This is a genomic window from Clostridium sp. 1001283B150210_160208_E6, assembly GCF_015669365.1.
Lineage (GTDB): Bacteria > Bacillota > Clostridia > Clostridiales > Clostridiaceae > Clostridium > Clostridium paraputrificum.
This window is the reverse complement of sequence record NZ_JADPAA010000009.1, coordinates 1-115,343: the sequence shown is the minus strand read 5'-3', so window position 1 is coordinate 115,343 and position 115,343 is coordinate 1. Positions and strand designations below refer to the sequence as shown.

General features: G+C 31.1%; 98 protein-coding genes, 1 riboswitch and 1 other annotated feature (1 of these 100 running past the window's edge). Of the genes, 11 read left to right on the top strand and 87 right to left on the bottom strand.

Annotated features, from left to right (window positions below; genetic code table 11):
- Together pcrA and I4V16_RS11075 are read right to left on the bottom strand one after the other, a co-directional pair.
- On the bottom strand, positions 1 to 1,399 hold the 5' portion of the coding sequence (gene pcrA, locus I4V16_RS11080; protein WP_099330039.1) for a DNA helicase PcrA. Its footprint begins 851 nt before the window's first position; the window shows 1,399 of its 2,250 coding nt (coding positions 1-1,399); the start codon lies at positions 1,397 to 1,399; the stop codon falls past the left edge of the window.
- A gap of 75 nt (positions 1,400 to 1,474) precedes the next feature.
- A complete protein-coding gene (locus I4V16_RS11075) occupies positions 1,475 to 2,152 on the bottom strand; it encodes a DUF554 domain-containing protein (protein ID WP_099330040.1) in 678 nt (225 codons plus the stop codon).
- Between the two features lie 140 nt (positions 2,153 to 2,292).
- On the opposite strand from I4V16_RS11075, the gene I4V16_RS11070 reads away from it, so the two are divergent.
- The 4 genes from I4V16_RS11070 (at position 2,293) to I4V16_RS11055 (ending at position 5,606) form a co-directional block, all read left to right on the top strand.
- Complete coding sequence (locus I4V16_RS11070) at positions 2,293 to 2,736, top strand: DUF3887 domain-containing protein (RefSeq protein ID WP_161954481.1); 444 nt, start codon at positions 2,293 to 2,295, stop codon at positions 2,734 to 2,736.
- 68 nt (positions 2,737 to 2,804) lie between these two features.
- On the top strand, positions 2,805 to 3,365 hold the full coding sequence (locus I4V16_RS11065; RefSeq protein WP_111938002.1) for a hypothetical protein: 561 nt from the start codon (positions 2,805 to 2,807) through the stop codon (positions 3,363 to 3,365).
- 179 nt (positions 3,366 to 3,544) lie between these two features.
- A complete protein-coding gene (locus tag I4V16_RS11060; RefSeq protein ID WP_111938003.1) occupies positions 3,545 to 5,206 on the top strand; it encodes a glutamine--tRNA ligase/YqeY domain fusion protein in 1,662 nt (553 codons plus the stop codon).
- 76 nt (positions 5,207 to 5,282) lie between these two features.
- Positions 5,283 to 5,606 carry a DUF1622 domain-containing protein gene (locus I4V16_RS11055; protein WP_111938004.1) on the top strand — a complete coding sequence of 108 codons (324 nt, stop codon included), beginning with the start codon at positions 5,283 to 5,285 and terminating at the stop codon, positions 5,604 to 5,606.
- Positions 5,607 to 5,648: 42 nt separating this feature from the next.
- Here I4V16_RS11055 and gltX read toward each other — a convergent pair whose 3' ends face one another.
- The 22 genes from gltX to I4V16_RS10945 form a co-directional block, all read right to left on the bottom strand.
- Positions 5,649 to 7,304, bottom strand: coding sequence for a glutamate--tRNA ligase (gene gltX, locus I4V16_RS11050; protein WP_195573463.1), 1,656 nt, complete (start codon positions 7,302 to 7,304; stop codon positions 5,649 to 5,651).
- Between the two features lie 51 nt (positions 7,305 to 7,355).
- Positions 7,356 to 7,553: a binding site (T-box leader), on the bottom strand.
- A gap of 437 nt (positions 7,554 to 7,990) precedes the next feature.
- On the bottom strand, positions 7,991 to 8,707 hold the full coding sequence (locus tag I4V16_RS11045) for a pseudouridine synthase (protein WP_099330043.1): 717 nt from the start codon (positions 8,705 to 8,707) through the stop codon (positions 7,991 to 7,993).
- Positions 8,708 to 8,896: 189 nt separating this feature from the next.
- Positions 8,897 to 9,586 carry a lytic transglycosylase domain-containing protein gene (locus I4V16_RS11040; RefSeq protein WP_099330044.1) on the bottom strand — a complete coding sequence of 230 codons (690 nt, stop codon included), beginning with the start codon at positions 9,584 to 9,586 and terminating at the stop codon, positions 8,897 to 8,899.
- Positions 9,587 to 9,596: 10 nt separating this feature from the next.
- Positions 9,597 to 11,600 carry a triple tyrosine motif-containing protein gene (locus I4V16_RS11035; RefSeq protein WP_195573461.1) on the bottom strand — a complete coding sequence of 668 codons (2,004 nt, stop codon included), beginning with the start codon at positions 11,598 to 11,600 and terminating at the stop codon, positions 9,597 to 9,599.
- A gap of 139 nt (positions 11,601 to 11,739) precedes the next feature.
- Positions 11,740 to 12,186: a YaiI/YqxD family protein gene (locus I4V16_RS11030; RefSeq protein ID WP_195963466.1), complete on the bottom strand. Its 447-nt coding sequence runs from the start codon at positions 12,184 to 12,186 to the stop codon at positions 11,740 to 11,742.
- A gap of 1 nt (position 12,187) precedes the next feature.
- Entirely contained in the window at positions 12,188 to 13,537 is a 1,350-nt protein-coding gene (locus tag I4V16_RS11025; RefSeq protein WP_111938008.1) for a glucose-6-phosphate isomerase, read from the bottom strand.
- Positions 13,538 to 13,828: 291 nt separating this feature from the next.
- On the bottom strand, positions 13,829 to 15,121 hold the full coding sequence (locus I4V16_RS11020) for an O-antigen ligase family protein (RefSeq protein WP_195966700.1): 1,293 nt from the start codon (positions 15,119 to 15,121) through the stop codon (positions 13,829 to 13,831).
- Positions 15,122 to 15,233: 112 nt separating this feature from the next.
- Entirely contained in the window at positions 15,234 to 16,775 is a 1,542-nt protein-coding gene (gene guaA, locus I4V16_RS11015; protein WP_195966699.1) for a glutamine-hydrolyzing GMP synthase, read from the bottom strand.
- Positions 16,776 to 16,838: 63 nt separating this feature from the next.
- The gene (guaB, locus tag I4V16_RS11010; RefSeq protein ID WP_195966698.1) at positions 16,839 to 18,293 is read right to left on the bottom strand and encodes an IMP dehydrogenase; all 1,455 of its coding nucleotides are present in this window, start codon (positions 18,291 to 18,293) and stop codon (positions 16,839 to 16,841) included.
- Between the two features lie 147 nt (positions 18,294 to 18,440).
- Positions 18,441 to 18,538, bottom strand: a riboswitch (purine riboswitch).
- A 100-nt stretch (positions 18,539 to 18,638) separates the two neighbouring features.
- Positions 18,639 to 19,733 carry a hypothetical protein gene (locus I4V16_RS11005; RefSeq protein ID WP_195966697.1) on the bottom strand — a complete coding sequence of 365 codons (1,095 nt, stop codon included), beginning with the start codon at positions 19,731 to 19,733 and terminating at the stop codon, positions 18,639 to 18,641.
- 10 nt (positions 19,734 to 19,743) lie between these two features.
- Positions 19,744 to 20,289, bottom strand: coding sequence for a type II secretion system protein (locus tag I4V16_RS11000; RefSeq protein WP_195966696.1), 546 nt, complete (start codon positions 20,287 to 20,289; stop codon positions 19,744 to 19,746).
- Between the two features lie 17 nt (positions 20,290 to 20,306).
- Entirely contained in the window at positions 20,307 to 20,798 is a 492-nt protein-coding gene (locus I4V16_RS10995; RefSeq protein ID WP_195966695.1) for a prepilin-type N-terminal cleavage/methylation domain-containing protein, read from the bottom strand.
- 33 nt (positions 20,799 to 20,831) lie between these two features.
- The gene (gene pilO, locus I4V16_RS10990; protein ID WP_195966694.1) at positions 20,832 to 21,437 is read right to left on the bottom strand and encodes a type 4a pilus biogenesis protein PilO; all 606 of its coding nucleotides are present in this window, start codon (positions 21,435 to 21,437) and stop codon (positions 20,832 to 20,834) included.
- Positions 21,421 to 21,984 (bottom strand): hypothetical protein, encoded by a 564-nt coding sequence (locus I4V16_RS10985; RefSeq protein ID WP_195966693.1) that lies wholly within the window; start codon positions 21,982 to 21,984, stop codon positions 21,421 to 21,423. Before I4V16_RS10985 ends, pilO begins: the two co-directional genes overlap by 17 nt.
- 1 nt (position 21,985) lies before the next feature.
- Positions 21,986 to 22,993 (bottom strand): pilus assembly protein PilM, encoded by a 1,008-nt coding sequence (gene pilM, locus I4V16_RS10980; RefSeq protein ID WP_195966692.1) that lies wholly within the window; start codon positions 22,991 to 22,993, stop codon positions 21,986 to 21,988.
- Between the two features lie 13 nt (positions 22,994 to 23,006).
- Positions 23,007 to 23,768: an A24 family peptidase gene (locus I4V16_RS10975; protein ID WP_195966691.1), complete on the bottom strand. Its 762-nt coding sequence runs from the start codon at positions 23,766 to 23,768 to the stop codon at positions 23,007 to 23,009.
- A 66-nt stretch (positions 23,769 to 23,834) separates the two neighbouring features.
- On the bottom strand, positions 23,835 to 24,236 hold the full coding sequence (locus I4V16_RS10970) for a type II secretion system protein (protein ID WP_053089707.1): 402 nt from the start codon (positions 24,234 to 24,236) through the stop codon (positions 23,835 to 23,837).
- A gap of 62 nt (positions 24,237 to 24,298) precedes the next feature.
- A complete protein-coding gene (locus I4V16_RS10965) occupies positions 24,299 to 25,513 on the bottom strand; it encodes a type II secretion system F family protein (protein WP_195966690.1) in 1,215 nt (404 codons plus the stop codon).
- A gap of 29 nt (positions 25,514 to 25,542) precedes the next feature.
- Positions 25,543 to 27,240: an ATPase, T2SS/T4P/T4SS family gene (locus I4V16_RS10960; protein ID WP_195966689.1), complete on the bottom strand. Its 1,698-nt coding sequence runs from the start codon at positions 27,238 to 27,240 to the stop codon at positions 25,543 to 25,545.
- Positions 27,241 to 27,492: 252 nt separating this feature from the next.
- Entirely contained in the window at positions 27,493 to 29,112 is a 1,620-nt protein-coding gene (gene groL, locus I4V16_RS10955; protein WP_195542093.1) for a chaperonin GroEL, read from the bottom strand.
- A 13-nt stretch (positions 29,113 to 29,125) separates the two neighbouring features.
- Positions 29,126 to 29,410, bottom strand: a complete 285-nt coding sequence (gene groES / locus I4V16_RS10950; RefSeq protein ID WP_049177432.1) for a co-chaperone GroES — start codon at positions 29,408 to 29,410, stop codon at positions 29,126 to 29,128.
- A 338-nt stretch (positions 29,411 to 29,748) separates the two neighbouring features.
- Positions 29,749 to 31,239 carry a 4Fe-4S dicluster domain-containing protein gene (locus I4V16_RS10945; RefSeq protein ID WP_195542092.1) on the bottom strand — a complete coding sequence of 497 codons (1,491 nt, stop codon included), beginning with the start codon at positions 31,237 to 31,239 and terminating at the stop codon, positions 29,749 to 29,751.
- Between the two features lie 192 nt (positions 31,240 to 31,431).
- On the opposite strand from I4V16_RS10945, the gene I4V16_RS10940 reads away from it, so the two are divergent.
- Positions 31,432 to 31,728, top strand: coding sequence for an HNH endonuclease (locus I4V16_RS10940; protein WP_195542091.1), 297 nt, complete (start codon positions 31,432 to 31,434; stop codon positions 31,726 to 31,728).
- A gap of 60 nt (positions 31,729 to 31,788) precedes the next feature.
- Here I4V16_RS10940 and I4V16_RS10935 read toward each other — a convergent pair whose 3' ends face one another.
- From I4V16_RS10935 to I4V16_RS10840, 20 genes are all read right to left on the bottom strand, one after another.
- Positions 31,789 to 32,682 (bottom strand): DNA glycosylase, encoded by an 894-nt coding sequence (locus I4V16_RS10935; RefSeq protein WP_049180581.1) that lies wholly within the window; start codon positions 32,680 to 32,682, stop codon positions 31,789 to 31,791.
- A 248-nt stretch (positions 32,683 to 32,930) separates the two neighbouring features.
- Positions 32,931 to 34,109 (bottom strand): Na+/H+ antiporter NhaA, encoded by a 1,179-nt coding sequence (gene nhaA, locus I4V16_RS10930; protein WP_195966688.1) that lies wholly within the window; start codon positions 34,107 to 34,109, stop codon positions 32,931 to 32,933.
- Positions 34,110 to 34,616: 507 nt separating this feature from the next.
- Positions 34,617 to 36,002 carry an NADPH-dependent glutamate synthase gene (gene gltA, locus I4V16_RS10925; protein ID WP_195966701.1) on the bottom strand — a complete coding sequence of 462 codons (1,386 nt, stop codon included), beginning with the start codon at positions 36,000 to 36,002 and terminating at the stop codon, positions 34,617 to 34,619.
- A 1-nt stretch (position 36,003) separates the two neighbouring features.
- Positions 36,004 to 36,900: a sulfide/dihydroorotate dehydrogenase-like FAD/NAD-binding protein gene (locus tag I4V16_RS10920; RefSeq protein WP_195966687.1), complete on the bottom strand. Its 897-nt coding sequence runs from the start codon at positions 36,898 to 36,900 to the stop codon at positions 36,004 to 36,006.
- A 247-nt stretch (positions 36,901 to 37,147) separates the two neighbouring features.
- Entirely contained in the window at positions 37,148 to 38,056 is a 909-nt protein-coding gene (gene murQ / locus I4V16_RS10915) for an N-acetylmuramic acid 6-phosphate etherase (protein ID WP_195966686.1), read from the bottom strand.
- Positions 38,057 to 38,202: 146 nt separating this feature from the next.
- On the bottom strand, positions 38,203 to 38,682 hold the full coding sequence (locus I4V16_RS10910) for a PTS sugar transporter subunit IIB (protein ID WP_049180575.1): 480 nt from the start codon (positions 38,680 to 38,682) through the stop codon (positions 38,203 to 38,205).
- An 18-nt stretch (positions 38,683 to 38,700) separates the two neighbouring features.
- Positions 38,701 to 39,492 carry a PTS system mannose/fructose/sorbose family transporter subunit IID gene (locus tag I4V16_RS10905; protein WP_195966685.1) on the bottom strand — a complete coding sequence of 264 codons (792 nt, stop codon included), beginning with the start codon at positions 39,490 to 39,492 and terminating at the stop codon, positions 38,701 to 38,703.
- Positions 39,485 to 40,270, bottom strand: coding sequence for a PTS sugar transporter subunit IIC (locus tag I4V16_RS10900; RefSeq protein ID WP_049180573.1), 786 nt, complete (start codon positions 40,268 to 40,270; stop codon positions 39,485 to 39,487). Before I4V16_RS10900 ends, I4V16_RS10905 begins: the two co-directional genes overlap by 8 nt.
- Positions 40,271 to 40,294: 24 nt before the next feature.
- Positions 40,295 to 40,708 (bottom strand): PTS sugar transporter subunit IIA, encoded by a 414-nt coding sequence (locus tag I4V16_RS10895; RefSeq protein ID WP_195966684.1) that lies wholly within the window; start codon positions 40,706 to 40,708, stop codon positions 40,295 to 40,297.
- 224 nt (positions 40,709 to 40,932) lie between these two features.
- Complete coding sequence (locus tag I4V16_RS10890; RefSeq protein WP_049180570.1) at positions 40,933 to 43,653, bottom strand: sigma-54-dependent transcriptional regulator; 2,721 nt, start codon at positions 43,651 to 43,653, stop codon at positions 40,933 to 40,935.
- 167 nt (positions 43,654 to 43,820) lie between these two features.
- Positions 43,821 to 44,669: a 3-hydroxybutyryl-CoA dehydrogenase gene (locus I4V16_RS10885; protein WP_027098916.1), complete on the bottom strand. Its 849-nt coding sequence runs from the start codon at positions 44,667 to 44,669 to the stop codon at positions 43,821 to 43,823.
- A 33-nt stretch (positions 44,670 to 44,702) separates the two neighbouring features.
- Positions 44,703 to 45,710, bottom strand: coding sequence for an electron transfer flavoprotein subunit alpha/FixB family protein (locus I4V16_RS10880; RefSeq protein WP_099329865.1), 1,008 nt, complete (start codon positions 45,708 to 45,710; stop codon positions 44,703 to 44,705).
- Positions 45,711 to 45,732: 22 nt separating this feature from the next.
- Entirely contained in the window at positions 45,733 to 46,512 is a 780-nt protein-coding gene (locus I4V16_RS10875; RefSeq protein ID WP_111937948.1) for an electron transfer flavoprotein subunit beta/FixA family protein, read from the bottom strand.
- Between the two features lie 14 nt (positions 46,513 to 46,526).
- Positions 46,527 to 47,666: an acyl-CoA dehydrogenase gene (locus tag I4V16_RS10870; RefSeq protein ID WP_111937947.1), complete on the bottom strand. Its 1,140-nt coding sequence runs from the start codon at positions 47,664 to 47,666 to the stop codon at positions 46,527 to 46,529.
- A gap of 34 nt (positions 47,667 to 47,700) precedes the next feature.
- Complete coding sequence (locus I4V16_RS10865; RefSeq protein ID WP_111937946.1) at positions 47,701 to 48,486, bottom strand: short-chain-enoyl-CoA hydratase; 786 nt, start codon at positions 48,484 to 48,486, stop codon at positions 47,701 to 47,703.
- A gap of 288 nt (positions 48,487 to 48,774) precedes the next feature.
- On the bottom strand, positions 48,775 to 49,407 hold the full coding sequence (locus I4V16_RS10860) for a redox-sensing transcriptional repressor Rex (protein ID WP_111937945.1): 633 nt from the start codon (positions 49,405 to 49,407) through the stop codon (positions 48,775 to 48,777).
- A 189-nt stretch (positions 49,408 to 49,596) separates the two neighbouring features.
- Positions 49,597 to 50,157, bottom strand: a complete 561-nt coding sequence (locus I4V16_RS10855; protein WP_049180562.1) for a manganese efflux pump MntP family protein — start codon at positions 50,155 to 50,157, stop codon at positions 49,597 to 49,599.
- A gap of 346 nt (positions 50,158 to 50,503) precedes the next feature.
- The gene (locus tag I4V16_RS10850; protein ID WP_195966683.1) at positions 50,504 to 52,681 is read right to left on the bottom strand and encodes a heavy metal translocating P-type ATPase; all 2,178 of its coding nucleotides are present in this window, start codon (positions 52,679 to 52,681) and stop codon (positions 50,504 to 50,506) included.
- Positions 52,682 to 52,697: 16 nt separating this feature from the next.
- A complete protein-coding gene (locus I4V16_RS10845; RefSeq protein ID WP_049180559.1) occupies positions 52,698 to 53,057 on the bottom strand; it encodes a metalloregulator ArsR/SmtB family transcription factor in 360 nt (119 codons plus the stop codon).
- 291 nt (positions 53,058 to 53,348) lie between these two features.
- The gene (locus I4V16_RS10840; RefSeq protein ID WP_049180558.1) at positions 53,349 to 54,416 is read right to left on the bottom strand and encodes a mannose-1-phosphate guanylyltransferase; all 1,068 of its coding nucleotides are present in this window, start codon (positions 54,414 to 54,416) and stop codon (positions 53,349 to 53,351) included.
- A gap of 315 nt (positions 54,417 to 54,731) precedes the next feature.
- Between I4V16_RS10840 and I4V16_RS10835 the strand changes: the two genes are divergently transcribed.
- A complete protein-coding gene (locus I4V16_RS10835; RefSeq protein WP_111937943.1) occupies positions 54,732 to 57,380 on the top strand; it encodes a cation-translocating P-type ATPase in 2,649 nt (882 codons plus the stop codon).
- A gap of 107 nt (positions 57,381 to 57,487) precedes the next feature.
- Here I4V16_RS10835 and I4V16_RS10830 read toward each other — a convergent pair whose 3' ends face one another.
- The 4 genes from I4V16_RS10830 to I4V16_RS10815 form a co-directional block, all read right to left on the bottom strand.
- Positions 57,488 to 58,180, bottom strand: coding sequence for a PHP domain-containing protein (locus tag I4V16_RS10830; RefSeq protein ID WP_111937942.1), 693 nt, complete (start codon positions 58,178 to 58,180; stop codon positions 57,488 to 57,490).
- A gap of 416 nt (positions 58,181 to 58,596) precedes the next feature.
- Complete coding sequence (locus I4V16_RS10825; protein WP_165438820.1) at positions 58,597 to 58,764, bottom strand: hypothetical protein; 168 nt, start codon at positions 58,762 to 58,764, stop codon at positions 58,597 to 58,599.
- 12 nt (positions 58,765 to 58,776) lie between these two features.
- The gene (glmS, locus tag I4V16_RS10820) at positions 58,777 to 60,603 is read right to left on the bottom strand and encodes a glutamine--fructose-6-phosphate transaminase (isomerizing) (RefSeq protein WP_111937950.1); all 1,827 of its coding nucleotides are present in this window, start codon (positions 60,601 to 60,603) and stop codon (positions 58,777 to 58,779) included.
- An 827-nt stretch (positions 60,604 to 61,430) separates the two neighbouring features.
- Positions 61,431 to 61,985 carry a flavodoxin family protein gene (locus tag I4V16_RS10815; RefSeq protein WP_049180547.1) on the bottom strand — a complete coding sequence of 185 codons (555 nt, stop codon included), beginning with the start codon at positions 61,983 to 61,985 and terminating at the stop codon, positions 61,431 to 61,433.
- A 356-nt stretch (positions 61,986 to 62,341) separates the two neighbouring features.
- Here I4V16_RS10815 and I4V16_RS10810 point away from each other — a divergent pair, with 356 nt between their 5' ends.
- A complete protein-coding gene (locus I4V16_RS10810; protein WP_111937941.1) occupies positions 62,342 to 63,481 on the top strand; it encodes an ROK family protein in 1,140 nt (379 codons plus the stop codon).
- Between the two features lie 37 nt (positions 63,482 to 63,518).
- Here the strand turns inward: I4V16_RS10810 and I4V16_RS10805 are convergent, their stop codons facing one another.
- From I4V16_RS10805 to I4V16_RS10775, 7 genes are all read right to left on the bottom strand, one after another.
- Complete coding sequence (locus I4V16_RS10805) at positions 63,519 to 65,069, bottom strand: permease (protein ID WP_111937940.1); 1,551 nt, start codon at positions 65,067 to 65,069, stop codon at positions 63,519 to 63,521.
- Between the two features lie 78 nt (positions 65,070 to 65,147).
- Positions 65,148 to 66,104, bottom strand: a complete 957-nt coding sequence (locus tag I4V16_RS10800; protein WP_111937939.1) for a dihydrofolate reductase family protein — start codon at positions 66,102 to 66,104, stop codon at positions 65,148 to 65,150.
- A 27-nt stretch (positions 66,105 to 66,131) separates the two neighbouring features.
- Positions 66,132 to 66,863 carry an SDR family oxidoreductase gene (locus tag I4V16_RS10795; protein ID WP_111937938.1) on the bottom strand — a complete coding sequence of 244 codons (732 nt, stop codon included), beginning with the start codon at positions 66,861 to 66,863 and terminating at the stop codon, positions 66,132 to 66,134.
- A 24-nt stretch (positions 66,864 to 66,887) separates the two neighbouring features.
- Positions 66,888 to 67,850, bottom strand: coding sequence for a methenyltetrahydromethanopterin cyclohydrolase (mch, locus tag I4V16_RS10790; RefSeq protein ID WP_111937937.1), 963 nt, complete (start codon positions 67,848 to 67,850; stop codon positions 66,888 to 66,890).
- A 15-nt stretch (positions 67,851 to 67,865) separates the two neighbouring features.
- Positions 67,866 to 69,419, bottom strand: coding sequence for a uracil permease (locus I4V16_RS10785; protein WP_195573192.1), 1,554 nt, complete (start codon positions 69,417 to 69,419; stop codon positions 67,866 to 67,868).
- A 569-nt stretch (positions 69,420 to 69,988) separates the two neighbouring features.
- The gene (locus I4V16_RS10780) at positions 69,989 to 70,261 is read right to left on the bottom strand and encodes a GIY-YIG nuclease family protein (RefSeq protein WP_049180537.1); all 273 of its coding nucleotides are present in this window, start codon (positions 70,259 to 70,261) and stop codon (positions 69,989 to 69,991) included.
- Positions 70,262 to 70,402: 141 nt separating this feature from the next.
- Positions 70,403 to 73,177, bottom strand: coding sequence for a family 20 glycosylhydrolase (locus tag I4V16_RS10775; protein ID WP_195573190.1), 2,775 nt, complete (start codon positions 73,175 to 73,177; stop codon positions 70,403 to 70,405).
- A 251-nt stretch (positions 73,178 to 73,428) separates the two neighbouring features.
- Here I4V16_RS10775 and I4V16_RS10770 point away from each other — a divergent pair, with 251 nt between their 5' ends.
- Positions 73,429 to 74,211, top strand: a complete 783-nt coding sequence (locus I4V16_RS10770; protein ID WP_111937935.1) for a MurR/RpiR family transcriptional regulator — start codon at positions 73,429 to 73,431, stop codon at positions 74,209 to 74,211.
- A 272-nt stretch (positions 74,212 to 74,483) separates the two neighbouring features.
- On the opposite strand, the gene I4V16_RS10765 is transcribed toward I4V16_RS10770, so the two are convergent.
- The 19 genes from I4V16_RS10765 to cdaA form a co-directional block, all read right to left on the bottom strand.
- Positions 74,484 to 76,328 (bottom strand): ABC transporter ATP-binding protein, encoded by a 1,845-nt coding sequence (locus I4V16_RS10765; protein WP_111937949.1) that lies wholly within the window; start codon positions 76,326 to 76,328, stop codon positions 74,484 to 74,486.
- Between the two features lie 13 nt (positions 76,329 to 76,341).
- The gene (locus I4V16_RS10760; RefSeq protein ID WP_195573188.1) at positions 76,342 to 78,573 is read right to left on the bottom strand and encodes an ABC transporter ATP-binding protein; all 2,232 of its coding nucleotides are present in this window, start codon (positions 78,571 to 78,573) and stop codon (positions 76,342 to 76,344) included.
- Between the two features lie 20 nt (positions 78,574 to 78,593).
- Positions 78,594 to 79,073, bottom strand: a complete 480-nt coding sequence (locus tag I4V16_RS10755) for a MarR family transcriptional regulator (RefSeq protein ID WP_049180533.1) — start codon at positions 79,071 to 79,073, stop codon at positions 78,594 to 78,596.
- 340 nt (positions 79,074 to 79,413) lie between these two features.
- Positions 79,414 to 80,415 (bottom strand): ketol-acid reductoisomerase, encoded by a 1,002-nt coding sequence (ilvC, locus tag I4V16_RS10750; RefSeq protein WP_195542057.1) that lies wholly within the window; start codon positions 80,413 to 80,415, stop codon positions 79,414 to 79,416.
- Positions 80,416 to 80,434: 19 nt separating this feature from the next.
- The gene (gene ilvB / locus I4V16_RS10745) at positions 80,435 to 82,108 is read right to left on the bottom strand and encodes a biosynthetic-type acetolactate synthase large subunit (RefSeq protein ID WP_195542056.1); all 1,674 of its coding nucleotides are present in this window, start codon (positions 82,106 to 82,108) and stop codon (positions 80,435 to 80,437) included.
- Positions 82,109 to 82,134: 26 nt separating this feature from the next.
- A complete protein-coding gene (gene ilvD, locus I4V16_RS10740) occupies positions 82,135 to 83,793 on the bottom strand; it encodes a dihydroxy-acid dehydratase (RefSeq protein WP_195542055.1) in 1,659 nt (552 codons plus the stop codon).
- A gap of 3 nt (positions 83,794 to 83,796) precedes the next feature.
- Positions 83,797 to 84,879: a 3-isopropylmalate dehydrogenase gene (gene leuB, locus I4V16_RS10735; RefSeq protein ID WP_195618970.1), complete on the bottom strand. Its 1,083-nt coding sequence runs from the start codon at positions 84,877 to 84,879 to the stop codon at positions 83,797 to 83,799.
- 15 nt (positions 84,880 to 84,894) lie between these two features.
- The gene (gene leuD, locus I4V16_RS10730; protein WP_049180525.1) at positions 84,895 to 85,386 is read right to left on the bottom strand and encodes a 3-isopropylmalate dehydratase small subunit; all 492 of its coding nucleotides are present in this window, start codon (positions 85,384 to 85,386) and stop codon (positions 84,895 to 84,897) included.
- Positions 85,387 to 85,399: 13 nt separating this feature from the next.
- A complete protein-coding gene (leuC, locus tag I4V16_RS10725; protein WP_049180584.1) occupies positions 85,400 to 86,659 on the bottom strand; it encodes a 3-isopropylmalate dehydratase large subunit in 1,260 nt (419 codons plus the stop codon).
- 16 nt (positions 86,660 to 86,675) lie between these two features.
- Positions 86,676 to 88,271: a citramalate synthase gene (gene cimA, locus I4V16_RS10720; protein WP_195542053.1), complete on the bottom strand. Its 1,596-nt coding sequence runs from the start codon at positions 88,269 to 88,271 to the stop codon at positions 86,676 to 86,678.
- Positions 88,272 to 88,305: 34 nt separating this feature from the next.
- Positions 88,306 to 88,806, bottom strand: a complete 501-nt coding sequence (ilvN, locus tag I4V16_RS10715; RefSeq protein ID WP_049180521.1) for an acetolactate synthase small subunit — start codon at positions 88,804 to 88,806, stop codon at positions 88,306 to 88,308.
- A gap of 708 nt (positions 88,807 to 89,514) precedes the next feature.
- Complete coding sequence (gene glmM, locus I4V16_RS10710) at positions 89,515 to 90,864, bottom strand: phosphoglucosamine mutase (RefSeq protein ID WP_099329694.1); 1,350 nt, start codon at positions 90,862 to 90,864, stop codon at positions 89,515 to 89,517.
- 83 nt (positions 90,865 to 90,947) lie between these two features.
- Positions 90,948 to 91,253, bottom strand: a complete 306-nt coding sequence (locus I4V16_RS10705) for a YerC/YecD family TrpR-related protein (RefSeq protein ID WP_049180518.1) — start codon at positions 91,251 to 91,253, stop codon at positions 90,948 to 90,950.
- 88 nt (positions 91,254 to 91,341) lie between these two features.
- Positions 91,342 to 92,172, bottom strand: a complete 831-nt coding sequence (locus tag I4V16_RS10700) for an AIM24 family protein (RefSeq protein WP_049180516.1) — start codon at positions 92,170 to 92,172, stop codon at positions 91,342 to 91,344.
- A gap of 197 nt (positions 92,173 to 92,369) precedes the next feature.
- Positions 92,370 to 93,437, bottom strand: a complete 1,068-nt coding sequence (gene buk, locus I4V16_RS10695) for a butyrate kinase (RefSeq protein ID WP_111937934.1) — start codon at positions 93,435 to 93,437, stop codon at positions 92,370 to 92,372.
- A 25-nt stretch (positions 93,438 to 93,462) separates the two neighbouring features.
- Positions 93,463 to 94,371, bottom strand: a complete 909-nt coding sequence (gene ptb, locus I4V16_RS10690) for a phosphate butyryltransferase (RefSeq protein ID WP_049180512.1) — start codon at positions 94,369 to 94,371, stop codon at positions 93,463 to 93,465.
- A 163-nt stretch (positions 94,372 to 94,534) separates the two neighbouring features.
- Positions 94,535 to 96,136 carry an FAD-dependent protein gene (locus I4V16_RS10685; protein WP_049180511.1) on the bottom strand — a complete coding sequence of 534 codons (1,602 nt, stop codon included), beginning with the start codon at positions 96,134 to 96,136 and terminating at the stop codon, positions 94,535 to 94,537.
- 94 nt (positions 96,137 to 96,230) lie between these two features.
- Positions 96,231 to 97,451 carry a CdaR family protein gene (locus tag I4V16_RS10680; protein ID WP_049180509.1) on the bottom strand — a complete coding sequence of 407 codons (1,221 nt, stop codon included), beginning with the start codon at positions 97,449 to 97,451 and terminating at the stop codon, positions 96,231 to 96,233.
- Positions 97,421 to 98,275, bottom strand: coding sequence for a diadenylate cyclase CdaA (gene cdaA, locus I4V16_RS10675; protein WP_049180507.1), 855 nt, complete (start codon positions 98,273 to 98,275; stop codon positions 97,421 to 97,423). Before cdaA ends, I4V16_RS10680 begins: the two co-directional genes overlap by 31 nt.
- Before the next feature lie 175 nt (positions 98,276 to 98,450).
- Between cdaA and I4V16_RS10670 the strand changes: the two genes are divergently transcribed.
- Positions 98,451 to 99,437 (top strand): hypothetical protein, encoded by a 987-nt coding sequence (locus tag I4V16_RS10670; protein ID WP_049180506.1) that lies wholly within the window; start codon positions 98,451 to 98,453, stop codon positions 99,435 to 99,437.
- Between the two features lie 62 nt (positions 99,438 to 99,499).
- Positions 99,500 to 100,069 carry a cell wall hydrolase gene (locus tag I4V16_RS10665; protein WP_049180505.1) on the top strand — a complete coding sequence of 190 codons (570 nt, stop codon included), beginning with the start codon at positions 99,500 to 99,502 and terminating at the stop codon, positions 100,067 to 100,069.
- A gap of 27 nt (positions 100,070 to 100,096) precedes the next feature.
- On the opposite strand, the gene iadA is transcribed toward I4V16_RS10665, so the two are convergent.
- The 10 genes from iadA to I4V16_RS10615 all read right to left on the bottom strand — a co-directional run bounded on the left by iadA (position 100,097) and on the right by I4V16_RS10615 (position 111,925).
- Positions 100,097 to 101,269, bottom strand: a complete 1,173-nt coding sequence (iadA, locus tag I4V16_RS10660) for a beta-aspartyl-peptidase (protein ID WP_195966682.1) — start codon at positions 101,267 to 101,269, stop codon at positions 100,097 to 100,099.
- A gap of 15 nt (positions 101,270 to 101,284) precedes the next feature.
- Positions 101,285 to 102,514 carry a hypothetical protein gene (locus I4V16_RS10655; RefSeq protein WP_195966681.1) on the bottom strand — a complete coding sequence of 410 codons (1,230 nt, stop codon included), beginning with the start codon at positions 102,512 to 102,514 and terminating at the stop codon, positions 101,285 to 101,287.
- Entirely contained in the window at positions 102,515 to 103,045 is a 531-nt protein-coding gene (locus tag I4V16_RS10650) for a chromate transporter (RefSeq protein ID WP_049180498.1), read from the bottom strand.
- A complete protein-coding gene (locus tag I4V16_RS10645; RefSeq protein ID WP_049180495.1) occupies positions 103,045 to 103,581 on the bottom strand; it encodes a chromate transporter in 537 nt (178 codons plus the stop codon). The genes I4V16_RS10650 and I4V16_RS10645 overlap by 1 nt, the downstream gene beginning before the upstream one ends.
- A 249-nt stretch (positions 103,582 to 103,830) precedes the next feature.
- Positions 103,831 to 105,450 (bottom strand): phosphoenolpyruvate--protein phosphotransferase, encoded by a 1,620-nt coding sequence (ptsP, locus tag I4V16_RS10640; protein ID WP_111937932.1) that lies wholly within the window; start codon positions 105,448 to 105,450, stop codon positions 103,831 to 103,833.
- A gap of 226 nt (positions 105,451 to 105,676) precedes the next feature.
- A complete protein-coding gene (locus tag I4V16_RS10635) occupies positions 105,677 to 106,711 on the bottom strand; it encodes a ribonucleotide-diphosphate reductase subunit beta (protein ID WP_049180491.1) in 1,035 nt (344 codons plus the stop codon).
- 22 nt (positions 106,712 to 106,733) lie between these two features.
- Entirely contained in the window at positions 106,734 to 108,965 is a 2,232-nt protein-coding gene (locus I4V16_RS10630) for a ribonucleoside-diphosphate reductase subunit alpha (RefSeq protein WP_099329806.1), read from the bottom strand.
- A gap of 224 nt (positions 108,966 to 109,189) precedes the next feature.
- A complete protein-coding gene (locus I4V16_RS17485; protein WP_242974260.1) occupies positions 109,190 to 111,013 on the bottom strand; it encodes a HAMP domain-containing sensor histidine kinase in 1,824 nt (607 codons plus the stop codon).
- Positions 110,985 to 111,674, bottom strand: coding sequence for a response regulator transcription factor (locus I4V16_RS10620; RefSeq protein ID WP_027098868.1), 690 nt, complete (start codon positions 111,672 to 111,674; stop codon positions 110,985 to 110,987). Before I4V16_RS10620 ends, I4V16_RS17485 begins: the two co-directional genes overlap by 29 nt.
- An 86-nt stretch (positions 111,675 to 111,760) precedes the next feature.
- Positions 111,761 to 111,925, bottom strand: a complete 165-nt coding sequence (locus tag I4V16_RS10615) for a hypothetical protein (protein ID WP_153246665.1) — start codon at positions 111,923 to 111,925, stop codon at positions 111,761 to 111,763.
- Between the two features lie 128 nt (positions 111,926 to 112,053).
- On the opposite strand from I4V16_RS10615, the gene I4V16_RS10610 reads away from it, so the two are divergent.
- Positions 112,054 to 112,911, top strand: coding sequence for a YitT family protein (locus I4V16_RS10610; RefSeq protein WP_049180488.1), 858 nt, complete (start codon positions 112,054 to 112,056; stop codon positions 112,909 to 112,911).
- 16 nt (positions 112,912 to 112,927) lie between these two features.
- On the opposite strand, the gene I4V16_RS10605 is transcribed toward I4V16_RS10610, so the two are convergent.
- The 3 genes from I4V16_RS10605 to I4V16_RS10595 all read right to left on the bottom strand — a co-directional run bounded on the left by I4V16_RS10605 (position 112,928) and on the right by I4V16_RS10595 (position 115,128).
- Entirely contained in the window at positions 112,928 to 113,491 is a 564-nt protein-coding gene (locus tag I4V16_RS10605) for a Fe-S-containing hydro-lyase (RefSeq protein ID WP_111937931.1), read from the bottom strand.
- Between the two features lie 9 nt (positions 113,492 to 113,500).
- Positions 113,501 to 114,343, bottom strand: coding sequence for a fumarate hydratase (locus tag I4V16_RS10600; protein WP_195619371.1), 843 nt, complete (start codon positions 114,341 to 114,343; stop codon positions 113,501 to 113,503).
- Between the two features lie 134 nt (positions 114,344 to 114,477).
- The gene (locus I4V16_RS10595) at positions 114,478 to 115,128 is read right to left on the bottom strand and encodes an N-acetylmuramoyl-L-alanine amidase (protein ID WP_049180483.1); all 651 of its coding nucleotides are present in this window, start codon (positions 115,126 to 115,128) and stop codon (positions 114,478 to 114,480) included.
- Positions 115,129 to 115,343: the final 215 nt, after the last annotated feature.

Here is a 115,343-nt window from a genome sequence, read left to right as displayed (position 1 = left end):
TATCCATTAATGTTGTAAACTTCTCTATACAAGTGGCATTTCTTGCTGTTAATGAAGGAATACTTCTAGCTTGAGTTAACGCATCCCATAAATCCAATTCAAAGTCATCAGCAAAGTCTTGTACTTTCCCTACAGTAGCATCTCCTATACTTCTCTTTGGAACATTAATAATTCTTCTTAAACTAATATCATCCTGTGGATTCACCAATACCTTTAAGTAAGATAGAAGGTCCTTAATTTCTTTTCTATCATAGAATCTAGTTCCACCAACTATCTTATAAGAAATTCCTCTTCTTCTTAAGGTTTCTTCAAATATACGAGATTGTGCATTCGTTCTATATAAAATTGCAAAATCTTCATTTTTTCTTCCTTCTTTATGTTTAATATCTGCAATAGTCTTAGATACAAAGTCACCTTCTGCTCTATCATCAAAGGATCTATATATCTTTATTTTACTTCCTGCTTCTTGTTCAGTTCTTAATGCCTTATCTTTTCTATAATTATTATTCGCGATAACTACATTAGCTGCACTTAAGATATTTCCTTTTGATCTATAGTTTTGTTCAAGCTTAATAACCTTTGCTGATGGATAGTCTTTTTCGAAGTTTAAAATATTGGATATATCAGCACCTCTCCACCCATATATACTTTGGTCATCATCTCCCACTACACAAAGATTCTTATACTTAGCTGCTAGGAGCTTTATAAACTCATATTGTGCTCCATTTGTATCTTGGTACTCATCAACCATAATATATTGGAACTTTCTTTGATAAAACTCTAAAACATCTGGATTTTTCTTAAATAATTCTACTGTTTTAAATATTAAGTCATCAAAATCCATAGCATTGTTTTCTTTTAATCTCTTTTGATACATTAAGTAAACATCTGCTATTTTGTTTTCTCTAAAGTTAGATTCATTCTCCCTCTTAAAGCTATCTGCGCTTTGCATCTTATCTTTAGCTCTACCTATCTTACCCATAATTTCTCTTTGAGTAATATCTTTATCATTTATATTTAGAGACTTCATACACTCTGTAATAAGAGTCTTTTGGTCTGATGTATCATATATAGTAAAATTGCTTTTATATCCTAAATGTTGAATTTCTCTTCTTAAAATCCTTACACAAGTTGAATGGAATGTAGATATCCACATATCCTCTGCCTTGTCTCCAACAATTTTCTTAATTCTATCCTTCATTTCCTTGGCTGCCTTATTAGTGAAGGTTATCGCTAAGATCTTATAAGGTGGTATACCTAAATCTTCAATCATATGTGCCATTCTATATGTAAGAACTCTTGTCTTACCTGAACCTGCTCCAGCTAGTATTAAGACCTGTCCCTCTACAGTAATAGCACCCTCATATTGTTCCTTATTTAATAACGACTTTAAATCCATAATTAAATTCCTCCTTCCTAATTCTCAACCATTATAACACAACATATGTTCTTATTTATATCTTTCCCCATTTTCTTAAAAGATTCCGAATATTATTGGAATAAATATAGCTGGCAACAGATTTGCCACCTTAATCTTTGTAACCCCTAGCATATTTAGTCCAAGACCTACTATTAACAAACTACCTACGGCAGACATATTTCCTATAACCACTGTACTTAATATCCCTCCAAGAATCCCTGCACAAAGTGTAATTCCACCTTGATATATTAAAACAGCTACAGCAGAAAACATAACTCCTATTCCTAGAGTTGATGTAAATATTATTGAAGATATTCCGTCTAATATTGACTTAGCATATAAGGTTGTGTGATTACCTTGAAGACCACTTTCTAAAGATCCTACTATAGCCATAGCACCAACACAAAATAGCAAGCTTGCTGTTACAAAACCTTCAGATATTGATTTTTCTCCATTACCTTTATTAAATTTACTTTCTAAATAATCCCCTATACTTTTCAACCCTTTATCAATATCAATTAACTCACCTATAAGAGCCCCTACCCCTACAGAAATTATCATCTGTAGAGTATTTTCTCCTTTTAGCGCTCCTGATATTCCTATATATAAAACACATAAAGCTAGTCCATTCATTATTGTCGTACTAACTTTTTCTTTTAATCTCCCCTTAACTACTAATCCTACAATACAACCTAATATTATTGTTCCACAATTAACTACTGTTCCTAACATTCTACCCCTCCATACTACAACCTTTTATATTTATACTATATTTTACCACAAAATTATTTTTATGAATTCTTGTCATAAATATTATTATTTATATTAAAATGAAATTATAGTTTATTTATTAGAGCAAGGAGATGAAGCTATTGAAAAAGAAATTATTTTCTATATCCCTATTACTACTCTTTATTCCTTCTATTTTTATTGGTTGTGGAAAAAAACTAGACTATAGTGAGATAAGTTCATATAGTGATGAAGTATTATCAACCGTTTTAACTGCTTTAAGCAATAATGATTATAATACATTCTCAGAGCACTTAAGTGATGATATGAAGGAATCTTATGATTATGGAACCTTTCAAACAGAAAGCGCACTTTTAATTACTACAGTGGGAGTATTCGAATCGCTAGAATTTGATTATGGAGAAAAAAGAAATGGCTATAACTTTGCCATATATAACACAAAATTTTCTGATGAGGAAGAAGAGGTTAGAGTATCTGTAGCTTTCAAAGAAGGGGATGAAGATCATAAGGTATATGAATTGTACCTTTCTTCAGATAAACTTGAAAAAGCTAATTCTACCAATTAATTGTTATAGATTTTCCTGCAGTTTAAATATATAATTATCTTATAAATTGACAAAAGGAGAATACTCGTATGAGCAAAAGGCCAATATACTTAGTTTTTTCTAGGACAGGCACTTGGTTATCTCGTTCAATCGGATTTGTTACAAAAACAAATTATACTCATGTTTCAATAAGTTTAGATTCATCTTTTAGAACAATGTATTCTTTCGGAAGATTAGATCCAGATAATCCTTTTTCAGGTGGTTTAACAACTGAAAATATTTATACAGGAGTTTTTCAAAAGTCTCCAAATGCACGCTGCTTAATCTATCAGCTAGAAATAACAGAAAAGCAGTTTTTTGACTTAGAAAGAGAAATAAAATCATTTTTTGATTCTGATATAAATTATAGATATAACTTTATAGGACTTTTTGGAGTATTAATGGACAAGCCAATACATAGAGACAAACACTACTTCTGTTCACAGTTCATAACAACTCTTCTGAAACAAAGTAATATATGGCATAGTCCAAAGATACCGGAATTAACTAGTCCTACTGACTTATTGAATATACCAAATAAAACCCTAGTCTATGAAGGTTTTATAAATGAACTAGATTTCTCTATTGAAACTCAAGTTGCATTAATATGACAAATATAAATAGTACTTATGTGTAATAATAATATAATTATCTTCATTTTACACATATTAGTACTATTTTTTTCTTTAAAAATCAATAGTTACTTTATTTTTTTTATATATTAGATTAAAATTAAAGGTAAAAGTAAATAAATATAATTAAGATAAATACATTAGGAGAGGTAAATATTATGGCAAACGAAATCAACTCATCTAATTTTATTAGAAACATAGTAATCGACGATTTAGAATCTGGAAAACACAAAGAAATAATTACACGTTTTCCACCAGAACCAAACGGCTACCTACATATAGGTCACGCAAAATCAATCTGCTTAAACTTCCAATTAGCAGATGAATTTAATGGTAAAACAAATCTTAGATTTGATGATACTAATCCAATAAAAGAGGATACAGAATATGTTGAATCAATTAAAGAAGATGTAAAGTGGTTAGGATTCGATTGGGATGAACTACTTTTTGCTTCTAATTATTTCGATATTATGTACGAAAAAGCTCAACTTCTTATAAAGAAAGGAAAAGCTTATGTATGTGATTTAACTCCAGAAGAAATGAAGAACTATAGAGGAAGCTTAACTGCTCCTGGAAAAGAAAGTCCTTATAGAAATAGAAGTGTTGAGGAAAACTTAGATCTTCTAGAAAGAATGAAAAATGGTGAATTTGAAGACGGAAAAAAAGTTCTAAGAGCAAAAATAGATATGTCTTCTCCTAACATTAATATGAGAGACCCAATAATCTATAGAATATCTCACTCTGTTCATCATAATACAGGCGATAAATGGTGCATCTATCCTATGTACGATTTTGCACATCCTATAGAAGATGCAATAGAAGGAATAACTCACTCTATCTGTACATTAGAATTTGAAGATCACAGACCTCTTTATGATTGGGTAGTTAAAGAATGTGAAATGGAATCTACTCCAAGACAAATTGAGTTTGCAAGATTAAATCTTACAAATACAGTTATGAGTAAGAGAAAACTTAAGCTTCTTGTTGATGAAGGTATTGTTGATGGATGGGATGATCCAAGAATGCCTACTATAGCTGGTTTAAGAAGAAAGGGATATACCCCTGCATCTATTAGAAATTTCTGTTCAGCAATTGGAGTTGCAAAAGCATCTTCAGTAGTTGATGAACAAATGCTTGAATATTTTATAAGGGAAGACTTAAACCCAACAGCTACAAGAGCCATGGCTGTTCTTGCCCCATTAAAATTAGTAATTACAAATTACCCTGAAGGACAATCTGAAATACTTGAAATAGAAAATAACCCTAATGATGAATCTGCAGGTACTAGACAAGTAGAATTCTCTAGAGAACTTTACATAGAAAGAGAAGACTTTATGGAAGTTCCAGTTAAGAAATATTTCAGACTATTCCCTGGAAATGAAGTTAGACTTAAAGGGGCATACTTCGTTAAATGTACTGATGTAATTAAAGACGAAGAAGGAAATGTAACTGAAATTCACTGTACTTATGATCCAGAAACTAAGAGTGGTAGCGGATTTACAGGAAGAAAAGTAAAAGGAACTATTCACTGGGTAAATGCTAAAACTGCTATTCCAGCTGAATTTAGACTATATGAACCTCTTATACTTGATGATGTAGAAGAAAACGAAGGTAAACACTTCTTAGAACAAATAAATCCTAACTCTTTAACAGTTTTAAAAGGATTTATAGAACCATCAGTTAAGGGTGCTAAAGCTCAAGAAAAATATCAATTATTTAGACATGGATACTTTAATGTAGACTCAAAGGATTCTACTACTGATAATTTAGTATTTAATAGAATAGTATCATTAAAGAGTTCTTTTAAATTAAATAAATAGTTAAAATATGAGCATAGTTAAACACTACTATGCTCTTTTAAAACACAAAAGATTAAAGGGTAAGGGGGAGAATTTTATGTTAGAACATGCTATAAGCACTATTGTTCCTATAGGTATTCACACACTAGAACTTATGGGAATAATAATTATATTTGTAGGTGCTATAAAAGCCTTTTACAAATATGCATTATCACTTATTTCTAAGACAAGCTATCCTATAAAAGTAGAGTTTGCAAAAGCACTAACTTTAGCTTTAGAATTTAAAATGGGTGCAGAGATTTTAAAAACTGTAATAATTAATTCTTTTGATGAAATGTACATACTTGCTGCAATTATTTTATTGAGAGCATTATTAGCATTTGTAATTCATTCAGAAATGAAAGCAGAATCAGCTCATTAAAAAAATAGAGTACATATGTACTCTATTTTTTTATAATTTTTATTATATAAAGTTTTTAAATCTTGATCTAACCTTTTCTTCACCCATTATTTGCATAATAGTATATAAATCAGGTGTATTACTTCTATGAGTTAATGCAGCTCTAACAGCACCAGCTACATCAGAAATCATTCCTTTGTAGTTCTCTGGATTAGCCTTAAATTCTTTTCTATTTGTACAATATCCTAATTCTGTACCTATCTCTTTTAACTCTTCAAACCAAGCTTCTTGGCTTCCAATATTAAATGTAAATTTATCTGCATATACTTTTATTACTTCTTTCGCAGCTTCTAAAGAAAGAGTCTTTGGTAACTCTATATTTTCATCTGATTCCTTATTAAATAATTCATCAAAGAAATAGAAGATTTTCTCTTTTACATCTTCCCACTTAGCAAAGTCTTTTCTTGGCTTAGGACCATCCTTATCAATATTAAATATCTCTTTTGACATAGACTCATTTGATGTAACTAAATCATACATCTCTTTATCAAAATCTTTAGCCCAAGCTATATAACTCTCATATACCTTATCAGCTTTCATTTTACATATTAATTCTTTACTTACATCATTTAATTTTACAATGTCAAATAAAGCTCCACTCTTACTCATCTTTTCTAAAGCAACTGGGAATTCATGATAATCAGATGTTGGATTTTCAGCTCTCCAATCTTCATATGTTGAGTTAATAATATTTAATAAATACTCAACAACAGCTTCAGTTGGATATCCAACTTCTCTATAATATGAAACTGCCGCTTCAGCATCTTTTCTCTTTGAAAGCTTTCTCTTTGAACCATTATCATTCTTCATTATTGTTGGAATATGAGCATAATTTGGTCTATCAAATCCTAACACATCAAATAATTGTACATGTATTGGTAATGATGATAACCATTCTTCACCTCTTATAACATGAGTTGTTCTCATTAAGGCATCATCAATAGCATGAGCAAAATGATATGTTGGTAATCCATCAGACTTAACAATAACTATATCTTGATTATTTTCTGGGAAAGATATATCCCCTTTTATTAAATCATGGAACTCTACTCTGTTATTTATATTTCCAGGGGATTTTAATCTAACAATATACTTATCCCCAGCTTCTATTCTCTTTATAACTTCTTCTGTGGATAAATTTCTGCATGTTGCAAACTCTCCATGATATCCTGGGGTAATTTTTTCTGCCATTTGCTTTTCTCTTACAGCATTTAACTCTTCAGGAGTACAAAAACATGGATATGCTAATCCTCTCTTTACTAAATCTTTAGCAAATGTTGAGTATATTTCTTTTCTTAAACTTTGTCTGTATGGACCATAATTACCTATTTCACTATGTTCCCCTGTCATTCCTTCATCAAAATTCATTCCAAAGTTTCTCATTGTTGCAATAGTATCTTCTATTGCTCCTTCAACTTCTCTCTTTTGATCTGTATCTTCTATTCTTAAGAAGAAAATACCCTCACTTTGCTTAGCTAATCTTTCATTAATTAAAGCAGCAAATACTCCTCCAATATGTTGGAATCCTGTTGGACTTGGTGCATATCTTCCTACAACTGCACCTTCCTTTAAATTTCTTTTAGGATACTTTTCTAAATAATATTCTGGTGTTTTATTTATCTCTGGGAACAGAATATCAGCTAATTTTTCTAAACTCATTTTATCACCTTTCCTTTTTTGTTTATAAAATAAAAAAATCCTCCATCCTAAATATAGGACGAAAGAACTTAACTTCCGTGGTACCACCTAAATTGAATAAACAATAGCCTATTCCACTCATTCTCTTTAAGGGGAGATACCCATAACAACTCCAAAGCTTCTTTCTATAGTTTTACTTGTTAAGCTTCCACCACATACTTAACTCTCTTTGAAGTTCCACTATATACTCTTCTTCTTCAACGTCTCTAATATATATTATTTCCAAATCATTTATTATTATAACTTCTTAAAAGATTATTGTAAACAACTTTAAATCTATTGTGAAATTGTATTATTCATTCCCATTTCATTATGCAAGATTTAATTCATTTGTAAAAGAATTATATTTTTCTCTTATATTTTCTTATCTAAAAATTACTTTTTTAATTTATAACGCAAAATAATATAAAATTAAAATTTGTTAACTTTTACATCTAATTATTTTTACAAAACAAAAAACGCAACCCTTGGGGCTAGGTTGCGCTTTAGCAATAAGCAATAAATAAAAAGGGGGCTATTTATTCCTTTTATTTATCCTTGCACTGATATTATATGTTATTAGGTATCAAAATGCAAGAGATTTTGTGAAAAATATTTAACTTTTGATTTATTATGAATGTTTTTCTTGCACTTTTTTTAATCATTCGTTAATAACTCTTTAAAAGAGCCAATTCATCTTCTGTTAATTCACGATATTCGCCTTCTTCCAAATCTTGGTCTAAAGGCAATCCTCCAAATTCTGTTCTTTTTAAATATACAACAGTTTTTCCTAATGCTTCGAACATCCTCTTTACTTGATGATATTTTCCTTCTTGTATAGTTACCATCACTTCTGATCCTTCATCTGATGAACTTATTATTTCTAACTTACCTTCCTTGCACTTATATCCATCATCTAAAGTTATTCCATTTTTAAATGCTTCAACATCTTTTTCATCTACTGCCTTATCAATTTTAGCATAATAAACCTTGTCAACATGCCACTTAGGTGAAATCAATCTATGATTTAATTCCCCATCATTTGTTAATAATAATAATCCTACAGTATCTTTATCTAATCTTCCTACTGGAAATGGATCAAACACTTGATGCTCTACCTCCAATAAATCTATAACAGTTTCTTCTCTATTGTCGTATGTTGCAGATATTACACCGTCTGGCTTATTCATCATTAAATATATGTATTCTCTATAGAATAAATCTTCTCCATTTATATTTATAACTGATTTTTCCGGATCAATTAATAAGCCATTATCTTTTACAATCTCCCCGTCTACCTTAACTAACCCCTTCTTTACTAAAGCTTTTATTTCTTTTCTACTTCCATATCCTAAATTCGATATTATTTTATCTAATCTTTCCACAAAAACAACTCCTAAACAATTAATTCCTTACTATTATACCCAAGTGAAATGGGATAATAAAGATAATATAAATAATAAAGATAAAAAACATAATAATTGAGCCATTCCACAATAAAAAATTAAAGAAAAAAACTCCCTTAGGAGTTTTAAGTTCAAATAATGTTATTACATCAATAATTCTACTTCTTTCTAAAGTCCATTTAAATAATATTTCATAACCTTAGGAACATAGTTTTGAGTTTCCTTTGGCATCTTATATAAATCATCAGCTGAAGTAACACCTCTTCTTTTCACTGTTCCTTGACCAGCATTATATGCCATAAGAGCCATTTCTGTATCTCCATTATACCTGTTGATATGCCCTCTTAACTGTTTTACTCCCCCCCTAATATTATCTTCAACATTAAAGGGATCTGAAACTCCATCTTCCTCACAATTAACAGGCATTAATTGCATAAGCCCCATAGCTCCAGCGGAAGAAACTGCATTTGGATTAAAATTAGATTCTGCTTTAATTACAGCTAACACTAAATTAGGATCCACATCAAATTCTTCTGAGTATTTGTTTACTGCACTATAAATTCTTTGCATAGTCTCATCATCATCTACAGTTGATACTTTATTAACAGCCCCTATTGAATAAGTACTTGAATTAATCCCACTTGAATATCTTATTGGTATGTTATTTAAATCCTGACCAACTCCAACACTTATTAAATTAGAACTCTCATCCTTATTTCCTTCTTGACCTTCAATAGAGTTTAATAAAGCTTGATATACCAGCTCAAACTCCATCCCATCACCCAATTGACTTTTTAATGTATTTTGAAGTAATGTCATACCAACTAACTTTTCTGTAGAAATATCATTTATATTCATTTGTTCCTCCTTAGGAAGCCGTAAAAGAAAACTCCCCATAATCCTCATAGTTTACTTTTTTATAAAAACTTTTAGCTAAAACCATCACTCTATATTCCCCTCTTAAGAACGGAATAAAAGTATAGTAATTTTTTTTACTATAGCTTTGAGTTTTTATCCAATTACCTTTTTCCATAATGTAAAATTCATAACATACATCTTTTCCACCAACACTAGTAACTTTAAATGTCACTTCTTTATTACACACTACTTCTTCTCTATCACAAAGTATTTTTGTATTGGTTACTGGTGTTGCTTCAGAAACATATATACTTACCTCTTTTTTACTATCAAACTCTTCTTCACACTTTATGTTTTTTGAATAAACTTCAAATGTATATTTTCCTGAGCATTTGGGTTTTAATTGTATTTTTTTATTTTGAATAAACCCAGTATCCTCCACTAAATGACCATTTATTTTTGTAACGTATCTAATAAGAACACTTCTTGTATTTTGAACTACAGCTTCTATATCAATTAAATCACCAACTAAATAACTACTTTTATGTGGAAGCAATATATAATCTATTTCCCCTGGCAAATACTCTTTTGCTCTAACATATACAAAAGTATGACTATCATATTCTTTACTTGAATACTTATCCTTAACTCTTATTTCTACTTCATATTCTCCCTTTTCATCTGGGGTAAAGTTTATCCAGTTAGAATCACTAAAACCTATACGCTCTTTTTCTTTATTATCTTTATATATTACAAAGGAATACTTTAAACTTATTCCCCCCTCTGCCTTTACCTTCATATTAATAGGTTGTCCTATTAATACAGTCTTCTTGTTATCAGTAATAATATCCACTATTTTTACAGGTTTATCTGACTTCTTATCAACAGTATAGTTTATTACCTTTTTATCTTCATAATCTCCATCATAAGATATATCCTTTACATATAAAGTTATTGTATACTCTCCTTCTTTTTGAGTTTCCCAAGTATACTCATTTCTCCTTATATATCCTGAGTCTTCTGCAACCTCTCCCTCAACAATGTATCTATATAATAATTCTCGTCCACCATCTACTTCGGCTTTAAAATTAATTGTACTTCCGTTCATTTGTGGTGAATTAGTATCTGGAATAAAACTTTTTATACCAATTGGGTTGTATGCTTTTACAGAGTATAGCATTATAGCTCTATCATCATATTCCTTGTTTGAAAGTATATCTCTAACTAAGCATAAAAGCTTATATTCTCCAGCTTCCTTCTCCTGATATGAAACTATCCTCCTAGAAGAATAATCCTGGATACAAGTTACCTTTCCATCCTTACTTATCTTTATAAATTTATATAACAAACTTCTCTTATCATCTAATGACGAGCTAACTTTAAATACTAACTCCTGATTAATTAATAATTCTTCTGTTAAGCATTTAAAATCAGTAATTTCTATTTTAGTAGGTAATACTACATCAAACTTTATTGTAGTAAACTCATCAAAATTTTCACTTGAATTTACCTCTTTACATTCAATAAGAATTTCTTGCTTACCTTCCTTATTGGCTGTAAACACCAGCCTATTACTTGTTGTATAATCTCTAATAGGCTCCCAATCTTGATTACCCTTTATCCAAAACCTATATAATAATCCTTGTTCATTACCAAGAACATCTATAGTAATTTTCTCGCCTACAGTTAAATGGGTTTTATCCATATTTACATCTTTAATTAATTTCTCAATTTCTTTTTCTCCAATAACAAACTCTTCCTTTGCAAGATAATCAAAAGGTCTACTAGACCCTTCTTTTTTACCTTGAACCATAACTATATACTTTCCTTCAGATGATGGATTCCATATACATGTATCACTTTCAGAAAACTCTTGTATAGTATTCCATACTCCATCATTACCTATAATAAATTTGTACTGCAATGGTTCTTTACCAAACACTGCTTCTATAAGAACTTCATCCTCTTTATTTCTAGGACTATCTTTATCAAACAAAATAACTAAATCCTCCAATAACCTCACCCCTCTATATTAATGTCATTATTTATTTTACCATATTTTGTAAGTTATTGCCTCATATTTCTCAATTTAATTATACATTTTTTTCTTTTAATAGTTAAGATATGAAAAAGAAATACCAAAATAATTTCATTTACTTTGGTATTTCTTGTTTAAATATTAACTTTTTCAAATTCTTTATTAATCTTTCTTCATCTTCTTTACTTCTTTTTTTAGGATTAGGTGTTCTCCCACCAGCCTGCCTTATTTTCTGAGAAATATGTCGTTCCTCCAACAATCTATCTATATTTTTATCTGTATAAACATATCCTTTTGGATTAATTACTTCAGCTTTTTTAGGTAAACATAATGCCGCTACACCGTAATCTTGAGTCACAACAATATCATTCTCTTTGGTCTTATTCACAACATACATATCCACGCTTTGGAATCCACTATCTACAACTTTAACTGTAGAATAATCACTTCTAATATAATGATTTATATCACAATATATTAGAACTTCTATATTATTTTCCTTTGCTATACTTTCAATAATAGGGATGCTTGGACAAGCATCCCCATCTATAATTATTCTCATATTATAATCTTTTTTCAAGTTCAGCCTTCATATCTTCATATCCTGGCTTGCCTAATAAAGCAAACATATTCTTCTTATATGCTTCAACACCTGGTTGGTCAAATGGATTAACACCTAGTAAGTATCCACTTATTCCACAAGCTTTTTCAAAGAAGTAAACTAATTGTCCAAAGTAGTAAGCTGATAATTCTGGAATATTAACTATCATGTTAGGAACCCCACCATCATTATGAGCTAATAATGTTCCTTGGAATGCCTTTTTATTAACAAAATCCATATCTTTTCCTGCTAAGAAGTTTAATCCATCCCCATCATCTGGAGTTTCTTCGATAAATATCTTTTTACTAACTTCTTCTACATTTAATACAGTTTCAATTAAGTTTCTTCTACCTTCTTGAATGTATTGTCCCATTGAGTGAAGATCAGTTGAAAAATCTACTGCTGCTGGGAATAGTCCCTTTCCATCCTTACCTTCTGATTCTCCATATAATTGCTTCCACCATTCATTAAAATAGTGTAATGATGGTTCATAGTTAACTAATATTTCAATTGCTTTCCCCTTATTGTATAAAGCATTTCTTGCTGCTGCATATTGATAACATGCATTTTCTTTTAATGATGGATTAGAGTACTTTTCTCTAGCATCTGCTGCACCTTGCATCATTTCATCTATACTTATACCTGCAACTGCTATTGGAAGTAAACCAACTGCTGTTAATACTGAGAATCTTCCCCCAACATCATCAGGAACTACGAAAGTTTCATATCCTTCTGCATCAGCTAAGGATTTTAAAGCTCCCTTTGCTTTATCTGTTGTAGCAAATATTCTCTTCTTAGCTTCTTCTTTTCCATATTTCTTTTCTAAATATGCTTTAAAGATTCTAAATGCTATAGCTGGCTCAGTTGTAGTACCTGACTTAGATATTACATTTACAGATACATCCTTACCTTCTATTACTTCTAATAAATCAGCCATATAAGTTGAGCTAATATTATTACCTACAAAGAATATTTGAGGTGTCTTTCTCTTGCTTGCATCTAATGCACTGTGGAAAGAATGTGATAGCATTTCAATAGCTGCTCTTGCACCTAGGTATGATCCCCCAATACCTATAACTATTAAAACTTCTGAATCACTTTGTATCTTTTTAGCTGCTGCCTTTATTCTTTCAAATTCAGCTTTATCATAATTTATAGGAAGGTCCACCCAACCTAAAAAGTCATTTCCTGCCCCTGTTTTATTGTGTATTTTTTCATGAGCTGCTTTTACTAAATCCTCCATATAATCCAATTCATTTTCTTTTAGAAATGGAGCTGTTTTTGATAAATCTAATGTTAAATTTCTTCTCATAATTGTTACCTCCAAATATTAATTATGGAAACTTGCCTAATTTATTATATCATAATTGGTATGATTTTTTAAATTACTTATGTATTATTCCCACTTTTTAAGCTACATATTATTTATATTTTCAAACCAAGTATTTATTACTAAAATTATTTCCAACCTTTCTTAAAGCCTTATCACTACTACACTTAGCCAAATTAATAATATATATACTTTATATATCTTTCTCATTATAGTTTATTATTCTTGTATTTAAAATATAGGAAAAGCGATGAATTTCTTCATCGCTTTAAATTACTCAGCTATAGCTTGTACTTCTTTTGCTTTATCTAAATCTCTATAATGCTTCACTGCTGCTCCTAGAAGAATCCAATATAACGGTGCTACTCCTATAACACTGATATTAAAGAAGCTTTGTATTACATAGCCTAAAATCATTAAGAAATATATTTTACATCTATCATCTTCTCGTCTTTTAAATAATTTTGTTAAAATTACTCCTATAAGTGCTACATATGAAATTAGCGTTAATATTCCTCCACATGCCCAATATTCTAAGAACTCATTGTGAGCTTTATCTATTCCTGCCTTTTTAGTATTTACATAATAAGTATATCCATCAAAATTATCTCTTAACAATCTTGATTGTAATGTATCAAGACCAGTACCTATAATTGGATTTTTTTTAATTGCATCCATAGTAATCTTCCAAATCAAAAGTCTTCCTGAACCTGATTTCTCACTTTTATCTATTGCATCTTCAACTATACTTTTAGCCCTAAAAACAAACCCACCTCTTCCTGTTACCTCCATAACAGAAAATACTACAAAAAACATCATTACTATAATTAAACTTCTTTTAATTCTATCCTTATTTCTAAAAACAAAACTCAATCCTATTATGCAACATACAACTAATGATAACCACCCACTTCTAGTATAGGTTACTAATACTCCTGCTAAAATTATTGATGAATATATAGAAAAAATTTTCTTATTCTTAAATATATAAATGCCTATTGATAAAATCAAGAACAAAAGTAAATAAGAAGATAGAAAATTTCTATTACCAATGGTCGCAACCATATCTATAGACTTTTCACCATCGAACATTCTTATTCTTAACGGATCAATACCATAATATTGCAAAATAGCATATATGGACATAACTGTTCCAGATATACAAAAAATATGACTTGTGTATTTATAAAACTTTATAAAATACAAAGAGCTCATAAATAACAATATATAAATTATATATGCTAGAAGTCCTTCATATCTATATTTATTTCCCATAACAGCAACTGATAATTCAATGCTAAATAATGTTGCTATTATCAAACTCGCCAAAAATAAAATTGTTAAACATTCTTCTATTTTAAACCTAATTTTCATTTTAAGTTTTACTAATAAAAAGAGTATAACAAAAAATATTAAATATAAATATACTACTTTACCTGACACATAATATGGTTTTGCTATAGTTGTTACTATAAATGGCATAAATATAACCACAGAATAAAGTAACATATTTAATATATTCACATTATCAAAATCTTTACTTAGTAAACCACCTTTTATTCTCATACCCACCAGCCTTCCATAATAATACAATTATAACATAAAACAATTTTTTTTGACTATATAAAACAAAAAGATAGTTATAGCATATTTACTATAACTATCTAAACTTAAAATTTTATTCAAATTCTATAGTAGCTGGTGGCTTACCTGTGCAATCATACATTACACGATTAACCCCATTTACCTCATTTACTATTCTAGTTGTTACTTTGCCAAGTACTTCCCATGGAAGGTCTGCAGATTCTGCAGTCATAAAGTCACTTGTTGTTACAGCACGAAGAGCAACTGCATAATCATACGTTCTTTCATCACCCATAACACCAACTGATCTCATGTTAGTTAAGGCAGCAAAATATTGACCTATTTCCTTATCTATACCAGCCTTAGCTATTTCTTCTCTATATATAGCATCTGCATCTTGAACAATTCTAACTTTCTCAGCTGTAACCTCTCCAATTATTCTTATACCAAGTCCTGGCCCTGGGAACGGTTGTCTAAATACAAGCTTTTCCGGAATTCCAAGTTCAAGTCCTGCCTTACGAACTTCATCCTTAAATAATAATCTAAGTGGTTCAATTATTTCTTTGAAATCTACACAATCAGGAAGTCCTCCAACATTATGATGTGATTTAATTACAGCTGATTTACCTAATCCACTTTCAATAACATCTGGATATATTGTTCCTTGAACAAGATAATCTACTGAACCTATCTTCTTAGCTTCTTCTTCAAATACTCTAATAAACTCTTCACCAATTATTTTTCTCTTTGTTTCTGGATCCTCTACTCCTGCTAGCTTTTCATAAAATCTTTCTTGAGCATTAACACGGATAAAGTTTAAATCATAAGCCCCATTAGGCCCAAATACTTCTTCTACTTCATCCCCTTCATTTTTACGAAGTAATCCGTGGTCAACAAAAACACATGTTAGTTGCTTCCCAACAGCCTTTGAAAGTAATACAGCTGCTACTGATGAGTCAACTCCACCTGATAAAGCACATAATACTTTTCCATCTCCAACTTTTTCTCTAATTTCTTCAATTGTTTTTTCAACAAAAGAATCCATCTTCCAATCCCCAGCACAACCACAAACATTATAAACAAAATTAGAAAGCATCTTCGTACCTTCTTGTGTGTGCATAACTTCTGGATGGAACTGAACAGCATATAAGTTCTTTTCTTCACATTCCATAGCTGCAACTGGACAAACTGGAGTATGAGCTACTACTTTAAAGTCTTCTGGAGCTCTTTCTATATAATCTGTATGACTCATCCAACAAATTGTTGTTTCTGAAACTCCATTAAATAATTTCGATTTTGAATCTACAGCAACCTCTGTTTTTCCGTATTCACTTACAGGTGCTGTTGCAACACTTCCACCAAGCATATGAGCCATAAGTTGAGAACCATAGCATATACCAAGTACAGGTATTCCTAATTCAAATATAGCTTTATCACATAAAGGTGAATCTTCTCCATATACACTGTTTGGACCACCTGTGAAAATTATACCCTTTGGATTCATTTCCTTAATCTTATCAATACTTAAATTGTGTGGATGAACCTCACAATATACGTTACATTCTCTTACTCTTCTAGCTATTAATTGATTATATTGTCCACCAAAATCAATAACTAAAACTAATTCTTTTTTCATGCTGACCTCCAAATAATAGTATTGTTTTATATTATCTTACAGTTCTCACTTTTTTACAACATTTTATTGACTTACACTATAGTTTGGTGCTTCTTTAGTTATATTAATATCATGAGGGTGACTTTCTCTTAAACCTGCAGATGTTTGAACTACAAAGGTTGCAGTTTCATATAATGTATCTAAATCTTTTGATCCTAGGTATCCCATACCTGATCTAATTCCACCAAGCAATTGGTATATTGTATCTGCAACATATCCTTTATAAGCAATTCTCCCTTCAACACCTTCAGGAACTAATTTCTTATTTCCTTCTTGGAAATATCTATCCTTTGAACCACAAGCCATAGCAGCTAATGAACCCATTCCTCTATATACTTTGTAGCTTCTTCCTTGATATATTTCTATATCTCCAGGAGCTTCTTCACATCCTGCAAATAATGATCCCATCATTGCTACCTTTGCTCCTGCAGATAAAGCCTTTACTATATCTCCAGAATACTTAATTCCACCATCAGCTATAACTGGAACTCCGTATTCTCTTGCAGCTTCAGCACAATCCATAACAGCTGTTAATTGAGGAACCCCAACCCCTGCAACAACTCTTGTTGTACAGATTGATCCAGGCCCAATACCAACCTTAACACAGTCTGCTCCTGCCTTTATTAAATCTACAGTTGCTTCTGCAGTTGCAACGTTACCTGCTATTATTTGAAGTTCTGGATATTTAGCTTTTATCTTCTTAACGGCATCTAAAACACCCTTTGAATGACCATGTGCTGTATCTAAAGTTATAACATCAACCTTAACTTTTACTAAAGCATCAACTCTATCCATCATATCAGCCGTTACACCAACTGCTGCTCCACAAAGTAATCTACCTTGTCCATCCTTTGCAGCATTAGGATAAGATTTAGTTTTTTCTATATCTTTTATTGTTATAAGTCCTTTTAAGTTTCCTTCGTTATCTACTAAAGGTAACTTTTCTATTTTATGTTTCTTTAAAATTTCTTTAGCTTCTTCTACAGTTGTATTTTCTGGTGCAGTAACTAAGTTTTCCTTAGTCATTACATCACCTATTTTTTTAGAATAATCTGTCTCAAATGTAGTATCTCTATTAGTTAAGATCCCTACTAACTTTCCTTCAACAGTTATTGGTACACCTGAAATTCTATATTGACCCATCAATTCTTCTGCATCTGCTAAAGTATGCTCTGGAGAAAGATATATAGGATCTGTTATTACTCCATTTTCTTGTCTCTTTACTCTATCAACTTCTTTAGCTTGCTCTGATATTGTCATATTTTTATGTATAATTCCTATTCCACCTTCTCTAGCCATAGCTATTGCCATCTTAGATTCAGTAACTGTGTCCATGCCGGCACTAATTAGAGGAATGTTTAACGCTATTTTCTTTGTTAAGTTTGTTTTTAATGTTACTTCCCTTGGTAAAATCTCTGATTTGTTAGGTACTAATAATACATCATCAAATGTATAAGCTTGTTTTAAAATTCTTGCCATAATATTGCCTCCCCATATTTTGAATAATTATTTGCATTTCTGAAATTTCTTGCAAGTATAATTTCATTTATTCACCTATTTTTGAGTACAAAAAAAGCACATTAACTTACCTAAGTGAAGTTAATATGCCTATAGTAATCTATACTAAGTTATATCAAATTCACCCATAGTCGGAAATTTACGGCTTCCGGTAGATACTCCCTGCCTTATTCAGGGGATATACGAGTTGTAAATGTGCTACTTATTAAATTAAACTTATTATAGATTATTTATTCTTTCCTGTCAATAAAATATGAAATTAAAATTGCAAAAAGAAAAAGTGTTAGCTAAACTAACACTTTACTTCTACTCATAATCTGATATTATCCCTGATAAGCTACCTCCAGCACCTGGACCGCCACCATAACTATAATTAGGTGCATAATACGAAATTCCATTTACAGTGTTGCTAGAAGCATCAGTATATCCATCCATTAACATTTCCAAATGCGCTCTATACAAAGGAGAAAATGTTATAGCTGGAGAATCTGGACTATTATCATCATATGGTCTATAAGATATCTGCATATTAAAATTACCAACAGTTACACTTTTCGCCACTAAACTAGATCCTTTCATTTGGCAAGGTCCTGATAACACAAACTCCAAGTCTCCATTGCATAATATCATCACATTCTCTATATTAAATGCAGGTGTAACCACCTTAACTTTATCAGCATTAATTAGATACACATTAAAATTAGGAGTTGACAATGGAACTTTTCTTACAGGCTTACTAGAATCTGAACTCATGGACTCTAAATTATTTATTAAAGTATTACTATTTGAACAATTTATTTCTAGTGTTCCATTATAATATGGTATTTTACTATTATCAAAAATAGGCAACTCAAATTGCTCATTTGTTTCTGAGCCTGCCGCTACACTGCCTGCCCCCACATTAGCTGCTGAATTAGAAGAATTAATTAAAGAAGGATCTAAATTAAGAGAACCTCCACCATTTACCTCTACATTTTCACCACATATTGAATACCTAAATATATCATTTGCATAAATATATTTTCTTATTTTTGCATTAACTGTCCTACTTTGCCCAGAAGTTGTTGTTGATGTACTTACAACTTGTAAATACTCATCTGATGCATTTATATGCTTTGTTAAATTCACATTAACTTCTCCAAGCATTGCAGAATCATGTATTGTGAATGATGATGTTCCTAAATCCCCTAATGCATCATAATCACCACTATTTGCATTGGCCAATGCTCTTTCAACTCCAGCCTCTGCTTCATAGTATAAAGTTTGATATTTCTCTTCACCAGAATTTCCCTTCATTGTATTTACTACTGCTAAAGTAGAAACTCCAGATATAACCACAAATAAAAGGGAAAAAACTAGTACAGTTATTAATGCTGATCCTTTTTTAACTTTTTTACTCATACTTCCCCTCCTAATTTCTTGGCATTACAGCTGACTTATATTCTGTAATTTCACCATGTGAATTTTCAAATTCAATAGTTATAAAATATCTTTTATCCGTTGAATCAACACTTTTTTTTATCTCTATATCTTTAATTTTTTCAATTCCAGAAACATCTGATGTAAATGCAGCCCCTCCAAATTTCTTTCTTTCAACTCTATCTCCTACCTTAATATAATAATACAAATCTCCCTTTACCTTTAACGATAATAATTTTTCAAAGCTACCAGATGGCAAATTAAAATTAGAGCAAGTATCTATAATTCCATTAATTGTAATACTACTACTTCCTGTAAGATTTAAAGCTGTAGCATCTATTTCTTTACCAATTCTTAAATCTTCTTCTAATGTACTTATAATTAGTCTTGCTTCATCATTAAAAACTGATTGAGATTGTGTCATTGAAAATAATTTTCCAGATGTAATTGATATTCCAAGTACAATAGCCCCAAATATAACTGTTATTCCTATTACTGCTATAAGTTCAACTAATGTAAAACCTTTTTTCTTTTTCATATACTCTACCTCCCCCTCTACCTAGGAGTTACATAGGTTTTTCTATTAATTAGGCTTGATTCACCTTTATTTGTATCCCAACACCAAGTCTCTATTTCATAGAATCCATCAGCATTCCAATTAATATATATTCCCATACTATACTCTGATGAGCTTTGCTTACATAAATTAAAATCACTTGGATCAGAAACCCCATCTGGCTTGTTACTTGAATCACCATCTAACAAATGTTCTTTTACTAATGCTCTAACCTCATCTGCATTTGAAAAGCTACACTTATATTTTGTACCTACTGTTTTTGGTATATTGTTCAACGCAACTCTATCTTCCTTCAATGTTTCAAAAAATACTTTTGAAATATTATCTGTACTATATGTTGCACTATTTATTGAACTAATTTTAATAACAGATATTAACACTCCAGTTATTGCAAGCATAATAATTACAAAAGCTGCTAAAGCCACTGCAATCTCTATTAAAGTAAATCCTTTTTTCTTTTTTGCTTTCAAAACTACACCTCCATCTTTAATTAGAAGGTTTTATTAATTAAAATCATATTCTTCTGCTCCGCCTTCTCCAGAATCATAGAATGAAAACACTATAGAACACCCTTCACCACTATGATTAAAAGAGTTTAACTCTGCAATTCTGTCATAATTCTCTAACTTATCAATAAATGATAATACCTTGTTTATATCCCCTTTAACAGAATAAGTTATTTGAATCTTTCTCATTCCTTTTAAATTAGAAGACTCTTGTCCTTCTTCTGCCCCGACTAATTGAATAACTGATGTTTTTTCAAAAGAGCCGTTAGATGAGGAAAGACCTGATTCTGTAACCATTTTTTCTACATCTCTAAAAACTTCTGGATATCTATCTGTTTTAGGTAGCGTTATAGTAGCTTCTTTATACTTAACCATCAAATCATCCAATGTTTTTTTTCTCTGCTCAATATCATAGTCAATACTTTGAACAGAAACTAACTGACTCTCTAAACTTTTAATTTCTTGTTTTAAATTTTTAGTTTTTTCTTCACCTGGAGATATTATGAATAAATAACAAAGAGCAAATATAGATAATACTCCTAACACATATAATATTATCTTTTCATTTTTTGTGGTAGCTCGTCCATTAGTTTTGCTTTTCATTTGCACTACCTCCCTTTGTCTTTATACTTACTGAAAACGTTATTTCACCTTCACCACTCCAATTATTAACATGAGAATCAGCAAATTTCTCATTTTCTCTAAGATTAGCCCACATCTTTTGTATAGCAGTCTTATCACTTGAATTCCCATTAATTTCTATACTAGAAGATACTCCCCCTTTATAGTCAATACTTGTTATCTTTATTCCATCTATTTCTACTAATTTATATAACTCTTTTATTAACTCATCTGTATCTATATCCATAAGCAATTTCAATTGTTCTGCTTTAGTAATTTGTTGCTTTGTTGCTGCTATTTGTTGATCTAGTTCTTCTTTTTCCTTTAACTTTTCATTGCTTAAAGCTAACTCATTCTTTAACTCTTCCGCTTTCTTATTTAATAGATATTCTTTCCCTATTACATAACCAAAGCTTCCTCCAATAAATGCAACTATTAATAATAAAATTAATAATATTGTTTTACTTGATTTTACAGTACCTTTGGTATTGATATTTATCTGAGGGACTAAATTTAATTCTCTACTCATACTAATCCCTCCTTAATAATAGCCCATAACACATAATATAGTCTTTTAATTTAACCTTCTTAGGTGCTTTTACGCTTGTCTTTAAATCAGAAAACATAGGTAACTTAGCTGCCCTAGCACTTAAACTAACTTCAAAGTATTGTTCAATTCCTTTAATTCTAGTAGCTGATCCCATTACATATATTCTATCTAAATTCTTCTTAACCTTACCTGATGTATAGTACTGTATTAAACCATTATAATCATTAGCTTCATCTTTAAAATATAATTCTATATCACTTTCTTCTCCTGGTTGTTTTGGCTCAATTAAATCTACAGTATCTAATATGGAATTATATTCTGTTAAATTAGTAAACTCTTTGTCTACTGCACTTAATATTCCATTATCCTTGTACTTTTCAAGTATAAGTTTTCCCCATTCCAAAATTGTAATATTGGAATCATCAGAATCTATTCCAATTACTCCAATAGTTTTTATTCCTTTTGTTGTTGATTTCCTTAAATCTCCAAAAACTCTAGCTACTACATTTGCATATAGGTCTATTGCCTTTACATTTAATCTTAAAGTTTTTCCAAGTTCCATAAAAGCATCAATCTTATCTCTAGCGCAAGCTACTACAAGAACATCGCATTTTCCTGTTCCATCATTTTTATTTTGATTTATGATTTGGTAATCAAAATAGTATTCCTCTACTCTGTCTCCCATAAACTGTCTTAACTCAAAGTCTACTGAATCTGTCATAGCTTCATCTTTTGCAAATGGAATATTTAAATGCCTTGTAATAATATCTTCACCTCTTACAACAAAAGCAACATCTTTAGTTTTTGCCTTTTTTATATGTGGTGCTATTACTCCTGATATTAGATTTACATCTAATATCCCCCCATTATCAAATGAATTTCTAGGAGTTTCAATTATAGTACCATTAGCTATTTTGTATCTTGTTCCAACTAAAATTGAAATAGTTTCTTTATTTATGTCTATTGCAATTAAGTCTTTTTCGAACATACCCCCACCTCACTTACCTTATAAAACTTAAATACCATTGTAAAATTTCACTTCCAACTAGAAGTGTTATATATGATGAGAGAGCTATATAAGGACCAAATGCCATCGTATCCTTTCCCCCTCTTCTTTTCCATATCATTAATACAAATGCAGCTATTCCTCCTAAGACTATTGAAATAAATAAATTTAACATATTCAACTTAAATCCTAGGAATAATCCTACAACACCTATTATTTCTACATCCCCCCACCCCATTACTTCAAACCAAGCAAAAATTGCTATTATTAGGGCTGGAATTGCTATTCCTAGTATAATACTAGAAAAGCTAATTTGTTTATTCATAAAAAACTCAATAACTGTAAAAACAACTCCACTTATCCCTAAGGCAATAATTGTTGAATCGTACACATCTCGAGTTTTAAAGTCTATTACACCAATAACTATTAAAATACTTGTAAAAATCATATATTTTAATAATTCAATTGTAAATCCAAACTTTAAATATAAAAATACAAAAAGCAACCCTGTTGCTCCCTCAATTAATGGATATTGCTTTGAGACCTTTTCTCCACAATATCTGCATTTTCCTTTTAAAAATAACCAACTAAATATAGGTACTAAATCTATTACCTTAAGATTATGGCCACAACTTCCACAGTGAGAAGGTGGATATGCTATTGATTCTTCTTTAGGTATTCTATATATACATACATTAAGGAAACTCCCTATAATTATTCCAAACACAAACGCCGTGATTTCTGCAATATAACTCATTTAATTCTCCTATTTCAGAATAGCCTCTTATACATTAAAGAGGCTATTCTAATAATTAAATATATACTAGTTTGCTATTGATGAAGGATCACCTGATGCAGTTGCAGCTTTTAGCGCTGTCATTGATACTCCTGTATCTAATCTATCATAATCCTCCGCTTCTAATGATGTGTAATCTTCCCAATTTATTGAAGTATCAGTTGGGCTATCATATTCATCTACAACATCTTGTACTGTAACATCATCAGCAGTATCAGCACCAAATACATCTGGATCTTTTGATATCATAGTTTCATATGCCATTCTAACATTTCTAGCTTGAGTTATAGTTTTTGCATCATTTGCATCATTCATATACCCAACTATTCTTGGAACTAATACTGCAGCTAAAATACCAATAATAGCAATAACTGCAATAAGTTCAATAAGTGTAAAACCTTTCTTTTTCTTCTTAGCTAATTCATTCATAAATTATACCTCCTAAAAATTAATTGTTATTTATATAAACTTTAAATTTATATACACTTTATTTACATTTTTTGAACTGCATCCATCATATTAAACATTGGAAGCATTACTGCAAGAATTATTACTAAAACAACTCCAGCAAGCGCTATAATTAATAACGGTTCAATCATTGTAATTAATTTATCTACTGCCGCTTCTGCCTCACCATCATAATATTCTGCCGTCTTCTTAAGCAAAGCATCTAATGATCCTGTTTCTTCACCAACAGTTATCATTTGAGTTAACATTAATGGAAATATATCTAAATCTTCTATTGTTTTTCCTATTAAATTACCTCTCTTTATATCCTCTTTTGCATATTCCATTTTACTTTCAACATAAGAATTTTCTAATACGTTTGTAGCTATTTCTATGCTTTTTAAAATGGACATTCCTGAATTATTTAAAATATAAAATGTATTTGCAAACCTACTAGCCATTATTTGTGCATTAATAGGTCCAAATAATGGACCAGTTATTTTATTTTTATCTCTCCAAAGAACAAAATTTTCGTCCTTATCTAAAACTAACTTTTTAAATGCTATTCCTGCTAATACTATCAATAAAACTATATACCAATAAGCTGATACAAAATTACTTATAGCTAAAATTATTTTTGTTGGTAATGGTAACTCTCCACCTGCTGCTGCCAAATTATTTACAAACTGTGGAACAACAAATATAAGTAAGAAAGTTACAATAAGTACTGCAAATACTCCAATCATCTTTGGGTATGCAGTTGCAGACTTTATCTTTCTTTGTTGCTTATACAACTTATCATAGTACTCAGACACTTCATACATTACTGTATCTAAATTACCTGATGCTTCACCTGCTGTTATCATATTTACCATAAAGTCCGGAATTCCATCCTCATACTTTAAAGCATCTGATAAAGCTCTACCTCTTTTTACTTCTTCCTTTGCCCTTCTTAAAACATCTTGAAGAACTTTATTTTCAGTTTGTTCTATACAAAGTTCTATGCACCTTAACATTGGCATACCAGATTGAAGAGTAAATGCAAATTGCCTGCTAAATAAAGCTAAATCTTTTAATGTTATCTTTTTCAAGAAATTTAAATCAACATCTTTATTTAAAGCACTTTCTTCCTTTATATCAGTGATATAATAACCTCTTTCTCTCAAGCTAGTCACAACTTCTTTGCTTGAATTAGCTTCCATGCTCCCACTAATAGTATGGTTACTATCATTTACTGCACTATATCTAAATATAGACACTAGAACTCCCCCTCTCCTTTATGAATTCATCATTCTCTTACTACAGCTACCCTTAATAATTCATCTACTGTTGTAATTCCTTCATAAACATGTTCCATACATGCCATTCTCAATGTTTTCATTCCATCTCTAATAGCAATATCTTTTAACACATCTGAATTCTTTCCTGCTGTAATTGCATCTCTAACATTTCTTTCAATAGGAAGTATTTCATAAATACCAATTCTTCCTTTATAGCCTGTCCCATTACAATGTGGGCATCCTTCTCCCTTAGTTAAAATTATCTTTTCATCACTATCACTACCAAGAATTCTTTTTTCATATTCTGAGGCATAGTACTTTTTAGCACACTTAGTACAAACTTTTCTAACAAGTCTTTGTGCAATTATTCCTGTTACAGATGTTGATATTAAATATGGTTCAATTCCCATATCTACTAATCTTGCAACTGAAGATGGTGCATCATTTGTATGTAGTGTACTTAAAACTACGTGTCCTGTAATGGCTGCTCTAATTGCTATTTCTGCAGTTTCACCATCTCTAATTTCTCCTACCATTACAATGTCAGGGTCTTGTCTTAATATAGATTTAAGGCCTGATGCAAATGTTAATCCAGCTTTTGCATTAACATTTACTTGATTTATACCATCAACCATAAATTCAACTGGATCTTCTACAGTAATAATGTTTTTATCTATAGTATTTAATTCATTTAAAACTGCATATAAAGTAGTAGACTTACCACTTCCAGTAGGTCCAGTTACTAGGATTATTCCAAAAGGATTTTGCAATATCTGTTCAAGTTTTTTCATGTCATCCTTCCTCATTCCTAGGCTTTCCTTATTCATAAGGCTAGAATCTTTAGAAAGAATTCTTATAACTACCTTCTCACCATTTACAGTTGGAAGGATAGAAACTCTCAAATCTACCGCTTTTCCATCTATATTTGTAAGAATTCTACCGTCTTGTGGAATTCTTTTTTCTGCAATATTTAAATTTGCTAATATTTTAATTCTTGTAATTAAAGTATTTTGTGACTCTTTAGGTATGCTAAGCATATTTTGTAAGCTTCCATCTACTCTTGCTCTTACTCTAACTTCATTTTCAAAAGGTTCTACGTGAACGTCACTTGCACCCATTCTGATAGAGTTTTGTATTATAGTGTCTACTAATTTAACAACTGGAGCATTAGCCGTAGCCTTTTCAAGTTCTGACATTTGCTTCTCTTCTTGCTTTTTCTTAGTATTCTCTTTTTCTTTTTGAACTAAATCTTGTGCTACTTTTTCTGCATATTGCTTCGTATAAAAATTTTTAATAGCTTTTGATATAGAGTCTTTTTTTTCCAATACTTTTTTTACATTAAGTCCAGTTACTACCTTCACATCTTCTACAGCCATTAAATTAAAAGGGTCTGACATTGCAATATATATATCATTTCCTTCAATTTTTATAGGTAAAATATTATGTTTCCTAGCAATAGATTCTGATACTGATCTTATAGCATTTTCATCTATATCAATAGAATCTAAATTAACTTTTTTTATCCCCAATTGTAACTCAAGAACAGATAAGATATCGTTTTCACTAACTAGCCCCTCGTCAACTAGTATTTCCCCTAGTCGTTTTCCGCTTAAAGCTTGTTTCTTTAAAGCCGACATTAAATCTGATTGATTTATCTTTCCTGCTTGTACTAAAATATCTCCTAACCTTTTCTTAGTCCTAATCATCTTCTCACCACTATTTCCTACTTTATATTAATTATACACTTTTTTGGAATAAATTTAAATAATTCACATATTTTTTTTGACGACATTTTCCACAAGCTCCACTTACTTACTAGAGTTAATTTCTTCATATATCTCCTCTACTTTTTATATAAATTTAATTTTTTTAAAAAATTCTTAACATTTATGGAACTTTATTACTATATACATAAAAAAGAGAGATAAGGACTTTTTTCCTTATCTCTCTAAAATTTCTTAGTACATTCCACCCATTGATGGATCTGGAGCCATTGGAGCTTCCTTTTCAGGAATATCTACAACTGCAGCTTCAGTTGTTAAGAATGTTGATGCTACAGATGCCGCATTTTGAAGTGCAGACCTTGTAACCTTAGTTGGATCAACTATACCTGTCTTTATCATGTTTACATATTGGTCATGTAAAGCATCATATCCTATACCTGCTTCACTATTCTTAACTTTTTCTATTATAACTGAACCTTCTACACCAGCATTCTTAGCTATTTGTCTCATTGGTTCCTCTAAAGATCTAACAATTATATTTATACCAACTTGAGTGTCAGCAACATCAGACTTTAATTCATTTACCTTACTTATAACATTAACATAAGCTGTTCCTCCACCTGGTACTATTCCTTCTTCAACAGCTGCTTTTGTAGCTGCCAAAGCATCTTCTATTCTAAGCTTTCTTTCCTTAAGCTCTGTTTCAGTTGCAGCACCAACTTTAATAACTGCCACACCACCAGCTAGTTTGGCTAATCTTTCTTGTAGCTTCTCTTTATCAAAATCTGAAGTTGTTTCTTCTATTTGACTTCTTACTTGAGTGATTCTTTCTTTTATAGCATTAGAATCTCCCTTACCATTTACTATTACAGTGCTTTCTTTAGTAACTTTAACACTATCTGCTTTTCCTAACATATCAATAGTTGTTTCTTTTAAATCCATTCCTAATTCTTCAGAAATAACTCTACCACCTGTTAGTATCGCTATATCTTGAAGCATTTCTTTTCTTCTATCACCAAATCCAGGCGCTTTTACACCTACACAAGTAAATGTTCCTCTTAGCTTATTAACTACTAATGTAGCCATTGCTTCTCCTTCAATATCTTCAGCAATTATTAACAGCTTCTTTCCTGATTGAACTATTTGCTCAAGTATTGGAAGTATTTCTTGTATGTTAGAAATCTTCTTATCTGTAATTAAAATATATGGATTATCTAGATTAGCTTCCATCTTTTCCATATCAGTTGACATATAAGCTGATACATATCCTCTATCAAATTGCATACCTTCTACTACATCTAATTCTGTTCCCATAGACTTAGATTCTTCAATAGTAATAACTCCTTCGTTACCTACTCTCTCCATGGCATCTGCAATTAACTTACCAATTTCCTCATCTGCAGCTGATATTGCAGCAACTCTTGATATATCTTCTTTACCTTCTACAGGCTTAGATATTGCTTGTATTTCTTCAACAGCTTTTTTAACTGCAACATTAATACCATTCCTTATTAACATTGGGTTAGCTCCAGCTGTTACATTTTTTAAACCTTCTCTAACAATTGCTTGTGCTAAAAGTGTAGCTGTTGTAGTACCATCCCCTGCCACATCATTAGTCTTTGTTGCAACTTCTTTTACAAGTTGAGCTCCCATATTTTCATATGGATCTTCTAATTCTATTTCTCTTGCAATTGAAACACCATCATTAGTTATAAGAGGTGCACCAAATTTCTTACCTAAAACTACGTTTCTTCCCTTAGGTCCTAAAGTTACCTTTACTGTATCTGCTAGTTTATCAACACCAACTTGCATTGATCTTCTTGCTTCTTCACCAAACATTAACATTTTAGCCATAATAAATCTCCTCCTATTCCACTACTGCTAATATATCTTCTTGTTTTAAAATAGTATATTCTTCTCCATCAACTTTAACTTCTGTTCCTGCATATTTAGAATATAAAACTTTATCCCCAACCTTAACTTCCATTGCCACTCTATTTCCATCTACCATTGCTCCTGGACCTACAGCAACAACTTCAGCCTCTTGAGGTCTTTCTTTTGCACTACCTGTTAAAACTATTCCGCTTTTTGTTGTTTCCTCTGCTTCTAACTTTTTAATTACTACTCTGTCTCCAAGTGGTTTAATATTCATAAAAATACCTCCTATAATCCCTTTATATATTTATAACCCTGTTTCTAACCCGACATAGTTAGAACCTATAGTTTTTGTAGGCCTATAAAAACTCATTTTTGTCTTTTGTTAGCACTCACTTTAGTAGAGTGCTAATACAATTATTATAATATCCTCCCTATCCATTTTATTCAAATATTATCTTCTATATTATTACCCTAAATAACCTAATTATAACTAATTATGCTTAAATATTTTCTATTTGCTTAATTTCTCTAGCTATTTTAAATCATTATTTATACATAAGAAAAAACTACAAGAATAATAGTTATAATATTATTCTTGTAGTTTTTAGATACCTATCTTTCTAAATTAATTTCCTCATATTCTTTTAAAGATTTGTTTGACAATACTGTCTTTTTAGTAGCTTGAATATTAGTCTTATTAAATACTCCCTTTGCTCTTGAAGATGGAACTATTGTACCTGCACCATTTATGCAACCACCTTCACACATCATACCTTCAATAAAGTTACCATCTAATCTTCCAACCTTAGCCATAGTCATAGTTTTCTTTATTTCTATTCCACCAGATACTTTAACTGGTTTAAAGTCTACATCTACTCCTGCTTCTTTTACATAGTTTTCTATAGCTGCAGTTAATCCTCCAGCAGCTCCAAAACCTCTACCAAATATAGATGCATCATCTACAACTTCATTCTCACATTCTGCAGGATCTATATCAAATGCTTCAAACAACGCAATAAGCTCCTCAAATGTAAGTACATAATCCACAGCTCCCTTAATACCATCTCTAACAGCTTCACTCTTTTTAGCTGTACATGGGCCTATAAATACTACCTTTGAATCAGGATCATTCTTTTTAATATATCTACCTGTAGCCACCATTGGAGAAACTGTACCTGATATTTTCCCCTTTTGATCCGGGAACATCTTTTCAATATAATTTAAAAATCCTGGACAACAAGAATTAGTCATATAATTCTCTCCATTTTCCATTCTTTCAACAAATTCATTACTTTCATGAACAGTAACTCCATCAGCACCACAAGCTGCTTCTACCATATCAATAAATCCTAGTTGCTTTATTGCATTTTTAATTTGTCCATATCCAATTTTTGCTCCGAACTGACCAGTTATAGCAGGAGCTACTACTGCATACATCTTTCTTCCCCTTGCTAGTCTCTTTGCAACTGGTACAATTAAACTCTTATCAGAAATTGCACCAAAAGGACATGCTGACATACATGCTCCACAGTTTACGCACTTTTCTTCTTTTATAATAGATCTTCTTGTTTCTGGATTAACATCCAATGCTCCTGTAGGGCATACTTTTTTACAAGGTCTCATAACTTCTGAAATAGCATCATAAGGACAAGCTTTTTTACACATACCACACTCTTTACATATCTCTTGATTTATATATGCTCGTCCAGCAATATAGCTAATTGCATTAAAATTACATGCCTCTTGACATCTATGTGCAAGGCAATTTCTACAAGAATCTGTTACACTGTACTTATTTATAGGACACTTATCACAAGCAGCCTCAATAACATAAATAATTTGTTCATCAGGTCTAATATCTATTAGTTCTAAATCTTCTGTGTCCCCATTAGCTAAAAATCCTGATGCAAGTTTTGCTCTTTCTAAAACGATAGCTCTTTCTTTGTAGACACAACACCTATACATTGCTGTATCTCCTTTAATAACTTCATAGGGAACCTTTTCAATTTCCTCTTTAGTTAACTTATCATCCTTTGCTAATTTAGCTACAGCTGTTAGTACTTCATGTTTCAGCTTATTTAATTGCGTTTCAAATTGGAACATACAATCACCTCTTCATCCTTCTTTTATACCCTATAATTACTTTATTTGTAATTACAATTAAATTATAACATATATATCACTTGGTAAAAATGGTAAAATATACTGTCGGAATTTTCTGATTTTATTTTGTTTGTACGTATATTTCATGTTATAATTGTTTTTGTCTAAATTTTATACTCATAGGTGATAGTTATGATAACAGTTTATAAATGTGAATTATGCAATAGAGAAGTACCTCAATTAACTGAGCATCATTTAGTTCCAAAAGAACGTGGTGGAAAAGATTTTCCTACAGCTGATTTATGTATTACTTGTCATAAACAAATTCATGCTTTATATACCAATCGTGAATTGGCCGCTAGACTTTTTACCATTGATCGTTTAAGGAATGACGAAAAAATAAAACGTTATTTAAAATTTATATCCAATCACTCAGGTGATTCTCATATTACAATAAAAAAATCAAAAGCTGTACGCTGTAAAAACTAAAACTCTATGTGATTGAACCTTCACATAGAGTTTTTTATTTATGTTTAACTATTAACTTATCTATTCTTCTCCAACCTTTATCTTATTTTCTCTAGCATAGTAGAACAAATACTGTTGTGCAAAACCAGCTAATTCCCCAAATTTATCTCTAGCAAAAATTCTTATTTTATTTAACGAGGCATCTTCAGCACCATAGAAGAATATCATGGCTCTCTTTACCCAAACATCAACAGGGAAAGCTGAGTACTTTCTCATAGAGAATAACATTATGCAGTCTGCAACCTTTGAACCAACACCCTTAAAATTTTGTAATGCTGTATGACACTCATCTGCATTAAGCTCAGATATTCTCTCTAAATCAAAATCGTAACTACTTTCATTTACTTTAGCTATTGTGTCGACTATATATTTACTTCTAAAGGACGCACCAGTCTCCTTTATTTCCTCTTCTGTAGCATCCTTTAATTGTTCTGGAGTTGGAAATGTATAATAAGTATTTCCTTTATACTCAATTGGTGTTCCCCACTTCTGAGAAATTTTCTTTATAGTTTTCATTATTGAAGGAATACTATTTCTTGCAGAAATTATAAAACTTATTAGCAATTCAAAATGCTCTTGATTTAAAAGTCTTATTCCATAGCCATATTCAACGCTTTTTCCTAATATCTCATCATGAGCTAGCCCCCTCTTAATTTCTGAATAGTCTCTTTTTAAATCAAAATAATCTAACCATATATTATTAAAATCTTCTTCATTAGTATTTAAAATAGTTACTTTATCATCTTCTTGAATAACTTCTATTACTTTTCCGTGAGCTACACCTATATAATTTAACTCTCCAACTTTTTCCCATCTAAAACATTGACCACACTCTAAGATTTGTTTTATATTGAAATTCTTTACTCCATCTAAAATCACTTTATCATTCTCAATTACTATATTGTTAACATCCATATACTTCACCTATTTCTCTTATATTTCTTATAATATTCTTCCTCTTAATACAAAAATATTATTCATTATTATAACTTATATTATATATTGTTTAATAATCAATATCAAATAATCTCAATTTTATATTTTCATAAACTTGTTTACAACTTTTTATTATGACTTACTCAGCTTCTTTAAAATGAAATAATACCTTTGATTTATAACTAATTAAAATTCTATACTTTCCTAGATATCAAAAAAGAGCTACGTTATACGTAACTCTTCTTACTTCCTAATAATTTTATTGTTATAAAGGCAATTAAACATGATGTTATAGCAGCCAACAGTATTGATATTTTAGCTAAATCAAGAGTCTTATCCATACCAGCAAATGCTATTTCTGAAACAAATATTGACATTGTGAATCCAATTCCTGCAAGCATTCCAACTACTAACAACTCTCTCCACTTAACACCTTTTGGTTTTTCTACTACGTTTAATTTTGATAATACTGAGGTAAATAATATTATTCCAACTGGTTTTCCTACAACTAATCCAATTATAATTCCTAATGATAGCGGAATTGTATCTATTGTTACAGAGCTTAAATTTAGAACTATAGCAGTATTTGAAAATGCAAATAAAGGTAAAATAATTAAATTTGCATACGGACTTAAGGAATGTTCAATCTTGGATAAAATACATTCTTCCTTTTCATCTCTTGCTATTGGAATAAGCATAGCTAAAAGTACTCCACTTATTGTTGCGTGAACTCCACTTTGATATATAAAATACCATAAAAATAATCCTAAAATTATATATGGTGAAACTTTTCTACACTTAAAAATCTTATTTAAACTAAATAATAAAATCATTATTAATGCTGCAATTATTAAAGGTACCATTCTAACACTTGATGAATAAAACACCCCGATAACTATTATAGACATTAAATCATCTACAACTGCTAGTGTTAATAAAAAAATCTTTAACGCTGGGTTTAAGCTCTTCTTAAAAATCATAAAAGCTCCAATTGCAAATGCAATATCTGTTGATATTGGTACACCAACACCACTAGAATAGCTTGTACCTCTATTTATTAAATAAAATATTATTGCTGGTACAGTAACTCCACCTATCGCTCCTACTATAGGGAAAGATGCCTTTTTTATATTTGATAAATGTCCACTAACTATTTCTTTTTTTATTTCACAACCTACAACTAAGAAAAATATTGCCATCAAGAAATCATTAACAAATGCATGCATTGTTATACCTCTTACAACTTCAGTTTCAAAAAAATGATGATATTCATTAACTAAAGACGTATTAGCTATTACTAATGCACATAATGTTGCTGCTAACAACAATGCTCCTGGTAATAGTTCTGATTTAATAGCATTTTGTACTATATCTGCTAGTTTCCATCTCTTTTGTGTAAAATCCATATTTTTAACCTTCTTTACTATTTTTTCTTAAGTACTTGAACTAGTATATTTAATTTTTATAAATAAGGCAATACCTAGCATTGATGGCTATTTAACAATAAAATCTAACCTTTTAACCCTTAAAGCAAACAACAAAACTTCTTAAAAAGTTTTACATACCACTTTAATGTTGATTATATAAACTTAATTAAGATTCACGGTTATTTGTTTATATTCTTTTAAATACTCCATATTTTTCTTTTTATGGATTCTAGCAATAATATTTAACGTTTCCGCTATTTATATCAACTTTAACAACCACTTTTTTAATTCTAATTATTGATAATTTTCTTAATATTTACAACTTACAAATTACTTCCTTAATCGTTGTAATTATAAAAATCATATTTTTGTTATTTTTTTAACCATAATCCAAGATATTTTTTTATTTTTTTCAAATAAAAAACCCTAAATGCGATATATAATTAAAAATCCATCACATTTAGGGTTAATTTTACTTAAATTTTTCTATTTATTTGATAAGTATTCATGAATTCCTATTGCCGCTTTTTTACCAGCTCCCATTGCTAATATAACAGTAGCAGCTCCAGTTACAGCATCGCCACCTGCAAATACCCCTTCTCTTGAAGTTAATCCAGTATCCTCAGATGCTACTATACATTTTCTTTTATTTATTTCTAATCCTTTTGTAGTAGATGATATTAAAGGATTTGGTGAAGTTCCAAGAGACATTATTACTGTATCTACATCTAAAATAAATTCAGAATCCTTAATCTCTACTGGTCTTCTTCTTCCCGATTCATCAGGTTCTCCCAACTCCATCCTTACACATTTCATTCCACTTACCCAACCTTTTTCATCACATAATATTTCTGTTGGGTTAGTAAGAACATCAAAAATAACACCTTCTTCTTTAGCATGATGTACTTCTTCAACTCTTGCTGGTAATTCAGCTTCACTTCTTCTATATACTACATGCACTTCAGCACCTAGTCTTAAGGCTGTTCTCGCTGCATCCATAGCAACATTTCCTCCACCAACTACAGCAACCTTTTGTCCTGCTCTAATTGGAGTTGAGTATCCATCCTTATATGCTTTCATTAGATTATTTCTTGTTAAGAACTCATTAGCTGAAAATACACCATTTGAATTTTCGCCAGGTATACCCATAAACTTAGGTAATCCTGCACCTGAACCTATAAATACAGCTTCAAATCCCTCATCTTCAAATAATTCATCTATTGTTATAGTCTTTCCTATAATAACATTAGTTTCAATTTTTACTCCTAACTTTTTAACATTATCTATCTCTGTCTTAACTACTGTATCCTTAGGTAATCTAAATTCTGGTATTCCATATACTAAAACTCCACCAGCTTCATGTAAAGCTTCAAATATTGTAACATCATATCCTAATTTAGCTAAATCACCTGCACATGTTAAACCTGCAGGACCGCTTCCTATAACAGCAACCTTCTTACCATTCTTAGGTAATGTTTCAGATAAGTCTATTTGATTCTCTCTAGACCAGTCTGCTACAAATCTTTCTAGCTTACCTATTGCAACAGCTTCCCCCTTAATGCCAAGAACACATTGTCCCTCACATTGACTTTCTTGAGGACATACTCTTCCACAAACAGCAGGTAAGGCTGATGATTCTGCTATAATCTTAGCCGCTTCTTCAAAATTTCCTAATTTAACTTGTCCTATAAACCTTGGAATCTGAATACTTACTGGGCACTTAGAAACGCATCTTGGATTTTTACAATTTAAACATCTTGATGCTTCCTCCATTGCTTCCTCTTTAGTATATCCTAAACAAACCTCTTTAAAGTTTGTAGCTCTTACCTTAGGAGCTTGTTCTGTAATTGGTACTCTCTTCATATTAGGCATATTACTCTTCACCTCCGCAATGTCCACATCCACCATGATGGGTGTCTCCTTCAGCCAACTTTAAAGCTGATCTTCCTTCTTCAGTTTTGTACATGGATTGTCTTCTCATAGCTTCATCAAAATCTATTAGATGTCCATCGAATTCTGGACCATCAACACATGCAAACTTAACTTCTCCTCCTACAGTAACTCTACATGCACCACACATTCCCGTACCATCTACCATAATTGGATTCATGCTTACTATTGTAGGAATATTTAATTCTTTTGTAAGTAGAGCAACAAATTTCATCATTATCATAGGCCCAATTGCTACTACTAAATCGTATTTCTTTCCTTCATTATTAATTAAATCTTTTATTTTGTCTGTTACTAATCCTTTAAATCCAGAAGATCCATCATCTGTAGCTATGTATAAGTCTCCTGCTACTTGCTCCATTTCTTCTTTTAAAATTACAATATCTTTATTTCTTGCCCCAACTATAACATCTGCCTTAATACCTCTTTCAGATAACCACTTAACCTGTGGATATACAGGTGCTGTTCCAACTCCACCTGCAACAAATAGGATATTTTTCTTTTTTAATTCATCTAAATCTTCATGCACCATTTCTGATGCTTGTCCTAAAGGACCCACAAAATCCCTAAAGTATTCCCCAACTTCTAACTCTGCCATTTCTTTTGTTGATGCTCCTAATGTTTGAAAAACAATAGTTACTGTCCCCTTATTTGCATCGTAATCACAAATAGTTAATGGAATTCTTTCTCCCTTTTCATCTATCTTAACAATTACAAATTGTCCTGGATGAGCAGATTTAGCAACTCTTGGCGCTTCAACATCCATAAGATAAATATTTTCTGTCAATAATCTCTTGTTAGTTATTTTAAACACTTTCATCCCCCCATGCTTTTGCTTATTTGGTATTTTATAGTATATTATACAATAATACCTTTCACTTTATCAATAAATTCACAAAATAGACCTATCTATAAAAATATATTCTCTTAATTTTTAATAGCCAGAAACATCATTAATTATATTTATAGGTGTACTAATTTATCTTCTACAATTAATTGTGAACCACAAACCCATAGTAATAAAAAAAGACGCCCTGGCGTCTTTTTTCAATGCAAAAATCATACAACTACTTTATAGCTTGTAGCGCTTTATATATGGTATTATCATTTTCTTCTAAAACTTTAATACTTTCTTCCTTATTTAATTGAGAAAGAATCATAAATACAGCAAGCTTTACTTTCCCTTCACTTATTTCTAGATACTTTTCAGCTTCTTCCCTAGATACCCCTGTACAATCAACAATTATCTTCTTGCTTCTTTCAACAAGCTTATGATTTCCCGCTCTTACATCTACCATGTAGTTACCATAAACCTTACCACTCTTAATCATAGAACCTGTTGATAGCATATTTAAAATCATCTTCTGAGCTGTACCTGCTTTAAGTCTTGTTGACCCTGTAATAACTTCCGCCCCAGTTACAACTTCTATAGCAACTTCTCCAAACTTTGAAAGTTCTGCATTTCTACTACAACTAACAGCTATATGTGCTGCACCTACTTCTTTTGCATACTTTAATGCACCTTTTGCATAAGGAGTTCTACCAGAAGCACTTAAAGCTACCACTGCATCATTCTCATTTAACCCTAACTTCTTTAATTCTTCTATAGATAGTTCTTCAAAATCCTCTGATCCTTCTTGAGCATATACAGTAGCATTGCGCCCCCCTGCAAGTACACCAACAACTACACCAGGTTCAACTCCAAATGTAGGTGGACATTCACAAGCATCTAAAACACCAAGTCTTCCTGAGTTTCCTGCTCCTACATATATAAGTCTTCCCCCTCTTATCAACCTTCCATGAATTAAATCCACAGCCTTTGCTATGTTTTCCACATCTTCTTTCACAGCTTCTGCCACCTTATGATCTTCTTTATTAATAAGTTTAATCATATCTAATGTTGACAATTTATCTATATTTTTTGTATTTTCATTAACTCTTTCAGTATCTAATTTCCCTAAATCAACTTTTACCATGGTTTATCCTCCTACTAAAAAAGAATGACTTTTTTAGTTAATAGTGAAGATGAACAATAATTAGCAATTTCTTCGAAATTACATATGTTACTATTCATTGCTAGTACTTCACCATTCACCTAAAGTCATTCTCCTATTTATCTTTGTTATTTTAAAATGTCTTTTAACTTACAATCTGGATCATCAGGAACCATTATAGCAGATATATCTACTCCCGCATCTAATAGCTTATTGAAATATTCCACATCAGTATCGGTAACATTTACTGATCTCTTTATTGATCTTGTTCCTTCTTTTGCAGCCATATTTCCAACATTAAATGAAGTAATGTCTAATCCTGCTTGCTTTAATTCCCAAATATCTTTAGGATTCTTAACTATTAACAAAACTCTTTGTCCTTCATATTTACCTGCAGAAATATTCTTAATTGCTGTTTCTTTACTAATGATAGAAGTTCTAACTGAAGCTGGTGCTACCATTCTTAATAAAGATTTTTGCATTTCATCTGCTGCAACCTCATCATTAACAACCATAATTCTGCTTATTGATAATGAGTTTGTCCAGAATGCTGCAACTTGTCCGTGTATTAATCTATCATCTATTCTAATATGAACTATCCCTTTCATTATTACAACCTCCAAATATTATGCTAAAATTCCTAAATTAAATAATACTATTGATAATACTATAAGAATTAAAATAACCCTTGTAGAATTCATTTTCTTTCTACCTAATAACCAGTAAGTTAATGCAACAATTGCTACTGGTACTAACCCTGGCATAATCTTATCTAAGATTTCTTGAGCAACTAATTGAGCTTCTCCAGATGTATAAACATATGGTACTGTTGCCTTAACAACTGTTGGTATTAAAGCACCTATTACCATTAGTCCAAGCATTGAAGCTGAATCTGTAATATTTTTTAATACATTTCCTACCGATGCAACTAACTTGGCACCTTGTTTGTATCCAGCTTTTATAAAACCTTTACTGATTATAATCTTAGCGATGTTAGCTAAAATCCACATATAACATCCAATTGAACTTCCTTCTAATGCCATATAAGCTGCAATAGATCCAAATACAGTGTTTAAAGTAACACCGAATAATGTATCACCTATACCAGCTAAAGGTCCCATAAGACCAGTCTTAATTGCTGCAACCGCTTCTCTTGATTTTGCTCCCTCTGCCTCTTCTATAGCTAAATCTGCTCCTAATATGAATTGTCCTGTTACTATATTACAGTTAAAGAATTGTAAGTGATTCTTAACTGCTGCATTTAACTCATCCTCGTTAGTATATATCTCTCTTAATGCTGGTAACATTGAATAACAGTATCCTAAACCTTGCATTTTTTCATAGTTCCATGCTGTTTGTGACGCGAATAACCACCTATAGAAAACTTTGTTAATTGTTTTATTACTCAATTTATTCATCTTCGTCTGCACCTCCTGCGAATCCTACATTTACTGCTTTTGCATCTGCATCAGTTGCTTTTTTGAAGTTATATAAAGCTACTGCAAATCCTAATAAAGCTACTCCTAACATTGGTAAGTTGAAGAATGCTGCTAAAACAAATCCTACTATTAAGTATGGAGCGTAAGCTTTAATTGGTAAGTATTTAAGTAATAAAGCTATACCTAATGCTGGTAATACTCCACCTGCTGCTTTTAATCCACCAATTAACCATGCTGGTGATGAACTAAGTAATGTTTGTACTAAACCTTCTCCAAAGTATAAACAAATAAATACTGGTACAAATCTTGAAATCATCCAAGTCGATAAACCTAAAACGTTCATTAATTCTACTTTGTTATATTTTCTTTCATCAGCATATTTTTCTGCCCTATGTTGAAAGAATACGTTACTCATTCTTGCTAATACATCAAGTTGAACTAGTAATAATGCTGCTGGTACACCTATACCTATTGCAAAATCAACTCCTTGACCTGTTGAGATTGCAAGCGCTCCTGCTATAATCGTTGCTGTTGCATAGTCTGGAATTGTTGCTCCACCGTAACTGCCTATACCTAATGTCATTAATTGAAGAGTTCCTCCCACTAATAAACCTGTTTTTACATCTCCTAAAATAAGTCCTACAATAAGTCCTGTAATTGCTGGATTTCTAAATCCAATTTTCATATTTGTTTCGTCCCATTGAGCTATACCACCTAATAGGCCTAGAATAATGATTTGCCATAATTGTATTTGCATATAAAAATCCTCCTATGATTTTTTCTATTCATCATCATCATCTACAGCAGATGATGGTGGAATCATAATTGCATCTTGAGCTGAAGTTTTTAAACTTTCCATTGAACTTTTTAAATCTCCACCTCTTAATAAAGTTGCTTCAATTAATAAAGGTAAATTAATTCCTGCTATAACTTCTACATTTTTATATTTACCCTTGATTTCTAACATTGCTGTATTGAATGGAGTTCCTCCAAACAAGTCAGCTAAAACAAGAATTTCTTTCCCATCTTCGTAAGCTTCATTCATTATGTTATCTATTTTTTCTTTAAACTCTTCAACACCAGTTTCAGTTAAACCTACAGAATATACATCGTCTATATCATTTGTAAACATCTTTAATGTTGACTTAAATGCTTCTGCTAAAGGACCATGTGTTGCTATAATTATTTTGTACATTCTTTATCCTCCTGTTTCTCTATTTGATTTTTACACTTATTTATATTAGCAATTAACGTGCCAACTTTTTATCATTCAATTTTACATACAAGAAAGCTAGTAAAATAGCCACTTTTAAATTCAAAAAACTTTCCAAAATTCTAGTGTCATACTCAGTTTCTTTCTGTCATACCAACAAAACCTAAAAAGGCATGACACTATTTACAAGTGTCATGCCTTTAAATTTATAATTCTATTTTTCCTATTCTTGATTCTATAATAGTTTGAATTATAGATATTTCTTTGGTAGTAATGCTTAAATTATATTCCCTTAATAAAGGATTAAAAATCTTATTAGTTATTTCAATAAATTTATTATTTTTCTCTTCGTAGTCTCTTTCACCAAGCTCAAACTCTAATCCTTGTTTTATCATTAATCTTTCTATAAGTATACTAACATGTATATATAAAGTCATTTTTAATTCGCTACAGAATATTATCCCTAGTATTCTTTCATAATTAATTATAATATCCTCTACCTCATTAATTATTTTTCCTGGATTTAATATAGTCATCCTAGACACAAGATTTTCCATAGAGAACATTTTTACTAAGTCTTGACGAATCATATCAATGTTTTTATCTAATGTTATTTCTTTTAACGCGTTAACAAAAATATCATCACTATCCCCACTCATAAGGTCTTGTAAAAGAAGACATTCTGCCCCATCAATATCTATCTTAGTAGTACTAATAATTAATCTAACATCATACTCGCTAAAAATCTTATCTTCTTTTCCCATTAAGCTTAATTTAGAGTATTCATATTCCTTCACTTCTATATCAGCAGAACCAATACACTCTCTTATTAGTTTTTTAAGCTTAACAGCTGTACCAATTCCAGATATACAAGTAGTCAAAATAGCTTTCTTCTTTTTCTTTCCCTCTATATACTTACAAGACAGCACATTATTTTTTTCTATTCCTTCTATCATTGAACGAACGTCTTGCCCATTAATTATTCTTCCTGCAATATCTAGAGCTATATTGGTTGTTATATTATTGATTATCCCAAGATCCCCCTCTATTACATCTTTTAAATCTCTATCTATATTCACTAAAGAACCCATATCTACTAAAATAATAGTCCCTTTAGAAGTATCAATACCACTTATATATTGCTTTATTTGATTCTTAACTTCTATAGGAGACATGTCCACTGGCATATCAAATGCTTCAAATATGAACTGTTCAAACATTTGATTTGCTACACTTGCTATGCTACTAGCTGTTGAATATCCATGAGCAACTATAATAGCATTAATTTGAGTACTTTCATTACTCATCATAGCAAAAAAATACATTAAAATAATTAATTCAATCCTTGGATCTAACTTATAATCTAAATTAGATTCTAGATTTCTTATAAGTTTTTCTGCCACTATAGATGCTTTACTTAATTTCTTAGCAACTATAGCTCTTATGATCTTTATACTATTAAAGCTACTACTAGATAGGACATCTAAGTTATTATTTTTAAAGTACAATAAAATTTTTGTTATTATTTTAGATGTATTGCCATAATATTTAATTCCATACGTTCCTTCAACAGCTTTTAGGGTATTAGTTACTGTATCTAGATATAAACTCTCTATTAAGTCATTTCCTTCATTAGAACTCTCCTCATAAACCATCAATCCAAGACTTCTATTAAGTTCTATATTTATTTTCTTTTTTAACTCTTCTAACGATACTTTATTTTGTATATATTCATTTAGCACTTCTTCTACTTCATATATAATTTCATTTATTCTTATAAAGTTATCATTACTTATTGTATGAATTTCTTTTATACCTTGCCCTTCACTACTTATGTACATAAAATCGTCATAAAAAAACTGTTTGACGTTATTTCTTTCTACACCTTCTAAATCTTTTAAATATCCTTTGCCTATTGTGATTATATCTTCATCTTGTTGGTCTTTATAAGACCACGCACAACAAAGCTTAATTAAGTTCTTTAAACTTCCTATATTTCCGGCTTTCTTTTGAGATAAAATATAGTTTATTACATCCTTACTCACCTTAATATCTTTATGGATTTCCTTAGACTCACTACTAAAAAACTTATATATCATTGTTAATCTTTCATCGATAGGCCTATCTACTAACTTAGGTATATTCACTACTAGCGGGATTCTTCTAGTAAATGTTTCAAGTAATGTTTCTTCAGGACTCTCTGTAGTTGCAAAAATAAATCTTACATTAGCTTTTCTCTCTGCCTTACTTTCACCAACTCTTTTAAACAGCCCTTTATCCATAAAAACAAAAAGTTTTTCTTGACCTTCAGGAGATAATCTATGTACTTCATCTAAAAATAGATATCCACCATCTGCTAGCTCTAATGAACCTATATGGTCTTTGTCTGCACCAGTAAAGGCTCCTTTTTTATAGCCAAACAAGTTTGCTGAAAGCAATTCTGGATTATCAGCATAATCAGCACAATTAAATACAATAAAAGGTGCCCCTTCCTCTATCCTTCCTCTTTGTTCTGCATATTTGTGTAATAAGTTAGCTATGAAACTCTTACCAACCCCACTTGGTCCTGTTAATAATACTGACATATCTTTACTAGGGTAAAAAGCCGCTGATTTACATTGCTTTACAGCAGTTTTTAAGCTTCCATTATATCCAACTAATTCTCTAAAAATATCCTCTCCATCATTTCCAGATGAATTCACTTTTTCATTGGAGTCTATATATGTAAACAAAACTGGCCTAGTCTTCGACTTTATAGCTTTTTTCTCATCAACTAATTCATTTAGATACTGACTTACAACATTTCTTCTTAACTCTAACTCTTCTGCAATAGTTAATGTATCTATTCCATAAAAACCTTCTTTCCCCTTATTATCTTCAGTTAATCTCTTTAATATCTCTTCTACCTTTTGTTTATTATTTGCCATATTCTTCAACCTGCCCTATAGTCTATTATATGTATACATTATCATTGCATAATATTTTTGTCACCTATCTACTGTTATTAAATATAATTATAATAAAAAATAGACAAGTATTTGCTTAAAAAACAACACTTGTCTATTCTCTATATTTAATATATTAAGGATATATATTATTTTGAATAATCGTAGAATCCTTTTCCTGTCTTTCTTCCTAACCATCCAGCTCTAACATACTTCTTTAATAAAGTATGAGCTCTGTACTTAGAATCTCCAGTTTCATTATAAAGAACATCCATTATAGCAAGACATACGTCTAATCCTATAAGATCTCCTAATGCTAAAGGTCCCATTGGGTGATTAGCTCCTAATTTCATAGCAGTATCTATATCTTCTACAGATGCTACTCCATCAGCATAAATTCCAACTGCTTCATTAATCATTGGAATAAGAATTCTGTTAACTACAAATCCTGGTGCTTCAGCAACTTCTACTGGTACCTTCTTTATAGCTTCAGACATTTCTTTAACTGCATCGAAAGTTTCTTGAGAAGTTTTAGCTCCTCTTATAATTTCAACAAGTTTCATTACTGGAGCTGGGTTAAAGAAGTGCATTCCTATAACTTTATCTTCTCTCTTTGTAGCATTAGCAACTTCTGTTATTGATAAAGAAGATGTATTTGAAGCTAAGATTGTTTCCGGCTTACAGATTGAATCTAATTCTGCAAATATTTCCTTCTTAATCTTCATATTTTCTATAGCAGCTTCTACTACTAAATCACAATCAGCAGCTAAACTCATATCAGTTGTTCCAGAAATTCTAGAAAGTATTTCTTCCTTAACTTCTTCTGTCATCTTTTCTTTAGCAACTAATCTGCTTAAGCTCTTATTTATTCCAGCTATTCCTCTTTCAACGAATTCATCTTTAATATCTCTTACTATAACTTCAAATCCATTTTGTGCGAATGCTTGAACTATTCCAGCACCCATTGTTCCAGCACCAAGTACGAAAACCTTTTTCATTTTTATTCCTCCTAAAAACTCAATATTTTTATATTATTCAGCTGCCTTCATTTCTTTAGCTTGAGCTATTAATTCAGGTATTACCTTCTTAACATCTCCAACTATACCATAATCAGCAACTTGCATTATTGGAGCAGTTTCATCTTTATTGATAGCAATAATTAATTCTGAATCTTGCATACCAGCTACGTGTTGGATAGCTCCTGAAATACCACAAGCTATATAGATTGTTGGCTTAACTGTCTTACCAGTTTGCCCAACTTGGTAAGCATTTTCAACCCATCCCTTTTCTACTGCTGCTCTTGAACCTGCAACAACTCCACCTAAAGCATCTGCTAATTCTTGTAGTAAAGCAAAGTTTTCTTTACATCCTACACCTCTACCACCAGATACTATAATGTTTGCTTCAGATATATCAACAATATCTTTCTTTTCCTTGATTATTTCAAGAACCTTAGTTCTAATATCGCTATCTGCTAATTTAACTTCTACTTTTTCAATCTTACAGTTTGAAGCATCAGTATTTACCTTTGCAAATACTCCTGGTCTTACTGTAGCCATTTGTGGTCTATGATCTGGACATGCTATAGTAGCCATTAAGTTACCACCAAATGCTGGTCTTGTAGCTAAAAGATCTCCATTTTCAACTTCAACATCTATTGAAGTACAGTCTGCAGTTAATCCTGTTGTTAATCTTGCAGCTATTCTTGGTCCTAAATCTCTACCAATGAAAGTAGCTCCTACAAATAATATTCCTGGCTTTCTTTCATTTGCTAAATCACAAATAACCTTTGTATAAGCATCAGTTGTATAATGCTCTAAATTCTTATCATCAGCAACTAAAACTTCATCTGCACCATGTTCACCTAAAGTTTTTGCTAATCCTTCTACATTGTGTCCTAGTAATAAAGCAGTTAACTTTACTCCCAATTTATCTGCTACTCTTCTACCTTCACCAAGTAATTCTAAAGATACTTTTTGTAATTGTCCTTCTCTTTGTTCAGCAAAGACCCAAACGCCTTTGTAATCTGCTATATTCATAATAAATTACCCTCCTATTATCTTAGATGTAGTGTTTTTCTTTTAATTTTCCTAAAACATAAGCTGCAGCTTCTTTAGGGCCTTCTTTAACTAGCTCTCCTGCTCCCTTAACTTCCTTAGTCATTGACTTCTTAACCTTTGTTGGAGAACCTTTAAGACCTAACTCTGACTTATCTACATCTATATCGTCTGCACTCATAACCTTGATATCATTGTCATTAGTTGCAAAAATATTAGCAACATTCATGTATCTTGGTTCATTTAATGTTTCGATTGCAGTTAATAGACATGGAGTCTTAACTTCTACTATTTGATGTCCATCTTCTAGTGCTCTGTTAACTATTAAAGAGTCACCTTCAACTTTTACATCTTGAACATATGTTACTTGAGGAATATTTAAGTGTTCAGCTATTTCTGGGCCAACTTGTGCTGTATCTCCATCGATAGCTTGTCTTCCTGCAAATACTATATCGTAATCTAATTTCTTAATTACACCAGCTAGAGATTTTGAAGTTGCTAATGTATCAGCTCCTCCTAATACTCTATCTGTTAAAAGAATAGCTTCATCAGCTCCCATACATAAAGCTTCTCTTAATGCAGCCTTAGCCATTGGAAGTCCCATTGAAACAACTGTAACCTTGCCACCATGAGCTTCTTTTAATTGTAATGCTGCCTCTAATGCATGCTTGTCTTCTGGATTAATAATTGATGGAACACCATCTCTTATTAATGTACCAGTCTTAGGATCTATCTTAACAACTGTTGTATCTGGAACTTGTTTTACACAAACTACTATATTCATTTTATAACTTCCTCCTATCTGAATAAGCTACCTGAAATAACCATCTTTTGAACTTCTGAAGTTCCTTCATAGATTTCAGTTATCTTAGCATCTCTCATCATTCTTTCTACTGGATATTCCTTAGTGTAACCATATCCACCAAAGATTTGAACTACCTTAGTAGTAACATCCATAGCTACTTCTGCTGCAAATAACTTAGCTCTAGCAGCATCTATTGAATAAGGTTGTCCATTTTGTTTTCTCATAGCAGCCTTATATACTAATTGCTTAGCAGCTTCTATCTTTACATCCATTTCTGCCATGTACCATTGTAAACCTTGCTTAGTGTAAAGTGGCTTACCGAATTGTTTTCTTTCTTTCATGTAAGCTATTGCTTCTTCAAAAGCACCTTCAGCTATACCTAAAGCTTGAGCAGCTATACCAATTCTTCCTCCATCAAGAGTCTTCATTGCTATACCAAATCCCTTACCTTCTTTACCAATTAAGTTTTCCTTTGGTACTATACAATCTTCCATTATTAATTCAGTAGTAGATGATGCTCTAATACCCATCTTGTTTTCTAACTTACCTATTGAGAATCCTGGGAAGTCTTTTTCAACTATAAATGCAGATATTCCTCTTGTACCTTGGCTCTTGTCTGTCATAGCAAAAATTATGAAAGTTTCAGCAACTCCACCATTTGTTATGAATATCTTTGAACCATTTAATACATAATGGTCTCCATCTAAAACTGCAGTAGTTTGTTGTCCTGCTGCATCTGTACCAGCACCTGGTTCAGTTAAACCGAAAGCACCAATCTTCTTACCAGAACATAAATCTGCTAAATACTTTTCTTTTTGTGCTGGAGTACCGTGTTCATTGATAACTGAAGCACATAGTGATGTATGAGCTGAAAGGATAACTCCTGTTGTTGCACATACCTTTGATAACTCCTCTACAGCGATTATGTATGAAAGAACATCTCCGCCTGCTCCCCCTACTTCTTTAGAAAATGGAATACCCATCATTCCTAGTTTAGCCATTTTTTGAACATTTTCCATAGGGAATCTTTCTGTTTCATCAATTTCTGCAGCTATTGGTTTTACTTCATTTACTGCGAATTCTCTAACCATTTGTTGTACTAATTGTTGTTCTCTAGTTAATTCGAAATCCATTTGATTTGACCCTCCTTATATTTAAAAAAACAATTTATTTGTTTTGGAAGTTCTTTTCTGCTCTCTTTTCTAAGAATGCAGTCATTCCTTCTGTTTGATCTTCTGTGCTGAAGCATTTTCCAAAGTCTTCTGCCTCTATTTCAATTGCTCTATCTATATCTACTTGCATACCTCTATCAATAGCATCCTTACATAACTTAACAGCTACTGGCGCATTAACAATTATTGCATTAGCCATAGCTCTAGCTTCCTCCATAAGATTTTCTAGAGGAACTACCTTATTTACAAGTCCTATTCTTAAAGCCTCATCTGCCTTAACCATAGCTCCTGTATAAATCATTTCTTTTGCTTTTCCTAACCCAACTATTCTTGGTAGTCTTTGAGTACCACCAAATCCAGGAGTTATTCCTAAACCTGATTCTGGCTGAGCAAATCTTGCTCTTTCTGAAGCTATTCTTATATCACATGCCATTGATAATTCACAACCACCACCAAGAGCGAATCCTGATATTGCTGCAATTACAGGCTTGTCTAACTTTTCTAATCTTCTGAATACCTTATTTCCAAGCATTCCAAATTCTTTACCTTGTTCTTCATTTAAATCTCTCATTTCTGCTATATCAGCACCTGCAACGAAAGACTTTTCTCCTGCCCCAGTTAATATAACAGCATAAATATTGCTATCATTTTCTAAATCCTCAAGAACTGTGTCAAGATCCTTTAATGTTTCTGAATTTAATGCATTTAAAGCTTTTGGTCTATTAATAGTAACAATAGCTAAATGCTCTTCTTTTTCAAGAATCACGTTTTTTAATTCCATCCCCTCATATCCTCCTTATTTACACTCTTATTTTTCTTAATCTTTTTTAATTTTACAAACTATCCAATATTATACACTAAATAGTGGCATGAGTCTGTCGAATTGTCTGAAAATAAATACTTTTTATTGTTATTTTTGTTAATAATATAACAAACTTAGATAAAAAAATAATTGAAGTTTTTAACAAACTTCAATTACGATTATAATACCTTGTTAAATTTTTTTCAATATCAAATTGTGATTTTATGTTAATTTTATAAGCTATAACCAAGGATATTTTTTCTATTTTTATCCCTCATTACTGTGTAATAAATAGATAAGTGTCATTAAACTTTCACTTAAATGAACATTTTCAACCCTTACATTCTCTGGTACTGACAAATCTACAGGGGCAAAGTTCCAAATCCCCTTAACTCCACCTTCTACCATCTCGTCACATACCTTTTGAGCATTTAATCTAGGGACACAAATTATACCTATATCTATTTTATTCTTACTTAAAAAAGATTTTAAAGTATCTATTTCACTTATTTCAATATCTCTAATTTTAAGTCCAACCAACTTAGGATTTGCATCAAATATTCCAACTAAATTTACACCTTGTTTATCAAATTTATAATTTGCAATTGCTTGCCCTATATTACCTGCACCTACAATTACAGTATTATATTTTTGACTTAATCCAAGAATACTACTTATTTGATTGTATAATTCTCTAACATTATACCCATATCCTTGTTGCCCAAAGTCACCAAAGCAATTTAAATCTTGACGTATTTGAGATGCTGTAAATCCTATCTTTTCACCTAATTCTTTTGATGATATTCTATCTACATCATTTTTCATTAATTCATTTAAATATCTATGATATTTTGGCAGACGTTTAATTACAGCCATAGAAATATTTTTTTTCTTTTCCATACTGCACCTTCTCTCTAAATTTTATCTATTTTTTAACAAAGTTATGTAAATTCTACACTTTACTTTTCACGCAAATAATCCATCATTTATTATATTACCATAAAACTTCATTATTAATCCATTACTTTTATTAAATAATATTTTCACTTTCAATATGGCAAGCATGAATTTTGTCGATTCTTTACATTACTATTTCAAAAGATGTTCTATTAATATTTTTAATCCTATTAAAATTAGAACAACGCCTCCGAATATCTCTGCCTTACTCTTAAACATTTCTCCTAACTTTTCACCTATATATACAGCAATAAAACTTAAAACAGCTGTCACTATTCCTATGATTAATATTGCTAATAATATATTTACATTTAAAAACGCAAAACTTATTCCTACAGCCAATGCATCTATACTAGTAGCAATAGCTAATATTAATAATGTTTTATTTGAATAAGTTTTCTCTTCTTCACTCTCTTCTCCTTTTAATGCTTCATAAATCATTTTCCCACCAATAATAGCTAATAAAATAAAAGCTATCCAATGATCCATCATCTCAATATATTTAGTAAAATTTCTACCTACAGCCCAACCTATAAAGGGCATAATAGCTTGAAAAGCACCAAAAAACAAAGCAGCTTTAAAAGCCATTTTTATTTTGCTTTTTTTATTAGAATTAATACCAATAGTAATTGAAACAGCTAGCGCATCCATAGCTAACCCCAATCCTATCATTAAAATAGATATAATACTCATATTTTCCCTCCTAAATAGCACATCTTTATTTTATACATTTTTTATCATTATAAACACTAAAGAATAAACTTTATTAGCATTTAAATATTGAACTTATCTCCAATTTAATAACAAGTATAATTCCCTAAAGAATAAAAAAAGACTTATGTATAACGCAACCCTAATCCGTTATACATAAGTCTCACAATTTAAAACAAAGCCAGATGATTATATCATCAGTATGTTGACCTTGTTACAGAGATAAAACATCTCTGCATGCTACTCCCTCATGCCTGAAAGTTTTTAATTTCAACGTTAATAATTATACTTTTATCGACAAACTTTGTCAACAAATATATTTATCCACTTATTTCCTTAAAGCTCTCATAGAGTTTAATACAGCTATTAAAGTAACCCCTACGTCTGCAAATACTCCTTCCCACATGTTTGCTATTCCAATAGCAGCTGGAATTAGTACTGCAATTTTAACACCAAGTGAAAAAATTATATTTTGCCATAAAATCCTATTTGTCTTTCTTCCTATCTCTATAGCATCAACCAATGATGATGGGTTATCTCTCATTAGCACTACATCTGCCGCTTCAATAGCAGCATCAGATCCAATGCCTCCCATAGCTACCCCAACATCTGCTCTTGCTAGAACTGGGGCATCATTAATCCCATCACCTACAAAAGCTAATTTTCCCTTTTCAGACTTCTCCTTTAATAGCTTTTCCACCATGGCAACTTTATCTGTTGGTAATAACTCAGCGTATACTTCATCTAATCCTAACTCTTCTGCAATTTTTTCTGCTACCTTCTTATTATCGCCAGTTAACATTACGCATTTCTTAACGCCAATCTTTTTCAACATTTCTATAGCTTCCTTAGAATCTTCTTTTACCTCGTCAGCTATTACAATATTACCTTTATATTCACCATCAACAACTACATGAACTACTGTTCCAATCTCTTGGCTATTAGTATATTTGATTCCATTAGAATTCATAAGTTTGTAGTTTCCTAATAAAACTTCTTTATTATCTATATTAACCTTAATACCATTTCCTGAAATTTCTTCATAATTAGATATTATAGATTTGTCTACTTCTTTTCCATAAGCTTTTAATATAGACTGTGCAATAGGATGATTAGAAAAACTTTCTCCTGTTGCTGCTATTCTCAGCAACTCAGCTTCCTCTATATTATTTGTATTAATCTTTACAACCTTAAATACGCCCTTTGTAAGAGTTCCTGTTTTGTCAAAAACAACTGTTTCCACATCTTTTAAAGCTTCAAGATAATTTCCACCTTTTATTAAAACTCCATTTTTAGAAGCTCCACCTATTCCAGCAAATAACCCTAAAGGAATAGAAACAACTAACGCACACGGACAAGATACTACTAAAAATATTAATGCTCTATATACCCAATCCGAAAATAATGCTCCCTCAACTACTAGTGGAGGTATTATAGCTAATGCAACTGCTGATAGTACTACTACTGGAGTATAATATCTAGCAAACTTTGTTATAAACTTTTCTGTTTGAGCTTTCTTACTACTTGCATTTTGTACTAATTCTAAAATTCTAGATACAGTTGATTCTCCAAATTCTTTTGTTACTTTTACTCTTATTACACCAGTTAAATTAATAACCCCTGCTAATATTTCATCATTTAACTCAATATTCCTTGGTAATGATTCACCAGTTAAAGCTGATGTATCTAAAGATGAATTTCCTTCAATAACAACACCATCTAAAGGAACTCTCTCACCTGGTTTAATTACTATGATATCATCTATTTTAATTTCACTAGGATCTACCTTTTTCTCTTTCCCATCTATGATTAAATTTGCATAATCTGCTCTAATATCCATAAGGGAGGATATTGATTTTCTTGACCTATTAACTGCATAGCTTTGGAATAGTTCTCCTATTTCGTAGAAAATCATTACTGCTACCCCTTCTGGATGATTCCCTATAGCAAAGGCTCCTAAAGTTGCAACTGTCATTAAGAAATTTTCATCAAATACTTGCCCTCTAAATATATTTCTAATGGCGCTTAATACAACTTTACCTCCCACCAATACATAACTTAATGCGTATATATATGGAACATAACTTTTTTCTTCTCCAATAAATATAGCAATAGCAAATAATATAAATCCTATTGCTAAGGTTACTTTATCTCTTAAAGAAACACCTTCACTATGATTATGCTCATGGCTTTCTTCATGTTTCTCTTCAACGTTATGTGCATGTCCACTGCAACATTCACTAGTACATACATTTTTCTTTTCTTTTATATTATTATTATATTTTGATACTATAACATGAGGTTCAAGCTTATTTACTATAGTCTTTATTTCTTCTTCAACTTTATTTACATCACTATTTTCCTTTAAGTTTACTATTAATAAACTTAACGAGAAGTTCAAAACAGCTTCTTCTACGCTTTCTAATTTGTTTACCTTATTCTCTATCTTATTTGCACAGTTAGCGCAATCTAGTCCCTTTAAATATAATTTTATTTCATTTGTCATAATACCCTCCTATTTGCTATTCAGTTATGTGTCTTAAACCTTCATCAAAAATATGCTTAATATGTTCATCGTCTAACGAATAGTATACAATTTTACCTTCTCTTCTATACCTTACTAACCTTGCACTTTTTAAAGTTCGAAGCTGATGTGAAATCGCTGATTGCGAAACTCCTAATAAAGCTGATAAATCACACACACACATTTCGGCTTCAAATAAAGCACATATTATTTTTATCCTTGTTGAATCACCAAAAACTTTAAAAAACTCTGCTAAATCATATAAAGTTTCCTCTTTAGGTAGCTTGTCTTTCACTTCTACAACAACATCACCATGAATTATATTACAAGTACATTTTTCTAAATTATCATTTTCCACTTTTAATTCCTCCTAACGTATGAGCATTTGTTCATATGTTAATTTTATTATATGAATCCCGAGTATATTTGTCAACAATATTTTTGATTTATTTTCCATAATTCTGCTCAGTTAATAAAAAAGGTGGGGGATATTTATTTTGCTGGTTCCGTCGCAAGCTCTAAGTCACATCAACATAAATATCCCCCACTCCTACTAAAAGGTAAGAAAATTATAAAATTATTATCATTGATTTTATATTTTCCTAAAGAATAAAAAAGTATAGCCGTTACACAATGTAACGACTATACTTTATAGAAACCTATGGTACTCTTGATTTTTACTTAAATTATTTAATAAATGTTTTATTTCTTGATCCCGAGCCCTATCCATAACCAATATAACATCCCCTGCATCTACTACAACTAAATCTTTTACTCCTAGTCCAATAATCAAATTTTTCTCTCCAAATATTGAACAGTTCTCGCACTCTTCAAGATAAACATTTTTAGAAACATTATTATTTCTATAACTCATCAAAAATCGGCTTAATGCTGAAAAACTTCCTATATCATCCCATGGAAAATCACATCTAATTACATATGCCTTCCTAGTTTTTTGCATTACTCCAAAATCTATTGAAATGCCATCTATTAATTCGTATTGTTCCTTTATAACCTCTTCCTCATCCTCTTCTCCAACATGCTTATATATTTCCATTAAAGCCTTATGCATCTTAGGTAAATATTTTTCAATCTCTCTTAATATTACATCAGCTCTAAAAACAAACATTCCAGAATTCCAAAGATAGGTTTCCTTAACTAAAAAGTCTTTAGCAACTTCTACGTTTGGTTTTTCTGTAAATCTAGCTACCTTATAAGTGGCAATATTCCCACTAATTCTTTCTCCCATTTCAATATATCCGTACCCTGTTTCTGGTCTAGTTGGCTCTATTCCTAAAGTAACTATTCCTCTTCTTCTATTAGCTAGCTCTACAGCCTGATTTAATGTTTCTACATAATTTTTTTCATTCTCAATATAATGATCTGATGGAAGAACAACCATAACTGCATCTCCATCTTTCTTTAAAAGCTTAACAGCTGAAAGACCTATACATGTAGCAGTTTCTTTATTACTTGGTTCAGTAAAAACATTTTCTTCTTTAATATCACTTAACTCGTTTCTTATTTTATCCTCATAGTCTCTATTAGTTACTACATAAATATTCTCTCTACTTATTAAAGGTACGATCCTATCCACAGTATTAACTAAGAAACTATTATCGTTAATTAGCTTTAAAAACTGCTTTGGTTGATCGGCTCTTGATAGGGGGTATAGCCTACTTCCCTTTCCTCCAGCTAAAATCAGCCCGTATATCACAACTTTTCAACTCCATGTAATGTTATATTATAGTATATGAACTATTTATCACTTTGTGTATTTAATAATTTTTTCCATTTTCATTTTAGATTCTTGACATTTTTACATTTCCAATTTATTATAAAAATATAATCAAATATAAATTTCTTTTATTAAGAGGGAGTAGTTTAAAATATAGCATCAACAATCGCGGTTATTTTAACCTGGTGTTATATGCCTAATAATCAAGGTTACCAGACTTTTAATATAATTTTCGCAACGCGTAAATTATATTAGGGGTCTTTTTTTATTACTCAAAAAAGGAGAGAAGATATTATGGACAAGTTTTTTTCAAAATCAGCCACGGATGTTTTAAATCGCTTCAACGTGACTAAGGAAGGTTTATCTACTGAACAAGTAAATAAATCAAGAGAGGAAAATGGATTTAATGAATTAACAGAAAAAAAGAAAAAGAGTGTATTAGTTGTTTTCTTAGAACAATTCAAAGACCTTTTAGTAGGGATATTAATAGTAGCTGCACTTATTTCTATGGCTACAGGAGATGCTGAAAGTACCCTTGTAATTTTTGCTGTTATTATTATGAACGCTATTTTAGGTACAGTACAAAACGTAAAGGCAGAACAGTCTCTTAATAGTTTAAAAGCACTTTCTTCACCTAACGCTAAGGTTATAAGAAATGGTGTAAAAATAGAGATACCTTCAAGGGAAGTTGTTCCTGGAGACATAGTTGTATTAGAAGCTGGAGACCTAGTTGTTGCAGATGGTAGAATAATTGAAAGCTTCTCATTACAAGTAAATGAAAGTGCACTTACTGGTGAATCTGAAAGTGTTAATAAATTTGAAGATGTAATTGACAGTGAGGAAGTTGCACTTGGTGACCAAAAGAATATGGTATTCTCAAGTTCATTAGTTACTTATGGACGTGCTCTTATTGTAGTAACAAATACTGGTATGACAACTGAACTTGGAAAAATAGCTACTTTAATGGATCAAACTAAAGAAAAGAAGACTCCCCTTCAAATAACTTTAGATGATTTCAGTAAAAAACTCGCTACAATCATCTTAATAATTTGTATTATTGTATTTGGTTTAAGCGTATATAGACAAACTCCTGTATTAGAATCATTAATGTTTGCTGTTGCACTTGCTGTTGCTGCTATTCCTGAAGCTCTAAGCTCTATTGTAACAATTGTACTAGCTTTAGGTACTCAAAAAATGGCTAAAGAGAATGCAATTATTAAAAACATTAAGTCTGTAGAAGGACTTGGTTGTGTATCTATCATCTGTTCAGATAAAACAGGTACATTAACTCAAAATAAAATGACTACAAAACAAATTTTTGTTGATAATAGCTTAATTGAATCAGAAGATATAAAGTTCAATGATAACTTAGTTCAAAAGGATTTAATGAGAGCCGCAATTCTTTGTAATGACTCCACTTCTGTAGATGGTAAAGAAATAGGTGACCCTACTGAAGTTGCTCTTGTTAACTTAGGACATGTTCATTCATTAAAGGAACAGGATGTAAGAGATGAATTTAAGAGATTAAAAGAAATACCTTTCGATTCAGACAGAAAATTAATGAGTACATTGCACTACATAGATAATAAGTATGTTATGTATACAAAAGGTGCATTAGATGTTCTTCTTGATAGAACTACTCATATAAGAACTTCTGAAGGTGTTAAAGAAATAACTCAATCTGATAAAGATAGAATTTTAAATACAAACCAATACTTATCAGAAAATGGTCTTAGAGTTCTTTCTTTTGCCTATAAGGAATTAGATTCTGAAAAAGAATTAAGTTTAGATGATGAAAACAACTATACTTTCTTAGGATTAATATCAATGATAGACCCACCAAGAGTTGAGTCTGCTGAAGCTGTTAAGGATTGTATCATGGCAGGTATTAAACCAATTATGATTACTGGTGACCACAAGATTACTGCTTCTGCTATTGCTAAACAAATTGGTATTCTTCAAGAAGGTGATATGGCTGTAACAGGTCTTGAACTTGATAAAATGTCTGATGAAGAATTAAACGAAAAACTTTCTCATATATCTGTTTATGCTAGAGTTTCACCTGAAAACAAGATTCGTATAGTAGATGCATGGCAAAATAAAGGAAAAATTGTTGCTATGACAGGTGATGGTGTTAATGATGCTCCTGCTTTAAAGCAAGCTGATATTGGTATTGCAATGGGTATAACCGGTACTGAAGTTTCTAAAGATGCAGCTTCAATGATTCTTACAGATGACAACTTTGCTACAATAGTTAAGTCTATTACTAATGGTAGAAATGTTTATAGAAACATAAAGAACTCTATTAAGTTCTTACTATCTGGTAATATGTCAGGTATAATAGCTGTTTTATATGCTTCAATCATGGCTTTACCAGTACCATTTAAAGCTGTTCACTTATTATTTATAAATCTATTAACTGATTCACTTCCTGCTATTGCAATAGGTATGGAAAAATCAAATAAGGATCTATTAAAGGATAAACCTAGAGATAGCAAAGAATCTATCTTAACAAAAGACTTTATGATAGAAATAGCATTAGAAGGCTTATTAATTGCATTATTTACTATAATTGCTTTCCACATTGGTTTATCTACTGGAAACGATGAAGTGGCAAGCACAATGGCATTTTCCACTTTATGTTTAGCTAGATTATTCCACGGATTTAACTGTAGAGGTAAGAAATCTGTATTTGGCCTTGGAGTATTCTCTAACAAATTTAGCTGGTATGCATTTGGAGCTGGATTAGTATTCTTAAATGCAGTACTATTTATACCACCACTACAAAACTTATTCCAAGTTGCTAGCTTAAGCGGTTCATTAGTTTTAGCTATATACTTATTAGCTTTCTTCCCAACACTTATAATTCAAGTGTACAAGGTATTTGCTAAAGATAATGATAGATCTGAAGAAAAAAATGCAGAAAAAAATTTAAGTATTTAATCCAAAAGTAGCTGTTGATTAATTCAACAGCTACTTCCTATTACAATCAATTCTAAACTCAACAAAATTATTTTCTAAACCGCACCTTTTATATATATAGAGAAAGATTATACACCTTTCTCATATAATTTCTCTAAAAAAACTTTTATTTCATCCTCTTCTAAAAAAATTTGTCCTAAGGTTCCATGTTTTAAATCAACCTTTCTCAATGAATGAAAATCAGAACCTGCTGTATATATAATTTCTTTTTCTTTGGCAATATTAATAAAGTATTCAGTTTCATTTCCTTTATTCCTATAATATTTAGCTTCAATGCCATCAAAATTCAAGTTAATTAATCCATTAAAAGCCTCTCTTTTTAATAAGGTTGGATGTGCTAAAACAACAAAAGCTCCATAATGATGTAAAAATTCTATTCCAGCAGAGGTGCTTATCTTCCCTCCCTCTGATTTGAAACTTAGTTTTCCTTTATGATATATTTGGCACTCTTTAAATTTTCCTTTTCTCATAGAGTTAAGCATCTTTTTAAACTCTTCATCTTCATATCTATCATCTTTAAAATATCCAAGTATATGAACTCTATTTCCTTTATATCTAGTTGACAGTTCGATACCTGGAATTACTTTTACTCCATGAATTTTTCCAACCTTTATTGCTTGTTTATTTCCTGATACAGTATTATGATCTGTTAAAGCAATTATATCAATTTTTCTTTCCTTAGCTAATAAAATAATTTCTCCTGGCTTAAGCTCCCCATCTGATTCAGTTGAATGTATATGAAAATCTCCTTTAGTATACATATTACTCCCCATTGAATTAAAGCTATATTATTATTCTATGAACTAAATATTTAACTTCTAATAGAACTTTATTTTATCAACATTAATTTTTCTATCATAAAATAAAATATAGAATATTTATTGAGGAACTTTAAGATGAAAACATTAGTTGCAATTTTTTCTGTTACAATAACAATCGCTTGTTGCTTAACTAGTCTTTACTTAAAAAACAAATTAAAATAAATAATAATATTTTTAAAAGATAAATTATTTATATTATTAATATTATTTTTCTTTTAAAAGAATAAATATTCCTAATTCTTAAAATTAAAAGGAGAAAGTGATCCTCACCTTCTCCTAAACAAAATTACTTTTTATTCACAGCTCTTTGTAAATTATCCACCAAATTTATTAGTTATTCACAGAATAACTTTTGATTAATTCATTTCTGTTTTAGATAACTTCTCTAAATCTCCAATTATAACCTTAAGCATATCTAACTTTGCTTTAGCAAAATCATTTTCTGGCAACCATTCTATTCCCATCTCTAAGCATCTTTTAGTTTCATTGTACTCACTTATTAATTTATCTAATTCTTCTCTCATAATAATATCCTCCTACTCAACTGTTACTGACTTGGCTAAATTTCTTGGCTTATCAATATCGCAGCCTTTTTCCTTTGCTGTATAGTAAGCTAATAATTGCAATGCTACTACAGCCAAAACTGGAGCTACTATATCTGATATCTGTGGAATCCTAATTTCATAATCAAATACTGATTTGTCAAGTTCTTCTCCATGGTATCCTAACCCAATTATATTAGCACCTCTTGCTTTTACTTCAACCATGTTACTTACCATCTTGTCCTTAAGATCACCTTGAGTAAATAATCCTATTACTTTTGTACCTGGCTCAATTAAAGCTATTGTTCCATGCTTTAATTCTCCACCTGCATAAGCCTCACAATGAATATAAGATATCTCTTTTAGTTTTAGAGATCCCTCTAAAGCTAATGCATAGTCCATACCTCTTCCTAAGAAGAATAAATCTTCTTCTTTAGCTAACAACCTAGCTATATCTTCTATATTCTCTTTTTCTTCTAAAAGTTTTTCAATTCTATCTGGTAATATTAATAAAGCCCTTACAATCTCTTTTTCCTTTGTTTCTTCTAAAGTTCCTTTTATCTTTCCAAAGTATAAAGCTAATAAATGCATAACTACAACTTGTGTTGTATATGCCTTCGTAGATGCAACTGCTATTTCTGGTCCTGCCATTGTATAAATTACATCATTTGCTTCTCTCGAAATTGTACTTCCTACTACATTTGTTATTGCTAAAGTCCTTGCCCCTATCCTATTACAGTCTCTTAATGCAGCTAATGTATCTGCAGTTTCTCCTGACTGACTTACTATAATCACTAAAGATTTCTCTGTTACAAGTGGATTTCTATATCTAAATTCAGATGCTATATCTACTTCAACAGGAATCTTTGCCATTCTTTCAATTAATGTTTTCCCCATTAACCCTGCATGATAAGCAGTACCACAGGCTACTATAAACACTCTATCTACATTATCCAAGTCCTGCTTAGATAATTTAAAGTCATCAAAAAAGACACCATTCTCCATTGATACTCTAGAAGATATAGTGTCCTTAATAGCTTTTGGCTGCTCATGAATTTCTTTTAACATGAATGAATCATATCCACCCTTTTCAGCAGCATCCTCACTCCATGTTACTTTATAAATGTTCTTATCTATTCTATCTCCATTTGCACTTAAAATAGAAACTCCGTTTCTATCCATAACTACAAATTCATTATCATCTAAAAGATATACATCTCTTGTATAGTTAATTACTGCTGGAATATCTGAAGCAATAAAATTTTCTCCATTTCCTAATCCTACAATTAGTGGACTATCTTTTCTTACTGCTATTAGCTTGTCTTGTTCATCTCCACAAACTACTCCTAAAGCGTAACTTCCTTCTAGCTTCTTAGTAGCTTTTACAACAGCCTCAAAAAGATTTCCTTCATAATAATAGTGAATTAAATTTGGAACCACCTCAGTATCAGTTTCAGAAAAGAATTCATACCCTTCTGATATTAACCACTTTCTAAGTTCAAGGTAATTTTCAATAATTCCATTATGAACTACTGCTATATCTCCTTTTGAACTTTTATGTGGATGAGAGTTTCTATCTGATGGCTCTCCATGAGTAGCCCATCTAGTATGACCAATTCCTATAGTACCTTCTGAACTTTGAATTTTTAAAGCTCCTTCTAGATTTGAAAGTCTTCCCTTCTGCTTAACAAGAGATATACTTGTCCCATCTAAAACTGCAATACCTGCTGAATCATACCCTCTATACTCAAGTTTTGATAATCCATCTATTAAGAAAGATTTTGCTCCTTTATTTCCTACATATCCAACTATTCCGCACATATTTTTTCTTCCTTCCTTTTGTATCCTATATTTAATTGTCATCTTCTGTTAAGGCTTCTCCTAGCAAAATCATAAAAGGGTATAATAATCCTAGGACTCAAAAGCCATAACCTTGAAGGCTTTAACACCAAACTGGATTTGTGCTACGAATTGCTCCATAGTTTTGCCAGTTGTTTACGGTAGTGCGATACCGTGGGGCACCCGCCGAAAAGTTTCGATACTCCCCAACCTCGTCAACTATATAAAATATAGTTCTGGCGCTTTTATTTATTTTTAATTATTTTATTATCTATAAAAATCACTTCCATTCATTTTTATTTTATACCCTATTGAAAATTCTATCATAAATTTAAAATTTGTCTATAGTAATATTGTATATTTTTTCATTTTTCTTGTTACAATATTTTGTTCTTTATTTTAAAAACGATAGAGGTCTAGACATCTATTCTGCTATATAACTAGCTTAATGTATAATAGCTTGTATATAAAGTGTATATCTCTCCCAATTGATTGTCGTATATTTATACCATTATACAGTATAAATATACTGCGATTATAGTTTCTTTCAAACTTACCCTATCCTCTACCTTCAATCATATAACATAATTTAATTACATTACTTAGGCTTGTGAAAACCTTTATCAGACTTCCAATACCTTCGGTATTACTTATATAATAGGCGCATATAAGCAACCTCATATATTTCCCAAAGATCTTTGAGCATAATAAGATCGCCTTTCCTACTTCACAAAAAACAAACTGCATTAAGAAGTCTTTATATCTTTCTTAATGCAGTTCCATAAAATTTTAAGGGTAAATCTTAGCTATTATCTATTTAACTTTTGAGCTAGTTCAAAAGCTTGTTTTCTTATTTCCTGTGATTCTTCTACCTTATCTACATCAGTATTAGCAAATGTAATAATACCTTCACACTCAGTACTTAAATCCTTTAAAAAGTTAGTTAAAACTATTTCTCCGCCTAAAAATTGATTTTCAAAACTTGGGGCACCGCCTACCATAAGGATAGCACCTTTCTTTATAAACGATTCAGGCTTATCTTTTCTAACATGCCCAGCCCAATAAAGTTGGAACCTATCTATTAATACTTTCAATTCACCTGTTACACTATGGAAATACATAGGTGTAGCTACAACTATGTTGTCAGCTTCTTCATATTTTTTATATATTTCTTGCATTCCATCTTTGATTGAACATCCTTTCTTGTACCAGCAGAAACGACAATCTTTACATGGTGCTACATCTTTCATTCTGTAAGCATCAATAATTTCAACTTCTCCTTCTAATCCTTCAAGAAAAGCATTTAATAAAGCTTTAGTTTGTCCATTTTCTCTTGCAGCTCCAAATAGAACTAATGTCTTCATTCTCATTTCCTCCTTAAGTATATAAGTCTTTTTTTACTTCCTATCCTAATAACCATAAAATATTAGAACATAACAACTTAGTTTATATTGTAAACTAAGATTTCAAAAAAAATTAGATGTTTGCGTCATTTTAAATTGAGTACATAACTTTGTTTACATGTTAAACTATTGGTGTAAAAAATAAGTTTTTTTGCTATAATGTTATAATACTCTAATAATCGACATATGTCAACACTTTAACAATCATTTTGTATTTTCTTACATAAAATTTATCATTAGACAAATTCTTTGTTAAATCTTATAATTATTTATAGACATTTTTTTAATTAACTCTTTGTTTATAGAAAGGGATTTCAATGGAAATTAGAGAAACTAAAGACTTACGTTCTTTAAATAAAATTAAAATAATAGAATCAATACTTTTGAAAAAGCAGATTTCTAGAGCCGACCTATCTACATTAACTGGGTTAAACAAAGCTACAGTATCCATTATCGTAAAAGATCTTCTTGATTTAAATCTTATTCAAGAAAGTACTATAGGGGATTCTACAGGTGGCCGTAAACCTATTATGTTAGCCATAAAAGATGATATTGGCTATATGATTGCTATAGACTTAAATGTTAATACAATTGATGTTATCGTAACAGATTTATCCTGTAAAATTCTTTCTTCATATAACATCCTAATAAAAAACAAAAGTTTCGAGGATGCATTTAATGATTTATGTGCTTTATTAGAAAGAATAATTTCATCAATCCCTAAATGCCAATATAATTTAATTGGTATAAGCATTTCTGTTAGAGGGGTTATAGACCTAGATGAGGTAATTAGATTTATACCAGAGCTGGGTTGGAGAGATATTGATATAAAAAGTAAACTGGTTGAAAAATTCAACGTTCCAGTATACATAGAAAATGACGGTAACCTTTCGGCAATGGCAGAGCACGAACTTCTTCCTAACCAAAAAGATCTTATCGTCGTTACAATAGATGATGTTATTACTTCTGGTATTATAGCTAACGGAAACTTAGTTAAAGGTTATTTAGGATTTGCTAATGCTATTGGACATCATGTTATCGATTATGATGGAAAGAAATGTACTTGCGGAAAACAAGGTTGTTTAGAACAATATTGTTCTAATTTAGCAGTACTAGCTCATGTAAATAAAAAAATACATATACCAGATATAGAAACCTTTGTTGATCTTGTAAAAAGAAAGAATTCTTATGCGTTAGAAACACTAGATTACTTCATAAATCATCTAGCAATAGGGTTAACCAACTTAATTTTTATATTAAATCCAGAAATGATAGTTGTAAACTCATATATTCTTAACAAACTACCTAATGCAGTTAAGACATTGCAAGATAAAATTTTCTTACCAATCACAAGGTACCAAGATTTATGCGTATCTACACTGGGTAAGAATGCTCCTCTAATGGGTGCTTGTAGTGTATGTTTAAATCAGTTTTATAAAAATTTATTAATAACATAAAAGGAGCTGTAAACACAGCTCCTCTTTTCATTGGATATTAGATTTCATCTTGAGAAAATTTTAAAAAATGTAATACTGCAAATACTATTGCTGTACCTAAATACATAATTGAATATGTAGATGTTAAATTAGTAGTAATCATAGATAAGTTTGTAGGTATTTGAGCTACATGGATGATTCCAACAGTTGTTAACAAACTACCCATAACACACGTAGCAGCAACATTCTTCCACTTCTTATCTATTATAAATGCTATTATAGAACCAAAAATTATACCTATAAATGCAGAACCATGTGAGAATGTTTCAAATCCAGTCTTTTCTCCAAGTTGAGCTAATTGAGCAATATCATATGATACTGATTCTCCTAATAACGAACCTCCTGCTGTTATCCCAGCTGTGAATTTCCCCCATAGACCTTCAAGTAATAATGGTATCATAGATACTATTACTGCAGGATAATATTTAGATTTATTTACTTCAAAAGCTTGTGCTGTACTTGATAAACCTATAAATACTAGAACTGGTAGTGCAGCAACTTCTGGAATTAAAGCAGTTACTAAGGCTGCAACACCCGTAAGACCTATTAGTAAGTATACTCCTCCAACAGCCAAACTATATCCTGTACCAGCTTTAATTTCTTTCCATGCTGGATATCCCCAATATAATGCTAATGCAAACGGATTCCCAAATAACGCACTAATTGATGATATTAAACCAGCTGCTATTAATAATCTTGTAGGATTAAATTCATCTCCACATTCCTTAGCTTGCTCTACAGCTTGGATACCTGTAATAACTTCAGATATAGTAAATACTATAATAATAGGAAGATACTTCATAGCCTCGCTCATTACTGTAGGATTAAACATATCAAATGTTATCTTAGGCAAATAGAATCCTAAATTTTGAGTAGCAACACTAATTCCTGCTGGATCCATATTTCCTAATATCCAAGCAACTGCTGAGCCAATTGCTATAGCAATAAATGCAGATGGAACTTTACCAGTATTAATTTTAGCTAAATAAATAACTAATAAAACTATAAAGGATATCCATCCTATTAATGGCATTTGGAACATATCTATTAACGGATTTAATACTAAGAATACTATAGCCCCTCCAGCCAACGCTCCAAATAACGCTGATGATGGAATAACTTTTAATAAGAATTTAATTATGATTGCTCCTAATACAAATATAAATCCAGCTATAAAGTTAGCAAACACCCCTACATTGAATGCAAGCATAGCATCTCCTGTGCTTACATAAACAGGTACCATAATTGAGAATAACCAAATAAAAATACGTCCCGCTTGTAACCCAGCTGGCACTGCAACTAACCCTGGTTGATTTCTTTTCTTCGCTTCTCTTCTAGCATCATACCAAAAGAATCCATTTAAAAGTAATACCCCCAGCCCAATACCTGGCATCATTGTTCCAAATATTACATCAGATGAAATACATAAAGTTCCTGATAGTACAGCTATTGCAACAAGTATTTTTGAAAATCCATCGAAAAATGTACCTACTGTTGCATCAAAATCTGACGGAACAAATAAAGGTAACTTATTATTCTTTGTAGTCATTATTTTTTCTCCCCTCATACATCATTTGTATTTGGAGGTAAGCTTACTATCACGTAACCCTACCCCCATAACTTTGTTTTACTCGTAAATTAACTTGTGTCTAAAATAGAAGAAATGATCACTATGAGCATGGATTGATAGAACTCTTGTATGAGGATGATCCTCCGAAGTAAACTCTTTACCAAATTGTCCTATAGTCAGAGCTTTCCCTCCAATGTATAAACAAGAGTAGTTAAAGAACAATTCATCCATTAACTTTTCCCCTACTAAATAGTGCATGTAGGAAGGTGTTTCAACTAATAATCTATCTATTCCAAACTTCTTAAGTAAGTAGAATGCAACTGTTGAATCTGGAACTTGTTCTCCTGTAGCTATAACAATAACCTTTCCATCTGCATTCTTCATATTGTTTATCATTTCTTCAGTTACATCATCTTTAGATGCTAGAGGTCCTATAACAATATAAGGATTTTTAATATTTTCTTCTACGACCTTTAACCCTTCTTTAGATGTGCTAATCATTAATGGCAACTCTTTTTCATTGAACATTCTATGTTCAAAAGGGATATCCTTACCATTAAGTGAAGTTATAATATTCCATGGTACTGGATTCATTCCTTTTTCAATTCTTGCATCTTCAAGTTCTTGATCAAATATATGTCCAGTAAAGTCAGACTCAGCATTCATAGTTCCTGCTCCAACCATTACCCCATCACATACTGTCCTTAGTAGATTTAATATCCACCAATCAGCCATTGCTCCACCTTGTCCATATTTATTTAATCTAGATATTAATGGACCTTGTGGCGCATCTGAGAATGCAATTCTTCCGTCTATTGATGTAACTAATGAAGTAAAAGTATAAGGTCTATCTTCGTGTAACTTTTCAAATCTTAATTCTCCATCATATACATCTCTAATTTTTTTACAGTCTATATTTTCAACTTCAAAATTCTTTAAAGTTTCACTTGCATAAACTCTTTTTAATCCAACCTCTTCAACAGTAAGAGGCATTTTCTCTAATGATGTAGCCATGTAAACTTCCTCCTAATTCTTAATTATTTAGATTAAACTTCCACCGCATACTCCGATAGTTTCACCAGTAATAAATGAACTTTCGTTGCTTGCTAAGAATACTGCCGTATTAGCCATATCATCTATTGTTCCCATTCTGTTTAATGGATAAATACTAGCAAATTCTCTTCTTAATGCATCTGGATCTTCAGCTTTTTCAAATCTATCCTTAATCATTGGAGTTTCAACCAATCCTGGTAATAAGCAGTTAGCTCTAACAGTTGGAGCAAATTCTGCTGCTATACACTTAGTTAACATAATAACTGCTGCTTTACTTGGACAGTATCCTATTCTTTCTGGAATAGGTCTTACCCCTAAATCTGAACCTATATTTACTATTGCTGCTCCTTCTTGCTTCTTAAGCTCTCCAATAGCAGCTTTACACATGTTAAATACCCCAGTTACATTTATATCAAGTTGTCTCTTAAATTCTTCAACTGTACTTGTTTCCAGTGTTCCTATTAAAGTTATTCCTGCACAGTTTACAACTTTATCAATTTTTCCAAACTTCTCTACAGCAGCTTCCACTACCTTTGCAGCATCTTCAGGATTTGTTAAGTTCGCCTTTACATAAATAGCATTTTCATGTTCAAAGTTTAATTTTTCTTCAATCCCACACCCTACAACTTTAGCTCCTTCAGCTAAGAATTTTTTAGCAATTCCTTCTCCTATTCCAGAACTCGCTCCTGTTATAATTGCAACTTTATTTTCTAATCTCATATTCAATTTCTCCTTTATTTCACTTTATTTTGTATCTGAAAATGACTTAGCTAGAATTTCTAAGTTTAACTTTCCAGCCTTAAATACTTTTCCAGTTCTTTGATTTATTATTACTGTCTTAGCAGGTGAATACATTTCCATAGGAACCCTATAGAAATCACATCCATTTTCCTGATATATAGTCTTAAAGCTACTTCCATACATTGAGCACTTATCAGAAGTAATCTTATCTATTACTTTTTCAACTTCTTCATCTTCACAGTCAACTGTAAAAGTAGATTGTCCTCCATATATAAGAACATCATTTAATCTACCCATAGCAATTAAATCATCCTTAATCACTGGCGGAATCACACAGAATCCATGAGCTTCAACTATATTATCAAGATTAAACTTTTCTTCATGTAATCTATGTAAGGTTTGCTCAATTATTCTTGCTGATACTTGAACAGAACAAGCAATACTTCCACTTGCAGCTACTAGAATATAAAGATTGCAAGCATCAACACCTACTGCTTCAATAAGCTCTTCAACCTCTTCTTCTGCAAGCATTCGTCCCATCTCTACTGTAAGAACAGCCTCATGATGTTTATCTTCATAGTCAGAATACTTACTAAACCAATCTCCCTTTTTTCTTGCAAGAGTTCTTCCCGGACCTGCTAAAACGGGTGCGTACTTACCAGGCTTTAATTCCCACCCTGATATATTACATCCAGCTTGTTGAAGTACAACATTGTCTGAATATACATGAACCGCATTATAATACACTCCGTCTATCATTTCAGGGAATGTTTCATATGTTATTTCATTAAGGCCTCCATATAGTATTTCAGTCATTAATTTAGCTGTTCTCCAGCTACCTGGCATTTCCACACCACAATCAATAACATTTGCTCCAAGTACATTATGTACTTTTACTTTGTAACCCTCTGGGTCACTTACTAGCTTTTTAGCAAGCTTTACAGCTCTACTGTTAACACTAATCATATCAATACTCCTTTCTCAACTTACTTTTTCTTCTTTAAACTCCTCTAATAAATCAATATTAGGTTTGTCTATATAAGATTTATGATATGTAATCGCTGCTATAGCGAAATATCCAGCTGTTATTAAGATTACCTCTTTATTAATTACAAACATTTGCGAGCTATGTATTAACCCTATCAAAGAAGTTAACCCTAATGTTATTGCAAAAATAGCCCCTTCTTTATACTTCTTATCAATCACACACGCTAACCAACCTGCAATTAACAAACTCGATAAGAATGCCCCACTTCCTAGTATTTCAACACCTTTTATATATATATTAAATTCTGCAAATGCTTCTGGAGAAATATTCTCCACCTTTCCTCCAGCAGCTTGTACAGCAGATGAAATCATTGATTTCGTATGCTCAACCAATATAGGTAACATAGCTATTAATATTACAGGCATATATTTCTTATCTGTATCCTTAACTGTATCTATGGTTACAGATAAACCCACGAATATAAGTAATACCATTACAGTTTCATATGGAATTACATTCATCATTACTCCTGTTAATCCAGTTAAGCTTATAATTAGGTATGTAATACCAACAACTAATGAATATCCTCCTCTAGCATCAATTGCCTTCCAGCTAGGATGTCCACAATATACTGTTGTTGGAAACGGATTTCCTAGTAATGATCCTATAACAGTAAACATTCCATCCATTATCATAGATTGTTTTTCAGGATATGTATCTCCTGCTATTTTTGCACTTTCTACCCCTTGTAATGTTGTTAAGAAATTAGCTATTTGAAGCGGTATTATAATTGGTAAATAAGGTATTACATCTTTAAAACCTCTAAATATATCTTCTATAAATAAACTAGGAACCTGAAATCCTACGTCTGAAAAAGATGACATTAAGTTATCCAAATTCATATAACCTGTTGCCCATGCTACTACTGTACCTAAAGCGATTACTAATACTCCTGTTGGAATTTTATCAATACTTTGTTTTGCTTTTGCAATATAATTTATTATTACTACAAATAGTGGAACCATCGCTATTTCAGGTTTATCAAATACTATCATTATTCCAACTAAAGATAGCCACACAAAAGCTCCAGCTGCCATATTTCCCATTAGTGCACTTCTAGGAATAACTTTTAATAACCATCGTCCCATAAAAGCTCCCATAACCTCAATTATTCCACCAATGAATCCTGCAGAAAGCCCTACCCTAAACGCAAGCATCGGATCTCCTGTCTTCCAGTAAACAGGTCCCATAATAAGAAATAGCCAACTTATAACTACAGCTCCACCTATTCCAAATGGCTGTGCAGTAACATTACTTCTTTTCTCCTTCTTAGCTAATCTCCACGCTTCATAAAAATACCACAGGTTTCCTAAAAACGTTGCTATCCCTATAGCTGGCAAAATCTTCCCCATTACTATAGCTACCGGCATTCCAAAACCAAATATCATTATTCCTACTGCTGAGAAAACCTTTGAAAATCCATCAAAAAACAAGCCAAAACTAGCATCTAAATCTCCTTTGCCCCACCATTTGTACGTAAAATCCATTATTCCATCTCCCAATACCTTAGTTTACAACTTAAACTATGTTCTTAAATTTTTTTCTATCTATACAACTTAGTTTATCACTAAAACTAAGAGTGTAAAAAATATAATCATTTGTCTAATTATTAACTATCTTCATGTTAATAATTTAACACTATTCCATTTGACTTGTCAACATTATTTATATATTAATCAACATTTTTATACTAAAACAGACAAAGATGCCTCCTCAGAACGAAATACTTCCTTACCCTAATTTCTATATTATTGTTAAATTAAAACTTTCTATTAAATCACCAACTATTCTATCTACCACATATACTTAATGAGTTTTTAGATAGTTATTGGGCTTTGTTATGCAAACTTGCCCACTAAATCAAATCTAATGTGATTAGTACTCCTCAGATCAAAGGCTGACTGCCCACTTCCTTCAACTTCCACCTCACGATAATCCCCCTTGTCATTTGCTATATGGTTGGCACTATCAGCTACCATTACGGACTTTCACTGATTAGTGTACGCCTGGCTTCATAAGTCTGGTCCCTCCACCACTCTTAACAAAATTCTTTTTATTATATACAATTACAAAAACTTTTTAATTTATTTCTATTTAAAATCAATTCATCTTTTTGTTTTCTAGTTAATTGCTTTATTTCATACTCTCTTTTCATAGCTACCCTTTTATCCTCAAATTCTTCATAATAAACTAGTTCTAAAGGTCCTCTTCCTTTGGTATACTTAGCTCCCTTTCCATTACAATGATCCTTAAACCTTTTTTCCAAATTATTAGTCCAACCTGTATATAAAGAACCATCTCCACATTTTAATATATAAACATAATTCATAAACTCACCCTATCTAAAACTTATAAATCAAGTATAAAAGAAAACAAGAAAAATATAAAGAACCCGTTTATTCTCCAAGTGTTTTTACTAAAAATGAGCAAGGCATTTATTTCATACCTTGCTCTCTGAGATTATATTTAATTATTTATAAGTTTTTTCTTTATTGCTTTTAATACTAACTAATATACCACCTAGAGCTATTAATCCAATAATCATAGTTGTAAAAATAGTTGTTTGGTCACCAGTTTTAACCACGTCTCCACCTTCAGAATCTGTGCTTCCGTTAGGATCTCCTGGTGTTTGATCCTCTTGTTCTCCATCATTAGGGTTGTCTGGATTTACAGGTGTCTCTTGTTTTTGGTATACATATATTACAGTTTGAGTTTCTTTTTCAATAGCACCCTCTGCATTTTCAGGTGTTGTTTTTAATGTATATCCATCAAAACTTTTAGCTTCAGTAGTGTATGCTTCTCCTATTTCTCTTTCAATAACAATTGGATCACATAAATCTTCATTATTTTCATCCACGTATTTAACTGTTACTGTTCCTTTATCAGCAACATATTCTACGTTTTCATATTTACGGATTAAATTTTCAATTTCTTCTACTGTATAAAGAGTCTTATTGTTTGGTGTATCTAATAATACATTTAATTCATCAATATTCTTTTGAACATCTGGATTTTCTGTTTTTATATCAGCTAATCCCTTTTTTATAGTTTCCACTACAGTTTCATAATCAGCAGATGTATAATTCTTTTCTACCTGTTCTCCAAGTAAATCAGGTCTAGGAGATTCTACAGCATATGCCAAACGTTCAAACTCATCATATGATAGTTTGCTATCATATTCAGCTCCCCATGTTGTATATGCAAATCCAGCATAACGTGGGAATAATGTTCTAGATAGGACATATTCAGGAATATAACCATGTGCATCATCCCAAATGGGGAATACTTGTCCTTGTGCTTGGTCTAGGTTCTTATCTAGTACTTCATCTACATTATAGAATGGGTAACTGAAAGCTCCCTTAGAATAAGTATATCTTGTAAAGTTCTCATATAAGTTTTCTGGTAATGGTCTATCTAATTTATCGTTATTTTGTTGTGGCCATAAATCATGATAATTAGAAGAAGAACTAGACATTACGTTATATCCTGCATCCACGGCTTCTGACGCAATAATAGAACCATAAATACTTCCTGCCCAGAAATCGATAACAATTCTATCATCAAGATCAACAACACCATCAAAGGTAAACATATTGTCGTTCCATACTAATACTTTCATTCCTTTATCTAAGAATGGTTTAGCAGCTTCATTGAAGAATAACTTTAAAGCATCATTGTGATCAGCAGCTGGGTTACCAGTTACTTCTTGAGCCCAAGCAGCTAGCTTAGCTTTTCCTTCATCACCCCATCCTTTTGTTTGGAAGTATTCATCTCCACCAATATGGATTGTATCTGCCTGGAATAAGTCAGCGGCTTCCTCATAAATTGATAAGATATATTCTCTTACTTCTGGCTTAGAAAAATCAAGATTAGAGCAATTTTCAGTTATCTTCCATTCTTTATGATAGTCAGCCTCTTGTTCTGAATGACCTGGGAAATCAACTTCTGGAATAATTTCAATATTGAACTTATTTGCATAGTTTACAAGTTCGTCGATTTCTTCTGCAGTCCAGAAACCACCTTTTCTATCAACTAATTCAGGAGCAACTTTAGACTCATAACGTATACCTTCATTATCTTTAAGCCTTAATTGTAAAACATTTTGCTTATAATAAGCCATTTGCTCAATTTCTTTCTTTAGCCAATCAATTGAATAATATCTTCTTCCTGAATCCACTTGTAATCCACGAATATTTTGATCAGTATAATCTTTAACTATTCCACAATTTAAACTATCTCTTTGCGCAAAAGCTTGAAGAATTATCATGGATCCATTTTGAATTCCTTCAATATAATTAGAGTAGATAATTATTGAATCCTTAGCAATGTCAATTTGATATGCATCCTTTTCGCACTCTCTACCCTTAGATAAATCATTTAATTCAAACTGAATTGGTTGTTTATATAGTGTAATACCTTCTGCATCTTTTATATCATCTATAACATTAATTGTATAATTTTCAATTAACCCCTTAGCTTTCATCGAATCTGCTAAATATTCAGCTTTAGATTCAGAAAATTTATCAGTGGAAAACACTTGATTTTTCTTTGTTAATTTAAATTGTCCAGATGTTTGACTGAAGTTTTGTATAGCTGGCACAGTATTAGGGAAACCATTTGTATTTGCTTCATATCCTATAGTTTTTATATCTTCTGGATTAGATTCTACTTCTTTTATTTCTACATCATCAAAATAGAATACACCAGCACCATTCTCGTTGCCTGTCCATTCCATATATGCAAATGCATAAATTTGATCTGTTCTTGGTCCAGTAGTTATAGTATGAGTATTTGTTTGCCATTCAGTAGATTTTGCTTGATTAGTTTTAATATTTGATGCTAACTTCCAAGGTGAAGTTGAATATTGACCATCAACATCTAATACACCCGTAGACATTTTAACACCTGTCTCATTAAAGTAATGAGTTGTAACTTCATAAGTTGTATTTGGCTTAACGTTATCAATTACTACGTTTACACTACCCTTCCCGTAATTATAAGACCAAATAGGAATTTCATGTTCATCTGTAGGTTTTGGATTACCTACTTTTATAGAGTAATTTCCCTCATATGCCTTTTCATCTGTTCTTTCAGCTTTATATAACTGAACAGAATCCTTATCAATTGCATTTTCAAATGAAGGATTTTCTATGTAATCCTTTCCCCCTGCAAAAGCAAATTGACTTGACATACCTAATGTCATTGCAGCAACCATCATTGAGGCAATAATTTTCTTTTTCTTCATCTCATAATAATCCTTTCTTTTTGTATTTGGGATTTACTTCTTTACAATACTCCTTTTATTCCCCTCAAGTAATATTTTAACAACTAAGAAAACGTATTCCAATTATGTGTACAAATAGTATTCTCTGTTTTAAATTTCACTTTCATAAATTGAAAATAATATTTATTTTTGAAATATATAGTAATATATTAACCAATAAGAACGTATTTAGAAAAGGAGGGAAAGTCTAGTAAATAATACTAGAAAAGATTATGGCTGGATTCATTTATAAACTTCAAAACATTGTTAATACATCACCAGATAGTGATGATACAGATATTAATATAGCAAGATGTCTGCTAAAAAACATTGAAAATATCAAGAAAAATATATCTTTGCAAGAAATCTCTGAAATATGTTATACTTCTCCCGCTAGTATAAGTCGTTTTTCTCACAGATTAGGCTATTCAAACTTTAATGAGTTTAAACTAGATTGCTTAGGATTAAAAGAAGAACTTGATGAAATGATTATTGATAATAAAGCTTTTCAAAACATGGACTTGCCTTTATATGCAAAAAAGATTATAAATTGTTTTCAACAAGTTTGTGATGAAACTTTGGATTTAGATTTGGATCAACTTTGTAATATGATTCATGAAGCTAAACGTGTGATTGTTTTTGCAACTCATATTCCTGGAGACTTAGCAAATATTTTGCAAAGAGCACTTCTAGTGACTGGTAAATATGTTGAGTTTTATCCAAGAAAAGAACATCAAATAGAGATTGTAAAACAAGTAAGCGAAGATGATTTATGTATATTTATTTCTCTAGGTGGAATGTTGCTTATGGAAAAGTCTATAACAATACCTGCTATTATTTCTTCGGCAAGAAATGTTCTAATTACTCAAAATAGTCAAATTAAATTTTCTCATCAATTTACTAAAACAATTGTATTAGGTAATTATGATGAGGAAAGCTTAGGTAAATATAAGTTACTATTTTTTATTGATGGTTTAGTAAATAGATACTATAAAAAATATGTTGTTGCTAATTAAAAGAAGGTACATATTATTAAAGTTAAATAATACATAAATAGAGATTTCAATAGAAAAGAAGTTGATTATTGTTCTACTTCTTTTCTGTTCCATGATTTTTAGTAATTTAAACACTCATATCTAAGGGTTCTTTCTAGTTTTCTATCTATTAGGCAAGTATTTTTTCGAAAAAAAGAACAAGGTATTTATTTCACACCTTGCTCTTTGAAATTATATTTAATTCTGAAATCTTATCTTAATGATATTAGTTTCTTAAAGAGTTCTTCATAATTCTATACTGCTGTTCCCTCTTCTTTTTCAAATTGTGAATTATATAATTTAGAATAGAATCCACCCTTAGCTAATAGCTCTTCATGATTTCCTTGCTCAACTATATCACCTTGATCCATAACTAAGATTAAATCTGCATCACGAATTGTTGATAATCTATGAGCTATAATAAAGCTAGTTCTACCTTCCATTAAGTTATCCATAGCCTTTTGAATTAATACTTCTGTTCTTGTGTCTACTGAACTTGTAGCTTCATCAAGTATTAGTATCTTCGGATCTGCAAGTATAGCCCTAGCAATTGTTAGTAATTGCTTTTGTCCTTGAGAAACATTGCTTGCTTCCTCATTAAGCTCCATATTATATCCATCAGGTAATGTCTTAACAAAGTGATGTACATGAGCTGCTTTTGCCGCTTGGATTACTTCTTCATCTGTAGCATCTAATCTACCATATCTGATGTTTTCTTTAATACTTCCATTAAATAACCAAGTATCTTGAAGTACCATACCAAACATTTCTCTTAATTCACTTCTATTAAAATCTTTTATATTATGGCCATCTATTAAAATTTCACCACTATTTACATCATAGAATCTCATTAGAAGTTTTACCATAGTAGTCTTACCAGCTCCTGTAGGACCAACAATTGCAACCTTTTGACCTGGCTTTACATGAGCTGTAAAATCATTAATAATTGTCTTGTTTGGATTATATCCAAAATGAACATTATTAAAGTCTACTCTACCCTCTAACCCTTCTATGTGAACTGGATTTTCAACTGTTTGATCTTCCTCTTCCTCATCTAAGAATTCAAATACTCTTTCAGCAGCAGCTGCTGTAGATTGTAAAAGGTTAGTAACTTGAGCTACTTGTGTTATAGGTTGAGTAAAGTTTCTTATATACATAATAAATGATTGTATATCCCCAACTTCAATAGTTTTCTTAATAGTTAAGAAACCACCAAGTATAGCAACTGCAACATATCCTAAATTACCAATAAACATCATCATAGGTTGCATAATTCCTGATAGGAATTGTGATCTCCAAGCTGATCCATATAATTGATTATTTAGCTCATCAAATTCTTTTACAGCTTTTTCTTCACCATTAAAAGCTTTAACTATAGTATGACCACCATATAATTCTTCAACTTGACCATTAACATTTCCTAAATACTTTTGTTGATCTTTAAAGTATTTTTGTGACTTTTTAACTATACCCATTATTAGTCCCATTGATAATGGTAACATTAGTAAAGCAACAAGAGTCATTTGCCAACTTATGGATAACATCATTATTAATGCACCAATTATCATTGTTACAGAAGTAATAAGCTGATTCATACTTTGGTTCAAGCTTTGCCCTAGAGTATCTATATCATTTGTAAATCTTGATAAAACTTCTCCATGAGTCTTTGTATCAAAGTATTTCATTGGCATTCTATTTATCTTTTCTGATAAATCTTTTCTAAGGTTATAACATATTTTTTGTGTTATTCCACTCATTATTATTCCTTGAATAAATGAGAATATAGCACTAATAACATATAATCCTATTAGGAATAAAAGTATTTGACCTACTCTATCGAAATTTATTCCTCCACCTTCTACTCCGGTTACCTTTTCCACTAATCCATTAAATATTTCTGTAGTTGCTTCACCTGAAATCTTAGGTCCAACTATTGAGAAAGCAGCACTTCCAAATGCAAAAATAATTATACCAATTAAAGCAACTTTAAAGTCTGCAATATATTTTAAAAGCTTTTTCATTGTGCCCTTAAAGTCTTTTGCCTTTTCTCCACCACGCATTCCTGCCATAGGACCGTGTCCACCAAATCCTCTTTTCATTCCGCCACTTTTATTATTGCTCATTTTCTAGCTCCTCCTTTGAAAGTTGTGATAAAGCTATTTGCTTATAAACTTCACAGTTCTTTAGAAGCTCATTATGAGTTCCTTTTCCAACTACTTTTCCTTCATCTAAAACAATAATTTGATCTGCATGTAAAATAGTACTAATTCTTTGCGCAACTATTAATACTGTACTATCACTTGTTTCTTGCTTAAGCGCCTTACGTAATGCTGAATCAGTCTTAAAGTCTAAAGCAGAGAAACTATCATCAAATATATAAATTTCTGGATTCTTAGCTATTGCTCTTGCAATAGAAAGTCTTTGTTTTTGTCCACCTGATACATTTGTACCGCCTTGAGAAATTTCAGTTTCAAATCTTTCAGGTTTTGAAGAAATAAAATCTATTGCCTGTGCTATCTCAGCAGCCCTTACTATTTCTACATCAGTAGCTTCTTCTCTACCATATCTTAAATTTGAATCTATTGTTCCAGAGAATAATATTCCCTTTTGAGGAACATATCCTATCTTCTCTCTTAAATCATGTTGAGATACATTTCTAACATCTACACCATCAACCTTAATACTACCTTCTGTAACATCATAAAAACGTGGTATTAAATTAATTAGTGTTGACTTACCACTACCTGTACTACCAATAAATGCTGTCGTTTCTCCTGGTTTTGCAACAAAAGAAATATCACTTAAAACATCTTCTTCAGCATTTGGATATTTGAATGATACATTATTAAATTCAATATACCCCTTTTTATCTTCTTTAAAGTTTTCTGTTTGTTCTTTATCTTCTATTATTAAATCTGTAGATATTACTTCATCAACACGTTGTACACAAACAGCTGCTCTTGGAAGCATTATTGATATTGCAGATATCATTAAGAATGACATTATTATTTGCATTGTATATTGAATAAATGCCATCATATCTCCAACTTGCATTGCTCCTGAATCTACTCCATGTGCACCATTCCACATTATAAGAACGCTAATACCATTCATAACAAGCATCATAGCTGGCATCATACAAGCCATTACTCTATTTACAAATATATTTGTCTTAGTTAAATCTAAGTTTGCTTTATCAAATCTTTTTTCTTCATATTTTTGAGTACTAAATGCACGTATAACAGGTATACCAGTTAATATTTCACGTGTTACTAAGTTAACTCTATCTACTAATTTTTGAACAACCTTAAACTTAGGCATTACAACAATAAATAAGATCATTACTAATGAAAGTATTGCTATTACTGCTACTGCTATAATCCAAGTCATTGATGTATTAGTCTTAGTTACCTTTATTATTCCTCCTATTGCTATAATAGGTGAATAAATAACTACTCTTAACATCATTACCATTAACATTTGAACTTGTTGAATATCGTTTGTACTACGTGTAATTAATGACGCTGTAGAGAATTTGTCCATCTCTGTATTAGAAAATGACATTACCTTATTAAATACTTTACTTCTTAAATTTCTACCTAAAGTAGCTGCAACCCTAGCTCCTAAAAATCCAACAACTATAGTTGCTATTGCACTTAATAACGCAATACCTAACATCTTAGCTCCAGCTAAAAACATATAGTTCGTTTGAAGCTTATCTGTATTAATTCCTAAGTTTTCATATTCTCCTCTTACATAAGAAATAGCACTTTGTGTTATTATGCTATCTGGCATAGCACTAAACTTTTCATCAATGGTTTTTCTCACTTCTGACAAATTTTCCTTTGGCATTAACGAGAATACTTCAAACATATCCACATCACCATTTTGAATCATTTGTGGTGGTAAATTAGCTAACATTTCTTCCTTTATCTTTTTAGTTTCTTCACTATCATTTTCAAAACCTTTTACTACTAGCATAGGCTTACCAAAAATACTACTTAACTCTTCTATAATTGTCTTATCTTTTGTATTAAGTTCGTATATAGGTTCATCTCCTGTTAAATCCTTATCTGAAAGAGACGCTTTATCTAAATAATTATAATTACTTAATACTGTATTCTTATCACTTTCTTCCATCAAAAGCATAAGCTTATCCATTTCACTAGCTCTTATTACATCTGGAACAGGATTTTCAACTCCTCCTTGTTGTATACCAACATTAACTACCTTAGAAGTATAATCTGGTAAGGATAAATCACATACTGCTTGCCCTATTAAGAATAGAACTATTACTAAAATTGGTACAATTGATTTCTTTAAATACTTTAAAAGCTTTAGCATATCCTTTCTCCTCTCTCTGTCTACTTATGATGATTACAAAAATTTATATTTTTATCTTTTCCACAAGCTTCCTCTAAATTTTCTCTTAATTGCATCATTAATCTTCGAAGTAGTAGTTTTTCTTCAAACGTAAAATTTCTAAAAGCCTCTTCTTCTATCTGATCATGTACAGTTTTTAATTTCTCACAAATTTCTCTTCCTGCATCTGTGATAAAAATTCTTGAGATTCTTTGATCTTTCTCATCTTGTTCTCTTTTTATTAAGCCAGTTTTCTCCATTCTCTTAATCATTACAGCCATTGTAGATGCCTTAACATTAAGATTTTCTGATAATTCTCTCTGACTTTGACCATTCTTCTTATTTAAAGAAAATAATAATGGAGGCTGTCCTGGATACAAACCAGTTTCTTCAAGTAATGAATGGGTTCTTATAAAATGAAGTCGCATAACTTGAGAAAAAACATACCTCAAAGATTCTTCATCATCTATGTTTTTGTCCATAATTAACCCTCCTTTAATTAGTCGACTAACTATTATAATAATGCATAATATTTTATTCTTCAATATTTTGTGCGTTATTTAATAATTTCTTCATAAAATAATTCTTAGCCGACTAACCTTTGTAAACAATACCATATATTATATTTCTTGATTCTCAACAAAAAAGCAAAAGTATTTACATTATTAACTTTTTCGTTAAATATTAAAAGACTATATCAACAAAAATTGATATAGTCTAAGAAAATGTTAATATAAATAATCCCACTAATATCCTGGGGAGAGTTGCTGTTACACAATTCAGTGGGTATTAGTGGGATTTTAGCGTTTTTTAAAGTAGTTATTAATCTAGCTTCTTATTAATCCAAGTCATCATTTCTCTTAATTCAGATCCAACCTTTTCTATTGGATGTTCTGCTTCCATTCTTCTCTTAGCATTGAAGTTTGGTCTTCCAACTTGGTTTTCCATTAGCCAGTTTCTTGCGAAAGTTCCATCTTGAATTTCAGTAAGAACCTTCTTCATTTCCTTCTTAGTATCTTCAGTGATTATTCTATCACCTATCATGTAATCACCATATTCAGCAGTATCAGAGATAGAATATCTCATTGTTGCCATACCACCTTGATACATTAAATCTACTATTAATTTCATTTCATGCATACATTCAAAATAAGCATTTTCTGGAGCATATCCAGCTTCTACTAGAGTTTCAAATCCAGCTTTAATTAAGGCTGTTACACCTCCACAAAGAACTGCTTGTTCACCAAACAAATCTGTTTCAGTTTCATCTTTAAATGTAGTTTCAAGTACTCCTGATCTAGCGCCACCAATTGCATTTGAATATGCTAAAGCTATATCCTTAGCATTCCCACTTGGATCTTGATGTACAGCTACTAAACATGGTACTCCTGATCCTTCTGTATATGTTCTTCTAACCATATGTCCTGGTCCCTTTGGAGCAACCATAAATACATCAACACCCTTAGGTGCAACTATTTGACCAAAATTTATATTAAATCCATGAGCAAAGGCTAAAGCATTTCCTGCTTCTAAATATGGAGCAACTTGTTCTTTATATATAGCAGCTTGTTTTTCATCTGGGATAAGCATCATTACTATATCAGCAGCCTTAACAGCTTCTGGTACTGTAGCAACTTGTAATCCATCATTTTCAGCTACCTTCCAAGACTTACTTCCTTCATATAAACCAACTATAACATCTACTCCACTATCATGTAAGTTTAATGCATGAGCATGTCCTTGGCTTCCATAACCAATTATAGCAACCTTCTTTCCTTTTAAATAATCTAGGTTTGTGTCTTTTTCATAATACATTTTTACCATTTTCTATTCCTCCTAATATTTATTGAATATCTTCTTCACTTATTATTTGATTAATTGGTGCACCTGGTGCAACCATAGGAAATACCTTTTTATCATTATCTATTACGTAATCTATAACTACAGGTCCCTTTGACTTTAAAGCCTTTTGTAAAACTCCCTCTAGCTCATCCTTTTCAGTAACTCTATATCCTTCTGCACCAAAAGCTTCTGCTAGCTTAACTAAATCTGTCTTTCTATCTAATGTAGTATTTGAATATCTTCCATCAAAGAATAATGTTTGCCATTGTCTTACCATACCTAAAACATTGTTATTCATAATTACTACAACTATTGGTAAATTATTTTTAACTGCTGTTGCTAACTCATTACAATTCATCATGAAGCTACCATCACCAGCAATATTAATAACTTTACAATCTGGTTTACCAAGTTGCGCACCAATTGAGGCTCCCAGCCCAAACCCCATAGTTCCAAGCCCTCCAGAAGTTATCAACCTTCTAGGAGCATTAAATTTAAAATATTGAGCTGTCCACATTTGATGTTGTCCTACTTCTGTAGATATAATCAAGTTTCCTTGATTCAATTTATTTAACACTTCAAAAAAATGCTCTGGAGTTAACTTCTCCTCTTCTTCCTTCTTATAAGCATTTAATGTTTTTAAGTACTCAACATGCTCTATCCACTCTTTATTCTTCTTTTCATTTATATGTGGTAAAATTTTTTGAAGCACTAGCTTCAAGTCACCAACTACTGACAAATCAACCTTTATATTTTTATTTATTTCTGCTGGATCTACATCTATATGAAGAATTTTTGCATTGCTTAAATTTTCCGGATTAGATATTACTCTATCAGAAAATCTTGCTCCTAAAGCAATAAATAAATCACACTTTGTAGCACTTATATTTGAAGCTTTTGTTCCATGCATCCCTATCATTCCAGTTAATAACGGATGTTCCTTAGGAATAACTCCAATCCCCATTAAAGAATTACATATAGGTGAGTTAATTCTTTCTGCTAGCTCAACAACATCTCCACTAGCATCTGAAGTAATAGCACCTCCTCCTACATATATAAATGGCTTCTTAGAATTATTAATTAATTCAATAGCTTCACTAACTTTATCTTCATAAATTAACTCTTCTTTTCTTGCTACTTCTAATGGTTCCAACTTTTTGTATTCTACTTTTTCTACTTGAATATTCTTTGGAATATCAATTAAAACAGGTCCCGGTCTTCCCTCTTTAGCAATATAAAATGCTTTCTTTATAACTTCTTGAAGATCATTTATATCCTTAACTATATAATTGTGTTTAGTAATAGGCATTGTTATTCCTGTTATATCCACCTCTTGAAAGCTATCTTTACCTAATAAACTCATAGGAACATTCCCGGTTATCGCTACCATAGGGATAGAATCCATATAAGCTGTGGCTATACCTGTTACCAAGTTTGTTGCACCTGGTCCAGAGGTTGCAATACATACTCCCACCTTTCCAGTAGCTCTTGCATATCCATCTGCAGCATGAGCAGCCCCCTGCTCATGACAAGTTAAAATATGACGTATTTTGTCTTGGTACTTATATAACGAATCATACAGATTAATAACTTGTCCACCTGGATAACCAAATACAATATCTACACCCTCATCTATAAGTGATTGAACAACTATATCTGACCCTGTTAAAATCATCCCGCCCCCTCCTTACCATAATTTTTTTATTTAAATACAGCTCCTGTACTTGCAGAACTTACTAACTTTGCATATCTTGCTAAATATCCTTCAGTAACCTTTGGTTCTACTGGCTTTAACCTTTTTCTTCTTCCTTCCAATTCTTCATCAGAAACCTCTAGTTCTAGTTTTCCTGCATTTATATCAATTGATATAATATCTCCTTCTTCAACTAAAGCTATTACCCCACCTTCAGCTGCCTCAGGTGATACATGTCCAATTGAGGCTCCTTTAGTTGCTCCACTAAATCTTCCATCTGTTATTAAAGCAACTTCCTTATCTAGTCCCATTCCAGCAATTGCTGATGTTGGTGAAAGCATTTCTCTCATACCTGGACCACCCTTTGGTCCCTCATATCTAATAACAATAACATCTCCAGCTTTAATCTGTTTTCCCATAATAGCTTCTATTGCTTCTTCTTCTGAGTCATACACTCTTGCTGCTCCTTTATGCTTTAACATTTCTGGTGCAACTGCTGATCTTTTTACAACTGCTCCATCTTTAGCAAGGTTCCCCCTTAAAATAGCAATACCACCTGTTTCACTATATGGCTCTTCTATTGGTCTAACAATTGAATAATCCTTAACCTTTTTGCCTTTTATGTTTTCACCTTGAATCTTACCTGTAGCAGTAATGCAATCTAAATGAATAAGATTCTTTTTAGATAACTCATTTAAAACCGCCCCAATTCCGCCTGCATAATAAAGATCTATAATATGTGTTTGTGACGCTGGTGCAAGATGACAAAGGTTAGGTGTTCTACTGGAAACCTCATTTATAATATCAAGATTTATTGGTAATTTTGCTTCATTTGCTATAGCAGTTAGATGCAATACAGAGTTTGACGAACAACCAAGTGCCATATCGCAAGCCAACGCATTTTCAATAGCTTTTTCAGTTACTATATCTCTTGGTTTTATATCTTTTTCTAAAAGGTTCATTACTGCCATACCAGCTTGCTTTGCTAATCTAATTCTTTCTGAATAAACAGCAGGTATTGTACCATTTCCAGGTAAAGCTAATCCTAATACTTCTGCTAAGCAATTCATTGAATTTGCTGTGAACATTCCTGAACACGAACCGCAAGTTGGGCATGCATTATCTTCTAGCTCCTTTAAATCTCCTTCAAGCATTGTTCCATTTTCATATGCTCCTACAGCTTCAAATACAGTAGTTAAGGAAACATCTGTATCTTTAAACTTTCCTGGTAACATTGGGCCTCCACTAACAATTACAGCTGGAATATTTAATCTTAACGCTGCCATCATCATACCTGGAACAATCTTATCACAATTAGGTATTAACACTAATGCATCGAATCCATGAGCTTTAACCATACACTCAATTGTGTCTGCAATAAGTTCCCTAGTTACTAAAGAATACTTCATTCCTTCATGTCCCATAGCAATTCCATCGCAAACTCCTATAGTTGGAAATACTAGTGGAGTTCCCCCTGACATAAGTACTCCTTTTTTTACACCTTCAACAATTTGATCTAAATGCACATGCCCTGGAATAATATCATTTTGTGAGGTTACTACTCCTATTAGAGGTCTCTCTAATTCTTCTTCAGTAAGACCTGCCGCTTTGAATAGTGACCTGTGCGGAGCCCTTTGAGGACCTTTTTTTACAACGTCACTTCTCATATTTTACATCCCCTTTTCTATCTCACTTAAAACTAGCTTTGTCATTTCTTCAGTACCAACAAGCTTCATTCCTTCACTCATTATGTCCCCTGTTCTATATCCTTCTTCTAAAACTCTTAGAACAGCCTTCTCTATTAATGCAGCTTCATCATCTAACTTAAATGTATGCTTAAGCATCATACTTCCTGAAAGTATTGTAGCAAGAGGGTTTGCAATTCCTTTTCCCGCAATATCAGGTGCACTTCCATGTATTGGTTCGTACATACCAAAATTATTTTCTCCTAATGATGCTGATGGAAGCATACCAATAGATCCTGTTACCATACTTGCTTCATCTGATAATATATCTCCAAACATATTTGAAGTAACTATTACATCAAATTGTTTTGGATCTCTTACCATTTGCATTGCTGCATTATCAATATATAAATGATTTAATTCTACTTCTGGATAATCCTTAGCTACTTCTTCTACAACTCTTCTCCATAATCTTGAACTTTCAAGGATATTTGCCTTATCTACAGAAGTAACCTTCTTCTTTCTCTTCATTGCTGAATCAAAAGCTATCTTAGCAATTCTTCTAACTTCTTCCTCGTTATATCTTTCAGTATCATAAGCTGCTGCAATTCCATCTACAGTAGTTTGTCCCCTATCTCCAAAATAAATGCCACCAGTTAATTCTCTTACCACAAGTACATCTATACCATCACCTATTATGCTTTCCTTTAATGGTGATGCGTCTTTAAGTGGTGCATATAACAATGCTGGTCTTAAGTTACAATAAAGTCCAAGTCCTCCTCTTAAACCTAATAAAGCTTGTTCAGGCCTTACTTTAGCCATTGGATCATCCCACTTTGGACCTCCTACCGCCCCAAGTAATACAGCATCACTTTTCTTACATGCATCTATTGTTTCTTGAGGTAAAGGATTGCCTGTTTTATCTATTGCACATCCCCCTGCCAATAAATATTCATAATCAAATCTATGACCAAACTTTTCTCCTACTGCATTTAAAACTTTAACAGTTGATTCTACAACCTCTGGTCCAATACCATCTCCAGGTATAACTGCTATATGATATTTCATTTTTCTCCCCCCAATTTACTTATTTTTATTTCTTATATATCCAATTAATCCGTCATTATCTATTATATTTTGCATAAACTTAGGGAATGGTTCTCCCTTATATTCCTCATTCTTAGTTAGGTTTTTAATTACTCCTGTAGAGAAGTCAACTTCTAGTTTATCTCCATTATCTATCGCCTTAACAGCCTCATCACATTCCAAAATAGGTAATCCTATATTAATGGCATTTCTGTAGAATATTCTTGCAAAAGTTGAAGCAATTACACAGCTAACCCCTGCTGCCTTTATAGCTATAGGAGCGTGTTCTCTTGAAGACCCACAACCAAAATTTTTATTTGCAACAATAAAGTCTCCCTCTTCAACCTTATTAACAAAATCTTTATCTATATCTTCCATGCAGTGTGCAGCAAGTTCTTTATGCACTGAAGTATTTAAATATCTCGCTGGAATTATTACATCTGTATCTACATTATCGCCATACTTAAAAACTTTTCCTGTTACTTTCATTTCAAACTCCCCCTTATACTAACTCTGGATCTGTAATTTTTCCTGTTAATGCAGATGCAGCTGCCACAGCTGGACTTGCTAGGTAAACTTCTGATTCTACATGACCCATTCTTCCTACAAAGTTTCTATTAGTTGTTGAAACAGCTCTTTCACCAGCTGCTAGGATTCCCATATGACCACCTAAGCACGGACCACATGTTGGAGTTGAAACTACAGCTCCTGCTTCTACTAAATCTTTTATAATTCCTTCTTCTAATGCTTGAAGATATATTTTTTGAGTTCCTGGGAACACTATACATCTTATTCCCTTCTTAACTTTCTTACCTTTCATTATGTCTCTTGCTACTCTTAAATCTGACATTCTACCATTTGTACAAGACCCTATAACTACTTGATCTATATCTACATCCCCTACATTATCTATAGTTCTTGTGTTATCTGGTAAGTGAGGGAAGGAAACTGTTGGTCTTAAAGTACTTAAATCAATTTCATAAACCTCATCATATTCTGCATCACTATCAGCTTCATACTTATTCCATTCTCTTGAAGCATGTTCATTTAAATATTCCTCTGTTTTTTCATCTACAGGGAAAATTCCGTTTTTTCCACCTGCTTCAATAGCCATATTAGCCATTGTAAATCTATCATCCATAGAAAGATATTTTAATCCATCCCCTACAAATTCCATGGATTTATATAAAGCACCATCTACACCTATCATTCCAATGATATGTAAGATAATATCCTTCCCACTTACCCATTTAGCTGGTTTATTCTTCAACACAAATTTAATTGCTGATGGAACCTTAAACCAACATTGTCCTGTAGCCATTCCAGCTGCCATATCTGTAGAGCCAATTCCTGTTGAAAATGCTCCCAATGCACCATAAGTACAAGTATGAGAATCTGCACCAATTACCACATCTCCTGCTACAGCTAGTCCCTTTTCAGGAATCAAACAATGTTCTATCCCCATTTCACCAACTTCAAAAAAGTTTTCAATTTCTTTTTCTTTAGCAAATTCTCTTATATATTTAACTTGTTCTGCAGCCTTTATATCCTTATTTGGGGTAAAGTGATCTGGAACAATAGCTATTTGACTTTTACTAAATACATTATCAACACCAAATTTCTTAAATTCTGTTACTGCAACTGGTGTTGTAATATCATTACCTAATACTAAATCAAGTTTCGCTTCAATTAATTGTCCTGCCTTTACACTATCTAATCCTGCATGTGCAGCTAATATTTTTTGTGTCATTGTCATTCCCATTTGTAAATCATCCCCCTTAAAAATATGCTTTTGCTTTTCTTTCAATATCTTTTATAAGCTTATATTCAATAGAATCCACCAAGGCTATCCAACTTGCTTGAATTACATCCCTTGATACCCCAACTGTACTCCAATTTTCTACCCCATCAGTAGACTCTATTAATACTCTTACTTTTGCACCTGTAGCGCTTTCAGAATCTAAAACCCTTACTTTATAGTCAACAAGCCTTACATCTTGTAATTGTGGATAGAATACATCTAATGCTTTTCTTAAAGCTTTGTCTAATGCATTTACAGGTCCATCACCTATAGCTGCATTCATTTCTTCTTTTCCATCAACTGTTATATTTATCATTACAGAAGAACTAAATTCTTTATCCCAAGAAGGTTGTTCTGAAAAAACCTTAAAGTAATTTAACTTAAAGAAGGGTTTATATTTTCCTATAATTTTTCTCATTACCAGCTCTACAGTACCTTCAGCACCTTCAAATTGATATCCCTCATATTCTAATTCCTTCAATTTATTTGTAATCTTCTTAACTTCTTCACTATCTTTAACTATATTAGGAAATATCTTTTGAACTTCTGAATATACAGTACTTTTACCACTAACTTCAGATATCAAAAATCTTCTCTTATTTCCTACTAACTCTGGTTTAATATGTTCATAAGACTTAGGTGTCTTACAAACAGCATCTATATGCATTCCTCCCTTATGAGCAAAGGCTGATCCTCCTACATAAGGTGCTTCATCTTGTAATGTTATATTTGAAATTTCAGCTATGAATCTAGCAACGATTGTTAGTTTAGAAAGGTTATTATCATCAATCACGTTATAACCCATTTTCAACTTTAATGTTGGGATGATTGTACTTAGATTTGCATTACCACATCTTTCACCTATTCCAATGAAAGTTCCTTGAATTTGATTAGCCCCAACTTGTGTTGCCACGATTGAATTAGCTACCGCCATCCCCATATCATCGTGACAATGTATACCTACGTTGCCCCCTATTATATTTACTACTTCTTCAGTAATATTTTTTATTTCATCTGGTAAAGTCCCCCCATTTGTATCGCATAAAACTACTGATTTCGCCCCCGATTCAGCAGCTACTTTTACTGTTGAAATTGCATACTCTTTATTTTGCTTATATCCATCAAAAAAATGTTCTGCATCAAATATTACTTCTTTATTTTTACTAGCCAGATATTTAATTGTATCCCCAATCATATTTAAATTCTCATCTAGAGAAGTTTTTAATATTTCTTTCACTTGGAAGTCCCATGATTTTCCGAATACTGTAACAACTGAAGTTTCTGCTAACAATAAGTTCTTTATATTATTATCTTCACTAACCTCAGTGTTAGGCCTCCTAGTGGAACCAAAAGCTACTATTTTGGAGTTTTTAAGCATTTCGCCCTTTAATCTCTTAAAAAACTCCATATCTTTAGGATTAGATCCTGGATTTCCAGCTTCAATATAGGTAACCCCTAAATCATCCAGAACCCTAACAATCTTAATCTTATCCTCTAGAGAGAAAGATATTCCTTGTCCCTGAGCCCCATCTCTCAAAGTGGAATCAAATATATCAATCCTTCTCTGCCCCATATATAATGCCCCCTTATTCATTGTTTATTGCTAATTAATGACTTCTTATGGTTTTATCCCCTCTTTCTAGAGCTGTTACCCCTGTCCTTACCAGCTCTTGTATACCATACTCTTCCATAAGTTTTATTAACGCTGATATCTTACTCTCGTCCCCTGTCAATTCTATAGTTAGAGTATCTACTGACACATCAATAATCTTACTTCTAAAGATAGTAACTATTTCATTAATTGCTGCTCTCTTTTCGGCATCAGCTTTAACCTTAATTAAAACCAGTTCTCTATACACAGAATTTCCGTTTTTTAAATCAATTACCTTAATTACATCCTCAAGTTTATCTAGCTGTTTTTTTACTTGTTCTAAAGTGTCATTGTCCCCAACTATCGCTATAGTCATCCTTGAGATTTTTTCATCTTCTGTTCTTCCTACTGTTAAGCTATCTATGTTATAGCCCCTTCTCGAAAATAATCCAGAAACTCTACTTAAAACTCCAGATGAGTTTTGTACCAAAACAGATAACACATGCCTTTGTTCCATATAGCCCCCTCCTTATTAAAATATATCCCCAATAATACTAGATAAAAGGTATAAAAATACCCACCCTTAATGATATAAACCATAAGAGGTGGGATAAAAATCCGCCTGAAATATAATATCACTAGGTTCCAACAAACCCTTGCATATAACGGATGCACACCGGATATCGCTTACTCATTCTAAAAGAACTTTCTGGATTCTGCTCTGGAGTGATAATTATTTAAAATAAAGTGTCGATTCGCACCCACCATCGACTCTCTGAAACTTTCAAACTTAAATAAACGTCTCCTTCATTGCAATTAAAACTAATTTCAATAAATGTTTTGTTTATAAAATTTTACTATTACACCCATGTATTGTCAATAATTCAAATACACTTTTGTAAATTTGTTATTGAAATCCTATTCTTATTTTATCTTTTAAGATTTCTTTAGATATTATCAATTGTTTTTTGACAATTCATCAATTAATCACACACTTATTTATCTTATAATTAAATATATATGTGCATTTTTTATTATAATATTATCGTAACAACTGTTTTATTACCATTTAGATAAATTTATTTTTAAAATTCATAAATTAATTATGTGATCATAGCCTTTAGCTACTTTACATTTCTAAATAAATAAAAAACCATACTTCATTTGAATCACGAAGTACGGTTTTATAATAAGCAGTCTTTTGAACTTTCTACTTATTTAGTTTTTATTTGTTGCTCTTTTCTTCAATCATATTAGCTAAATTATGTGCTAATTCATCAATTTCAGTTTGATTTTCTCCCTCTAACATTACCCTTACTAAAGGTTCTGTTCCTGAAGGTCTTATTAAAACTCTTCCTTTTCCATGTAATAACTCTTCTATTCTATTTATTTCGTCTTGTATTTCTTTATCTTTTAAATAAACATTCTTCTTATTATTAGGTACAGTTGCATTAGCTAACACTTGAGGAAGCTCTTTCATTATTGAGCAAAGTTCACTTAATGTCTTTCCTTCTTTCTTAACTATTGATGCTATTTGAAGAGCTGTAACTAGTCCATCTCCAGTTGTATTGTAATCTAAGAATATAATATGTCCAGATTGTTCTCCACCTAAAACATATTTTCCTTTAATCATTTCTTCTAATACATATCTGTCTCCGACCTTAGTTTTTAATGTATTCATTCCTAATTCATTACATGCAATATCTAATCCTAAATTACTCATTACTGTAACTACTAAAGTATTGTCTTTTAATCTATTAATTTCCTTTAAATGTTTTCCACATATAGCAAGAATGAAATCTCCATTTATTAAATTTCCTTTTTCATCTACTGCTAAACATCTATCTGCATCTCCATCAAACGCAAATCCTATATCACACCCCTTTTTAACTACATATTCCATTAGTTCTTCTGGATGTGTAGAACCACATTTTTCATTAATGTTTGTACCATCAGGATTATCATTTATTACATATACATCCGCACCTAATTCCCTAAATGCTCTAACTGATGACATATATGATGCTCCATTTGCACAATCTAAAGCAACCTTTAACCCATTTAAATTAAAAGGTATAGTATTTTTTGCAAATTCTATATAATCATCTAATGCTCCAACTTCTATTACTTCTCTTCCTAGTTGTGTTCCCACTGGACTTGGAACACCTTCAAAATCACTTTCAATAACTCTTTGAATTTCATCTTCTAATTCATCAGATAACTTATATCCCTTATCATCAAAAAACTTTATTCCATTATATTCAACAGGATTATGTGATGCTGAAATCATTACCCCTGCGTCTGCTCCATATTCTCTAGTTAAATGTGCTACTGCCGGTGTTGGTACTACGCCTAAAACAACTGCTTCTGCTCCTACTGATAGTATTCCTGCAACTAAAGCTGCTTCTAACATATCCCCTGATATTCTTGTATCTTTACCTACTAATATCTTTGGTTTATGTGCACCCTCAGTTAAAACATATGCACCAGCTCTTCCTAAATTATAAGCTAGCCTTGCATCTAATTCAGTATTTGCAATACCTCTCACTCCGTCTGTTCCAAACATTCTACTCATAATTTACCTCTTTTCATTAAAAGTACTCTAATTTCTTAAGTTTCTATAATTTAGTATAATCATTGCCATCAATCTTGGCAACACTATTCCTCGTCTTTTCCTATTCTTTCAAGTAATAAGCTATAGCCATCACTACCATAATTTAAACATCTATTTACTCTACTTATAGTGGCAGTACTTGCTCCTGTTATTTCAACTATCTCTGTATATGTCTTTTTTTCATTTAATAGCTTAGCCACATGCATTCTTTGTGCTAAGGATTTTACTTCATTTATAGTTGCAACATCTTCAAAAAAATTATAACACTCTTCTAAATTTTCAAGTTTGAGTATAGCTTCAAAAAACAAATCCATCTCTTTACTTTTTATCTTTGAGTTTATTTCACTCATTTTATTCACTCCTTAGAATAATATACTAGTTAATTATACTCTAAGCTTTCACAATTCACAACTTCATATAGTTAAAGCAGGGTTTATTTTACACTTCTGTATTTCTACTTCCCTCTGGATTCGATAAAGCGTTTAATCCTTCTAACCTTAAGTCTTGATAAATACTCATTGTTGGTAATAACCATACCTCTCCTGTGCCACTATATACATTCAATAAGCCTTCACCATTAGTAACGCTTCCTATTAAAGAAGATGATTTTTCTACAGTAAACTTAACATTACTAGTTCTTAATACAGCGAAGTTACCATCTACCTTTAAGGTATCATTAAATAATTTACATTTAAAAATTTCTGACTCCGGTACAGGAATCTCTAACACAACTATTCCACTTCCAGAAATACTTGTTTGATATATACCTTCATTTCCGAATAACATTGAGGAAACACTTTTTTGCATGGCTGCCCCAACTTCAACATCTTCTTCGCAAGCATAAAATAATCCATCATCAACTATAATTTCTTCATCCTCTAATTCTATTAAGGCAAAATGTCCAAATGACGGCTCTAAAAATATTTCACCTGTTCCTTCATAGGTTGGTTTAAACATTGTTTCACCTGTTAACTTACTATTTAAAAATTTCTTTCCTAAGCCAACCACTCCACCAGTTTTAGTTTTTACTTCTATTTCACCTTTCATATAGCTTAATGCTCCTGATTCAAGCTTTACTGAGCTATCCTCAAGAATAATTCTAACTTGTCTTAGCTTTATTCCACTGTCATTCATTATTTGTAGTCCAAGAGCTGTTCCGACATCTGTCGCTCCCTCTAAACAATCAAATTCTAAAACCTGAAACTTCGAATCATTTGTCATTTCTGATAACATAGTTAATTTGTTTTGAATGTTCATAGACGTTCTCATAAACTCACCTCAATATTTTTTATCTTAATTTTATCACAATTTTATTTATTATAGTAAAAATCCATTCAGTACCGCATTTTTACTATAACTTCTTAACTTCTTAAGTTCTTAAGTTTTTAACTTCTTAAGTTTTTAAGTTTTTCAAAACAAAAAGAAGCTCGTTTAAAACAAGCTTCTTCTCTAATCAATAATTTATTTTAGTAAGTCTTCGCCTCTTCTTCTCCACTAAGAACTCTTATAGCTCCTTGTGCTAAAGCAAGCAATTCATCTTCACCTGGATAAATTGTTATTCCAGCTATCCATCCAGCTCTTTTCTTTATAGCTTCAGTAACTACTGGAGAATATGCTATTCCTCCTGTTAAAACTATTTGATCAACCTTACCTTCTAAAACAGTTGCCATAGCTCCAATATCTTTTCCAACTTGGTAAATAAACGCACTAAATAACTCCTTTGCTTCTTCACTACCTTCATCTATCATTTTTAATACATCTCTCATATCGTTAGTGTTAGCATATGCATTTAATCCACCATTACCAACTAACTTGCTATAAACTTCTTTTTCAGTATACTTACCACTAAAACAAAGTTTAACTAAATCCCCAGCTGGTACTGTACCTGCTCTTTCTGGAGAAAACGCTCCTTCTCCATCTAATGCATTATTTACATCTACAACTCTACCATGGTTATGAGCCCCAACAGAAACTCCTCCACCCATGTGTACAACTATAAGATTCAGATTTTCATATCCTTTTCCACTTTCTTTTCCATATCTCTTTGCTACAGCTTTTTGATTTAAAGCATGGAATTTTGACTTTCTTGGTAGTTCTGGAATACCTGAATATCTTGCTATATCTTCTAATTCATCAACAACAACTGGATCAACTATAAACGCTGGTACCCCTATTTCTTTTGCTATTTCATTAGATAATATTCCACCTAAGTTGGAAGCATGTTGTCCTTGAACTCCAACTTTTAAGTCTTCTAATAATTCTTCAGTTACAGCATAAGTTCCCCCTGGAATTGGCTTAAGCATTCCCCCTCTACCTACTACTGCATGTAAAGTCTTTATATCAAAGTTCTTCTCTTTTAAAACATTTAAAATAACTTCTTTTCTAAACCCTCTTTGCGCATATATGCTATCATATTTTGCTATTTCTTCTGTTGAGTGTCTAAGAGTTTCTTCAAATAATTCCTTTTCATCTTCATACACTCCAATTTTAGTTGAAGTTGATCCTGGATTTATAATTAATAATTTATATGACATACCATAACCTCCATTAATCTCTTGATTATTTAATAGATTCAGCTACAACAGCTGCTAAAGCTATTGAGTTAACCTTTGTTTCAAAGCTATCTGCTCTTGAAGTTAATATAACTGGTGCTGAAGTACCAACAAGTATCCCACCATTTCTGCTCTTAGATGTATAAGTTAAAGTTTTATACATTACATTTGCAGTTTCTATATTAGGAAGCATTATAACATCAGCTTTTCCTGCAACTGGTCCTGTTATTCCTTTATGATGAGCAGCTTCTTCTGATAATGCATTATCTAAAGCTAATGGTCCATCTACTACACATCCCTTTATTTGTCCTCTATCGTTCATCTTTGATAATAATGAAGCATCTATTGTAGCTGGCATATCTGGATTTACCACTTCAACCGCACAAACTGGAGCTACCTTTGGACATTCTATTCCACATGCATGTGCAACACTTACAGAGTTTTGTACTATTTGTACCTTAGCCTTTAAATCAGGATAAGTATTAAATGCAGCATCTGTTAAGAATATTAACCTATCAAATCCTTCAATTTCAAATACTGATACATGAGACATTACCTTTCCTGTTCTTAATCCAACTTCTTTATTTAAGACACTTCTTAAAAAAGTAGCTGTATCTACTAATCCCTTCATTACCATATCAGCTCTACCACTAGATACTAATTGGATTGCAAATAATGCAGCTTTTTTTACATCTGGTTCATGAATAACTTCAAATTGAGTTATATCCATGCCTATTGAATCAGCTATTTCTTTAATCTTATTTTTATCTCCTACTAAAATCGCATCAGCGATTCCTTGTTCCTTAGCAGCTTTAATAGCTTCTAATACTGGTTCATCTTGCGCTACTGCAACAGAAACCTTTTTTCTTTTACACTCTTTTACCCTTGACAATAAATCATCAAAATTCTTACTCATTTTATGCACCTCTTATACTTTTTATCTATATTTTTAATTGTCTATAAGTTAAACAACACAAAACTATGTTAAATTTATAACATTCACAGTTATATTTATCCATAGATATTACTTCCATTGTAACAAAAAATATCCTGAAAACCAAAGTTTTCAGAATATTTCATTAAATTTCTTTATATTTACCTATAATTTTCTCAGCAACCTTAATTCCATCTACTGCAGCTGATATTATTCCTCCTGCAAAACCTGCTCCTTCTCCACAAGGATATAGTCCTGATGTATTTATACTTTCTAAATTCTCATTTCTTGACATTCTTACAGGTGCTGATGTTCTAGTCTCTATACCTGTAAGGACTGCATCATTCATTCCATATCCTTTTATTCTAGTATCAAATTTAGTTATACCATCTTTTATAGAATCAACCACATAATTAGGTAAACATTCTCTTAAATCCCTAAATTCAAATCCTGGTTTATATGATGGTATCACACAGCCTAATCTTTTACTTACTTCATCCTTCATAAAGTCTCCAACTAGCTGAACTGGCGCCTTGTAACCACCGCCTCCTAAATTATATGCTAAACTTTCATAATGCCTTTGAAACTCCATCCCTTTAAGTGGTGAGCTACCTTCAAAATCATCAGGTCCAACAGTTACAACCAATGCAGAATTTGCATTTTCTAAATCTCTTGCATGATAACTCATTCCATTGGAAACTAGCCTATTCTCTTCTGAAGCAGCCGCTACAACTACTCCTCCAGGACACATACAGAAAGAATATATTCCTCTTCCTGTTTTTTCACTTTGATAAGCTAACCTATAATCTGCTGCCTTTAATCTAGGATGACCAGCATACTTACCATACTGACTTTCATCAATCATCTTTTGTGGGTGTTCAATTCTTACACCTACTGCAAAAGCCTTAGGCTGCATAAAAACTCCTTCTCTAAATAACATTTCATATGTATCTCTTGAACTATGTCCTATTGCTAAAATCAACGCTTCACAAGGAATCTCCTCACCATTTACAATTATGCTCTTTAACTTTCCATCCTTGATATTTACCTTTTCTAACTTTGAGTTAAATCTAACTTCGCCACCTAACCTAATAATTTCTTTTCTTATATTTTTAACTACTCCCTTTAACAAGTCTGTGCCTACGTGTGGCTTCCCAGAATATATTATTTCATCTGGCGCTCCCGCTTTCACTAGTTCTTCTAAAACATATCCACATCTATTGTCTTTTATTCTAGTAGTAAGTTTACCATCTGAAAATGCTCCTGCTCCACCTTCTCCAAACTGTACATTTGATTCTAGATTTAGCTTACAATTCCCCATCCAAAATTCCTCTACAGTTTTTGTTCTAGAATCTACATCTTCTCCCCTTTCAATTACAATAGGATTATATCCGTATTGAGCTAGTCTTAATGCGGAAAATATACCGGCTGGTCCAAACCCAACTACTACAGGCCTATGTTCTAATACTACACTTCCTGATTCAACCTTAATTTCTTCTATATTATCTTCAATTTTTATATCTTTATCTTTTAGTTTAGATACTATTCTCTTTTCTCCATTACAACTTATATCTATGGAATAATTGAATTTTATATTGTCTTTTTTACGAGCATCAATACTTTCCTTTAAAATCTTAAACTCGAAAATATCTGATTCATTTATTCTAAGTTTTTTAGCTACTTTTCCCTTTAAATTCTCTAATGGTTCTTCTATATTTAAGCTTATATTATTAATTCTAATTGTCATATTCTCACCTTCTCTTATTAGATATCTTTTATTTCCTACTATAACAAAAAAAAAGTGGCTACGCCACTTTTTTAATTGGAAGAATTAATAGTTTTTACTGCAATGTCGTTATAACTATTGGTACCTTGCCACTATTTGTTTTTATGGACACATCCTGTCTGTCAATACCTACTAAAGTTGCTTTCCACTCAATCTCATGATTCCCTTCAACTAAACCGCTAACACTTGCTTCAACTTTAATATTATCAACCTTTATTGATGCTAAAGCTTCTTTTGTCCCTTCTAATAGAACCTTTACTGTGTTAGGTGTATACTCATGATTTGCATCAACTCCAATGTAATCCACCTTAACATCAAAGCTTTTAGTTACTGGAATCTCATCCTTTATCTTTAAACTAACAGTTACATACTGCTCATCTAAACTTACTGTTATTCCTTCCGGTATTGATAACTTCAAGTTTACATCCTTACTAGACACTATATCTGATAAATTTAACGGCTCTGTTTCTATATATTTAATATTTTCAACATTCTTAGGATCACCAATAATACTTACTTTACCCTTTGATAATGTTTCCTTCTCTATACTTAATCCATTTTTTAATGAACCCGTATATTTAACTTTTATAGGAACTTCAGTTCCCTTTCCAACCTGCATTTTTAATGTTCCTTTTGACCTATCTAAACTTACACCTTTTACCACAGTTCCTTCACTATCTATAGGAATCAACTCATATTCACTTTCAAAGTCTTCTGATATATCTTTAGTCTCTCCAATTAAGGCTACTGATTCTACCTTTGAAACTGCACTTTCAGGACCATAAATCTTAACACTTTGTGGGGTAAATTCTACAGCTCTTTCTACGAAACCTTCTTTAAAAAATGTATCTACTTTAGATACAACATTAACATACTTTTCTGTATACTCTTCTACATTAATTTTTATTGATAGTACTCCCGTATTCATTACATTTACATCTTGCGGATAATTAACCACTCTTACTGGAACATTATTTTCACCCTTCTTTAATACATAAGTTCCTAAGTCAGCCGTTACTTTAAAATCAGCTACTTTAGCAGAATAAACCGCATTTGCAGGTCCCTCTATTCTTAAATTCACAGTAAAGTTTTGATTAGGAGATAATGCTAAATTAGATTCCCTTAGCACCTCTGAATTAATTATATCTACAGGTATGTCTTTTATTTCTGAAGATTTATTAGGATTTTCTATGCTAGTTACATAAAGCCATAGACAAAAAGCTAATAAAACGCAAACTATTTGTACTACGCCTCTTTTTTCATTCCCTTTATCCATGTTTTCACCTTCTCTCCAGCACTTTTTACTCTCTTAGCATCTCTATTTTCCATTATTTTTAAAAGTATAGTTTTTAATTTTTCCTTATCATAATTTCTAGTCAATCTACCATTAACAGCTAATGAAATTACTCCAGTTTCTTCAGATACTACTATAACTAATGCATCTGAATTCTCCGACAATCCCATTGCAGCTCTATGTCTAGTTCCAAGCTTCTTATTTATACTATTATTATTTGTTAACGGCAAAACACACCCTGAAGCATGAATTCTATTTCTTCTAATTATTGTTGCTCCATCATGCAATGGAGTATTTACTACAAATATATTTTCTAAAAGATTTGCACTAACCTGTGCATCTATAACAGTTCCCGAAGATATAATTTCTCCTAAACCTGTTCCCTGCTCTATAGCTATTAATGCTCCAGTCTTAGTAGCTGCAAGATTTTCCACAGCAGTTACTATCTCATTTACTACTTCGTTTCTATACTCAATAGGCTGACCATAATGTATATCTTCAAATGTACTCCTACCTAAATGCTCTAATACCCTCCTAATTTCAGGTTGAAATATTATAATCATAGCTAAAACACCAATGGTTAGTGTTTTGTTTAATATAAAATTTAATGTATCCAACCTTAAAAATAAACTTATTGGAATAAGGGCAAATATGAATACAGTACCTTTTAATAATTGCTCTGCTCTTGTTTCCTTTATCAACATATATCCCTTATAAAAAATAAAAGATACAACTAGTATATCTAAAATAGACGAAATGGTAATATTTTTCACCGTATTAATTATTAATGTTCCTATTTCATTCATTGGTCTCACCCCTCTTCTTAATCACTATTTAAATTATACACTAATTTACCAATTCTTAATATAATCGAGATTACAAAATTATGATTTTTTTTAACTAATCATACTATTTTACATAAATAAATAATATAAATCTTATATAGAACATTTATATCCGTAAAAGGAGGGATAAAAAAATATGAAACTAGATGAACTTAACATCAATAAAAAATATATTATTGCAATCATATGTATAATTCTACTTCCGATTGTTATATTATGTGCGGTCAAGTTAACGCCAAGCAATAGAAATATATCCAAACTAAATAACATAGGGAAGAAAATAGAATCTTGCAATGAAAAATTAAAAGATTGTTTAGATGATAATGGTATAAATTCTGATACCACAAAAGAGACATTAACTAATGAATTAATAGAATTATCAAATATCCAATCTACTTTAGATTCAACTAATGTATTAGACCAAAATAAAGAATTAAAAACAAAATTATCTGAAACACTTGAATATAATATAAATCTATATCAATTAACATTATCAATTATAAAAAACCCTAATTCTACCGAAATATTACAGACATACAATGAATATACCCAAACATATGAATTACTTAAAAATAATTATGATACACTACGCTTATTAGGACTAGATATAGAATTTCCTTCAGAAGCAGAGGAGTTTTTTACAACATCCACTACTTTTATTAATACTTTAATAAAACTCAATAGAGAAAATGATATAAAGGTAAGTCAAAAAAGTACTTATATATTAAATCTTGAGGATTGCATAGAAGTTTTAAACTCTATTAAAGAAGACTTACGTCCTGCTCTAGCTAAAATTAGAGAAGATGGTCGTTCTCTTGACAATCTTCTTAAAGATGTAAAGGATAAAAGAAGTAAGTTTAATGAATTAAAAAGCAAAACTTATTCATTTAGCATTCCTGAGAATGGAAATGACTGTTATCAAGTACTTCAAGACACACTAAACTACTATGAACTATATATAACTTCTCTTGAACATTCCATAGTAGTAGAAAAAACATCTACTGAAAAAGATAAAGACGATAATATAGATATAAACTATGAAAATAGTTTTGAAAAATATGAAGACTTTACTGATAGCTTAAAAGATTTAAAATCTGAGTTGGATAACTTTAATAATAAATAAGTATAAATAATCTTCTTTTGGCAATAATAACACTTGACTGGGTTAGAAAAAGGAGGTTATTTATGAAAAAATTTATATGCCAATTTACTCTTTGCTTAGCTCTTCTCAGTTTGTTTTGCTCAGCAATACCAGCTAAGGCAATAGTAACAGGCAATACTTCTAGTTATGACATTACACTAGAAGAAATTACTAAAGTAAATAAATTAAATAATATAAATACAGAGGAAACAGTAGAAGTTTTCAGTCATGGTCAGGAAAAGATATATATAACACAAGATGATATAGATCTAATGGCTAAACTCGTTTATGCAGAAAGTAGAGGAGAACCTTTTGAAGGAAAAGTAGCTGTAGCATCTGTCGTGCTAAACAGATTACTTAATCCAGGTTTTCCAAATAGTATTAAAGGTGTTATATTTCAAACTAATGCATTCTCTTGCGTTAGGGATAGAGATATTAAAGCTAATCCAGATCAAAGTTGTTATGATGCTGTCTATGAAGCTATTAATGGTAAGGATCCAACAAATGAAGCTCTTTACTTCTACAATCCTGCCATAGCTACCTGCTCATGGATGAAACAAACACAAAAAAAGGATACCAAATCAATTGGTAACCACGTATTTTTCAAATGTTAAAAAGAGGGTTTTTATAACCCTCTTTTCTTATTCAAAAATACCTTTTTTAATTATTCTTCCTTCTTCTATTAACGCTTCGCCTTTTGCATATACATCTGTAATTGATAAATCATCCTTATCAACTAGCACAAAATCAGCATCTTTCCTTGATATAATTCTACCTTTATTACCTAAACGTAATAAGTCAGCTACATTCGATGTAATAACTTTCACTGCTATTTCTATAGGAACATTTTGTTCTTTTATTGCTCTTTTAACTTCATTATATAAACTACTTACAGAACAAATTCCTAATCCAATTAATTTTCCATTCTCATCAAATTTAGGCATACTACCATTTCCATCTGATGTAAATGTAATATTATTTATATTTATTCCAGTATCCAAGGCCCTTTTTAAACCTTCACTAGCTGATAATTCTCCCTCTTCTAAAAAGTTAGGATCTGAACTTGTAGTTAAGTCTATATAGCCACCTTGCTTTACTAACTCTATTCCTTGTTCAAACAACTCAGTATTTCTATTAACATGAGTAGGCATTAATTGCGTAGCAGGAATTTCTGTTTCCTTCAATACTCTAAATATCATATCTAGTTTACGTTTTCCACTACCTACATGAATATTAACAACTCCAGCTTTTCCTGATAATAAACCAGCTACTCTAGCTTGTGCAATAACATCTAAAAATTGTTCATATGTAGGTTGCGAGCTTCTATTGTCTGATATAGCAATTTCTCCAACTCCTATATACTTATCTATCATCATCAAATCTTCTTTTATACTTTCAGTAACTGTTTTAACAGGAATTGAGTAAGAGCCTGTATAACAATAGGTCGTAATCCCTTCTACATCAAGTGATTTTGCTTTAGCTACCAAAGCTTTTCCATCCCTACACACATTATCTGTCCCTAAACATCCTACTGCTGTAGTAATTCCTGCCTTAGTCAAATCTGTAAACTTAATTTCTGGTGTCCTTGATGAGAAGCCACTTTCTCCCCCTCCACCTAATATATGTACATGAGCATCTATAAATCCAGGAAACATCAATTTACCTTTTCCCTCAATTACCTTTATCTCTATAAAATCACTAGGTATATTTATTTCATCATATATTCCTTCAAACTTGTTTCCTACCACAACTACATTCTTCTTACCTAAATATTCAGGCGAATATACTTCTACATCCCTTATTACAGTTATCACAAAGACACATCCCTTCTAATTAAGCTCTAAGATATTCTGTATATTTTTATTATAATAAATAGATTCCGAGTAGCTCTTTTTTAACTTCTTTGCATAGTAAATACTTTTATTAATATCTTTCTCCTTGTACATTAACGCTAATTTATACAATACTTCTTCAATATATTCTCCTTTAGAAAATAACTTCTCGTATTCTTCATAAAACTTTATTGATTCATCAAAATCATTTAACTTTTCTTCAATCACCGCATTAAAAAACAAGATATGTGGGTATAGGTAATTTTCTCTTCCATATATACAAGCTAAATTCATATCACTTTTTGCATTCTCATATTTTTTATTATTATAAGATTCCATTCCTCTTTTATATAAATAATCAACACAATTAGCTTCTAAAGCTTCTTTGCCCTTATAATACAATACTTGTTCTTCTTTGCTTAAATCCTCTAACCTAACTTTACTTATTATATTATGTAATCCTAGATATTTTTTTTCATTTATATATGTATCTATTTTGCTCAAGTCTACAGAACTCTCTTCTTTATTATCTTCTTTTTCAGTATCTTCATTCATATTATTATAATTAAGATACTGCTCGTCCATACTTTCCTTCTGTTTTACAGAAGATATATATACCTTACTTATTAAAGGTACAGCAATAATTATTAATATAATTCCTATACAAACTATAACCTTCTTCAGATCTAATAAATTATTGCCTACATTCACTTTTTCATTACTATATGACTCTATACTCTTTTTTATATTATTTGCCTCATTATTAAATCTATCTATTTCTAGAGCTTTTATTAAATAATATGAGCTTAAAGCATAATCACATTTTTTAAAATAGCACTTTGCTAAAGAGATATTTACATTTAATGAATTAAAATCACTTTCCCTACATTTCATAAAGCTCTCTATAGCTTCATCTATTTCTAATTTAGCTAAATGTTTTTTTCCTTCATTAAATAATTTCACCCTACTATAATCAGCTTTACTATCTTGAATATAATTTTTTGCAATTTTATCATCATTAAAATCCGCATTAATCTTCCAAGTAGCAACTGCCTCATCTAAGTTTCCTTTTAAATATAATAAAAGTCCTTTTAAATTCAATGCGGCAGAATTCCTTAAATTTAAACTTATTGCCTCTTCACACTGTAATAATGCTTTCTCAAGCTTTCCTTCTTCATAATATTTAATTGCCTTTGAATATAATTTATTATTATTCTTTTGTTTCATTTAAATAATCCCCCACAATATAATTCCTAATAAACCTGCTATTACTATTGTAAGTATAGGATGAATCTTTTTAGATAATAAACATCCTCCTACAATCAGAGTAACTATAATAGATTTCACATCTACATATGCATCTTTAGCTAAAGATATAAATGCATTTATTATTAATGCAATAAGAACAGGCCTCATTCCTAAAAGTGCTGCCTTTAAATATTTAGATTCCTTAAACTTATCTATAGCCTTAGATGCAATAGATACAAGTATAAAAGAAATCACTGTTATCCCTAATGTAGCAAAAATACTTCCTACTATTCCACTAACTTTATATCCTACAAAAGTTGCTGAATTAACTGATACTGGTCCTGGTGTCATTTGAGATATCCCTATTATATCTACAAATTCGCTGCTACTTAACCACTGATGTTTTTCAATAATTTCTCTTTGCATGAATGGTATCATTGCATATCCACCACCAAAGCTAAATAAACCTATCTTAAAGAATGTGAATAATAATTTTAATAGGGTCTCCATTATTCCACCTTCTCTCTAAGAAATATCATTCCATAAATAGCTGAACAAATAATAACTATAACAGGATGAATATCAAATACTACTAATGAAATTAAAGCTATAATTCCAACTATTAAATTAGATATATTTTTATTTACGCCTTTCAATAAGCTTACTACACCAGCTAAAACTAACATAGGTACTGCAGCTGTAATCCCCTTAAATATTAAATTTACATAGTAATTATCCCTAAATTGCATAAATACTGTAGCTACAAATAATATTATTATAAAGGATGGTAACGTTACTCCTAATATTGCAATTATACCTCCAATCATACCTCCTAATTTGTATCCTATAAATGTTGAGCAATTAATTGCTAATGCACCTGGAAAGCTCTGAGATATGACTAACATATCCATAAATTCTTCTTTTTCTATCCACTTATTCTTATTAACAACCTCTTCTTCAATAAGCGGAATCATGGCATATCCACCGCCAAATGTAAATGCTCCAATCTTAAAAAAAGAAAAGAACATCTTTAATAACTTTTCCATATTGCTATATAATCTCCTTATTTTTCAACTTATATTCTATCACATAAATATTGTGTGCTTATAATAGATTTTATATTTATATTTTATAAAATAAAGGCGTTGCTTATTCGGCAACACCTTTATTCTAAAACTAAATATCCCTAGAATTTCATTTTTAATATATGCAATATGAATCCCAAGCATTTTCTATTTCATCAATTGTGGAATAACTTTGCAAAAAAAACACTCGCATAAGCGAGTGTTTTTATATTATTCTTGATCTAATATTATCTTTTTAGCATTTAAAATTGATGTAGCACTCATTGAGAACTCATCTAATCCATATTCTACTAGTGTTGGAATAGCAGCTTCATCTCCTGCCATTTCTCCACACATTCCTACCCACTTACCATGCTTATGAGCACCATCGATAGTCATCTTTATTAATCTTAATACTGCTGGATGCATTGGGTTATATAGGTATGATACCTTTTCACTCATTCTATCAGCAGCTAATGTGTATTGAATTAAGTCATTTGTTCCTATTGAGAAGAAATCAACATGTTTAGCTAATTCGTCAGCATATACTGCTGCAGCTGGAATTTCAACCATGATACCCCATTGAATTGAATCTGAGTATTCTTTTCCTTCTGCTCTTAATTCAGCCTTACATTCTTCAACAACAGCCTTAGCATTTTGGAATTCTTCTAATCCAGAGATCATTGGGAACATTACACATAAGTTTCCGTAAACAGAAGCTCTTAATAATGCTCTTAATTGAACCTTGAATATTTCTTTTCTATCTAAGCAAAGTCTTATTGCTCTGTATCCTAAGAATGGGTTCATTTCTTCTGGTAATGGTAAGTATGGTAAAGTTTTATCTCCACCGATATCTAATGTTCTGATAACAACTTGTTTACCTTCCATTTTTTCAAGAACAAACTTGTAGCTTTCATATTGTTCTTCTTCAGTTGGAGCATTGTCTCTATCCATGTATAAGAATTCTGTTCTGAATAGACCAACACCATCTCCACCATTAGCAATAACACCAAGTACGTCCTCTGGTTTACCTATGTTACCACAAACTTCTACTCTCTTTCCTGATTTAGTAGTAGTCTTAACATCTATTAACTTCTTTAATTCTTCTTGTTCTGCTTTGAACTTTTCTTTTTTAGCTTCGTATTCAGCTATTACATCTTCTGATGGATTTATTATTACATCACCTGTAATACCATCTACTATTATCTTATCTCCAGTTTTAACAACTGAAGTAATATCTCCTAATCCTAAAACTGCTGGAATTTCTAATGTTCTTGCCATAATAGCAGCATGAGAAGTTCTTCCACCTATGTTTGTAATGAAACCTACAACTTTACTTCTATCTAATTGAGCAGTGTCTGATGGAGTTAAATCATGAGCAACTACTACAGTATTAGCTTCAGTTATAGCAAACGCATCTGCACCCTTACCAGCTAAGTTAGCAATTATTCTCTTAGATACATCTTTAATATCAGCAGCTCTTTCTCTCATATATACATCTTCCATTGATTCAAAGATCGATACAAACATATTAGTAACATTGTCTACAGCCTTCATAGCATTTATACTATTTGACTCAATCTCCATAGCCATAGCCCCTGTGAATTCTGGGTCGTCTAATAATGTTATATGAGCCTCAAATACAGCAGCCTTTTCTTCTCCCATTTCTGTAGCAGCTTTTTCTTTAATCTTTTCTAATTGAGCTCTTGAAGCATCTAAAGATTTTTGTAAAGCTTCTTTTTCAGCAGCTACATCTGTAACTTTTTGATCTGTTATAACTATTTCTTCATGTTCTTGTAAAAATACAGTTCCTATTGCATAACCTTTTGAAGCAGCAATACCTTTTTTCATAATTAATGATCCTCCTCAAACTATATATTCCACTAATTTAACCATCTCAAAACTCTTATTTAAATAAATTAATACCCTATAGTAAACCTTTTACATTATAAATGCAACCATTAATCATTATAACATATTTTCAAAACATGTTAACACCTATTATTTAATTTCTTTCTTTTTTAACATTTTATATTAAAACTTTTAATTCAATTAAATTTAGCTGTGATAACAACTTTTATAAGTCATCTATCAGAGTGGCAGCTTTTGCATACGCTGTAGATTTTGCTTCAAAAAAGTCTGTTTTAACTGAATTAGCATCTGCTAATATATCTACCCACGATGCAGGATTTTTATCATACCCATCGTATATTTTAGGTAATCCTATAGCACTTAACCTCAAATTTCCTAAATACTTGATATAATCTTCTATCAATTTTTTATTTATTCCTTGTATGTTATCACCTATTACATAATGTCCCCATGCAATCTCATTATTGACACCATTCTTCATCATATCTACCAATTCTTTTTTTAACTTCTCATTAAATAGCTCTGGTTCTTCTTTCTGAAGTTCTTTAATTATATTTCTAAATAGCCATAAATGAGTATTCTCATCTCTATTTATATATCTAATTTCCTGTGCAGATCCAGGCATCTTACCATTTCTCTCCAAATTATAAAAAAACATAAATCCAGAGTAGAAGTATATTCCTTCTAATATATAATTAGCCATAATTGTCTTTACTAGATTATACTTATTAGGCTCCCTTAGAAAATTATTATATAGCTCTCCTATAAATTTATTTCTTTCTAATAATATTTTATCATCCTTCCACTGGTACAATATTTCATTTCTCTTCTCTGGAGAACATATTGTATCTAACATGTAACTATAACTTTGTGAATGAACAGCTTCTTGGAATGCTTGAATTGTCAAACACAGATTAACTTCACTTGCTGTAACATAGTTTGATATATTGCTCAAATTTGCAGTTTGAATTGAATCTAAAAATATTAAAAATGATAATATTTTATCGTATGCACTTCTCTCTGCCTCATTCAATTTAAAATAATCCTTCAAATCTTGTGATAAATTAATTTCTTCTGGTATCCAAAAGTTGTTCATAGCCTGCCTATACCAATCACTAACCCATCCATACTTCATATTATTAAAGTCATTTAAATTTGTGGTATTACCATTAATCATTCTTTTTTTACTAACTTCAGTATCCCCAAATTCATTAAACAACGGTTTTCTATTTATCTCCATAACTTTCACCTTCTAAATATTTTTATGCTGAACAACTTTCACAATCACTTACTGTTAAGGATTTACTTCTTACATAGTAAATTGATTTAACTCCACACTTATTAGCTTCAACATAAAGATTCATTATACCTCTCATTGTATAATTTGTTGTTATATATAAATTAAATGATTGTCCTTGATCTATATGTCTTTGCCTTATTCCATTTATTTTAACGCACCATTCTTGATCTATATTATAAGCAGAGTTATAGTACCAATAATTATCATCACATAGCTGCGGTGCAGTTTTAGGCACTATGCTTCCCTTCTTTTCTTCTAAAAAGAACCTAGACATTATAGGGTCTACGCCTTCACTTGTACCAGCAATTGTAGCTGTAGAACCATTTGGAGCCACTGCCATAATATATCCATTTCTTATCCCATATTTATTAATCTCTTCTTTTAAGGAATTCCATTCATCAGAATCATATCTTCTTAAGGAAAAATAATCTCCGTTTTGCCAATCTGAGCCTTCAAATTCTGAATATGCTCCCTTTTCTTTAGCTATCTTCATACTTGCCTTAATTGCATAATAATTTATTTTCTCATATACCTTATCAGCAAAATCTAAATGTTTATCTGATGTCCAATGAATTCTATTATTTACAAGCATATGATGATATCCACTTGTTCCTAATCCTATAGCTCTATACTTTTTATTAGTAATATCAGCAAAAGGTACAGAATAATAATTTAAATCTATAACATTGTCCATTGCTCTAATTTGAGTTTCTACTACATAATCTAGCTCCTTATCATTAAGTACATCTACATTTCCTAGAACTATAGAAGATAAATTGCACACTACAAAATCTCCTGACTTAGTTTTTTCTACAACAATTTTATCTCCATTTTCGTCAACTATCTCTGATTTCCTTATTTCCATAGGACTCATATTTTGCATTATTTCTGTGCATAGATTAGATGAATATATCATTCCCTTATGCTTGTTAGGATTCATCCTATTTACAGTATCTCTATAAAATGCAAATGGTGTTCCTGTTTCTGCCGCACTCTTAATTATTAACCTTACTATATCTTTTACAGACATTACTCTCTTTTCTATTCTGCAATCATCAACACAATCATAATATCTTTCTTCCCACTCTTCTCCATAGAAATCCTCTAATGAATATCCTTTTACAGTTCTTATTTCATGTGGGCACATCATATACCAATTAGCATCAATATCAGTTTCTGCTAATTTCCAAAATAATTCTGGATAACATAGTCCTGGGAAAATATCATGTGCTTTCTTTCTATCATCACCGTTATTTGTTCTTAATTGAAGAAATTCAGGCAAATCCTTATGCCATGCATCTAACCAAATAGCTACTGAACCATTTCTAACGCCTAGCTGATCTACTGCTATAGCTGTATCATTAAATAGTTTTATCCAAGGTATTATTCCTCCTGATGCTCCCTTAAAGCCTCTTATAGCAGAGCCTAATGCTCTTACCTTCCCTATATATATGCCCATGCCACCACCAAACTTTGATACCTCTGCAAAATTATCAAGAGATTTATATATCCCCTTCAAGCTATCATCAACAGTATCAATAAAACATGAACTTAATTGATAGAAAGGTTTTCTTGCATTCGACATAGTTGGAGTTGCCATAGTTGCTTTTAATGAACTTAATACATCATAAAATCTTATAGCCCAATTCACTCTATTCTCTTTTTTTTCAGGAATAGCTAAGTGCATAGCAATTCCCATAAACATTTGTTGAGGTAATTCAACAACCTCCCTATCATAGTTATGAACAAGATATCTCTTACTTAATAAACTTATTCCACTATAGGTAAATAAAAAATCTCTTTCAGGCTTTATTGCACTCTCTAATTCTTTAACTTCCTCTTCTGTATAACTTTCCAATATATATTTTCCGTATAAGCCTTCCTCAGTTAACTCCTCAATAAATTTATACAAGTCTGAATATAATCCGGACTCACTTTCTACTCCCCTTATTTTTTTCACTTCCTCATAAAGCTTAAGAGTATATAATCTAGCTGAAACATATTGCCACTTTGGTTCCATCTCCGTAGTTAACTCTAATGATACTTGAATGATACATTCCATAAGTTGTTTATCATTCATCTTAGGTGTTATAATATGCTCTAAAGCTTCTTTCAGCCTATCTAATGTATATATTCCCTCATCATCTTTAATTGCTAAGAGTCCCTCTCTACATAACTTCTCTATCTTTTCCACCTTAATTCCTCCACTATATATAGTATTATTTTTTATCATTCCCTAATTCCGATACAACATATAGTACATTATAATTTTTATGAATAATTATGTAAAATTCTATATACTCCTTTTGTGGTTAAAAATTATATCTTTTTATTATTTTACTCCATATTACTCCGCTTATCTGTAACAGTTATTAATAGATAAAATTTATTACCTAAGGGCAAAAAATAGACCTAGGATTATCCTAGGTCTACTTCATTCTCTTTATTAAAAGGTAGATATATAAATATTTTAAACATATCTCCCTCTCTTGTTATATATACTTTTCCATCATGTAATTCAATTATACTTTTAGTTATAGCTAAGCCTAATCCTGACCCCTCTATTCTAGAATTTCTAGAAGCATCTCCTCTTGCAAATCTTTCAAATATCTCCTTATTATCAAAGTCCATTTCATAGTTAGATATATTCTTAAAAGAAAGAACAATGTATCCATCTTTTTCTCTAATATCTACATATACCCTAGTCCCTTCTAATGAATACTTCATAGCATTTATTATGATATTCTCTATAGCTCTTGAAATTAACTTTCCATCTAGATCAATATATACCTCTTCTTTATAGCTATCAACCTTAAATTCTATATTTTTGCTTTCATATATATAATAGTATTCCCCTATGGTTTGATGAATAAGGGAAACTATATCAATATTGTCCTTAAACAATTCCATCTTGCCACTATTAATCTTAGACATCTCAAACAAATCATCAATTAAAACCTTAAGCTTCTTAGCTTTCTTTTCAACAATAGCTAGATAATCTTCCTTCTCATCTTTAGTTATATCTTGTCTTAAAATATTTACATAATTTATTATGGAAGTTAATGGTGTTCTTAAATCATGGGATACATTAGAAATAAGCTCTGTTTTTAATTTTTCATTTCTCAATGCGTCTTCTACTGCAATACTATATCCTTCTTTTATTTTACTTATATTATTAAGTAATTCCCTAACCTCCGGACTACATTGCTCTTCAATTTCATAGTTTATATTTCCATCGTCAGATTTTTTAATAGCTTCATTCACCTTAATTATTTCAATAGATTTCTTTAATGAATAGATTATTCCTATCATAGGCAATAACATTATCAAGAAGCTTCCCTTAAATGGATACATAGAAAAAAACTTAGCCAATATATTATTCTCATACCCACCATTTACTGCTAATAAGTATAAATATACTATAAAAAATAGTGACAAACTGCAAAAAGTTATCATTAATGTCCTTCTAGTTTCCTTATAAGTAATGCCATACTTAAGTACAAATATTACGCTTTTTACAAAATTTCCTCTTAATTCAACTTTGCCTCTACTTCTTACAAATACAAAAATTATTTTCATAAGCATGAATATAGCAATAAAAATAATTATGAAGTTTAAAATAGCAATCTTTAAATTATTAATATTTGTATATCTATTTATATCTGAATAGTAATATTCCTGAAAGTTTGATAATACACCGCTATTATACACTAAGTTCTCTTCGGAAGTATTCTCGTTATCACTTATCTTAAGCATTTCACGTCCTTTATACTTACTATATAAATAATCCTGTATATCCTGCTCTGTTAATCCATCACTTACACTTAATGCATCACTAAAATCATTCGTTATAATAGAATTATCTCTCTTATCTCGTATAATAAAGTATAGCTTACTATCACTTGAATCTATATCGCTACCTTCATATGAATTATTAATAAAGTATGCTTTTAGAATCTCTTCTCTATTTTTGTCATTATAATATAATTCTTCTAATCCAAATGTATTATTATAAATATACTTTTGAAGTCCTTTTACTTCATCCAGAAATGTCTGCTTATAAAATCCCTTAGGATTTATAGTTGCTTGCATAGCCGCTAAATTCTTCGAATAATACCTAGTAAATACATCTTTATATATCTCAACTCCAAAAAATATACAAGTAAGTGCTACTACTAATATCTCAATCATCCATATATGATTAAAATAGCTCTTAATTTTCTTTTTCAATTTTGTAGCCAATACCCCACACCACCTTAATATACTCAGGCTCCTTTGTATTTAATTCTATTTTCTCTCTTATTCTTCTTATATGAACAGTAACTGTATTCTCACTTTTATAAAATGGCTCTTCCCAAACCTTCTCATATATTTCTTTTATTGAGAAAACTCGACCTAAATTTGAAGCTAATAAAAGTAATATTTTATACTCTGTTGCTGTAGCTTTTATCTCTTCTCCTCTTACAGTTATTTTCTTAAGTAAAGTATCTATTTCTAAATCTTTTACCTTTATCACTGAACTCTCTTCTATACTCAAAGGTTTTTCATATCTTCTTAATTGGGACTTAACTCTCGCTACTAACTCTAAATTGTTAAATGGCTTTGTTATGTAATCATCAGCACCTACATTTAATCCTAAAATTTTATCAGAATCTTCTCCTTTGGCTGATAACATTATTATAGGAATATTTTTACTTTCTCTAATTTTTAGGCATGTCTTTATTCCATCTAATTTAGGCATCATTATATCTAATATAATTAAATGTATTTGTTTACCCTCTAATATATCTAAAGCCTCTAAACCGTCTTCAGCCTTTATTACATTCAACTTTTCTCCTCTAAGATATATTTCAATGGCATCTCTAATTTCTTTTTCATCGTCTACAACCAAAACATTATACACACGAATTGCCCCCTTAAACTTATATATTTAAATTATATCCTATTCTTATTAAATCATATCTTTAATAATCCTTTATTAAGTTTTTATTACTTTCCTTCTTCTATACTATATTCATTATTTTCAAACTGAAAAGTATTGGTTTGCTTATTATCTATCTTAAATTTTGCTATAACAATTATAGCAATAATTATTAGTATAATAAGTAAAATCTTTTTGTTTTCCTTACTCCCTGGCAAATTTATTCTACCCATAACTATCACCTCTATTTATAATTTTACTATAATTTTCACAGTAAAGTGTTTTATTTCTCTTTTTCTTTATATATAATGGACAGGGAGTATAAATCAAATGATTAATTTTTTAATTTAGGGGTTTTTTTATGGAAAATATAAAAAATAACAAAAGCTTTATTTTAGACGTAATTATTATTTTTATTGGTTGTTTTACAGCATCTTTAGGTATTAACTTATTTTTGAGTCATGCTCAATTATTAAGTGGTGGTGCTACAGGTATTGCACTTATTTTAGAATACATGTGGAATATCTCTTCTGGTATTACTCTTTTTATTTTAAATATTCCACTTTTTATATTAAGTTACAAAAAGTTGAGTAAAGATTTTACTATTTATTCTGCCATAGGTATGGTTTCCTTATCAACGTCACTAATCATTACTAAGCAATTTTCTTCATATATAAAAGTAAATGATATGCTTCTTTACTGTATTTATGGAGGGGTTTTATGCGGAATAGGTTATGGACTTGTTTTTTTACGTAATGGCTCTGCTGGTGGTACAGATATAATAACCATGCTAATTAGAAAAAAATATTCTAATTTTAATATAGGAGCAGTTAACTTTGCTATAAATTTAATAATAGTAACTATAGGAGCTATAATATTTGGTATTCCTAGAGCTTTATATACATTAATATCAATGTTTATCCAAGGTCTTGTATTGGACCAAGTTATAAGAGGTTTCTCAAGTAAAAAGTTAATGATGATACTAACGGAAAAAGAAGAAGAAATTATTAAATACATAATAGCTGATATGCATAGGGGAGTTACTACTCTTCCTGCAAGAGGAGAGTTTACAGATCAAGACAAGAGAATGTTGTACTGTCTAGTTACCTCTAGACAGATGATTACCTTAAAAAACAGAATATTATCATGTGATCCGAAAGCCTTTATTAGTATATTAGACGTTTCTGAAGTTAAAGGGCGTGGATTCCAAAACCTATAATAAAAAGCCAGATATTTTATCTGGCTTTTTTGCTATCTAAATATTCCTTTTGTCCAATTTCATATAAATTATTTCCTTCAGTATCTATTATAACAACTAAAGGCATATCTTTAACTTCAATTTTCCTAATAGCTTCTGCACCTAAATCGTTATATGCTATTATTTCTGAACTAATAATACTTTTACCTATTAACGCTCCTGCTCCTCCAATAGCACCAAAGTAAATGCCCTTGTTTCTTATAATTGCATTTATTACCTCTTCACTTCTTGAACCTTTTCCTATCATTCCCTTAAGACCTAAATCTAAAAGCGTAGGAGCATATGGATCCATTCTATAACTAGTAGTTGGTCCTGCTGAACCAATAACTTCCCCAGGCTTTGCCGGAGTAGGACCAACGTAATAAATTATTTCATCTTTAATATTGAAAGGCAACTCCTCTCCCCTATTTACTAATTCTATCAACCTTTTATGTGCTGCGTCCCTTGCCGTATAAATTGTCCCTGATAATAATATAGTATCTCCAGCCTTTAAGCTTGTTGCTTTTTCTTCAGTTAATGGTGTTTTTAAATTTATTTCCATAATTACCTCCTATAATATTACCTCTTTATGTCTTGTAGCATGACAATTTATATTTACTGCAACAGGTAACCCTGCTATGTGAGTAGGATAAGTCTCTATATTTAATCCAATGGCTGTTGTTCTTCCACCAAACCCTTGTGGTCCTATACCTAACTCATTAACTTTTTCTAAAAGTTCAATTTCAAGATCTTTATAAAATTCATTTTTATTTCTTTCATTTATTGGTCTAATCAATGCCTTCTTAGCCAAATATGCAGCCTTGTCAAAAGTACCACCAATTCCAACTCCAATAACCATAGGGGGACATGGGTTAGGTCCAGCTTGCTTAACTGTATCTAAAATAAACTTTTTAACACCTTCTAAACCATCAGCTGGTTTTAGCATTGCTATTTTGCTCATATTTTCAGAACCAAACCCTTTAGGTGCCAAAGTAACTTTAACTTTATCCCCTCTTACTAGATTATAGTATATGACAGCTGGAGTATTATCTTTAGTATTTATTCTATCTATAGGATCCTTTACTACTGATTTTCTTAAAAATCCTTCATCATATCCTTTTCTTACCCCTTCATTAATTGCATCTTCAAGTAAGCCCCCAACAAAATGAACATCTTGTCCAACTTCTATGAAAACACAAGCCATTCCAGTATCTTGGCATATTGGGACATTCTCATTAGTAGCTATATCTGCATTTAATAAAATTTTATCTAATACATCTTCAGCTATGGTGAATGGTTCCTCTTCTTTAAACTTACTTAAAGCATCTTTTATGTCATCACTTATATAATAATTTGCATCAATGCATAATTGTTTAACTACATTTTCTATTTCTTTCACATTTATCTCTCTCATAAACTTCACCTCTAATATAATTTACATCCATATTATACTAATAGTTCATTTACTTTTCAATTACTTGCAAAATTCGTAATAAAAAAGAAGGTGCATACAAACACCTTCTTTCTTCTACATATTTCCCCGGAAATTTATTTTATTTCATCAAAATATTTATTTATTCCAATTGTTATTCCATCTACAATTTGATTTTGATGACTTTCGCTCTTTAACCTTTGTTCTTCTTCATTATTTGATAAGAAACCACATTCTACTATTAAACAAGCGCCATCATATTTATCCCTTAATATCTTATATTGTTCTTTTGCAGCCTTTTCTAATCTCTTATTATTATCTTTTACTCCTTCTTTTAATGAATCTTGTACATACTTTGCTAACTTCATACTTTTTTCGTTACTTGCATACCATACTTGAGCTCCAAAACATTTTTCGCTATTAAACTTATTTTGATGTATTGAAATGAAAACATCACATTTAGTTTCTATCTTCATTTTACATCTAGCCTCTAAATCTTTTACCTTTTTGGGAGATAATTCTTTATCTTCTTCCCTAGTCATATATACTTTATATCCCTCTTTTTCAAGTCTTTCTTTTAATCTTTTACTAATTTGAAGATTTATATCTTTTTCAATAGTTCCATTTTTTGATTGTGCACCACCATCAATGCCACCGTGACCAGCATCTATAAGTACAATGCCTTTTGATACTTCTTCAGCCATAACAGGTACTTTTATCATTAATAATGCTATAAATACTGCCACTATTATTCGTCTTACTTTCATAGTGCATCCTCCATTCAAACTTATTATCACAAAGTTATTATGTGATTAATTGGTCCATTTATTCAAAGAAAAAAGAGGCTGTCTCGTAAATGATTAAAAATCATTTACGTAGACGGTCCTTTTTTGTTGCTATTTTTATATTTATTTATTTATTACATTTACTCCAATAACTACCATATACACTTATTTAAAGCACAACAAATAGGAGGTAGTCT

Bases quoted from the DNA above. Each gene is read 5' to 3' on its own strand.
- I4V16_RS11000 (WP_195966696.1), bottom strand. From the start codon at position 20,289: ATGAAAAAGAAAAAAGGTTTTACATTAGTTGAACTTATAGCAGTAATA.
- buk (WP_111937934.1), bottom strand. From the start codon at position 93,437: ATGTCATATAAATTATTAATTATAAATCCAGGATCAACTTCAACTAAA.
- I4V16_RS10655 (WP_195966681.1), bottom strand. From the start codon at position 102,514: ATGAAACAAAAGAATAATAATAAATTATATTCAAAGGCAATTAAATAT.
- I4V16_RS10825 (WP_165438820.1), bottom strand. From the start codon at position 58,764: ATGAGAGAAGAATTAGATAAATTAATAAGTGAGTACAATGAAACTAAA.
- I4V16_RS10605 (WP_111937931.1), bottom strand. From the start codon at position 113,491: ATGGAAATAAATTTAAAAACACCATTAACTGAAGAAAAAGCAACAAGC.
- pilM (WP_195966692.1), bottom strand. From the start codon at position 22,993: ATGTTCGAAAAAGACTTAATTGCAATAGACATAAATAAAGAAACTATT.
- I4V16_RS10680 (WP_049180509.1), bottom strand. From the start codon at position 97,451: ATGGATAAAGGGAATGAAAAAAGAGGCGTAGTACAAATAGTTTGCGTT.
- I4V16_RS11005 (WP_195966697.1), bottom strand. From the start codon at position 19,733: ATGAGTAAAAAAGTTAAAAAAGGATCAGCATTAATAACTGTACTAGTT.
- I4V16_RS10610 (WP_049180488.1), top strand. From the start codon at position 112,054: ATGGAAAATATAAAAAATAACAAAAGCTTTATTTTAGACGTAATTATT.
- leuB (WP_195618970.1), bottom strand. From the start codon at position 84,879: ATGAAATATCATATAGCAGTTATACCTGGAGATGGTATTGGACCAGAG.
- I4V16_RS10935 (WP_049180581.1), bottom strand. From the start codon at position 32,682: ATGGATGTTAACAATATAGTAATTGAGAATGATAAAGTGATTTTAGAT.
- cimA (WP_195542053.1), bottom strand. From the start codon at position 88,271: ATGGGGCAGAGAAGGATTGATATATTTGATTCCACTTTGAGAGATGGG.
- I4V16_RS10985 (WP_195966693.1), bottom strand. From the start codon at position 21,984: ATGAGTAGAGAATTAAATTTAGTCCCTCAGATAAATATCAATACCAAA.
- I4V16_RS10800 (WP_111937939.1), bottom strand. From the start codon at position 66,104: ATGGCTACATCATTAGAGAAAATGCCTCTTACTGTTGAAGAGGTTGGA.
- ilvD (WP_195542055.1), bottom strand. From the start codon at position 83,793: ATGAGAAGTGACGTTGTAAAAAAAGGTCCTCAAAGGGCTCCGCACAGG.
- I4V16_RS10635 (WP_049180491.1), bottom strand. From the start codon at position 106,711: ATGGAGATAAATAGAAAACCGTTGTTTAATGAATTTGGGGATACTGAA.
- I4V16_RS10650 (WP_049180498.1), bottom strand. From the start codon at position 103,045: ATGGAGACCCTATTAAAATTATTATTCACATTCTTTAAGATAGGTTTA.
- I4V16_RS10615 (WP_153246665.1), bottom strand. From the start codon at position 111,925: ATGGGTAGAATAAATTTGCCAGGGAGTAAGGAAAACAAAAAGATTTTA.
- I4V16_RS10920 (WP_195966687.1), bottom strand. From the start codon at position 36,900: ATGAAAGTGTTTAAAATAACTAACAAGAGATTATTGACAGAAAATATT.
- I4V16_RS10785 (WP_195573192.1), bottom strand. From the start codon at position 69,419: ATGGATTTTACGTACAAATGGTGGGGCAAAGGAGATTTAGATGCTAGT.
- I4V16_RS10865 (WP_111937946.1), bottom strand. From the start codon at position 48,486: ATGGAATTAAAAAACGTGATTCTTGAAAAAGAAGAGCATTTAGCTATT.
- ptb (WP_049180512.1), bottom strand. From the start codon at position 94,371: ATGAGTAAGAATTTTGATGATTTATTGTCAAGGGTAAAAGAGTGTAAA.
- I4V16_RS10645 (WP_049180495.1), bottom strand. From the start codon at position 103,581: ATGGAAAAGTTATTAAAGATGTTCTTTTCTTTTTTTAAGATTGGAGCA.
- gltA (WP_195966701.1), bottom strand. From the start codon at position 36,002: ATGCCTAATATGAAGAGAGTACCAATTACAGAACAAGCTCCTAAGGTA.
- groL (WP_195542093.1), bottom strand. From the start codon at position 29,112: ATGGCTAAAATGTTAATGTTTGGTGAAGAAGCAAGAAGATCAATGCAA.
- leuC (WP_049180584.1), bottom strand. From the start codon at position 86,659: ATGGGAATGACAATGACACAAAAAATATTAGCTGCACATGCAGGATTA.
- I4V16_RS11060 (WP_111938003.1), top strand. From the start codon at position 3,545: ATGGCAAACGAAATCAACTCATCTAATTTTATTAGAAACATAGTAATC.
- ptsP (WP_111937932.1), bottom strand. From the start codon at position 105,450: ATGAAAAAAGGTATTGCTGCTTCAAAAGGTTATGCAATAGGAACTGTA.
- glmM (WP_099329694.1), bottom strand. From the start codon at position 90,864: ATGAGTAGAATGTTTGGAACAGACGGAGTGAGAGGTATTGCAAATACT.
- I4V16_RS10780 (WP_049180537.1), bottom strand. From the start codon at position 70,261: ATGAATTATGTTTATATATTAAAATGTGGAGATGGTTCTTTATATACA.
- leuD (WP_049180525.1), bottom strand. From the start codon at position 85,386: ATGAAAGTAACAGGAAAAGTTTTTAAGTATGGCGATAATGTAGATACA.
- I4V16_RS10960 (WP_195966689.1), bottom strand. From the start codon at position 27,240: ATGATTAGGACTAAGAAAAGGTTAGGAGATATTTTAGTACAAGCAGGA.
- I4V16_RS10770 (WP_111937935.1), top strand. From the start codon at position 73,429: ATGGCTGGATTCATTTATAAACTTCAAAACATTGTTAATACATCACCA.
- I4V16_RS10910 (WP_049180575.1), bottom strand. From the start codon at position 38,682: ATGAAAGGGATAGTTCATATTAGAATAGATGATAGATTAATACACGGA.
- I4V16_RS11030 (WP_195963466.1), bottom strand. From the start codon at position 12,186: ATGAGAATAATTATAGATGGGGATGCTTGTCCAAGCATCCCTATTATT.
- I4V16_RS10975 (WP_195966691.1), bottom strand. From the start codon at position 23,768: ATGAGTTATATTGCAGAAATCACGGCGTTTGTGTTTGGAATAATTATA.
- I4V16_RS10600 (WP_195619371.1), bottom strand. From the start codon at position 114,343: ATGAGAGAGATAAATGTGAAAGAAATAGAAAATGTAGTTAAACAATTA.
- cdaA (WP_049180507.1), bottom strand. From the start codon at position 98,275: ATGAATGAAATAGGAACATTAATAATTAATACGGTGAAAAATATTACC.
- guaA (WP_195966699.1), bottom strand. From the start codon at position 16,775: ATGAAAAAAGAATTAGTTTTAGTTATTGATTTTGGTGGACAATATAAT.
- ilvC (WP_195542057.1), bottom strand. From the start codon at position 80,415: ATGGTAAAAATGTATTATGAAAAAGACACAAACCTAGATTATTTAAAA.
- I4V16_RS10760 (WP_195573188.1), bottom strand. From the start codon at position 78,573: ATGCTAAAGCTTTTAAAGTATTTAAAGAAATCAATTGTACCAATTTTA.
- I4V16_RS10855 (WP_049180562.1), bottom strand. From the start codon at position 50,157: ATGAGTATTATATCTATTTTAATGATAGGATTGGGGTTAGCTATGGAT.
- groES (WP_049177432.1), bottom strand. From the start codon at position 29,410: ATGAATATTAAACCACTTGGAGACAGAGTAGTAATTAAAAAGTTAGAA.
- ilvB (WP_195542056.1), bottom strand. From the start codon at position 82,108: ATGATTTTAACAGGGTCAGATATAGTTGTTCAATCACTTATAGATGAG.
- I4V16_RS10810 (WP_111937941.1), top strand. From the start codon at position 62,342: ATGGAAATTAGAGAAACTAAAGACTTACGTTCTTTAAATAAAATTAAA.
- I4V16_RS10940 (WP_195542091.1), top strand. From the start codon at position 31,432: ATGATAACAGTTTATAAATGTGAATTATGCAATAGAGAAGTACCTCAA.
- murQ (WP_195966686.1), bottom strand. From the start codon at position 38,056: ATGGTAAAAGTTGATTTAGGGAAATTAGATACTGAAAGAGTTAATGAA.
- mch (WP_111937937.1), bottom strand. From the start codon at position 67,850: ATGATTAGTGTTAACAGTAGAGCTGTAAAGCTTGCTAAAAAGCTAGTA.
- I4V16_RS11065 (WP_111938002.1), top strand. From the start codon at position 2,805: ATGAGCAAAAGGCCAATATACTTAGTTTTTTCTAGGACAGGCACTTGG.
- I4V16_RS10895 (WP_195966684.1), bottom strand. From the start codon at position 40,708: ATGTACAAAATAATTATAGCAACACATGGTCCTTTAGCAGAAGCATTT.
- I4V16_RS10970 (WP_053089707.1), bottom strand. From the start codon at position 24,236: ATGAATGAATTAGCTAAGAAGAAAAAGAAAGGTTTTACACTTATTGAA.
- I4V16_RS10900 (WP_049180573.1), bottom strand. From the start codon at position 40,270: ATGCAAATACAATTATGGCAAATCATTATTCTAGGCCTATTAGGTGGT.
- I4V16_RS10830 (WP_111937942.1), bottom strand. From the start codon at position 58,180: ATGTATACTAAAGGAGATTTTCATATACATTCAACTGAATCAGATGGG.
- gltX (WP_195573463.1), bottom strand. From the start codon at position 7,304: ATGAGTTTAGAAAAATTAGCTGATATTCTGTTCCCAGAGATAAATAAA.
- I4V16_RS10850 (WP_195966683.1), bottom strand. From the start codon at position 52,681: ATGACAAATGAAATAAAATTATATTTAAAGGGACTAGATTGCGCTAAC.
- guaB (WP_195966698.1), bottom strand. From the start codon at position 18,293: ATGGCAAGAATTTTAAAACAAGCTTATACATTTGATGATGTATTATTA.
- I4V16_RS10880 (WP_099329865.1), bottom strand. From the start codon at position 45,710: ATGAATATAGCAGATTACAAAGGCGTTTGGGTCTTTGCTGAACAAAGA.
- ilvN (WP_049180521.1), bottom strand. From the start codon at position 88,806: ATGGAACAAAGGCATGTGTTATCTGTTTTGGTACAAAACTCATCTGGA.
- I4V16_RS11025 (WP_111938008.1), bottom strand. From the start codon at position 13,537: ATGAGAAGAAATTTAACATTAGATTTATCAAAAACAGCTCCATTTCTA.
- I4V16_RS10870 (WP_111937947.1), bottom strand. From the start codon at position 47,666: ATGGATTTCGAATTAACTAGAGAACAACAATTAGTACAACAAATGGTT.
- I4V16_RS10685 (WP_049180511.1), bottom strand. From the start codon at position 96,136: ATGACAATTAGAATTAATAATATAAGCTTAAATATAGAAGAACCATTA.
- I4V16_RS10670 (WP_049180506.1), top strand. From the start codon at position 98,451: ATGAAACTAGATGAACTTAACATCAATAAAAAATATATTATTGCAATC.
- I4V16_RS10755 (WP_049180533.1), bottom strand. From the start codon at position 79,073: ATGGACAAAAACATAGATGATGAAGAATCTTTGAGGTATGTTTTTTCT.
- glmS (WP_111937950.1), bottom strand. From the start codon at position 60,603: ATGTGCGGAATAGTTGGATATGTAGGAAATAAAGGAGCAAAATCTTTC.
- I4V16_RS10945 (WP_195542092.1), bottom strand. From the start codon at position 31,239: ATGTTCCAATTTGAAACGCAATTAAATAAGCTGAAACATGAAGTACTA.
- I4V16_RS10860 (WP_111937945.1), bottom strand. From the start codon at position 49,407: ATGGAAAAGAAAAAAAATATTTCTATGGCTGTAATTAAACGTCTGCCA.
- I4V16_RS11075 (WP_099330040.1), bottom strand. From the start codon at position 2,152: ATGTTAGGAACAGTAGTTAATTGTGGAACAATAATATTAGGTTGTATT.
- I4V16_RS10795 (WP_111937938.1), bottom strand. From the start codon at position 66,863: ATGAGATTAGAAAATAAAGTTGCAATTATAACAGGAGCGAGTTCTGGA.
- I4V16_RS10890 (WP_049180570.1), bottom strand. From the start codon at position 43,653: ATGGCAAATAATAAACAAAAGGTAGAAGAGATATTAAAGAGATTAACT.
- I4V16_RS11040 (WP_099330044.1), bottom strand. From the start codon at position 9,586: ATGAATATAAATGATATTTCTACAGAAAAGTTAGTTGGTATGACATTA.
- I4V16_RS10700 (WP_049180516.1), bottom strand. From the start codon at position 92,172: ATGAGAACGTCTATGAACATTCAAAACAAATTAACTATGTTATCAGAA.
- I4V16_RS10805 (WP_111937940.1), bottom strand. From the start codon at position 65,069: ATGACTACAAAGAATAATAAGTTACCTTTATTTGTTCCGTCAGATTTT.
- I4V16_RS10875 (WP_111937948.1), bottom strand. From the start codon at position 46,512: ATGAATATAGTAGTTTGTGTAAAACAAGTTCCAGATACAACAGTTGTT.
- I4V16_RS10705 (WP_049180518.1), bottom strand. From the start codon at position 91,253: ATGAGTGAAATAAACTCAAAGATAAAAAGTAAAGAGATGGATTTGTTT.
- I4V16_RS10835 (WP_111937943.1), top strand. From the start codon at position 54,732: ATGGACAAGTTTTTTTCAAAATCAGCCACGGATGTTTTAAATCGCTTC.
- I4V16_RS10595 (WP_049180483.1), bottom strand. From the start codon at position 115,128: ATGAAAGTAAGACGAATAATAGTGGCAGTATTTATAGCATTATTAATG.
- pilO (WP_195966694.1), bottom strand. From the start codon at position 21,437: ATGAAAAGCAAAACTAATGGACGAGCTACCACAAAAAATGAAAAGATA.
- I4V16_RS10765 (WP_111937949.1), bottom strand. From the start codon at position 76,328: ATGAAAAGAGGATTTGGTGGACACGGTCCTATGGCAGGAATGCGTGGT.
- I4V16_RS10885 (WP_027098916.1), bottom strand. From the start codon at position 44,669: ATGAAAAAGGTTTTCGTACTTGGTGCTGGAACAATGGGTGCTGGAATA.
- nhaA (WP_195966688.1), bottom strand. From the start codon at position 34,109: ATGGATTTTACACAAAAGAGATGGAAACTAGCAGATATAGTACAAAAT.
- I4V16_RS10905 (WP_195966685.1), bottom strand. From the start codon at position 39,492: ATGAATAAATTGAGTAATAAAACAATTAACAAAGTTTTCTATAGGTGG.
- I4V16_RS10815 (WP_049180547.1), bottom strand. From the start codon at position 61,985: ATGAAGACATTAGTTCTATTTGGAGCTGCAAGAGAAAATGGACAAACT.
- I4V16_RS10775 (WP_195573190.1), bottom strand. From the start codon at position 73,177: ATGAAGAAAAAGAAAATTATTGCCTCAATGATGGTTGCTGCAATGACA.
- I4V16_RS11055 (WP_111938004.1), top strand. From the start codon at position 5,283: ATGTTAGAACATGCTATAAGCACTATTGTTCCTATAGGTATTCACACA.
- I4V16_RS10665 (WP_049180505.1), top strand. From the start codon at position 99,500: ATGAAAAAATTTATATGCCAATTTACTCTTTGCTTAGCTCTTCTCAGT.
- I4V16_RS11020 (WP_195966700.1), bottom strand. From the start codon at position 15,121: ATGAGAATAAAAGGTGGTTTACTAAGTAAAGATTTTGATAATGTGAAT.